Origin of the sequence: Streptomyces sp. NBC_00341 (assembly GCF_041435055.1) — a bacterium.
Lineage (GTDB): Bacteria > Actinomycetota > Actinomycetes > Streptomycetales > Streptomycetaceae > Streptomyces.
On the sequence record NZ_CP108002.1, the window covers coordinates 5,135,606 to 5,246,372 of the forward strand.

At 71.4% G+C, this 110,767-nt stretch carries 110 protein-coding genes (2 of these 110 cut by a window edge); 68 read left to right on the forward strand and 42 right to left on the reverse strand.

The annotated features are described in order from the left end of the window. Both OG892_RS23135 and OG892_RS23140 read left to right on the forward strand, forming a co-directional pair. Window positions 1-275 carry the final stretch of an FAD-binding and (Fe-S)-binding domain-containing protein gene (locus tag OG892_RS23135; RefSeq protein WP_371630174.1) on the forward strand. Its footprint begins 2,626 nt before the window's first position, so only the last 275 of its 2,901 coding nucleotides appear in the window; its start codon lies beyond the left edge, outside the window; the stop codon is at window positions 273-275. An 86-nt stretch (window positions 276-361) separates the two neighbouring features. Continuing rightward, on the forward strand, window positions 362-919 hold the full coding sequence (locus OG892_RS23140; protein WP_371630175.1) for an SUKH-4 family immunity protein: 558 nt from the start codon (window positions 362-364) through the stop codon (window positions 917-919). A gap of 104 nt (window positions 920-1,023) precedes the next feature. Here the strand turns inward: OG892_RS23140 and OG892_RS23145 are convergent, their stop codons facing one another. Next, entirely contained in the window at window positions 1,024-1,926 is a 903-nt protein-coding gene (locus tag OG892_RS23145) for a LysR family transcriptional regulator (RefSeq protein WP_328865898.1), read from the reverse strand. 163 nt (window positions 1,927-2,089) lie between these two features. On the opposite strand from OG892_RS23145, the gene OG892_RS23150 reads away from it, so the two are divergent. Together OG892_RS23150 and OG892_RS23155 are read left to right on the forward strand one after the other, a co-directional pair. Beyond that, the gene (locus tag OG892_RS23150) at window positions 2,090-3,085 is read left to right on the forward strand and encodes a DMT family transporter (RefSeq protein ID WP_371630176.1); all 996 of its coding nucleotides are present in this window, start codon (window positions 2,090-2,092) and stop codon (window positions 3,083-3,085) included. 202 nt (window positions 3,086-3,287) lie between these two features. Further along, window positions 3,288-4,247 carry an alpha/beta fold hydrolase gene (locus tag OG892_RS23155; RefSeq protein WP_371630177.1) on the forward strand — a complete coding sequence of 320 codons (960 nt, stop codon included), beginning with the start codon at window positions 3,288-3,290 and terminating at the stop codon, window positions 4,245-4,247. A 74-nt stretch (window positions 4,248-4,321) separates the two neighbouring features. Here OG892_RS23155 and OG892_RS23160 read toward each other — a convergent pair whose 3' ends face one another. Beyond that, window positions 4,322-4,864, reverse strand: a complete 543-nt coding sequence (locus OG892_RS23160; protein ID WP_371630178.1) for a hypothetical protein — start codon at window positions 4,862-4,864, stop codon at window positions 4,322-4,324. Window positions 4,865-5,045: 181 nt separating this feature from the next. On the opposite strand from OG892_RS23160, the gene OG892_RS23165 reads away from it, so the two are divergent. The 10 genes from OG892_RS23165 (at window position 5,046) to OG892_RS23210 (ending at window position 16,601) form a co-directional block, all read left to right on the forward strand. After that, window positions 5,046-5,873 carry a TIGR03084 family metal-binding protein gene (locus OG892_RS23165; protein ID WP_371630179.1) on the forward strand — a complete coding sequence of 276 codons (828 nt, stop codon included), beginning with the start codon at window positions 5,046-5,048 and terminating at the stop codon, window positions 5,871-5,873. Continuing rightward, window positions 5,870-7,576, forward strand: a complete 1,707-nt coding sequence (locus OG892_RS23170) for an acyclic terpene utilization AtuA family protein (RefSeq protein ID WP_371630180.1) — start codon at window positions 5,870-5,872, stop codon at window positions 7,574-7,576. The genes OG892_RS23165 and OG892_RS23170 overlap by 4 nt, the downstream gene beginning before the upstream one ends. Next, window positions 7,573-9,171, forward strand: a complete 1,599-nt coding sequence (locus OG892_RS23175; RefSeq protein WP_073732854.1) for an acyl-CoA carboxylase subunit beta — start codon at window positions 7,573-7,575, stop codon at window positions 9,169-9,171. The genes OG892_RS23170 and OG892_RS23175 overlap by 4 nt, the downstream gene beginning before the upstream one ends. A gap of 11 nt (window positions 9,172-9,182) precedes the next feature. Continuing rightward, complete coding sequence (locus tag OG892_RS23180; RefSeq protein ID WP_371630181.1) at window positions 9,183-11,147, forward strand: biotin carboxylase N-terminal domain-containing protein; 1,965 nt, start codon at window positions 9,183-9,185, stop codon at window positions 11,145-11,147. Further along, window positions 11,144-12,304, forward strand: coding sequence for an acyl-CoA dehydrogenase family protein (locus tag OG892_RS23185; RefSeq protein ID WP_073732852.1), 1,161 nt, complete (start codon window positions 11,144-11,146; stop codon window positions 12,302-12,304). The genes OG892_RS23180 and OG892_RS23185 overlap by 4 nt, the downstream gene beginning before the upstream one ends. 170 nt (window positions 12,305-12,474) lie before the next feature. Beyond that, window positions 12,475-14,100 (forward strand): 4-coumarate--CoA ligase family protein, encoded by a 1,626-nt coding sequence (locus tag OG892_RS23190; protein WP_371630182.1) that lies wholly within the window; start codon window positions 12,475-12,477, stop codon window positions 14,098-14,100. Then, on the forward strand, window positions 14,097-14,834 hold the full coding sequence (locus tag OG892_RS23195) for an enoyl-CoA hydratase family protein (RefSeq protein WP_371630183.1): 738 nt from the start codon (window positions 14,097-14,099) through the stop codon (window positions 14,832-14,834). Before OG892_RS23190 ends, OG892_RS23195 begins: the two co-directional genes overlap by 4 nt. Then, window positions 14,822-15,415 carry a TetR/AcrR family transcriptional regulator gene (locus OG892_RS23200; protein WP_073732849.1) on the forward strand — a complete coding sequence of 198 codons (594 nt, stop codon included), beginning with the start codon at window positions 14,822-14,824 and terminating at the stop codon, window positions 15,413-15,415. The genes OG892_RS23195 and OG892_RS23200 overlap by 13 nt, the downstream gene beginning before the upstream one ends. A 129-nt stretch (window positions 15,416-15,544) precedes the next feature. After that, window positions 15,545-15,901, forward strand: a complete 357-nt coding sequence (locus OG892_RS23205) for a DoxX family protein (RefSeq protein ID WP_073732848.1) — start codon at window positions 15,545-15,547, stop codon at window positions 15,899-15,901. A gap of 157 nt (window positions 15,902-16,058) precedes the next feature. Next, on the forward strand, window positions 16,059-16,601 hold the full coding sequence (locus tag OG892_RS23210; protein ID WP_073732847.1) for a GNAT family N-acetyltransferase: 543 nt from the start codon (window positions 16,059-16,061) through the stop codon (window positions 16,599-16,601). Between the two features lie 21 nt (window positions 16,602-16,622). Here OG892_RS23210 and OG892_RS23215 read toward each other — a convergent pair whose 3' ends face one another. Beyond that, window positions 16,623-18,026 (reverse strand): sporulation protein, encoded by a 1,404-nt coding sequence (locus OG892_RS23215; protein WP_371630184.1) that lies wholly within the window; start codon window positions 18,024-18,026, stop codon window positions 16,623-16,625. 334 nt (window positions 18,027-18,360) lie between these two features. Here OG892_RS23215 and OG892_RS23220 point away from each other — a divergent pair, with 334 nt between their 5' ends. Beyond that, window positions 18,361-19,686: a UDP-glucose/GDP-mannose dehydrogenase family protein gene (locus tag OG892_RS23220; RefSeq protein WP_371631671.1), complete on the forward strand. Its 1,326-nt coding sequence runs from the start codon at window positions 18,361-18,363 to the stop codon at window positions 19,684-19,686. A 29-nt stretch (window positions 19,687-19,715) separates the two neighbouring features. Here OG892_RS23220 and OG892_RS23225 read toward each other — a convergent pair whose 3' ends face one another. Beyond that, window positions 19,716-20,597 carry a DUF1963 domain-containing protein gene (locus tag OG892_RS23225; RefSeq protein WP_371630185.1) on the reverse strand — a complete coding sequence of 294 codons (882 nt, stop codon included), beginning with the start codon at window positions 20,595-20,597 and terminating at the stop codon, window positions 19,716-19,718. A gap of 165 nt (window positions 20,598-20,762) precedes the next feature. Here OG892_RS23225 and OG892_RS23230 point away from each other — a divergent pair, with 165 nt between their 5' ends. The 3 genes from OG892_RS23230 to OG892_RS23240 all read left to right on the forward strand — a co-directional run bounded on the left by OG892_RS23230 (window position 20,763) and on the right by OG892_RS23240 (window position 23,456). Then, a complete protein-coding gene (locus OG892_RS23230) occupies window positions 20,763-21,851 on the forward strand; it encodes a pentapeptide repeat-containing protein (protein WP_371631672.1) in 1,089 nt (362 codons plus the stop codon). 450 nt (window positions 21,852-22,301) lie between these two features. After that, the gene (locus OG892_RS23235; RefSeq protein WP_371630186.1) at window positions 22,302-22,547 is read left to right on the forward strand and encodes a hypothetical protein; all 246 of its coding nucleotides are present in this window, start codon (window positions 22,302-22,304) and stop codon (window positions 22,545-22,547) included. Window positions 22,548-22,922: 375 nt separating this feature from the next. Further along, window positions 22,923-23,456, forward strand: coding sequence for a DinB family protein (locus tag OG892_RS23240; RefSeq protein WP_371630187.1), 534 nt, complete (start codon window positions 22,923-22,925; stop codon window positions 23,454-23,456). A gap of 104 nt (window positions 23,457-23,560) precedes the next feature. Here the strand turns inward: OG892_RS23240 and OG892_RS23245 are convergent, their stop codons facing one another. Next, entirely contained in the window at window positions 23,561-24,553 is a 993-nt protein-coding gene (locus OG892_RS23245; protein WP_371630188.1) for a MarR family transcriptional regulator, read from the reverse strand. Between the two features lie 472 nt (window positions 24,554-25,025). Between OG892_RS23245 and OG892_RS23250 the strand changes: the two genes are divergently transcribed. Both OG892_RS23250 and OG892_RS23255 read left to right on the forward strand, forming a co-directional pair. Next, window positions 25,026-25,820 carry a Scr1 family TA system antitoxin-like transcriptional regulator gene (locus OG892_RS23250; RefSeq protein ID WP_371631673.1) on the forward strand — a complete coding sequence of 265 codons (795 nt, stop codon included), beginning with the start codon at window positions 25,026-25,028 and terminating at the stop codon, window positions 25,818-25,820. Continuing rightward, window positions 25,817-26,116, forward strand: coding sequence for a DUF397 domain-containing protein (locus OG892_RS23255; RefSeq protein ID WP_371630189.1), 300 nt, complete (start codon window positions 25,817-25,819; stop codon window positions 26,114-26,116). Before OG892_RS23250 ends, OG892_RS23255 begins: the two co-directional genes overlap by 4 nt. 82 nt (window positions 26,117-26,198) lie before the next feature. Here the strand turns inward: OG892_RS23255 and OG892_RS23260 are convergent, their stop codons facing one another. Further along, window positions 26,199-26,708 carry a DinB family protein gene (locus tag OG892_RS23260; protein WP_073732840.1) on the reverse strand — a complete coding sequence of 170 codons (510 nt, stop codon included), beginning with the start codon at window positions 26,706-26,708 and terminating at the stop codon, window positions 26,199-26,201. A gap of 147 nt (window positions 26,709-26,855) precedes the next feature. Further along, entirely contained in the window at window positions 26,856-28,082 is a 1,227-nt protein-coding gene (locus tag OG892_RS23265; protein ID WP_371630190.1) for an MFS transporter, read from the reverse strand. A gap of 55 nt (window positions 28,083-28,137) precedes the next feature. Between OG892_RS23265 and OG892_RS23270 the strand changes: the two genes are divergently transcribed. Beyond that, entirely contained in the window at window positions 28,138-28,500 is a 363-nt protein-coding gene (locus OG892_RS23270) for a helix-turn-helix domain-containing protein (RefSeq protein ID WP_363222374.1), read from the forward strand. 54 nt (window positions 28,501-28,554) lie between these two features. On the opposite strand, the gene OG892_RS23275 is transcribed toward OG892_RS23270, so the two are convergent. Continuing rightward, on the reverse strand, window positions 28,555-29,157 hold the full coding sequence (locus OG892_RS23275) for an ArsR/SmtB family transcription factor (protein WP_371630191.1): 603 nt from the start codon (window positions 29,155-29,157) through the stop codon (window positions 28,555-28,557). Window positions 29,158-29,214: 57 nt separating this feature from the next. Here OG892_RS23275 and OG892_RS23280 point away from each other — a divergent pair, with 57 nt between their 5' ends. The 5 genes from OG892_RS23280 to OG892_RS23300 all read left to right on the forward strand — a co-directional run bounded on the left by OG892_RS23280 (window position 29,215) and on the right by OG892_RS23300 (window position 33,380). Next, the gene (locus OG892_RS23280) at window positions 29,215-30,120 is read left to right on the forward strand and encodes a S41 family peptidase (RefSeq protein WP_371630192.1); all 906 of its coding nucleotides are present in this window, start codon (window positions 29,215-29,217) and stop codon (window positions 30,118-30,120) included. Window positions 30,121-30,465: 345 nt separating this feature from the next. Beyond that, window positions 30,466-31,524: a phosphotransferase family protein gene (locus OG892_RS23285; protein ID WP_371630193.1), complete on the forward strand. Its 1,059-nt coding sequence runs from the start codon at window positions 30,466-30,468 to the stop codon at window positions 31,522-31,524. 108 nt (window positions 31,525-31,632) lie between these two features. Further along, window positions 31,633-32,178: a cupin domain-containing protein gene (locus tag OG892_RS23290; protein WP_371630194.1), complete on the forward strand. Its 546-nt coding sequence runs from the start codon at window positions 31,633-31,635 to the stop codon at window positions 32,176-32,178. Window positions 32,179-32,361: 183 nt separating this feature from the next. Then, entirely contained in the window at window positions 32,362-32,772 is a 411-nt protein-coding gene (locus OG892_RS23295; RefSeq protein WP_327338414.1) for a VOC family protein, read from the forward strand. A 254-nt stretch (window positions 32,773-33,026) separates the two neighbouring features. Next, window positions 33,027-33,380: a beta/gamma crystallin domain-containing protein gene (locus OG892_RS23300; RefSeq protein WP_073732834.1), complete on the forward strand. Its 354-nt coding sequence runs from the start codon at window positions 33,027-33,029 to the stop codon at window positions 33,378-33,380. Between the two features lie 112 nt (window positions 33,381-33,492). On the opposite strand, the gene OG892_RS23305 is transcribed toward OG892_RS23300, so the two are convergent. Together OG892_RS23305 and OG892_RS23310 are read right to left on the reverse strand one after the other, a co-directional pair. After that, window positions 33,493-34,161 carry a hypothetical protein gene (locus OG892_RS23305; RefSeq protein ID WP_371630195.1) on the reverse strand — a complete coding sequence of 223 codons (669 nt, stop codon included), beginning with the start codon at window positions 34,159-34,161 and terminating at the stop codon, window positions 33,493-33,495. 280 nt (window positions 34,162-34,441) lie between these two features. Beyond that, window positions 34,442-35,551: a citrate synthase 2 gene (locus tag OG892_RS23310; RefSeq protein ID WP_073732832.1), complete on the reverse strand. Its 1,110-nt coding sequence runs from the start codon at window positions 35,549-35,551 to the stop codon at window positions 34,442-34,444. 225 nt (window positions 35,552-35,776) lie between these two features. On the opposite strand from OG892_RS23310, the gene pdxH reads away from it, so the two are divergent. Then, on the forward strand, window positions 35,777-36,442 hold the full coding sequence (gene pdxH / locus OG892_RS23315; protein WP_328868394.1) for a pyridoxamine 5'-phosphate oxidase: 666 nt from the start codon (window positions 35,777-35,779) through the stop codon (window positions 36,440-36,442). 361 nt (window positions 36,443-36,803) lie between these two features. Continuing rightward, window positions 36,804-38,237 (forward strand): PAS domain-containing protein, encoded by a 1,434-nt coding sequence (locus OG892_RS23320; protein WP_073732831.1) that lies wholly within the window; start codon window positions 36,804-36,806, stop codon window positions 38,235-38,237. A 79-nt stretch (window positions 38,238-38,316) separates the two neighbouring features. Here the strand turns inward: OG892_RS23320 and OG892_RS23325 are convergent, their stop codons facing one another. After that, window positions 38,317-39,072, reverse strand: a complete 756-nt coding sequence (locus OG892_RS23325) for an SIS domain-containing protein (protein WP_073732830.1) — start codon at window positions 39,070-39,072, stop codon at window positions 38,317-38,319. Window positions 39,073-39,280: 208 nt separating this feature from the next. On the opposite strand from OG892_RS23325, the gene OG892_RS23330 reads away from it, so the two are divergent. Beyond that, window positions 39,281-39,973: a metal-dependent transcriptional regulator gene (locus OG892_RS23330; RefSeq protein ID WP_073732829.1), complete on the forward strand. Its 693-nt coding sequence runs from the start codon at window positions 39,281-39,283 to the stop codon at window positions 39,971-39,973. Between the two features lie 638 nt (window positions 39,974-40,611). Continuing rightward, on the forward strand, window positions 40,612-41,541 hold the full coding sequence (locus OG892_RS23335; RefSeq protein WP_371630196.1) for an alpha/beta fold hydrolase: 930 nt from the start codon (window positions 40,612-40,614) through the stop codon (window positions 41,539-41,541). 34 nt (window positions 41,542-41,575) lie between these two features. Here OG892_RS23335 and OG892_RS23340 read toward each other — a convergent pair whose 3' ends face one another. Genes OG892_RS23340 through OG892_RS23350 form a run of 3 tightly spaced genes read right to left on the reverse strand, consistent with a single transcriptional unit; the run spans window position 41,576 to window position 44,766 of the window. Then, window positions 41,576-43,234: a transporter gene (locus OG892_RS23340; RefSeq protein WP_073732828.1), complete on the reverse strand. Its 1,659-nt coding sequence runs from the start codon at window positions 43,232-43,234 to the stop codon at window positions 41,576-41,578. After that, window positions 43,231-44,070 (reverse strand): ABC transporter ATP-binding protein, encoded by an 840-nt coding sequence (locus tag OG892_RS23345; RefSeq protein WP_328865883.1) that lies wholly within the window; start codon window positions 44,068-44,070, stop codon window positions 43,231-43,233. The genes OG892_RS23340 and OG892_RS23345 overlap by 4 nt, the downstream gene beginning before the upstream one ends. Before the next feature lie 39 nt (window positions 44,071-44,109). Beyond that, window positions 44,110-44,766, reverse strand: coding sequence for a bifunctional DNA primase/polymerase (locus OG892_RS23350; protein WP_073732826.1), 657 nt, complete (start codon window positions 44,764-44,766; stop codon window positions 44,110-44,112). A gap of 323 nt (window positions 44,767-45,089) precedes the next feature. Between OG892_RS23350 and OG892_RS23355 the strand changes: the two genes are divergently transcribed. Both OG892_RS23355 and OG892_RS23360 read left to right on the forward strand, forming a co-directional pair. After that, on the forward strand, window positions 45,090-46,472 hold the full coding sequence (locus OG892_RS23355) for a transcriptional regulator (protein WP_371630197.1): 1,383 nt from the start codon (window positions 45,090-45,092) through the stop codon (window positions 46,470-46,472). A gap of 198 nt (window positions 46,473-46,670) precedes the next feature. Continuing rightward, on the forward strand, window positions 46,671-48,185 hold the full coding sequence (locus OG892_RS23360) for a hypothetical protein (RefSeq protein ID WP_371630198.1): 1,515 nt from the start codon (window positions 46,671-46,673) through the stop codon (window positions 48,183-48,185). A gap of 55 nt (window positions 48,186-48,240) precedes the next feature. On the opposite strand, the gene OG892_RS23365 is transcribed toward OG892_RS23360, so the two are convergent. After that, window positions 48,241-49,521: an ABC transporter substrate-binding protein gene (locus tag OG892_RS23365; protein ID WP_371630199.1), complete on the reverse strand. Its 1,281-nt coding sequence runs from the start codon at window positions 49,519-49,521 to the stop codon at window positions 48,241-48,243. A 174-nt stretch (window positions 49,522-49,695) separates the two neighbouring features. Between OG892_RS23365 and OG892_RS23370 the strand changes: the two genes are divergently transcribed. Beyond that, window positions 49,696-50,142: a hypothetical protein gene (locus OG892_RS23370; RefSeq protein ID WP_024494606.1), complete on the forward strand. Its 447-nt coding sequence runs from the start codon at window positions 49,696-49,698 to the stop codon at window positions 50,140-50,142. A gap of 28 nt (window positions 50,143-50,170) precedes the next feature. Then, entirely contained in the window at window positions 50,171-51,049 is an 879-nt protein-coding gene (purU, locus tag OG892_RS23375) for a formyltetrahydrofolate deformylase (RefSeq protein ID WP_073732822.1), read from the forward strand. Between the two features lie 27 nt (window positions 51,050-51,076). Here purU and OG892_RS23380 read toward each other — a convergent pair whose 3' ends face one another. Both OG892_RS23380 and OG892_RS23385 read right to left on the reverse strand, forming a co-directional pair. After that, complete coding sequence (locus OG892_RS23380; protein WP_073732821.1) at window positions 51,077-52,426, reverse strand: zf-HC2 domain-containing protein; 1,350 nt, start codon at window positions 52,424-52,426, stop codon at window positions 51,077-51,079. After that, on the reverse strand, window positions 52,423-53,019 hold the full coding sequence (locus OG892_RS23385; protein ID WP_073732820.1) for an RNA polymerase sigma factor: 597 nt from the start codon (window positions 53,017-53,019) through the stop codon (window positions 52,423-52,425). The genes OG892_RS23380 and OG892_RS23385 overlap by 4 nt, the downstream gene beginning before the upstream one ends. A gap of 387 nt (window positions 53,020-53,406) precedes the next feature. Between OG892_RS23385 and OG892_RS23390 the strand changes: the two genes are divergently transcribed. Next, window positions 53,407-53,775, forward strand: a complete 369-nt coding sequence (locus OG892_RS23390; protein ID WP_073733163.1) for an STAS domain-containing protein — start codon at window positions 53,407-53,409, stop codon at window positions 53,773-53,775. Between the two features lie 93 nt (window positions 53,776-53,868). After that, a complete protein-coding gene (locus OG892_RS23395; protein WP_073732819.1) occupies window positions 53,869-54,390 on the forward strand; it encodes an EF-hand domain-containing protein in 522 nt (173 codons plus the stop codon). Window positions 54,391-54,901: 511 nt separating this feature from the next. Here the strand turns inward: OG892_RS23395 and OG892_RS23400 are convergent. Then, window positions 54,902-56,437, reverse strand: a complete 1,536-nt coding sequence (locus OG892_RS23400) for a class I adenylate-forming enzyme family protein (protein WP_371630200.1) — start codon at window positions 56,435-56,437, stop codon at window positions 54,902-54,904. A gap of 144 nt (window positions 56,438-56,581) precedes the next feature. Here OG892_RS23400 and OG892_RS23405 point away from each other — a divergent pair, with 144 nt between their 5' ends. The 4 genes from OG892_RS23405 to OG892_RS23420 all read left to right on the forward strand — a co-directional run bounded on the left by OG892_RS23405 (window position 56,582) and on the right by OG892_RS23420 (window position 60,964). After that, the gene (locus OG892_RS23405; RefSeq protein WP_073732817.1) at window positions 56,582-57,775 is read left to right on the forward strand and encodes an amidohydrolase family protein; all 1,194 of its coding nucleotides are present in this window, start codon (window positions 56,582-56,584) and stop codon (window positions 57,773-57,775) included. A gap of 11 nt (window positions 57,776-57,786) precedes the next feature. Beyond that, the gene (locus tag OG892_RS23410; protein WP_328865879.1) at window positions 57,787-58,944 is read left to right on the forward strand and encodes an acyl-CoA dehydrogenase family protein; all 1,158 of its coding nucleotides are present in this window, start codon (window positions 57,787-57,789) and stop codon (window positions 58,942-58,944) included. Between the two features lie 7 nt (window positions 58,945-58,951). Then, on the forward strand, window positions 58,952-59,899 hold the full coding sequence (locus tag OG892_RS23415; protein ID WP_371630201.1) for an acyl-CoA dehydrogenase family protein: 948 nt from the start codon (window positions 58,952-58,954) through the stop codon (window positions 59,897-59,899). A gap of 495 nt (window positions 59,900-60,394) precedes the next feature. Beyond that, on the forward strand, window positions 60,395-60,964 hold the full coding sequence (locus OG892_RS23420) for an ATP-binding protein (RefSeq protein ID WP_371630202.1): 570 nt from the start codon (window positions 60,395-60,397) through the stop codon (window positions 60,962-60,964). Window positions 60,965-61,036: 72 nt separating this feature from the next. On the opposite strand, the gene OG892_RS23425 is transcribed toward OG892_RS23420, so the two are convergent. Then, window positions 61,037-61,963 carry a cyclase family protein gene (locus tag OG892_RS23425; RefSeq protein ID WP_371630203.1) on the reverse strand — a complete coding sequence of 309 codons (927 nt, stop codon included), beginning with the start codon at window positions 61,961-61,963 and terminating at the stop codon, window positions 61,037-61,039. 83 nt (window positions 61,964-62,046) lie between these two features. Here OG892_RS23425 and OG892_RS23430 point away from each other — a divergent pair, with 83 nt between their 5' ends. From OG892_RS23430 to OG892_RS23440, 3 genes are all read left to right on the forward strand, one after another. Beyond that, a complete protein-coding gene (locus tag OG892_RS23430; RefSeq protein ID WP_073732813.1) occupies window positions 62,047-62,964 on the forward strand; it encodes an SDR family oxidoreductase in 918 nt (305 codons plus the stop codon). A gap of 264 nt (window positions 62,965-63,228) precedes the next feature. After that, complete coding sequence (locus OG892_RS23435) at window positions 63,229-64,440, forward strand: acyl-CoA dehydrogenase family protein (protein ID WP_371630204.1); 1,212 nt, start codon at window positions 63,229-63,231, stop codon at window positions 64,438-64,440. Continuing rightward, complete coding sequence (locus OG892_RS23440; protein ID WP_073732811.1) at window positions 64,437-65,486, forward strand: Zn-dependent alcohol dehydrogenase; 1,050 nt, start codon at window positions 64,437-64,439, stop codon at window positions 65,484-65,486. The genes OG892_RS23435 and OG892_RS23440 overlap by 4 nt, the downstream gene beginning before the upstream one ends. A 47-nt stretch (window positions 65,487-65,533) precedes the next feature. Here the strand turns inward: OG892_RS23440 and OG892_RS23445 are convergent, their stop codons facing one another. Then, window positions 65,534-66,526, reverse strand: a complete 993-nt coding sequence (locus OG892_RS23445; RefSeq protein ID WP_073732810.1) for a GlxA family transcriptional regulator — start codon at window positions 66,524-66,526, stop codon at window positions 65,534-65,536. Between the two features lie 132 nt (window positions 66,527-66,658). On the opposite strand from OG892_RS23445, the gene OG892_RS23450 reads away from it, so the two are divergent. Both OG892_RS23450 and OG892_RS23455 read left to right on the forward strand, forming a co-directional pair. Then, complete coding sequence (locus OG892_RS23450; protein WP_371630205.1) at window positions 66,659-67,909, forward strand: MFS transporter; 1,251 nt, start codon at window positions 66,659-66,661, stop codon at window positions 67,907-67,909. Further along, the gene (locus OG892_RS23455; protein WP_371630206.1) at window positions 67,906-68,319 is read left to right on the forward strand and encodes a DUF2809 domain-containing protein; all 414 of its coding nucleotides are present in this window, start codon (window positions 67,906-67,908) and stop codon (window positions 68,317-68,319) included. The genes OG892_RS23450 and OG892_RS23455 overlap by 4 nt, the downstream gene beginning before the upstream one ends. Here the strand turns inward: OG892_RS23455 and OG892_RS23460 are convergent. Next, window positions 68,270-68,605 carry a hypothetical protein gene (locus OG892_RS23460; RefSeq protein ID WP_371630207.1) on the reverse strand — a complete coding sequence of 112 codons (336 nt, stop codon included), beginning with the start codon at window positions 68,603-68,605 and terminating at the stop codon, window positions 68,270-68,272. The genes OG892_RS23455 and OG892_RS23460 overlap by 50 nt on opposite strands. Window positions 68,606-68,760: 155 nt before the next feature. On the opposite strand from OG892_RS23460, the gene OG892_RS23465 reads away from it, so the two are divergent. Next, window positions 68,761-70,083 carry an MFS transporter gene (locus OG892_RS23465; RefSeq protein ID WP_073732807.1) on the forward strand — a complete coding sequence of 441 codons (1,323 nt, stop codon included), beginning with the start codon at window positions 68,761-68,763 and terminating at the stop codon, window positions 70,081-70,083. Between the two features lie 10 nt (window positions 70,084-70,093). On the opposite strand, the gene OG892_RS23470 is transcribed toward OG892_RS23465, so the two are convergent. Further along, entirely contained in the window at window positions 70,094-70,714 is a 621-nt protein-coding gene (locus tag OG892_RS23470; RefSeq protein WP_371630208.1) for a flavin reductase family protein, read from the reverse strand. Window positions 70,715-70,884: 170 nt separating this feature from the next. Here OG892_RS23470 and OG892_RS23475 point away from each other — a divergent pair, with 170 nt between their 5' ends. Next, window positions 70,885-71,448, forward strand: a complete 564-nt coding sequence (locus OG892_RS23475) for a Uma2 family endonuclease (protein WP_371630209.1) — start codon at window positions 70,885-70,887, stop codon at window positions 71,446-71,448. Window positions 71,449-71,503: 55 nt separating this feature from the next. On the opposite strand, the gene OG892_RS23480 is transcribed toward OG892_RS23475, so the two are convergent. The 3 genes from OG892_RS23480 to OG892_RS23490 form a co-directional block, all read right to left on the reverse strand. Then, window positions 71,504-72,352: an enoyl-CoA hydratase-related protein gene (locus OG892_RS23480; protein WP_328865868.1), complete on the reverse strand. Its 849-nt coding sequence runs from the start codon at window positions 72,350-72,352 to the stop codon at window positions 71,504-71,506. 124 nt (window positions 72,353-72,476) lie between these two features. After that, a complete protein-coding gene (locus OG892_RS23485; RefSeq protein WP_073732804.1) occupies window positions 72,477-74,705 on the reverse strand; it encodes an acetate--CoA ligase family protein in 2,229 nt (742 codons plus the stop codon). Window positions 74,706-75,246: 541 nt separating this feature from the next. Then, on the reverse strand, window positions 75,247-76,434 hold the full coding sequence (locus OG892_RS23490; RefSeq protein ID WP_371630210.1) for a flavin-containing monooxygenase: 1,188 nt from the start codon (window positions 76,432-76,434) through the stop codon (window positions 75,247-75,249). A gap of 198 nt (window positions 76,435-76,632) precedes the next feature. On the opposite strand from OG892_RS23490, the gene OG892_RS23495 reads away from it, so the two are divergent. Further along, a complete protein-coding gene (locus tag OG892_RS23495) occupies window positions 76,633-77,085 on the forward strand; it encodes a DoxX family protein (protein WP_327338446.1) in 453 nt (150 codons plus the stop codon). Then, window positions 77,082-77,534 carry a Zn-ribbon domain-containing OB-fold protein gene (locus tag OG892_RS23500; protein ID WP_328865866.1) on the forward strand — a complete coding sequence of 151 codons (453 nt, stop codon included), beginning with the start codon at window positions 77,082-77,084 and terminating at the stop codon, window positions 77,532-77,534. The genes OG892_RS23495 and OG892_RS23500 overlap by 4 nt, the downstream gene beginning before the upstream one ends. A gap of 34 nt (window positions 77,535-77,568) precedes the next feature. On the opposite strand, the gene OG892_RS23505 is transcribed toward OG892_RS23500, so the two are convergent. After that, window positions 77,569-78,498, reverse strand: coding sequence for a CDP-diacylglycerol diphosphatase (locus OG892_RS23505; protein WP_371630211.1), 930 nt, complete (start codon window positions 78,496-78,498; stop codon window positions 77,569-77,571). Between the two features lie 302 nt (window positions 78,499-78,800). On the opposite strand from OG892_RS23505, the gene OG892_RS23510 reads away from it, so the two are divergent. Continuing rightward, complete coding sequence (locus tag OG892_RS23510) at window positions 78,801-79,583, forward strand: thioesterase family protein (protein ID WP_371630212.1); 783 nt, start codon at window positions 78,801-78,803, stop codon at window positions 79,581-79,583. Between the two features lie 105 nt (window positions 79,584-79,688). Here OG892_RS23510 and OG892_RS23515 read toward each other — a convergent pair whose 3' ends face one another. Beyond that, a complete protein-coding gene (locus tag OG892_RS23515) occupies window positions 79,689-80,093 on the reverse strand; it encodes a hypothetical protein (protein ID WP_371630213.1) in 405 nt (134 codons plus the stop codon). A gap of 122 nt (window positions 80,094-80,215) precedes the next feature. Here OG892_RS23515 and OG892_RS23520 point away from each other — a divergent pair, with 122 nt between their 5' ends. The 3 genes from OG892_RS23520 to OG892_RS23530 all read left to right on the forward strand — a co-directional run bounded on the left by OG892_RS23520 (window position 80,216) and on the right by OG892_RS23530 (window position 81,932). Then, window positions 80,216-80,992 carry a Scr1 family TA system antitoxin-like transcriptional regulator gene (locus OG892_RS23520; RefSeq protein ID WP_371630214.1) on the forward strand — a complete coding sequence of 259 codons (777 nt, stop codon included), beginning with the start codon at window positions 80,216-80,218 and terminating at the stop codon, window positions 80,990-80,992. Continuing rightward, complete coding sequence (locus OG892_RS23525) at window positions 80,989-81,237, forward strand: DUF397 domain-containing protein (protein WP_371630215.1); 249 nt, start codon at window positions 80,989-80,991, stop codon at window positions 81,235-81,237. The genes OG892_RS23520 and OG892_RS23525 overlap by 4 nt, the downstream gene beginning before the upstream one ends. A 74-nt stretch (window positions 81,238-81,311) precedes the next feature. After that, window positions 81,312-81,932, forward strand: a complete 621-nt coding sequence (locus OG892_RS23530) for a TetR family transcriptional regulator (RefSeq protein ID WP_371630216.1) — start codon at window positions 81,312-81,314, stop codon at window positions 81,930-81,932. On the opposite strand, the gene OG892_RS23535 is transcribed toward OG892_RS23530, so the two are convergent. Next, a complete protein-coding gene (locus OG892_RS23535) occupies window positions 81,913-83,298 on the reverse strand; it encodes an MATE family efflux transporter (RefSeq protein ID WP_371630217.1) in 1,386 nt (461 codons plus the stop codon). The two genes, OG892_RS23530 and OG892_RS23535, sit on opposite strands and share 20 nt — an antisense overlap. Then, entirely contained in the window at window positions 83,295-84,284 is a 990-nt protein-coding gene (locus OG892_RS23540) for a phosphotransferase family protein (RefSeq protein WP_371630218.1), read from the reverse strand. The genes OG892_RS23535 and OG892_RS23540 overlap by 4 nt, the downstream gene beginning before the upstream one ends. Before the next feature lie 320 nt (window positions 84,285-84,604). On the opposite strand from OG892_RS23540, the gene OG892_RS23545 reads away from it, so the two are divergent. From OG892_RS23545 to OG892_RS23560, 4 genes are all read left to right on the forward strand, one after another. Next, window positions 84,605-85,957, forward strand: coding sequence for a DUF1254 domain-containing protein (locus tag OG892_RS23545; RefSeq protein WP_371630219.1), 1,353 nt, complete (start codon window positions 84,605-84,607; stop codon window positions 85,955-85,957). 108 nt (window positions 85,958-86,065) lie between these two features. Continuing rightward, entirely contained in the window at window positions 86,066-86,842 is a 777-nt protein-coding gene (locus tag OG892_RS23550; RefSeq protein WP_371630220.1) for a GNAT family N-acetyltransferase, read from the forward strand. 16 nt (window positions 86,843-86,858) lie between these two features. After that, the gene (locus OG892_RS23555) at window positions 86,859-87,341 is read left to right on the forward strand and encodes a GNAT family N-acetyltransferase (protein WP_371630221.1); all 483 of its coding nucleotides are present in this window, start codon (window positions 86,859-86,861) and stop codon (window positions 87,339-87,341) included. Between the two features lie 114 nt (window positions 87,342-87,455). Further along, the gene (locus OG892_RS23560; protein WP_371630222.1) at window positions 87,456-89,045 is read left to right on the forward strand and encodes a recombinase family protein; all 1,590 of its coding nucleotides are present in this window, start codon (window positions 87,456-87,458) and stop codon (window positions 89,043-89,045) included. 111 nt (window positions 89,046-89,156) lie between these two features. Here OG892_RS23560 and OG892_RS23565 read toward each other — a convergent pair whose 3' ends face one another. After that, complete coding sequence (locus tag OG892_RS23565; RefSeq protein WP_371630223.1) at window positions 89,157-89,744, reverse strand: hypothetical protein; 588 nt, start codon at window positions 89,742-89,744, stop codon at window positions 89,157-89,159. A 9-nt stretch (window positions 89,745-89,753) separates the two neighbouring features. Beyond that, window positions 89,754-90,665, reverse strand: coding sequence for a zinc metalloprotease HtpX (htpX, locus tag OG892_RS23570; protein ID WP_327338463.1), 912 nt, complete (start codon window positions 90,663-90,665; stop codon window positions 89,754-89,756). 206 nt (window positions 90,666-90,871) lie between these two features. On the opposite strand from htpX, the gene OG892_RS23575 reads away from it, so the two are divergent. Together OG892_RS23575 and OG892_RS23580 are read left to right on the forward strand one after the other, a co-directional pair. Continuing rightward, on the forward strand, window positions 90,872-92,134 hold the full coding sequence (locus OG892_RS23575; protein ID WP_073732792.1) for a cytochrome P450: 1,263 nt from the start codon (window positions 90,872-90,874) through the stop codon (window positions 92,132-92,134). 88 nt (window positions 92,135-92,222) lie between these two features. Beyond that, the gene (locus OG892_RS23580; protein WP_073732791.1) at window positions 92,223-92,411 is read left to right on the forward strand and encodes a ferredoxin; all 189 of its coding nucleotides are present in this window, start codon (window positions 92,223-92,225) and stop codon (window positions 92,409-92,411) included. Window positions 92,412-92,451: 40 nt separating this feature from the next. Here the strand turns inward: OG892_RS23580 and OG892_RS23585 are convergent, their stop codons facing one another. Further along, window positions 92,452-93,165 (reverse strand): pyridoxal 5'-phosphate synthase, encoded by a 714-nt coding sequence (locus OG892_RS23585; protein ID WP_371630224.1) that lies wholly within the window; start codon window positions 93,163-93,165, stop codon window positions 92,452-92,454. Between the two features lie 78 nt (window positions 93,166-93,243). On the opposite strand from OG892_RS23585, the gene OG892_RS23590 reads away from it, so the two are divergent. Then, a complete protein-coding gene (locus OG892_RS23590) occupies window positions 93,244-93,519 on the forward strand; it encodes a type II toxin-antitoxin system Phd/YefM family antitoxin (protein WP_073732789.1) in 276 nt (91 codons plus the stop codon). A 13-nt stretch (window positions 93,520-93,532) separates the two neighbouring features. Here OG892_RS23590 and OG892_RS23595 read toward each other — a convergent pair whose 3' ends face one another. Further along, window positions 93,533-94,702, reverse strand: a complete 1,170-nt coding sequence (locus tag OG892_RS23595) for an acetyl-CoA acetyltransferase (RefSeq protein WP_073732788.1) — start codon at window positions 94,700-94,702, stop codon at window positions 93,533-93,535. 177 nt (window positions 94,703-94,879) lie between these two features. Here OG892_RS23595 and OG892_RS23600 point away from each other — a divergent pair, with 177 nt between their 5' ends. Then, a complete protein-coding gene (locus OG892_RS23600) occupies window positions 94,880-96,196 on the forward strand; it encodes an acyl-CoA dehydrogenase family protein (RefSeq protein ID WP_371630225.1) in 1,317 nt (438 codons plus the stop codon). Continuing rightward, window positions 96,196-96,693 carry a nitroreductase family deazaflavin-dependent oxidoreductase gene (locus OG892_RS23605; RefSeq protein ID WP_073732787.1) on the forward strand — a complete coding sequence of 166 codons (498 nt, stop codon included), beginning with the start codon at window positions 96,196-96,198 and terminating at the stop codon, window positions 96,691-96,693. The genes OG892_RS23600 and OG892_RS23605 overlap by 1 nt, the downstream gene beginning before the upstream one ends. Window positions 96,694-96,825: 132 nt before the next feature. Here the strand turns inward: OG892_RS23605 and OG892_RS23610 are convergent, their stop codons facing one another. Beyond that, window positions 96,826-97,473: a TetR family transcriptional regulator gene (locus tag OG892_RS23610; RefSeq protein ID WP_073732786.1), complete on the reverse strand. Its 648-nt coding sequence runs from the start codon at window positions 97,471-97,473 to the stop codon at window positions 96,826-96,828. Between the two features lie 344 nt (window positions 97,474-97,817). On the opposite strand from OG892_RS23610, the gene OG892_RS23615 reads away from it, so the two are divergent. Both OG892_RS23615 and OG892_RS23620 read left to right on the forward strand, forming a co-directional pair. Then, window positions 97,818-98,663 carry a VOC family protein gene (locus OG892_RS23615; protein ID WP_327338469.1) on the forward strand — a complete coding sequence of 282 codons (846 nt, stop codon included), beginning with the start codon at window positions 97,818-97,820 and terminating at the stop codon, window positions 98,661-98,663. A gap of 179 nt (window positions 98,664-98,842) precedes the next feature. Then, window positions 98,843-101,239, forward strand: coding sequence for a PQQ-binding-like beta-propeller repeat protein (locus OG892_RS23620; RefSeq protein WP_073732784.1), 2,397 nt, complete (start codon window positions 98,843-98,845; stop codon window positions 101,237-101,239). A 70-nt stretch (window positions 101,240-101,309) separates the two neighbouring features. Here OG892_RS23620 and OG892_RS23625 read toward each other — a convergent pair whose 3' ends face one another. Then, window positions 101,310-101,915 (reverse strand): hypothetical protein, encoded by a 606-nt coding sequence (locus tag OG892_RS23625; protein ID WP_328865853.1) that lies wholly within the window; start codon window positions 101,913-101,915, stop codon window positions 101,310-101,312. Window positions 101,916-102,207: 292 nt separating this feature from the next. On the opposite strand from OG892_RS23625, the gene OG892_RS23630 reads away from it, so the two are divergent. Then, window positions 102,208-102,774, forward strand: coding sequence for a hypothetical protein (locus OG892_RS23630; RefSeq protein ID WP_371630226.1), 567 nt, complete (start codon window positions 102,208-102,210; stop codon window positions 102,772-102,774). A 30-nt stretch (window positions 102,775-102,804) separates the two neighbouring features. Here the strand turns inward: OG892_RS23630 and OG892_RS23635 are convergent, their stop codons facing one another. From OG892_RS23635 to OG892_RS23645, 3 genes are read right to left on the reverse strand one after another with little or no spacing between them, the layout of a single operon-like run. After that, a complete protein-coding gene (locus OG892_RS23635; protein WP_073732782.1) occupies window positions 102,805-103,584 on the reverse strand; it encodes an enoyl-CoA hydratase/isomerase family protein in 780 nt (259 codons plus the stop codon). Window positions 103,585-103,590: 6 nt separating this feature from the next. Then, window positions 103,591-104,031 carry an OB-fold domain-containing protein gene (locus OG892_RS23640; RefSeq protein ID WP_327338474.1) on the reverse strand — a complete coding sequence of 147 codons (441 nt, stop codon included), beginning with the start codon at window positions 104,029-104,031 and terminating at the stop codon, window positions 103,591-103,593. A 13-nt stretch (window positions 104,032-104,044) separates the two neighbouring features. Then, complete coding sequence (locus OG892_RS23645) at window positions 104,045-105,214, reverse strand: lipid-transfer protein (protein ID WP_371630227.1); 1,170 nt, start codon at window positions 105,212-105,214, stop codon at window positions 104,045-104,047. A gap of 93 nt (window positions 105,215-105,307) precedes the next feature. Between OG892_RS23645 and OG892_RS23650 the strand changes: the two genes are divergently transcribed. Then, the gene (locus OG892_RS23650) at window positions 105,308-106,861 is read left to right on the forward strand and encodes a FadD3 family acyl-CoA ligase (protein ID WP_371630228.1); all 1,554 of its coding nucleotides are present in this window, start codon (window positions 105,308-105,310) and stop codon (window positions 106,859-106,861) included. A gap of 5 nt (window positions 106,862-106,866) precedes the next feature. On the opposite strand, the gene OG892_RS23655 is transcribed toward OG892_RS23650, so the two are convergent. Next, the gene (locus OG892_RS23655) at window positions 106,867-107,280 is read right to left on the reverse strand and encodes a type II toxin-antitoxin system VapC family toxin (protein WP_371630229.1); all 414 of its coding nucleotides are present in this window, start codon (window positions 107,278-107,280) and stop codon (window positions 106,867-106,869) included. Then, window positions 107,280-107,615, reverse strand: a complete 336-nt coding sequence (locus OG892_RS23660; RefSeq protein WP_073732778.1) for a type II toxin-antitoxin system Phd/YefM family antitoxin — start codon at window positions 107,613-107,615, stop codon at window positions 107,280-107,282. The genes OG892_RS23655 and OG892_RS23660 overlap by 1 nt, the downstream gene beginning before the upstream one ends. A gap of 123 nt (window positions 107,616-107,738) precedes the next feature. On the opposite strand from OG892_RS23660, the gene OG892_RS23665 reads away from it, so the two are divergent. Further along, window positions 107,739-108,014: a hypothetical protein gene (locus tag OG892_RS23665; RefSeq protein WP_328865848.1), complete on the forward strand. Its 276-nt coding sequence runs from the start codon at window positions 107,739-107,741 to the stop codon at window positions 108,012-108,014. Then, window positions 108,014-108,409 carry a PIN domain-containing protein gene (locus OG892_RS23670; protein ID WP_328865847.1) on the forward strand — a complete coding sequence of 132 codons (396 nt, stop codon included), beginning with the start codon at window positions 108,014-108,016 and terminating at the stop codon, window positions 108,407-108,409. The genes OG892_RS23665 and OG892_RS23670 overlap by 1 nt, the downstream gene beginning before the upstream one ends. A gap of 96 nt (window positions 108,410-108,505) precedes the next feature. Here the strand turns inward: OG892_RS23670 and OG892_RS23675 are convergent, their stop codons facing one another. After that, window positions 108,506-108,679, reverse strand: a complete 174-nt coding sequence (locus tag OG892_RS23675) for a hypothetical protein (protein WP_328865846.1) — start codon at window positions 108,677-108,679, stop codon at window positions 108,506-108,508. A 204-nt stretch (window positions 108,680-108,883) separates the two neighbouring features. After that, a protein-coding gene (locus OG892_RS23680; protein WP_371630230.1) for a BTAD domain-containing putative transcriptional regulator crosses the window boundary here: on the reverse strand, window positions 108,884-110,767 show its 3' portion. Its footprint extends 1,083 nt past the window's final position; 1,884 of the gene's 2,967 nt are visible here — the last part of the coding sequence; the start codon falls outside the window, past its right edge — the gene reads right to left on this strand; its stop codon occupies window positions 108,884-108,886.

The following is a 110,767-nucleotide window of genomic DNA, read 5'->3' on the forward strand; positions in this document are numbered from 1 at the left end:
GGCTCCGCGAACGGGCTGGCCTCACCGGCGAACTGACCGGCGGCTGCTGCGGACTGGCCGGCAACTTCGGCTTCGAACGCGGCCACTGGGACGTGTCCGTGGCGTGCGCACAGGACGCGCTGCTCCCGGCGGTGCGGGAGGCGGGCCCCGGCGCGGAGATCCTGGCGGACGGTTTCTCCTGCCGCACGCAGCTGGCCCAGCTGGGCGGCGTCCGGGCGCGGCACCTGGCGGAGGTACTGGCGGAGGGGCTGGCGGAGAGGGGGCCGGTGGCCTGATCGTGGCGAGGCAATCGGACTTGGCAGCGGTCGCCGGCCCACTCACCGGTCGGGATAGCACATGGGTATAGGGTTAGGATATATGGATGGAATACCCGATCACACGTGAGAGTCTATTCCATCTCTACGGTGCAAACGGTGTAATTTTTTTCCCTGAATTTTCCAGAAATCATCTGAATACCGAAACATCCTCCTTCCTCGGTTCCGTCGGACTGCCAAACGACCACGTCTTCGACTCCGGGATCACGCTGCACGCCCTGGAGCGCTCCCCGTATGAGCTGGGACCTCTCTTCGAGATTGACGGGCGGCGCTGTCCGGAAGAATCGGAGGACTGGCAGGTTCTGGGATATCTCCCCGCAGCGCTCGTCGCAGTCGATCCCATTTCAGGGAAGGTCTACGTATTCCAGGAAGGTGCCGACGAGTATCAACTCATGCATCGCGACATCGTGTCGCTGGTGTACTGCCTGGCTGAATTCCGAAAACTTGACGACGCGTACAAGGCGGCCTATCCCGATTCACCGGACGTCGAGGATCTCGTCGAGTCCTTTCGGCAGGCCGTGAACGCGATCGATCCCGCTCCTCTCGATGACCCGGAGGGCGAGTGGAACCGCATGCTTGACGAGGTGCTCGAAGAGATGTGGTGACCACCTGTGCATGCGCATGGGCGGTTCCTGTTGATGGCGCCCGGAGAACCTCCCGTCCTGCATGAGGAAGGCGACGACGTGGTGGGCCACACCCCTGGCTTCATTCACTCCGAGACGTCCCGCCCCACGATCTCCCGGGCCAGCGCCGCGAGATCGCCCAGTGCCGGATGGCCCGGCGCGTCCCGGCGGGCGAGCAGTACCGGCACGGTCGGCGCGTCGGTGAGCGGGCGGTAGGCGACACCGGCGTGCGGGTGCATCGCGGCGGTCGAGGCGGTGGAGACCCCCGCGCCCCGGCCCGCCGCGATGGCGGTCAGCCAGTCGTCGGTGTTGGCGACGGTGAGGGTGGCGGCGGGGCGCGCGGACGGTGGCCACAGGCCGGGGGTGGTGGTGCCGGAGACGGTGTTGAGGACGACGGTTCCGGTCGCCAGGTCCGCGAGCCGGAGCGCGGGGCGGGCGGCCAGTGGACCGTCGGCCGCCACGGCGGCGACCCGTTCCTCCTCGAAGAGGACCTCGGTGAGGAGGCCGGGCGCCTCGACCGGCCCGCGCAGCACCGCGGCATCGACCTCGCCACGGGTCAGCCCGGCCGTGCGGTCGTCGATCCGCAGGAGTTCGAGCGGGGTCTGCGGATAGCGCTCCTGCCAGTCGCGGAGCAGCGGTGTGGTGTACCGGCCGAACGCGGACCAGGCGTGCCCGAGCCGCAGCGGCCACCTGCGCAGCCCCTCCGGGTCGAGCGCCTCGTCGAACGCGGCCACGGCGGCGGCGGCCTTGTCGCGGAAGGCGACGCCCTCGGGGGTGAGGGCCAGGTGGTGGGTGGAGCGGTCGACGAGCCGGATGCCGAGGTGGCGCTCCAGGGCGGCGAGGGTGCGTGAGACGGCGGGCTGGGTGAGCCGGAGCCGGGCGGCGGCCCGGGTCACGCTCGACTCGTCGGCCACGGCGAGGAACGCGCGCAGATGACGGACCTCGACACCACGTCCGGCGCTCCGGCCCGCGCCTTGTCCTGTACTCATGCGCCGGGAGCATAACGGGAGCCCAGTCGGCATTTCACGCGCCACGCGGAGGTGCCTACGGTAAGGGGATGGGCTGCACGAGGTGAGTGCAGTATCTTCAATTGAGTAGTGCAGCATATTGCACTTGTCTCGCATGCCGTGAACTAGGGAAGTCAGGCCACAGGTGAACGACCAGGGCACCGCCGCAGAATCGGCCGCCGCCGTCGCCGTACCGGAGGCGGTCACCGCCCTCGGTGAGCCGGGCGGTCCGGCCCCCGCCGGAGGGCGCAGAGCCGCGCTCGCCCCGGTCGCGCTGGTGGTCGCGGGCGGCCTCTCCGTGCAGTTCGGCGCGGCGGTCGCGGTCCTGCTGATGCCGAAGGCCGGCGCCCTCGGAGTCGTCACGCTGCGCCTCGCCGCCGCCGCGCTCGTCCTGCTCGTCGTGTGCCGCCCCAAGCTGCGCGGCCACTCGCGCGCCGACTGGGGCACGGTGCTCGCCTTCGGCGTCGCGATGGGCGCCATGAACACGCTCTTCTATCAGGCCGCCGACCGCATCCCGCTCGGCGCGGCCGTCACGCTGGAGGTGCTGGGCCCGCTCGCCCTCTCGGTGTTCGCCTCGCGCCGCCTGGTCAACGTGGTCTGGGCGGGCCTCGCCCTGGGCGGGGTCCTGCTGCTCAGCGGCGGCGGCTTCGACCGGCTCGATCCGGTGGGCGCCGCGTACGCGCTCGGCGCGGGTGCGATGTGGGCGGCGTACATCATCTTCAGCGCCCGCACCGGCCGCCGCTTCCCACAGGCCGACGGACTGGCCATGGCCATGGTGGTGGCCGCCCTGCTGTCGCTCCCGCTCGGCATCATGGAGTCCGGCTCGAAGCTCCTGGTGCCCAGCACGCTCGGACTGGGCGCGGCCGTCGCGGTGCTCAGCTCCGTCCTCCCGTACACCCTCGAACTCATGGCGCTGCGCAGACTGCCCGCCCCCACCTTCGCGATCCTGATGAGCCTGGAACCCGCCATCGCGGCCACGGCCGGTTTCCTCATCCTCGACCAGGCGCTCTCCACCACGGACGCCCTGGCCATCGCCCTGGTCATCGGGGCGAGCATGGGCGCGGTACGCAGCCAGGTCAGGGGTCTGCGCAAGACCGACGGTCTGCGCAAGGCCAGCCGTCCGCGCAAGGCCGGCGGCTGACCCACCCTCGTCGGCGCCGCCGGTCGTCTCCGCGACATCCGGACGGTGCCTCCCGTGATCGTCCCCGGGGGATAACCCCCGCCCGCTCACTGGCTTCAGTGCCACCGCCGACAGGCGTGCCAGGCGGATTCTTCGGCCGGCTGCAGTTCCGAATGATGGGACCTACAAGCAGCCCGCACCTCAAGTCCCCGAAGGATCAGCCATGTCGCGCACTTCCCCGAACCGGTCCACGTACCGCGCTCTTTCGGCTCTCGCCCTGCTGACCCTGACCGCCGGGGCCGTCACGGCCTGCGGCGGGAACGACCGGGCCCCCGAGCACTCCGCCTCGCACCCGGCGAAGCCCGCGGCCTCGCACCAGGCCAAGGCGTCCGCCTCGCCCGCAGCCGACCGGGCGGGCGCATCGAAGCTGCGCATGATCACCAACGACGGTCACCGCGTGGCCTTCCACGTCACGCAGGGCAACGGCCGCACGATCGTCCTGGACTCGGGCGGCGGCGAGGACTCCTCCTACTGGAACGACCTCGTCCCCAAGCTCCACGCGGACACGGGCGCCACCGTCATCACGTACGACCGGCCCGGTCTCGGCAAGAGCGAGGTCGTGCCCGGCCCGTGGAAGGTGGAGAGCGCGGTCAGCGACCTCAAGGCGGGGCTCGATCAGCTGGGTGTCAACCGGAACGTGACCCTGGTGTCCCACTCCCAGGCCGGGGAGATCGCGAACTACTTCGCCAAGGAGAATCCGAGGATGCTCTCCGGCGCCGTCCTGGTCGACGCCAATCTGCCCCCGCTCTTCACGGACGAGGAGATCGCCCGTCTCGTGGCGGCGAGCCAGCCGCAGGTCGACGCCGCGAAGAAGGACCCCGACGAGCCGCGGAACCGTCAGCTCCTCGCCACCGCCGAGAACTACGTCCCGGCGCACCGGGCCTACCACAAGGTGGCCTGGCCGGACTCCGTACCGGCCACGGTCATCGTCTCGGAGAAGACCCCGCTCGAAGCGTCCCCCGTGGACGCCCAGCGCTGGCGCGACGCCGCGACCCTGTTCGCCAAGAGCGGGCCCGACCGGACGCTCGTCACCGCCAAGGGCAGTTCCCACGACGTCCCCAAGGACCGTCCCGACCTCGTGCTCAAGGAGATCGAGGGCATGGTCGCCACACCGGCCGGCTGAACAGCGGCTTCGACGGACGGCGGCCAAGGCCTCGCGCACGGCGGCCCGGTCGTCGGCGACGGCCACCCTCACGGTCAGGCCGTACGGTCGAGAGCGGGCGCGGGCCGCGTCGCCGTACCGGCGGCACCGGTCCGGTCGACCATCCGGCTCCGGACGAAGATCGTGGCGAGCCGCGTGATGACCTCGGTGAGCGCCATCAGGACGAAGGCGGCGACCCAGGCCTGATCCGTGGTGATGTGGTGGGCGATGCTGAACCGTGCCACGTTGTCGGCGCCGCCGTGCGAGACCCAGATCTGGAAGCCCATGCGGGCGCCCATGCCGAGCACCCACAGGACCGCGGAGACCACGCCGGCCTTGATCAGCAGGTGTTCGCCCACGGCCCGGACCCGGGTGTAGACGCCGCCCGCGATGCCGAGGGCCGCGCCGACGGCCATCAGCGCGCCGATCAGCACCAGGTCGTTGCCCGCGGTGGGCACGCTGTCGAGGTAGGAGTGCGCCACGAAGGCCACGATCCCCAGCGGGATCAGGAAGGTCTTGAGGTCCAGTCGGCCTTCCCGCAGCTGCCGGAAGACGACCAGGACGAGGGCGATGTCGGTGATCCAGTCGGTGGTTGTCATGCCCTCAAGACTGCTGTCGCGCGGTCTCTCGCACCTGGACCCATGGGTGGAACGACAGGTGGAGATCGGCGGCCGGAACGGGCGATGACCTGATCCGAAAAAACAATGCAAGCACGCTTGATTGTTTTCTGTTCCGCTGGCAGGCTCCGGGACACACCGCCACGCCCCGAGGGAGCGCACCGTGTCCGACACCTCAGCCGTGCTCGACGATCTGCGCAGCGAGAGCGAGGAACTCGACCTGCTGGTAGCCGGGTTGAGCGCCCCGCAGTGGGCGGGCGCGACGCCCGCCGCAGGGTGGACCGTCGCCCACCAGGTGGCCCACCTGAGCTGGACCGACGAGGTGGCGCTGCTCTCCGTCACCGAACCGGAGCGGTTCGGGGAGGAGGTCGCGAGGGCGATGCGGGACCCGGAGGGCTTCGTCGACGAGGCCGCCGACGAGGTCGTGGCCGCGTACGCGCCGCCTGCCCTGCTGACCCACTGGCGCGACGGGCGGCAGCGGCTCCAGGAGGCCCTGCGGGCGGCCCCGGCCGGGACCCGGATTCCCTGGTACGGGCCGCCCATGAGCGTCGCCTCGATGGCGACCGCGCGCCTCATGGAGACCTGGGCGCACGGCCAGGACGTGGCCGACGCGGTCGGCGTCACCCGCACCCCCACCGCCCGGCTGCGGCACGTGGCGCGGATCGGGACGCGTGCCCGCGACTACGCGTTCCTCGTCCGGGGGATGAAGGCGCCCACGGAGGAGTTCCGGGTGGAACTGAAGGGACCTGACGGCGAGTTGATCGCGTACGGGCCCGAGGGCGCCGCCCAGCGGGTCACCGGGCCGCTGCACGACTTCTGCCTGCTCGTCACCCAGCGCGCCCACCGCGACGACCTCGCCGTACGGGCCGAGGGGCCCGACGCCGACACCTGGCTGGGCATCGCGCAGGCCTTCGCCGGGCCCGCCGGTCCGGGGCGCGCCCCGAAGGACGGTTCCGCCGGTCCGGGGCGCGCACCCCGGGCGGACCGATGACCGAGCCGCTGCGGATCGGCAACGCCTCCGGGTTCTACGGCGACCGCTTCGACGCCGTGCGCGAGATGCTCACCGGCGGCCCCCTCGACGTCCTGACCGGCGACTACCTGGCAGAGCTGACCATGCTCATCCTCGGCCGCAGCCGCCTCAAGGACCCCTCGCGCGGCTACGCCACCACCTTCCTGCGCCAGCTGGAGGAGGGCCTCGGGCTCGCCCACCAGCGCGGGGTGAAGATCGTCGCCAACGCGGGCGGCCTCAACCCGGCCGGACTGGCGGACGCCGTACGCGAGTTGGCCGACAAGGTGGGCGTTCCGGTGCGCGTCGCCCACGTCGAGGGCGACAGCCTTCCGGTGCCCGACGGGTACCTCACCGCCAACGCCTACCTCGGCGGCGCGGGCATCGCCGCCTGTCTGCGGGCCGGTGCCGACGTCGTCGTCACCGGGCGGGTCACCGACGCGGCCCTCGTCACCGGGCCCGCCGCCGCCCACTTCGGCTGGGGGCCAGAGGACCACGACGCGCTCGCCGGAGCCGTCGTCGCCGGGCACGTGCTGGAGTGCGGTACGCAGGCGACCGGCGGGAACTACTCCTTCTTCCGCGACCACGACATCCGCCGCCCCGGCTTCCCCGTCGCGGAGATCCACGCGGACGGCACCTCCGTCATCACCAAGCACGACGGCACCGGCGGCGTCGTCGACCTCGGGACCGTCACCGCCCAACTCCTCTACGAGACCGGCGGCCCCCGGTACGCGGGACCCGACGTCACCGCCCGGCTCGACACCGTACGGCTGGCCCCCGACGGCCCCGACCGGGTCAGGATCTCCGGGGTGCGGGGGGAGGCCCCGCCGCCCACCCTCAAGGCCGGGCTCACCCGGCTGGGCGGCTGGCGCAACGAGGTCGTCTTCGTCCTCACCGGTCTCGACATCGAGGCCAAGGAGCGCCTGCTGAGGGACCAGATCGCGGACGCGTTCGACCGCGCCGGACACCGGCCGGCCGAGGTGCGGTGGGAGTCGGCCCGCACGGACCGGGCCGACGCCGCGACCGAGGAGACCGCGAGCGCCCTGCTCCGGCTCGTCGTCCGCGACCAGGACCCGGACGCCGTCGGGCGGGCCCTGTCCGGCGCCGCGATCGAGCTGGCCCTCGGCAGCTACCCCGGCTTCCACGTCACCGCCCCGCCCGGAAAGGGCGCGCCCTACGGGGTGTTCGAGGCCCGGTACGTACCGGCCGGGGACGTCACGCACCTCGCCGTGCTGCCGGACGGGCGGCGCGAGACGCAGGAACCGCCCGCCCGGACGCGCCCTCTCGCGGACGCCGAACAGCCGCCGCTGCCGGCCCCGTTGGACGCGGGACCCACCCGCAGCGCCCCCCTCGGGCTCGTCGCGGGCGCCCGCAGCGGCGACAAGGGCGGGGACGCGAACGTAGGGGTGTGGGTACGGAGCGACGAGGCGTGGCAATGGCTGGCCCACGCACTCACCGTCGAGCGCTTCCGCGAACTCCTTCCGGAGACCGCCCCGCTCACCGTCGTACGCCATGTCCTGCCGAACCTGCGCGCCCTGAACTTCACCGTCCACGGGCTGCTCGGTGAGGGCGTCGCCGCCCAGCACCGCTTCGACCCGCAGGCCAAGGCGCTGGGGGAGTGGCTCCGCTCCCGCCACCTGGAGATACCCGCAGCATTGCTGGACAGCGCACCGGAGGTGCACGCATGACCGTCCTGCCCACCGGGCTCGACACCGCGAGCCCCGAATACGCCGCGAACCGGGCGGCGATGCTCGACAAGCTCACCGACCTCGACGCCGCGCACGCCAAGGCGCTGGAGGGCGGCGGCGAGAAGTACGTCGAGCGGCACCGCTCGCGCGGCAAGCTGCTGGCCCGCGAGCGCATCGAACTGCTGGTGGACCGGGACACCCCGTTCCTGGAGCTGTCGCCGCTGGCCGCCTGGGGCAGCGATTACGCGGTCGGCGCCTCGCTCGTCACCGGGATCGGCGTGGTCGAGGGCGTCGAGTGCCTGATCACCGCCAACGACCCGACCGTCCGCGGCGGCGCCTCCAACCCCTGGACGCTGAAGAAGGCCCTGCGTGCCAACGAGATCGCCTTCGCCAACCGGCTGCCCACCATCAGCCTGGTGGAGTCGGGCGGGGCCGACCTCCCCTCCCAGAAGGAGATCTTCATCCCCGGCGGCGCGCTCTTCCGCGACCTCACCCGCCTCTCCGCCGCCGGTATCCCGACCGTGGCGGTCGTCTTCGGGAACTCCACGGCGGGCGGGGCGTACGTACCCGGCATGTCCGACCACACCGTGATGATCAAGGAGCGGTCCAAGGTCTTCCTCGGCGGCCCGCCGCTGGTGAAGATGGCGACCGGCGAGGAGAGCGACGACGAATCGCTCGGCGGCGCCGAGATGCACGCCCGCACCTCCGGCCTCGCCGACCACTTCGCCGCCGACGAGCAGGACGCGCTGCGCCAGGCCCGCCGGATCGTCGCCCGCCTCAACTGGCGCAAGGCACACCCCGATCCGGGTCCAGCGGAGCCGCCCAAGTACGACCAGGACGAGCTGATCGGCATCGTCCCCGGCGACCTGAAGGTGCCCTTCGACCCGCGCGAGGTCATCGCCCGGCTGGTCGACGGCTCGGACTTCGACGCGTTCAAGCCGCTCTACGGGACCAGCCTGGTCACCGGCTGGGCCCGGCTGCACGGCTACCCCGTCGGCATCCTGGCCAACGCGCAGGGCGTGCTGTTCAGCGAGGAGTCGCAGAAGGCGGCGCAGTTCATCCAGCTCGCCAACCAGCGCGACATCCCGCTCCTCTTCCTGCACAACACCACCGGCTACATGGTCGGCAAGGAGTACGAGCAGGGCGGCATCATCAAGCACGGCGCGATGATGATCAACGCGGTGTCCAACTCCAAGGTCCCGCACCTGTCCGTCCTGATGGGCGCCTCCTACGGCGCCGGGCACTACGGCATGTGCGGCCGGGCCTACGACCCGCGCTTCCTGTTCGCCTGGCCCGGCAGCAAGTCCGCCGTCATGGGCCCGCAGCAGCTGGCCGGGGTGCTCTCCATCGTCGCCCGCGCTTCGGCAGCCGCGAAGGGGCGCCCTTACGACGACGAGGCGGACGCCGGACTGCGCGCCATGGTCGAGCAGCAGATCGAGTCCGAGTCCCTGCCGATGTTCCTGTCCGGGCGGCTGTACGACGACGGGGTCATCGACCCGCGCGACACCAGGACCGTCCTCGGGATGTGCCTCTCCGCCATCCACACCGCACCGGTCGAGGGCGCCCGCGGCGGCTTCGGCATCTTCCGGATGTGAGAGGAACCGACATGATCAGCACCCTCCTTGTCGCCAACCGGGGCGAGATCGCCTGCCGGATCTTCCGCACCTGCCGTGCGCTCGGCATCGCCACCGTCGCCGTGTACTCCGACGCGGACGCCGGCGCGCTGCACGTGCGGGAGGCCGACACCGCCGTACGGCTGCCGGGGGCCGCCCCCGCCGATACGTATCTGCGCGGCGATCTCGTCGTGGCCGCCGCCCTCGCGGCGGGCGCGGACGCCGTCCACCCCGGGTACGGCTTCCTCTCCGAGAACGCCGGGTTCGCCGCCGCCGTGCGGGACGCGGGGCTGACCTGGGTCGGCCCGCCGGTCAGGGCCATCGAGCTGATGGCGTCCAAGACCCGCGCCAAGGAGCTGATGGCCGCCGCCGGGGTGCCGCTCCTGACCCCCGTCGACCCGGCGGCGGCCCGCGCCGAGGACCTGCCGCTGCTGCTCAAGGCGGCCTCCGGCGGCGGCGGCCGGGGCATGCGGATCGTGCGCGAACTGGTCGACCTGGAAGGCGAGCTGACCGCCGCCGCGGCGGAGGCGCTGTCCGCCTTCGGGGACGGGGAGGTCTTCGCGGAGCCGTACGTGGAGCGCGGCCGGCACGTCGAGGTCCAGATCATGGCCGACGAGCACGACGGCGTCTGGGCGCTCGGCACCCGCGACTGCTCGCTCCAGCGCCGCCACCAGAAGGTCATCGAGGAGGCCCCCGCACCCGGTCTGGACGACGGGCTGCGCGACCGGCTGCACGCCGCCGCCGTGGCCGCCGCACGGGCCGTGGACTACCGGGGCGCGGGCACCGTCGAATTCCTGGTCACCGAGGACGGGCGGCCGTACTTCCTGGAGATGAACACCCGCCTCCAGGTCGAACACCCCGTCACCGAGGCGGTGTTCGGCCTGGACCTCGTCGCCCTGCAACTGCGGGTCGCGGAGGGCGAGCCGCTGCCCTCCGCCGAACCCCCGCAGCCCATCGGGCACGCCGTCGAGGCCCGGCTCTATGCGGAGGACCCGGCGCGCGACTGGCAGCCACAGACCGGAGCACTGCTCTCGTTCGAGGTGCCGGACGAGCCCGGTGTGCGCCTGGACACCGGGTACACCAACGGCGACACCATCGGCGTGCACTACGACCCGATGATCGCCAAGGTGATCGCCCACGCCCCCAGCCGCAACAAGGCCGTACGGCTCCTCGCCCGCGCCCTGGAACGCGCCCGCATTCACGGCCCGGTCACCAACCGCGAGCTGCTCGTCCGCTCCCTGCGCCACCCGGACTTCCTGGCGGCCCGCCTGGACACCGGCTTCTACGAACGCCACCTGGCGGCCCTGACACCCGCGCTCGACGAGACGTCCGTACGGCAGGCCGCGACCGCGGCCGCCGTCGTCGAGGCGGCCCGCAACGCCACGCTCAGGACCGCAGGTGGGTTCATGCGCTTCGGCGCGTGGCGCAACCTCCCCTCGCAGCCCCAGCTCCGGCGCTACCGCAGCGAACCGGACGGCCGTGAGTACGAGATCACCTACCGTCCCACCCGCGACGGCCTGGCCGTCGGCACGGAGGGCGTCCGCGTCGTCGAGGGCGGACGCGTCCGCGCCACCCTCGACATCGACGGCGTGACCCGGCACTTCGGCGTCCGCGTCGAGGACGACCGGGTGTACGTGGACACCCCGTCCGGCGGGTTCACCTTCACCGCCCTGCCCCGCTTCACCGACCCCGCAGAACGCACCGAACCCGGCTCCCTGCTGGCCCCGATGCCCGGCACCGTCGTCCGTCTCGCCGACGGACTCGCGGCCGGATCCGCCGTCGAGGCCGGGCAGCCGCTGATCTGGCTGGAGGCGATGAAGATGGAGCACCGCATCCTCGCCCCCGCCTCCGGCACCCTCACCGCGCTCCACGCCGCACCCGGCCTCCAGGTGGAGGTCGGCGCACTGCTCGCCGTCGTCACGGAAGACGCATCCGCCCCCGCTGAGGAGACCGCATGAGCACCGTCCTCGAAACCGAAGAGCACCAGGCCCTGCGCGCAGCCGTCGCCGCCCTCGGGAAGCGGTACGGGCGTGACTACATGACGTCCGTCGTCCGCGAAGGGGCCCACCCCCGCGAGCTGTGGACCGAGGCCGCCAAGCTCGGCTACCTCGGGGTGAACCTCCCCGAGGAGTACGGCGGCGGAGGCAGCGGCATGGCCGAACTGTCCATCGTCCTGGAGGAGTTGGGGGCGGCGGGTTCGCCGCTGCTCATGATGGTCGTGTCGCCCGCCATCTGCGGCACCGTCATCGCCCGCTTCGGCACCGACGCGCAGAAACGCCAGTGGCTGCCGGGCCTCGCGGACGGCAGCCTCACCATGGCCTTCGGCATCACCGAGCCGGACGCCGGTTCCAACTCGCACCGGATCACCACCACCGCCCGCCGCGACGGCGAGGAGTGGGTGCTCACCGGCCGCAAGGTCTTCGTCTCCGGTGTCGACATAGCCGACGCCACGCTCATCGTCGGCCGCACAGAGGACGCCAGGTCCGGCAGGCTCAAGCCCTGCCTCTTCATCGTCCCGCGCGAGGCCCCCGGCTTCCAGCGCTCGCAGATCGACATGGAACTCCAGGCCCCGGAGAAGCAGTTCGAACTCGTCCTGGACGACGTACGGCTGCCCGCCGACGCACTGGTGGGGGACGAGGACGCGGGTCTCCTCCAGCTCTTCGCCGGACTCAACCCGGAACGCATCATGACCGCCGCCTTCGGCATCGGAATGGGCCGCTACGCGCTGGGCCGGGCCGTCGAGTACGCGAAGACCCGCCAGGTGTGGAAGGAGCCCATCGGCGCCCACCAGGCCATCGCGCACCCCCTCGCCCAGGCCCACATCGAACTGGAACTGGCCCGGCTGATGATGCAGAAGGCCGCCCGGCTCTACGACGACGGGGACGACGCCGGGGCGGGCGAGGCCGCGAACATGGCGAAGTACGCGGCGGGCGAGGCCTGCGTCAAGGCGGTCGACCAGGCCGTGCACACCCTCGGCGGCAACGGACTCACCCGCGAGTACGGCCTCGGCTCCCTGATCACCGCGTCCCGGGTGGCCCGGATCGCGCCCGTCAGCCGGGAAATGATCCTGAACTACGTATCCCATCAGTCCCTGGGTCTCCCCAAGTCGTACTGACAGCCGCCATTCTGTCCCTCCACGCCGTACGGGACCCAACCCACCTCCTCCCCAGGGGGCGGGCGGTCCCGGCCCCGGCGCCGCACGACACCTCGCCACGCGTCGTACGGGGCGACCCGGTCACCGAACTCCGTGGCCGCCCCGCCATCCGCATCGAAGGGACTCCCGTCATGGCGCACGTGTTCCGGAGCGACTACCCCGACGTCCAGCCACTCGACACGGCCATCCACGACGCGGTGCTGGGCCAGGCCGCCGCGGAGTTCGGCGACCGGGTCGCCCTGATCGACGGCACGGACGACAGCCGCCGGCTCACTTACCGGCAGCTCGACTCCTTCCACCGGAAGATCGCCGCGGGGCTGGCCGACGCCGGACTCGTCAAGGGCGACGTACTCGCCCTGCACAGCCCCAACACCATCGCCTACCCGGCCGTCTTCTTCGGCGCCACCCGGGCCGGGGCCACCGTCACCACCGCCCACCCGCTCGCCACGGCCGAGGAATTCGCGGGGCAGCTCCGCGACTCCTCCGCACGCTGGATCGTCACCGTCTCCCCGCTCCTGAACACCGCCCGCCGCGCGGCCGAACTCGTCGGCGGCATCGAGGAGATCTTCGTCTGCGACCATGCCGAAGGGCACACCTCCGTCCTCGACATGCTCACCACCACCGCCCCCGAACCGATGGTCACCATCGACCCGGCCGAGGACATCGCCGCGCTGCCGTACTCCTCCGGCACCACCGGCGTCCCCAAGGGCGTCATGCTCACCCACCGCTCCATGGCCACCAACCTGGAACAGCTGCGCCCCTTCGTCCCCATGGGTACCGACGCCCGCATCCTGGCCGTGCTCCCCTTCTTCCACATCTACGGGCTCACCGCCCTGATGAACGCACCGCTGCGGACCGGCGCCACCGTCGTCGTCCTGCCGCGCTTCGACCTCCCCCAGTTCCTGACCGCGATCGAGAAACACCGCATCACCGGCCTCTACGTGGCCCCGCCGATCGTGCTGGCCCTCGCGAAGCACCCGGTCGTCGACCGCTACGACCTGTCCTCCATCGAGTACATCGTCAGCTCCGCCGCCCCGCTGGACGCCGAACTCGCCGCCGCCTGCTCGCGCAGACTCGGCCTGCCGCCCCTGCGCCAGGCGTACGGGATGACGGAGCTGTCGCCCGGCACCCACGTCGTCCCGCTGGCCGCCGAGAACCCGCCGCCCGGGGCCGTCGGCACCCTGCTGCCCAACACCGAGATGCGCATCGTCTCCCTCGACGCCCCCGGCGAGGACGCCGGAACGGGCACCGACGGCGAGATCCTGATCCGCGGCCCGCAGGTGATGAAGGGCTATCTCGGCCGCCCCGACGCCACCGCCGCGATGATCGACGCCGACGGCTGGCTGCACACCGGGGACATCGGGCGGGTGGACGAGGACGGCTGGCTGTTCGTCGTCGACCGGGTCAAGGAACTCATCAAGTACAAGGGCTACCAGGTCGCCCCCGCCGAACTCGAAGCGCTGCTGCTCGGCCACGCCTCCATAGCCGACGCCGCCGTCATCGGCGTGTACGACGCCGACGGCAACGAGATCCCCAAGGCCTTCCTGGTCCGCAGGCCAACCGTCGCCCCCGTCGACCTCACGGCGGACGACGTCATGGCGTACGTCACCGAGCGCGTCGCCCCGTACAAGAAGATCCGGCAGGTCGAGTTCATCGACGCCGTACCGCGCGCCGTGTCCGGCAAGATCCTGCGCCGCGAACTGCGCGACCGCGAGAAGAGCCGTACCGCCCCCGACACCCCGGAGAAGACCCCATGACGCTGGCCGCCCCCACGCACGAGCGCGGCATCACCACCCTCACCCTGGACTCACCGGCCAACCGCAACGCGCTCTCCGCGCGGCTGGTCGGCGAGCTCTCGGCCGCGCTCGCCGCGTGCGCGGCCGACGACACCGTACGAGCCGTCGTCCTCACCCACACCGGCAACACCTTCTGCGCGGGCGCCGACCTGACCGCCCCCGCGGACCCGGCGGCCTTCGTCGCGCTGCTGCGGCAGATCGTCGCGCTGCCCAAACCGGTGGTGGGCCGGGTCACCGGTCACGTCCGGGCGGGCGGGCTGGGGCTGCTCGGCGCCTGCGACATCTCGGCGGCCGGACCTGCCGCCTCCTTCGCGCTCACCGAGTCCCGTCTCGGCCTCGCCCCCGCCGTCATCTCGATGCCCCTGCTGCCCCGCGTCGACCCGCGCGCCGCCACCCGCTACTACCTCACCGGCGAACGCTTCGACGCTGCGGAGGCCGCCCGGATCTCCCTCGTCACGCTGGCCGCCGCCGACGACGTGGACGAGGCGCTGGCCCCTGTGCTCGACGGGCTGCGCCGGGCCTCCCCGCAGGGGCTGCGGGCATCGAAGGAGCTGGTCACGGCTAGTGTGCTGGAGAGTTTCGACCAGCACGCGGAAGACCTCATCGCCCGCTCCGCGGCACTCTTCGCCTCCGAGGAGGCCCGCGAGGGGATGACGGCCTTCCTCGAACGACGGGATCCCGCATGGGTGTGGTGACGCAGGGCAGGAGTCCGGGCCCCAAGCAGGACCGCAGCCGGGCCACCCGCATGCGGCTCCTGGAAGCCGCGGTCTCCTGCCTGGCCGAACACGGCTGGGCGGGCTCCACCGTCTCCGTCGTCGCGGAACGCGCCGGGGTCTCGCGCGGCGCCGCCCAGCACCACTTCCCCACCCGCGAGGACCTGTTCACCGCAGCCGTCGAGTACGTCGCGGAGGAACGCTCCGCCGCCCTGCGCGCCCTGCCCGACCAGGACCGCGCGGCGGTCGTCGCCGCCCTCGTCGACCTCTACACGGGGCCGCTCTTCCGCGCCGCCCTCCAGCTCTGGGTCGCCGCCTCCAACGAGGAGCAGCTCCGCCCCCGCGTCACCGAGCTGGAGGCCCGCGTCGGCCGCGAGACCCACCGCATCGCCGTCGGCCTCCTGCACGCCGACGAGAACCGCCCCGGCGTACGCGAAACGGTCCAGGGCCTCCTGGACATGGCACGCGGTCTGGGCCTGGCCAACGTCCTCACCGACGACACGGCCCGCCGCCGCCGCGTGGTGGCGCAGTGGGCGGCGATGATCGAGGACGCGCTGGGCTGACGCCGACCGGGGTGCGCACCGCCCGTCCGACGCGGATGTCACAACTGGGCCCACCCGTTTCGTCGTTCAGGGAAACGGCCTCCCGCAGGGGAGCCGGGCCATGTGACTACCCCTTGAATCGGAGCACTCGTGTCCGCTGCATACCTCACCCTCACCATCCTCGGCGTGGTCTTCAACGGCGCCGCCGCCGTCACCTATCTGATCGGCCACGACTACCCCAAGACCCAGGCGGACATGAAGGGCATCGACCGCAAGTGGGTGCCGGTGCTGGGGTCGCTGCTCGCGGCGGGCACGGTGGGGCTGGCGGCCGGACTCGTCGTCCCGGTCCTGGGCACCCTCGCCGCCATCGGCCTCATCCTCTATTTCATCGGCGCGATCTTCGCCCACCTGCGGGTGGGCTCCCGCAACATCGTGGGCGGGATCGTGTTCCTCGCCACGGCGGTGGCCGTCCTGGTGCTGGGGATGCTCGATCACGGCGCCTGGTAGGGACGGCCGGGTTGCTCGATCACGGCGCCTGGTAGGGACGGCCGGGTTGCTCGATCACGGCGCCTGGTAGGGACGGCCGGGTTGCTCGATCACGGCGACTGGCAGCGACGGCCCGGATATCCTGCTCGGTCCCGACAGGCCAGGGAGGCCCCGCACCATGACCAGCAACACGTCACCCTTCCCCGCCCGGATCGAGCTGACGGGGGAGGGCCTCGTCCTGCGCGACTGGACGGAGGCCGACCTGGCCGCGATGCCGGATCTGTTCGACCACGCCGACATCGCGCACTGGACCCCGATCGTCTCGCCCTTCGACGAGAAGGCCTCCCGGGCCCGCCTGGACAAGGCCCGGCAGCTGCGGGAGGAGGGCTCGACCATCCTGCTCGCGATCACCGTGGACGGCGGCGCCCCGCTCGGCGAGGTGATGCTGCGACGCGCCCCGGAGGGCACGGAGTTGGGGTACGCCGTCGGCCCCGCCCACCGCGGCCACGGCCTGGCCGCACGGGCGGTACGGCTGATGGCGGGGTACGCCTTCGAGGAGCTGGGCGCGGACCAGGTGATCCTGGAGCTGGAGGCCGACAACGCCGCCAGCGTCGGGGTCGCCACCCGGGCGGGCTTCAGCCTGCTCGACATCCCCCTGATCGAGGGCGAGGAGAAGGGGCGCCCCTACACCCTCCAGACGTGGGGCCTGGACCGGCCCTGACGGGAGCGGGGCGCCGCCGCCCTACCGCGGCCCGCCGATGGCGAGTTCCGTGCGGGTGCGGTGGATGAAGTCGCGCACGGCCGGCTCGCGGCGCCAGGGGGCCAGCGCGGTGCTGAACTCGCGTACGTAGTCCAGGGCCCGGCTGGACCGGACGCGGGCGAGGATGTCGACGGACCGGTTGCCCAGTTCCAGGCCGAGGCCGAGGTCGCGGGCCTGGAGGTGGGCGGTCCCCACGATGGCCAGGCGCATGCCGACCGAGCGGGTGAAGACGCCCGGCGGCATGGCTGCGGCGCGCTGGTTCCAGGCGAGGGCGGCCTTGGGGTTCTTCAGGTCGCGGAACACCTCGGTGGCATCCGCGGACAGGCGGGCGTGGTGGTAGAAGTCGATCCACGCGGGCTCGTCGCCGCCGGCGTCCTTCGACTGTTCCAGCAGCCCTTCGGAGGCGGCCAGCGCCCGGGAGGCGGCCTTGGGGTCGTTCTCGCGGGCGTGGGCGCGGGCCTCGATCAGCTTGGTGAAGGCCAGCACCCGGGGAACAGCCCGGCCCTTCGCCCGCTCGAAGGCGCCCTGGGCCATGTCGACGGCCTCGCCCGCGAAGCCGCGCAGCAGCGACTGCATGGCCATCGTGGTCAGGACGTAGCAGCCCAGCTGGACGTCACCGCCCGCGCGGGCGAGGCGGAGCGCCTGGATGAAGTGCCGCTGGGCGACGTCGTGTTGCCCGACGTCGAACGCCGTCCACCCGGCCAGCCGGGACAGCTCCGCGGTGACGGAGAACAGCTCGCGGCCGACCCCGTCGGCGAAGGACCCCCGCAGCAGTGGGGCCGCCCGCTCCTGGAGGCAGGTGGTGACCGAGTTCGCCTTCCAGTTCCCGCCGCCGTATCTGGAGTCCCACCGCCGGGCGTCGTCGGCGGCCTCGCGCAGCTCGTCGAGGTCCGCGCGCCCGACCTGCCCGCCGCCCCGGTGGCCGGCGGTCTCGTCGGCGGGAGTGACGAGCCAGCGGGTGACCGGGGCGGCGAACGCGGACACGGCGAAGCCGGATGCGCCCGTGGCGAGGAAGTCGCGGCGGTTCACGGAGCTCCAGAACGAAGTGGCGACGCGGACGGCGTCAGCGGGGTCCCGCGGGAAATCCAACCCCACGTTCGCGTCCGGTGTCCGCGCATCGGCCATACCGATTTCGGCAAGGCCGACGGACCGCCCCAGCCGTTCGCCGATCGCCTGGGCGAGGAGCTCGGGGACCGGCCACTTCGGGGTCATCCCGCGTCGGCACCAGTTCGCGACCGAGGTGTGCGAGTAGCCGGTGGCGGTCCCGGCCTGCCGGGCGAGCTGGTTGATCCGGTGGGCCAGGGACTTGTGGCTCGCACCGCAGCCTTCGATGAGCCGGGCCAGATCCGCGTTGGGCGGACGGCTCCGGCGGACGGTCGATGCCACGACGTCCCCCCTGACCAGTCACTGGAGCGTTGCGCACACGAGGCCTCGGACGGACGGGCTCCGCATCGGCGGAGCACGTTCAGTGGAGTACGCGACGGGGGCGGAGCATTGCGGTCCGTACGCGATTCCCGTGTGTCGGGTCACCGAGGGTATTGCCTCCCGCTCGCGACGAACCGCGCACGCGAGTTGTGAGCCCCCCTGTGAGCCCTCCCCGCGACCACCGCCGGCCGTTGTGATGAGGGTCCGGGCCACGGTCGCCGCCGGAACCGGACAACTCCCTTCCGACGGCGGCCGCCGCCGTACCTGGCCGCCCGGGGGCCCACCTGAAAGGCACCTGCTCGTGAAACTCACCGTCATCGGCTGCGGCTACCTCGGAGCGACTCACGCGGCCTGCATGGCCGAACTCGGGCACGACGTGCTCGGCATGGACACCGACAAGGACAAGGTCCACCTCCTCAACTCCGGCAAGGCCCCGTTCTTCGAACGCGACCTGGACGACCTGCTGGCCAAGCACACCGCCTCGGGCCGCCTGAGGTTCACCGCCTCCTACGCCGAAGCCGCCGCCCACGGCGCACTGCACTTCATCGGCGTCGGCACCCCGCAGCGGGCCGGAGAGAACGCCTACGACCTCACCCACCTCTTCAGCGCCGTCCGCGGGCTCGCCCCGCACCTGCTCAGCCCGGCCGTGGTCGCGGTCAAGTCGACCGTCCCGGTCGGCACGGCACCGCGCGTCGCGGAGATCCTGAAGGAGTCGGCCCCGGCGGGCGAGAAGATCGAGGTCGCCTGGAATCCGGAGTTCCTGCGCGAGTCGTCCGCCGTCGAGGACACCCTCCACCCCGACCGGCTCGTCCTCGGCTTCGACGCCGAACACTCCTGGGCCGAAGCCGTCCTGCGGCAGTGCTTCGGAAGGATCATCGAGGCGGGGACGCCGACGATCGTCACCGACTGGGCCACCGCCGAACTCGCGAAGGCCTCCGCGAACTCCTTCCTCGCCACGAAGATCTCCTTCATCAACGCGATGGCCGAGGTCTGCGAGACAGCGGGCGCCGACGTCCACCAGCTGGCGGACATCCTCGGCCACGATGTCCGCATCGGCCGCCGCGGCATGCGACCCGGTCTCGGCTTCGGCGGCGGCTGCCTCCCCAAGGACATCCGCGGCTTCATGGCCCGCGCCGGTGAGCTCGGGGCCGACCAGGCCCTGACGTTCCTGCGCGAGGTCGACGCGATCAACAACCGGCGCCGCGAACGCATGGTCGACCTCGCCCGCGAACAACTCGACGGCCACCTCGTTGGCAAGCGGATCACCGTCTGGGGCGCCGCCTTCAAGCCGAACACCGACGACATCCGCGACTCACCCGCGCTCGCCGTCGCCCACAGGCTCCAGGAACTCGGCGCCACCGTCACCGTCAGCGACCCCAAGGCCCTCGACAGCGCCCGCAAATCCCACCCGCAGCTCGACTACATCGACGACCCGATCGCCGCGGTCCAGGACGCGGACCTGCTGCTGCACCTGACGGAATGGGCACAGTTCGGCCACGTGGACCCCCACCACCTCGCCACCCGCGCCGCGAGCCCGAAGGTCATCGACGGCCGAGGCACCCTGGATGCCGCCGCCTGGCGCGAAGCGGGCTGGACCGTCCGCGCCCTCGGGCGGCCCTGAGAACTCCCAACAGAATGATCTCCGCCCGGTCAGGACAGGTCCGGGGTGGGGACGGCCTGGCCGAAGTCGCCGACGTGCAGCGCCGCGGTGGACATCGCCCAGTGCAGAGTGCCGCCGTCACCGCCCATGTGCCACTGGTCGTTGCCGGTCAGTTGGAGCAGGTGGTGGAAGTCGTTCGGGTCGGCACCGGCAGGCAGGTTCGGCCCGTTGCCCGTAGTGCCCTGATGCCGGCCGAAGGCGAGGTCCACCCGGTCACCGGGGCCGGGCGGACCGGTCACGCCGGGCGGCCGGTCGGACCAGCGGGGGAATATCTCCTCCAGGAAGACGAAGCTGCCGCCGCAGGTCTTCTCATCGAGCTCCGGCCCGAGGTCCACGGTCCCCCAGACGGGATCGAAGGCGTGGGGGAGGAGCAGCCCGTAGGTCGCCGCCCATGGGATCGGCTCGAACACGCCGGCGCGGACGGGCGGGTCCACCTCGACGGCGTGTGCGGACCGAGCCGCGAGCACACAGCCCAACGCCCGCTCGGCGCCGAAGCCGTACTTCTCGTACGGTCCCCAGGCGTCGGGGTGGGTCTGTTCGGTCTGGGTGTCGAGGTAGAAGAAGTTGAGCAGGCCGGTCCCCGGCGGGAAGAGACTGTCGAGCCAGGGGGCGAGCGGATCGGTATCCAGGACGGCGTGCAGGCTCATCGGGAAGCCCTCGCAGGTCGGCCAGCGCATGCCGGGCTCAAGCAACGCCCTGCCGCCGAAACGGCTGTTCCCCGCCGCCTCGCCGGGCCCGGCCGGGGTCAGGGCGAAGCCCGGCCGGGCGAGCTCGACGATCCGTGCGGTGACCTCCGCGTCGACTTGCTCGGCACAGAAGTCCCGCAATGCGCAGAGCATTGCCCGCGGGCCCAACGGGTCAGGCGTATCCATGCGGAAAAGTAGAGCACCGGCCTCTGACGAGGAGGTGGTCTTGATCGTCTACTAAGTGGACCCTAGGCTCCTGTGCCCATGGGGACGGGGATGGGGTTGGGGGAACCGGACCGCGGGCGGCGGGCATTGCGCGACGGGCCGGGCAGGCGTCGTACGGCCTTGGCTCTGCTGGCCGGGGCGGCGGGGCTGGTCGTTCTGGGCACAGTGTTCGTCCTGCTGCCGGGTGTGGTGGTCGACCACGATCTCGCCGGGGCGAGCGTCGCGGCACAGGATCGGCTGAAGGCGGTGAACGATGTCCGTACGACGCTTCTGCAGGTGGTCGGCGGCCTGGTCGTGCTCTTCGGCGCGTATGCCACCTGGCGGCAACTGCGGGTCAGCCAGGACGGTTTGCGCGCCACCCAGGAGGGCTACGTCACCGACCGATTCAGCCGGGCCGTCGACCAGCTCGGCAGCGACAAGCTGGATGTGCGCATCGGCGGGTTGCACGCGCTGTGGCGGATCGCCGAGCAGTCCGCCCGCGACCGGGAGGCCATCATCTCCATCCAGGCCGCGTATCTGCGTACGCACCTGCCCTGGCCGCCCGCCGGGCCGGAATCCCCGGCGGCGGACGTGCCCATCAACGACATCGCGCCGTTGGAGACTCGCGCCGCCGACGCCCAGGTGGCGCTGACCGCGCTCGGCGTGCTGTGCCGGCACCGGGAGCAGTCCTGGGTCAATCTCAGCATCACCGACCTGCGCCGGGCCGACTGCGACGGACTCTGGTTCCCCGAGGTCAACTTCGACCGCGCGTGCCTGGAGGCCGCAGGTCTGTACCACGCCAATCTGACCCAGGCCTCCCTGGTCTCGGTCAACCTGCGGCACGCCGACCTCACGACTGCGATTCTCCGCCGGGCTCGCTGCGTCCTGGCCGACCTGCGGGGCGCGAAGCTGGTCGAAACCGACTTGCGTGACGCCGACTTCACCGAGACCGACCTGCGCGAGGCGAACCTGCGCAAGGCCGTCGCCCACGGCGCGGTCTTCCAACGCGCCGATCTCCGCATGGCCGACTTGCGCGGCACCGACCTGAGCACCGCCAACCTTGTCGAAGCACGCCTGACCGGCGCCGTGGCCAGCGAGCACACCCGCTGGCCCGCCGACTTCGACCGCGCGGCGGCCGGGGTCGTCGACACCGACGACCCCGGCCCCGAGCCCTCGCCCCTGCTCCAGCCCCCGGGGATGACGTGGCAGGCGCCGCCGCTGCGGTCCACCCCCTGACCGAGACGCGCCGGTCGAGGCGGGGTGTGCCGGAACCGCGCGCGTGCAGGTCGCGTCTTTTGCCCCACACAGCGAAAGGGACTTTCCCCCCACACGCAGTGAAAGGGACTGAGATGGCACCTGACTTACGCAGTCCGCGACTGCCTCCGCCTCCGCCCTACCCTCCCCGCCCCTCAAGACGTCCGGACACCACACCACAGCCGTACACGCCGTTGTGGCGTCGGCTGCGTGCGACGACTGGCCGCCATTCCTCGAGCTGATGGAGGGACGACGCCCCGAGAGCCTGCGCCCTGTCGCATGGGTGCTGATGGTGCCGTGCATGTGGTGGCTGACACTGCCGCTGGTGCTCTCCTACGAGGTTGCCCGGTCCGCCCGCCGTACCGCCCGCCGCGTCCTTCCCTCTCGCCCCGAAGGACGCATCGATCGCCGTTCTGGTGGATCGTCTACTTCGTGTGCTTCGCCTCCGGACCGGCGGTCCGCAACGGCTTCAGCCTCTCCGCCGCCCATCCGGCGCTTCCGGCGGTGACCACGTGCGCCGCGGTCTGGGTGTTCGCCCTGGTCAGCCGGGCCGCAGGCGCTCTACCGCCGGGTCTGGAGCTGCTGGCTGCCTTCGGCGGCCCGGCATCGGTGACGGCACTGGCGTGGTGGGAGATCCATCGTCTGCGGCATCAGCACGGCATGCGCCGGCGGGGCTGACCCCAGCCCACCCCAGCCCCGCACCAGGAGAGGTGGCAGTGATGGTTGTGATGTTGCTGGTAGCAGGGTTCCTCGCGCTCTGCTTCGGCATACGCGAGGCTTTCGTTCAGCGCCGCCTCAAACGCGAGGGCGCACGTGTCGGGGGCCGGGTGGTCCGCCACCCGCGTCAACCGGCCCGGGTGGTGGGGGCCGCTTCCCGGTGGTCGAATTCGTTGACGCGCAGGGTGTGCGGCACACGTTCCAGTCCAGAACATCGGGAGTCGGGCGGCTTCCCGTGGGCGGTGAAGTCCCGGTGCGCTACTCACCCGACGACCCGGGCGGCCCGGTGCCTGGACGGCCGAGGGCGAGACCCTCCGTTCGCGCTACGTTCGCTGGATGCAGCAGCCTCCAGAACAGGTTCCCGCACCCCTTGACGGCCCTGCCGTTGACGTATCCGACGCCCATGAACTGCTCCTCGGCTACCTGGAGTGGTACCGCGAAGCGCTCATGCGAAAGCTCGCCGGTCTGTCCGACAACCAGCTCCGTACGCCCGTTGAACCGCTTGGCTGGTCGCCGCTCGGCCTGGTCCAGCACCTCGGCTGGGTCGAACGCCGGTGGTTGCGATGGGGGTTTGGTGCCGAGGACGTCGTCGCCTATCCAGCCGGTGGAGACGCCGAGGAGTGGGCGGTCGCCGCCGACACTTCCGCCGCGCAGGTCATGGCCACCTATCAAGCGGAGGTGATCGCTGCGAACTCCGCCACCGGCACCGCGACCTTGAGTGACAAGGCGCACCTCGGGGGCCGCTTCAAGACGCCCGACCAAGCACCCTCGCTCGGGCGAATCCTCTTCCACCTGCTCCAGGAGTACGCCCGCCACGTCGGTCAACTCGACGTCGGGCGCGAGCTCATCGACGGCGAAACAGGCGAATGAGGTACCAGGGCTGTGATGCATTGCGGGAGAGCCCTCAGCCAGCCTCCGGGGTCGCCGAAACCACGCGAAAGAGACCGCCGCGTCGAGGAGACCACAAAGCCTTCTCAGGGTGACTTGAGGAGGTCGCGGAGTCCGGCCACGAGTTGCGTGACGTCGCGTTCGGCGGGCGGCGCGGCGACAGGGGTGGCGGTGGGTGTCGCGGGCTGTCGGCAGGGTTGGCAGAGGCCGTCGGGGAGGGCTTCGGGGCGGCCGGGGGTGCCGCATTCGGTGCACTCCATCATCACGCGCCGGGCGGGGGTTCCGGCGGGCGGCGGTGTGGGGGCGGTCGGGAGTGCGGGCGGGATCTTGCCGGCGAGGCGGTGGCGGACGAGGCCGACCGGTGAGTCGACGCGGGCGGGGAGTCCGGCGGTGAGCGCGCCGGTCAGGTAGTCGGCGTCCACGCCGCGTGCGAACCACTGCTCGGCCAGGGCTTCCAGGGCCGTGCAGTCGGCGGCGGAGAGCGCGAGGCGTGCGTCGACCCTCCCGAGCCCGGCCAGCGCGAGGTAGGCGGGGGAGGGGGTGGAGCGCTGGGGCTGCGGTTCTCGTACCGGCGCGGGCGCGGGCGCAGGCACCGCTTCCCGCACCGGATCGGGCACGGGATCGGGCATGGGAACAGATACGGATACGGGTGCAGCAACAGGTACGGACTCCCGCACCGGCGCGGGGGCGAGGCGGTTCGCCCACCACTCGTTGTCGTGGGCGGTCCGCGACCAGTACGTCCGGAAGACCCAGCGCACCTCGTCGCCGTCACCGACCGCGCACCGCACCCGCCGCAGGTGCCCGGCGACCGACAGCGCGGTCAGCGCGGAGCTGATGGCCTGCTGCCCGTAGAGCGGGAGCTGCTTGGCGAGGCACTTCACGCTCATCGCGGCGCCCTCGGGCAGCCGCTCGATGAACCCGGCGACGTACCGCTCCCGGAAGGGCAGCAGCGCGAAGTCATCGGCATGGGGCGGGCGTTGATCCGAGACGGCTCGCTTGCCGTAACCGGGATGGGCCATCGGGTACGGGGGCGACACTGCGGACGCGGACAGCGCGGGATTACAGTTCTGAACAGCCACGAGATCGATCCTTCTTCTTGCGATCTTGAGGTCAGACCCCGGCCGGTGTTGGAACACCGCGTCGGGGTCGCTTCGTTCTCGCACCGTAGACAGTCGCGACGCAGCGTCGCAAGCTGTCACCATTAGTCATACTTGCTGTCCGTGACGGGTCAGGGAGGTCGGGAGGTTTTCCCAACCACCCTTCTTTCCCTACCGGTTAAAAGAAGGCGCTCGAACCTCGTGGCTCGTGGCTCGACGCTCGAATCCCAAGCCTCAAGCTCCGGGCCCACCCCGCCCCTTCGTACGCTCGAACGAGTGAACCGCCCTTCTCGAAGCCCGAGGCTCGACCCCCGAGCTGCGAGTTTCGAGCCAGCAGCCTTGTCGCACCCGTACAGATTCTTTGTACGGGTGCGACAAGGCGTGGATCACGGACATGGGTGGGATTGAGGACCGTATGCACCCCAGGAATCGACAGCGCAAGAACGCGTCGGCCATGAAGCTCGTGGGCAAACTGCTCGGACGTTTCCGCATCGCAGCCGGACTGACGCAGGCCCAACTCGCCGATTTGGCGCGGGTGCAGGTGGAGACGATCGCCTCCATCGAGCAGGGCCGCCGCTCGCTCCTCCCGGATCTGGCAGAGCGGCTGGACGAGCTGCTGGAGACGAAGGGCGCACTGGCCACGGCGGTGGAGTACATGCCGGAGGTCGATCTCGTACCCGCCTGGGCCGAGCAGTACATGGACCTGGAACGGACGGCGCTTGCCCTCTCCTGGTACGACAACCAGGTCCTGCCCGGACTCCTCCAGACCGAGGCCTACGCACGGGCGGTCTTCCGTAACAGGGTGCCCGCGTTCAGCGAGGAGAAGATCGCGATTCAGACCGCCTCGCGACTGGAACGCCAGGAGATCCTGCACCGCGTCGAGCCGCCGACCGTCAGTTTCGTCATCTGGGAGCCGGTGGTGAGGCTGCAACTCGTCAGCGACGAGGAGCATGTGGAGCAGCTCCGCCACCTGCGTGCGTGCGCGATGCTGCCGGGCGTGAGCCTCCAGATTCTCCCGCTGAGCCACCGCGCCCATGCCGGGCTGAACGGTCCCTTCACACTCCTGGAAACACCCGACTTTCAACACGTCGCCTACTCCGAGACCCAGCGAGGCAGCCTGCTCGTCGCCGACCCAGATGAGATCAGCATCCTGGCCCAGAAATATGCGATGCTGCGAGCTCAGGCCCTCAGCCCCGAAGAGACCCTGGGCCTGCTGGACCGTCTGCTGGGAGAGCTGGGAGTTCAATGAGCACTGCACGCGCGTGGTTCAAGTCCAGCTACAGCGGTGATGAGGGCGGGCAGTGCCTTGAAGTCGCCTACGAGTGGCGGAAGTCCAGCTACAGCGGCAGCGAGGGCGGCCAGTGCCTCGAAGTCGGCTACGCCTGGCAGAAGTCCAGCCACAGCGGTGACGAAGGCGGCGCCTGCGTCGAAGTCGCCGCGCACACCGCCGCCGTACACGTCCGCGACTCCAAGAACCCGGACGGCCCGGAGCTGTCGCTCCCGCCCACCGCCTGGGCCGCGTTCACCGCACACGTGGCCCGCTGAGTCGCTGCCCCAGCCGCCGGTGCCCGTTGTCGGAGGCGGCCGGCGGCATCGACGCCGGAGGTGAAGCCCAACTCCTGCGGACTCAGGCGCCCACGGTCCCGTCGACACCCTCACGCAGAATGTCCGCGTGGCCGTTGTGGCGGCCGTACTCCAGAAGCACGTGCACCATCACCATCCGCAGGGACACCTCCTCGTCCCATCGCGGTTGATACCCGGCCTGGTCCAGGGACTCGGCCTCCCGCTCGATACGGCGCGAGTTCTCCACCTCGGCATCCCAGGCGGCGAACGCCTCGTGCCTGGTCGACGCGCTCGCGTCGTACGCCGCCTGGAAGTCGACCTTGTCGGACCAGACCATGGGCGCGTCGTTGTCCTCGAACGGTCGACGGAACCAAGCACGCTCCACCTCCGCCATGTGCCGCACCAGACCGAGCAGCGAGAGCGTGGACGGCGGCACCGACTGCTGTCGCAGCTCCTCGTCGGTGAGCCCTTCGCACTTCATGGCGAGGGTTGCGCGGTGGTAGTCGAGGAAAGCCCGCAGCATGTCGCGTTCACTGCCAAAATTGGGCGGCCCTATGCGATTGTCGCTGGTCATTGGTCATGCTCCTCGTCCGTGCCTGCGTTGAGGGCCAGTATCCAATCCCGTCGGCTGTCTGCCCCGGCCGGGCCGATCTGCTCGTCGGTGCTGCGGGTGCTGTGGTGCTCCTGCGAGCCCCGCTGTCCTCTTGAGGGTCTCCCCGCCCTAGACGCCCCCGACGCGGTTCCGCGCCGCTGGCACTGTCCTCCCGATTGCGGCGGCGAGCGCGGCTCCGAGGATGCTGACGCCGACCAGGGTCAGCCAGATCGCGGCTGCCCCGGTGGACAGCAATCCGGATAGCGCGACCGGAGCGACCGCTCCTGCTGCGGTCACGGCGAGCTGGTTGAGGGCCAAGTAACGTCCACGCAGAGCATCCGGGGCGCTCTCCGCGGCAGCGGTCGATGTGACGGGGCCGCCGAGGATCTCCCCGAAGGTGTAGCTGCCGGTGCCGAGCAACACGACGGCGATCGCGAGGGCCAGCACAGCCATTCGGTCTGCCGCGAGGAACAGGAGGTAGCCGGCCGCGAAGCAGGCGTGAGCGGCGATGAGAACGCGGCTGCGGATCCGCCCGTGGAGCCACCTGACCACGATGCCCTGGCCGAATCCGACCATCAGGGTGTTGAGCGTGAAGACCACTCCGGCGGTCCAGCCCGGCAGTCCCAGTACGTTCACGGCGTAGACCGGTATCGCGATGTTGAGGACGAACAACGAGGCGGCGAAGCAGAGTTGATGTGCGACGAGTACCAGGTATTTCCGGTCCCGGAGCACGCGCGGCCAACCTCCAGCCGCAGCTTGGCCGGGCTCGGGGCGGGCGTTCGGCACCGCCTGCAACAGGGCGAATGCGGCGAGGTAGGAGAGGGCGTTGACGACCACGACCGTCGCATAGCCGCCGTGAGTGCCGATCGTGACGGCCACGGCGGAGAGGAGCCCGCCGAGTGCGTAGCCGAGGTTGCGTACCGACCCCAGCAGGCCGAACCAGTGCTCGCGCCGGCCCGGTGCGGCCAGGGCCGTGACGGTCACTCCGTAGCAGCCGAAGAACACCGCCCGGCCGGCGCTGTTCAACCAGGCGAAGAGGACGATCTGCCATGTCTGGCCGGCGACGAGGTACCCCGCGAAGCCGAGTGCCTGGGCCAGGTTCGCCGCCAGCAGTACCGGCTTTGCGCCGTACCGGTCGACCAGTCCGCCGACCAGCGGTCCGGCAGGAAGCGCCAGCAGCCCGGCCGTCGTCAGCGCCGCACCTACCTGCACCGTCGTCAGTGAAGTCGTGGCCAGGAAGTACAGCATCGAAACGGGGACGAAGGCGCCGGTGCCGATCGAGTCGATGACGATCGCCGCGAGGAAGCGGCGGTGTGGAGCTGTCACGGGATGGGTCGCGAGACCGGAAGCGTTCACAGCGTGGACGGTATAGATTGTATACCGGTATACACAACGCTACCGGGAGGCATGCATGAGCAAGGCCTACAACGTCATGGCCGCGACCTGCCCCAGTCGCACCGTCCTGAACCGGATCGGGGCGCGCTGGACGGTGTTCGTCGTGAACGCGCTGGACGCCGGCCCGATGCGATTCACTCAACTCAAGTCACATGTAAGGGGGATCACGCCGAAGGCGCTCATCGAGACGCTTCGCGCGATGGAGTACGACGGTCTGGTCTCCCGCACGGAGATCCCCGCGAACCCCCCGCATGTCGAATACGCCCTCACCGACCTCGGCCGGTCACTGCTCATGCCGCTCCGTGCCGTACGGGAATGGGCCGAGCGCCACGTCCCCGACATCGAACGCGCCCGCGCGCAGGCCGACGCGCTGCGGTGACGTGCCTGAGGCGGTAGCGCCAGGGGTGCCCGAAGCCGCCACTCCGGGGTCGCCCTAGCCGGGCGTGGCGGAGCCGGGTGCGGTGGAGCCGGTCGGCGAAGCCTGCTGGTAGAGCACCACCAACGCACCGTGCACAGGCTGTTCATCCCCGCCTTCCGCCCCGCCTTGCGCCCCGTCCTCCGTCCCGCCGTCCGCCCCGTCCTCGGCGTCGTCGACCAGTCCGGCGAGGGCCTCTCCGAGTTGCTTCGCCTTCGCGGGGCTGAGACGCAAGTGGCGCAGGGTCAGGTGGGGTTCGACGGGGGAGCGGTCCAGCTCCTGGGCGACTGCGGCGAGCATCGCGGCGGTGCCGGCCGCCTGCGGTTCGGCGACGACCATGTGGCGGGCCGTGCGCTGGTAGTACTGCTCGGTGCCGCCGCGGACCTGGCGGGTCTCCGCGATGTGGATCAGCCCGGCCTCGCGGAGCACCTTGAGGTGATGGGCGACGTTGCCCTTCTTCGCGTCGAGCTGCGCCGCGAGCCGGCTGACGGTGGCGGGCCGGTGGCCCAGGGCGAAGAGCAGCCGCTGCCGCAACGGGTGGGCGAGGGCGGCGAACTGCTCGGGCGCGCCGATCTCCAGGACGTCCTCGGGGGGCGGTGAGTGGGAAGGCTGATCTCGCATACCGAAAGTGTCTAAAAGCTTTGACGCTTTCGCAAGTGGGGTGCTGTACTCCCTCCCATGACGACACCGACGAAGCTTCAGCCCGCCCACGTGATCGACGAGACGGTCCGGCTCCTGACCGAGCGCTACGTCTTCCCCGAGGCTGCCGAACAGATAGCGGGCCTGCTCCAACTACGCCTGGCCGAGGGCGCGTACGACGTCGAGGACGCCGAGGAGCTGTCCCGTCTGGTCACCGCGGACCTGCAGTCCGTCAACGGCGACCGGCACCTGAGACTGAAGCACCACGCGGAGCCGGTGCCCCCGAAGGAGGGGGCGGCCACGCTGGAGGCGATGCGCCGGGACTTCGACACCTCGCTGGGCGGTGCGCCCCGGCTGGAGCTGCTCGACGGAGGGGTCGCCGTGGTGGAGCTGGCTCCGATGCTGTTCCCGCTGGAGTGGGCCGCCGAACCGCTGAGCGCCGCCCTCACCCTGGCCTCCCGCGCCGAGGCGCTGATCGTGGACCTGCGCGGCAACCGGGGCGGCGACCCGGACACGGTGGCCTTCGTCTGCGGTTACCTGCTGGACGAGCGCACCCACCTCAACTCCATGTACTGGCGCGGCGGCGAGCGCACCGAGCAGTCGTGGAGCCCGCCGTACGTTCCCGGCGCGCGCTTCGGCGGCAGGAAGCCGGTGTACGTGCTGACCGGCGAAAGCACCTTCTCCGCCGCCGAGGAGCTGGCGTACGACCTCCAGCAGCTCGGCCGCGCCGTGGTCGTCGGCGAGAGCACCCGGGGCGGCGCGCACCCGTGCCAGGGCTGGACCGTGCACCCGCACCTGGAGGCCACCGTCCCCTTCGGCCGCGCCATCAACCCCGTATCCGGCACGAACTGGGAGGGCGTCGGTGTCCAGCCGGACGTCCCCTGCGCCGCCGCCGACTCCCTCGGCCGGGCGCACACGCTGGCCCTTGCCCAACTGGCTTGCTGAGCAGGTCTGTTCGACGGGAGGTCGCCAGTCGCGAGCCAGCGTCCGGGTCCGGAAGCGCTTGTTGCGGGTCAGGACGTTGGTGGCGTGAGCTGTTGGCGGATCAGCTGGTGAGCGAGTGGGCACCACCCGACGCACCTCTCCCCGTCGGGGGCCTCGGACGTAAGGGGCCGGTGGGCTCGAAGAGGCCGGAGCTGAGACCACGAGCAGGCAACACCTCAAAGGCAGGGCTTCCTGTTTGCCACCACAGCCGGCCAGGAGTCGCCGGTCCAGAGCGTGTTTGAGAACTGGGATCGGACCCGGCCATGGCCCCCGCACGTGTATGGAGTTACGGCTAGGCTCGCCCGCATGCTGAAGCGGCTTCCGTTCGACGATGCGCTGCGCTCCACCGTGGGCATTCCGAGGCAGAGCAAACTTCTGGACAGCAGTCCGCGGTCACGGGTGTGGCGGGTCCGGCTGGCCGACCGGAGTCTGGTGATCGTCAAGCAGATCACCGATGGCGGGGACACAGGCGCCGACGCCGACACGCGCTTCGCGCGGGAGGTCGCCGGGCTGCGCCTGGCGGGGCGGGCGACCGGGCCCGCCGTGGCTCCAGCGGTGATCGCCACGGACGTGCCCGCGCGGGTGATGGTCCTCGATCACCTGGATGACCTCGGCAAGACGGACGACTGGATGCCTGGGTACGCCGAGTCGCTCGCCCGGCTGCACGCCCTGACCGGACCCGACGACGCGGGCGCGCTCCCGGCCTGGTCGGGGCCCACGGCCGCCGACGCGGAATCCTTCCTCGCCCTGGCCCGGTCGCTCGACGTGCCCGTCCCGTCCGGGGTGCTCGATGAACTCGCCGCTCTTCTGGACCGGTTGGACCCCACGCCGCATCATGCGCTGCTGCACGGCGACCCGTGCCCCGGCAACGACCTGCGCACCACCGACGGTGTCCGTTTCGTCGACTTCGAACGGGCCTCGCTCGGCAACGGACTGGTCGAACTCGCCTACTTCCGGATCGGCTTCCCCACCTGCTGGTGCGCGATGTCGGTCACCGCGGCTCCGCTCGCGGAGGTGGAGGACATCTACCGGACCACCTGGCGCGGACTCACGGGCAGGGATGTGCCGGGCGACCTGGCCGACGCGTGCGCCGGCTGGCTGATCCAGGGAGACGCGCTCGTCGAGCGGGCCCACCGCGGGACGGTCGACCAGCTCGCTCGGGTACCCACCGAGGACTTCGAGTGGGGCTACATCTCTGCCCGCGAGCGGCTCGTCCACCGCCTCGGCGTGGTCGCCGACATGACCCGCGGCCACGATCATCTGCACGCCGTGGGCCGCCTCAGCTCCGCCTTGGCCGTGCGTCTGTTGGAATGCTGGCCGAAACTGCGGCCGCTGCCCACGCACGACACCCGCCCGTGGTTCTAGGTCGCCGGACCTCGGCCCCAGGGTCCGCGAGGATCGGTCGCGGGCCCGATGCGGCACCCCGGAGCGGGCGGACATTCTTGCGGTGAACCTGCCAAGAGGGAGTGCGTGATGTCGTCCATCGAGAACATGCGGTACCCGGAGCCCCGCTACCACGGTGCCGAGGGTGAGGTGAACGCGTTCTTCCGTCCGGCCGACACCCCGCCGGAGGTCTCGTCGCCGGTCGGATCGACCAGCTACCTCGCCACGCAGGAATCGACGGGCGGCGAATTCGGGCTCTACAAAGGTGTGTTGGGGCCTCATTCGGCAGGTGCGAAGACGCACTTCCACCGGGCGATGTCGGAGTCCTTCTACATTCTCTCCGGCGAACTGGAGCTCTTCAATGGAGAGAAGTGGGTCACCGGCCGCGAGGGCGACTTCCTGTACGTGCCGGTCGGCGGTCTGCACGCCTTCAAGAACGTGACCGACGCCCCCATGTCCATGCTCATGCTCTTCTCCCCGGGCTCCCCGCGTGAGGAGTACTTCGAGCGGGTCGCGGAGATGTCGCGGCGCGGCCCCGGGGAGCTGAAGGAGTTCCGTATCCGGCACGACAGCTACTTCGTGGAGGACTTCGACTTCGGGAACGGGAGCGGGAGCGCGAACGGGCGGCCGGAATAGCCTTACGCGATAAACCCCTTCACGCCCCCGCATCCGTCACGACGACGACGAGTTCCGCGTCCGGTGGGCACAACCGCGGGAGCGGGCGACGTATTCAATCCATCATGCAGAGCACGCTGGACGGCCCCTCCGACAGTCGACCCAGGTCGAGCGGCCGACGCGAACACCCCAGGAGGCTGCCCCATGCCGGTCGACGCCACGGCGCACATACGCATCGCCCGCCCCTCCCGCGACCTCCGGGCGGCGGAACGCTTCTGGGTCTCCGGGCTCGGGCTCGGCGTCCAGTACCGGCACGAGGCCGACGGCACACCGGGCCGGCACTCGCTGCTGATGGTCGGGTGGCCCGACGCGGCCTGGCACCTCGAACTCGTCCACGACCCCGCCGCCCCCACGGACCCGCGCCCCACCCCGGAGGACCTGCTGGTCGTCTACCTCGGCGAACCGGTGCCGGACCCCCTCGTGGAGCGGCTCGAACAGCACGGCGGCAAGCGGGTGCCCGCGCACAATCCGTACTGGGACACCTGGGGCGTGACGATCCAGGACCCGGACGGATATCTCCTGGTGCTCTCCACCAGGAACTGGTCCAACTCCTAGAAAGACGGCAAAGCGCCCTCACGTCTCGATCTGGACATTTAAGGGTTCATTTCAGGACCGGGGAGTCGTGGGTGATTGCTATGTGCAGTCACCCTGAGCGATCTTCGTAAGGCGAGAAAGGGAGAGCAGAAACGGCGGCAATTCGAGTCAGGCGAATGGGTTTTCGACGTGTCTTCGTTCGCCCGGTCCTGACGCAGCTCTCCCGTTCGAGCGCCGAGTATCGAATATCGAATGCCCGACGAAAAGGAGTTCCTGTGATTTCAAGGACGAAGAGGGTCGCCCGTTCCCTGGGCGTGGCGATCGCCGCCACCGCTGCGGTCACGATGGTCATGCCCACGAGCAACGCCTTCGCCATCGACCACGTCGAGTGCCGCGGCGGGGAGAACTTCCTGAAGGTCTGGTCCCACCTGGACGGCCGTACCAGCGTGGACTGCTACGCCAACAAGGGCCGGACCGGCTTCGGCAGTTGGTGGGTCGACCGCATCTCGACGGGCAACAACGACCTCATCTACTACGACGCGAACGGCGACTCGGTCCGCATCAACCGGTGGACCGACATCACGTTCCCGAACAACCCGCCGCGGGTCAAGGACATCGAGATCCTCTGACACCCTCCACAGCTGTCCCTTTGGGCCCGCGCGCCGGCGCCCGAAGGCAGGCAGCCGTCGGCCGGGCATGTCGTCGGGGACGAGATGCCCGGCGCGCGGACGCGGGAACGGGTCAGCTGGTCCAGAGGACCGGGCTGTCGCTGTACGCGTCGCCCTCGTCGAACGAGGCGGCCGCGATGGGCGTGGTCTTCGTGGCGCTGAGCGAGCAGGTCTCGTACGACGCGCCCTTGGTGGTGAATTCGCTGGGTGCTGATTCGCTGTCGCACTTGCCCGGGAGGTCACCGATCAGGACGATGCCCGTGGGGCCGCCGTCGGCCAGCTCGCCGCGCAGCCTCAGCGACGCGTACGAGAGGTCGGTGCCGCCGACGTTCTCCACCTTCATACGGATGTAGTAGGGCGTCATGCCCTTCGCCTTCGCGCCGAATCCGGCCATGTCGGCCTCGGCGCCCTTCTCGATCGCCGTGACGGTCACGGCGATGGTGCCCTTCTTGTCGGTCCCGTACTTGAAGGGCAGCACCGCCTTCTCGCCGACCTTGAGCTTCGTGCCCGGCGCGGTCGTGTCGCCCCCGGCCGGAGCGCCACCGGCGTCGCCGGGGTCCGCGGACGGGCTGCTCGGGTCTGCCGCCGCCGAGTCGGACGCCGCCGGGTCGGCAGACGCCGGGGCGGACGCCGAGGGCGAGTCCTGAGCCGATGCCGAGTCGTCGCCGTCATTGCAGGCCGTGAGCCCGAGCCCCATGGTGGCGAGAGCGGCTGCGAAGAAGATGCGTCCCTTGTGTGTCATTTCGACCTAACTGGCATGAAGAGCTGCCTCGTACGACAGCTGGTGCGTTCAGCAGACGCATCTCAGAATGGGTCGGGAATGACACAGGCATGCCACAGGAATGCGACGGGTGCGGCACGGCTCGGCGCGGCGACGGGCAACGACGGGCAACGACGGGCAATGACGGGCAACGACGGGCAACGACGGGCAACGACGGGCAACGACGGGCAACGCGGCGACGGACGGCCCGGCTGTCGCCGGACCGTCCCCGGTCGCCGCTCAATCGCCCCTCAATCGCCGCTCAGTTGCCCAGGTCCGCCAGCTGATCGAACCCCGGGATCTCCTGCGGGCTGCGCGTCCCCGGGCCGGTGTACGTGGCCGAGGGCCGCACCAGGCGGCCCGTCCGCTTCTGCTCCAGGATGTGCGCCGACCAGCCCGCCGTACGGGCGCACGTGAACATCGACGTGAACATGTGCGCCGGCACCTCCGCGAAGTCCAGCATGATCGCCGCCCAGAACTCCACGTTCGTCGCCAGCACCCGGTCCGGGCGGCGCGCGTGCAGCTCCTCCAGCGCGGCCTTCTCCAGCGCCTGCGCCACCTCGAAGCGCGGCGCGCCCAGCTCCTCGGCCGTGCGCCGGAGCACGCGGGCGCGGGGGTCCTCCGCGCGGTAGACGCGGTGCCCGAAGCCCATCAGGCGTTCGCCCTTGTCCAGGGCCTTCTTCACGTACGCGGTGGCGTCCCCGGTCCGCTCGATCTCCTCGATCATGCCGAGGACGCGGGACGGCGCGCCGCCGTGCAGCGGGCCCGACATGGCCCCCACCGCGCCGGACAGCGCGGCGGCCACGTCGGCGCCGGTGGAGGCGATGACGCGGGCGGTGAACGTCGAGGCGTTCATGCCGTGCTCGGCGGCGGACGTCCAGTAGGCGTCCACGGCCTTCACATGGCGGGGGTCCGGCTCGCCGCGCCAGCGGATCATGAACCGTTCGACGACGGACCCGGCCTTGTCGATCTCGCTCTGCGGGACCATCGGCACCCCCTGCCCGCGCGCCGACTGGGCGACGTACGAGAGCGCCATGACGGCGGCCCGCGCAAGGTTGTTGCGCGCGGTCTCCTCGTCGATGTCCAGGAGGGGTTTCAGGCCCCACACGGGGGCGAGCATCGCCAGCGCGGACTGCACGTCCACCCGGATGTCACCGGAGTGGACCGGGATCGGGAACGGCTCGGCGGGCGGCAGACCGGGGTTGAACGCCCCGTCGACCAGCAGCCCCCAGACGTTGCCGAACGACACGTGGCCGACGAGATCCTCGATGTCGACCCCTCGGTAGCGGAGCGAACCGCCTTCCTTGTCGGGTTCGGCGATCTCCGTTTCGAACGCGACGACTCCTTCGAGTCCGGGTACGAAGTCGGACATCAGGCGGCTCCCTCGGATCGGCGGCTGCGGGCGGGCCGCGAACGGTCCGCCCCACGATATTGGCGGGTTCCGACGTGACCGGGAAGCGTGACATCCGGCACAGCTCCCCGTTCCCTCCCGGAACGGTTGACGACCCTCCTCGCCGGGCAGACTCGGCCGCTGCGGCAGGATGAGCGTGTGTCCACCGCAGATTCCTCCTTCGATTCCACCACCGATCCGGCCGCGATGCGCGAGCAGTACCGTTCCGAGAGCTTCTCCGAGGACGATCTGGCCGCAGACCCCATGCAGCAGTTCGCCCGCTGGTTCCGGCAGATCGCCGCAGGCGGGATGCTGCACGAACCGAACGCCATGGTGGTGTCCACGGCGACGCCCGACGGCGTGCCGTCCTCCCGGACGGTGCTGCTGAAGATGTACGACGAGCGCGGCTTCGTCTTCTTCACCAACTACGAGTCCCGCAAGGGCCGCGAGCTGGCCGCCAACCCGCGCGTGTCGCTGCTCTTCCCCTGGCACCCGCTGGCCCGCCAGGTCATCGTCACCGGCAGCGCGGCCCGCGTCGGCCGCGAGGAGACGGCCGCCTACTTCCGTACCCGCCCGCACGGCTCCCAGCTCGGCGCCTGGGCGAGCGACCAGTCCTCGGTGATCGGCTCCCGCGAGGAGCTGGTGCGGCGCTACGAGGAGCTGTCGGCCCGCTACCCGGAGGGCGAACAGATCCCGGCGCCCCCGCACTGGGGCGGCTTCCGGGTCGTCCCGGCCGCGATCGAGTTCTGGCAGGGCCACGAGAACCGGCTGCACGACCGGCTGCGCTACGTACGCGAGGACGTGGATGTGGACGGCGAGGACGGGGGCGCGGGCGGCGGGGCCGCGTGGCGCGTCGAGCGGCTGTGTCCCTGAGGGGCCCGGCCCCGGACACGCAGAAACCCGCAGGCTCTGGACCCTCCTTGCGGAGGGGCCGGCCGGACTAACCGGCGAGCCTGCGGGTCGGTGACTGCTTGGGATTGGCCGGCGACCGGCCTTGCACTGCAAAGAGTGCGACGACGGGCGTCAGCCCGCAGTCACCTCACGAGTCCGAAAAGAAATCACTTCCGGAGCACCTCCCTTCATGTGTACCCACAGCCTAGGAACCGCCCCCGGGGCCGCACAACCGAATTATCCGCGTCATTGATTTCGGTGAAGTCGCTGTGTGCTGGGTCACGTTCGAGTTCAATGGTCTGACGTGCAGTAATGCCGGACACGTCCTGCAGGGGGTACGGGGATGAGTGCTTCCAGGAGCAGCGGAACCACCGACGCTCTCGGGCCCGAGGAAGGCCCGGAGGGACGGCCGGAGCCCCCCGAACCCCCGGAGGCGCAGGTGGACGGCCCCGCGGCGATTCCCGGGTCCGAGCTGCTGGCGGCCCTGCTCGACGGAATGGACGCCGCGCTCTGCGCCTTCGACGCGGGCGGCACCGTCACCCACTGGAACCGCGAGGCCGAGCGGATTCTCGGCTGGTCCGCGGCGGAGGCCGTCGGGAAGCCCGGGTTCGCCGGATGGGCCGTGCGCCGGGCGGACGCGGGCGAGGTCCAGGGGCGGCTGATGGCCGTCATGGGCGGGCCGGGGCGGCAGGTGCACGAGTTCGCGCTGCTGCGCAAGGACGGCGGCCGGGTTCTGGTGCGGACCCAGTCGGCCGGGGTGCGCGGCGCGGACGGGAAGCCGGCCGGGGTGTACTGCGCGTTCAGCGAGGTCCACGCGCAGATCGACCTGGAGCGGGCCATCGCGCTGAGCGAGGCGCTGCTCGAGGACGCGTCGTGGGGGGTGGTCCTCGTCGATGTGGACCTGCGGCCGACCGTCGTCAACGCCCACGCCGCCCGCGCGCTGGGCGGCGGCCGCACGGCCCTGCTGGGGCGTCCGCTGGGCGAACTGATCGTGCAGGGCGTGGAGGACCTGGAGGGCGCGCTCCAGCACGTGCTGGCCGCCGGGGACCCGCCCGCCCCCGTCGAGCTGTGGGTGACGCTGCGGACGGCGGAGGGCAGCCGGCGGCGCTGCTGGCGCAGCGGTTTCATGCGGCTGGCCTCGCCGCTCGCGGAGGAGCCGGTGCCGCTGGGCGTCGGCTGGCTGTTCCAGGACATCACGGAGGCGAAGCTGGCCGCCCAGGACGCGGACCGGGCGCGCTTCCGGTCGAACCAGCTGCACCGGGCCTCGCGCTCCGCGGCCGAGTGCGAGGACCCGATGGAGGCGGCGACCACCTCGCTCGACTACGCGCTCGCGGGCTTCGCGGACCACGCGCTGATCGACCTGGTGGCGGGGGAGCGGCTGGTCCGCGCCGCCGCGACGCCGTCGGACGCGCCGGGGCCGTGCCTGCCGGTGGTGGGCGGCGGCATCCCGCTGCGGTACGCACCCGGCCACCCCGCCCTCCAGGCGGTGGACCGCACGGGCTCGGTACGGGCCACGGCGGGGGCCGGGGAGGCGGGGGAGTGGGCGACGGGGCGGCAGTGGCCGGCCGACTCGGTGCACGCCCTGTGCGCGGTGCTGCGGAGCCGGGGCCGGACGCTGGGTGTGGTGACGTTCCTGCGCTCGGCCCACCGTGCCGCCTTCGAACGCCCGGACGCGGTGTACGCGGAAAGCGTGGCGGACCGCGTCGCGGCGTCGGTGGACCTGTACGCGGCGCTGAGGGCCGCCGACCCCGGCAATCCCGGCCCGTCCGGCGTTTGAGGACGGAACCGCCGCCGGGGTGGGCGCTCACCTCGCGGGCCCCGCTCACCGGCGGCCCCGCTCACCCGCCGCCAGGCGGTCAGTGGCGGTAGAAGATCCGGTCCGCGTACTGCGTCATCACGCGCCCGTTCCACTCATGGCCGCCGTCGACGTTCCCGGACCGCAGCAACGGCGGCTCCACGCCACGCTCCAGCAGCCGCTCCGCCGCCGCCGCCATCATCGCCTGCATCACCGCACTGGTGACCACCGTGGAGGCGGGTGCGAACGGTGCCTCGATGCCGTCCACGTTCAGCTCCGCGTCACCGATCGCGATCTTGCTGTCCAGCACGATGTCGCAGTGGTCGCGCAGGAAGCCGCCCGAGCTGTGCCGGGACCGGGTGCCGTCCGCGTACGCGACCGAGGTGACGCCGATGACCTTCAGGCCCAGCGCACGCGCGTTCATCGCCATCTCCACCGGCAGCGCGTTGCGCCCGGACAGCGAGATGATCACCAGTACGTCGCCCGGCTTCGCGGGGCTGGAGTCGAGGACCGCGCCCGCGAGGCCGTCGACCCGCTCCAGCGCGGAGCCCAGGGTCGCCGGCATGACGTCGACCCCGAGGGCGCCGGGGACGGCCATGAGGTTCATCAGGGCGAGCCCGCCCGCGCGGTAGACGACGTCCTGGGCGGCGAGCGAGGAGTGCCCGGCGCCGAAGGCGAAGAGCCGCCCCCCGGCCTCGACGGTGTCCGCGATGGCCGCACCGGCTGCCGCGATGTTGCCGGACTCCTCGTCGCGCACCCGCTCCAGCAGGCCGATCGCTGCGTCGAAGAACTGACCGGCCAGCTTGCTTTCGCTCATCTGAGGAGGGCCTTTCCGGCGGGGTGTGGGTGACCAGGGGCGTCCGTACCGCCGATCACGTTGCGGTCTGGACCAGTGACATGTCAATACCGCACGGGGCCCGCGCGGCCAGGTCCGATGGGCCGCATCGGACCGACGAGGCACGGTTGTCAGCGGTATGCGTCAGAATTGGGTGAGGGCCAGCGCACGATTGCATCGAGGGGCACGAATGTCCGGACTGATCGACACAACGGAGATGTATCTCCGCACCATCCTCGAACTTGAAGAGGAAGGCGTGGTCCCCATGCGCGCCCGGATTGCGGAACGGCTGGACCAGAGCGGTCCGACGGTCAGCCAGACGGTGGCCCGCATGGAGCGCGACGGCCTGGTTCAGGTCGCGGGCGACCGCCATCTGGAGCTGACGGACGAAGGGCGCCGGCTGGCGACCCGGGTGATGCGCAAGCACCGGCTCGCGGAGTGCCTGCTGGTCGACGTGATCGGCCTGGAGTGGGAGCAGGTCCACGCCGAGGCCTGTCGCTGGGAACACGTGATGAGCGAGGCCGTGGAGCGGCGGGTGCTGGAGCTGCTGCGCCACCCGACGGAGTCCCCGTACGGGAATCCGATCCCCGGTCTGGAGGAGCTGGGCGAGAAGGCCGAGGCCGATCCGTTCCTCGACGAGGGCATGGTGAGCCTCTCGGATCTCGACCCGGGCGCCGAGGGCAAGACCGTGGTGGTCCGCCGGATCGGTGAGCCGATCCAGACGGACGCCCAGCTGATGTACACGCTGCGGCGGGCGGGCGTGCAGCCCGGTTCCGTGGTCAGCGTGACGGAGTCGCCCGGCGGGGTGCTGGTCGGCAGCAGCGGGGAGGCGGCGGAGCTGGACTCCGAGGTGGCGTCGCACGTCTTCGTCGCCAAGCGCTGACTTCTCGGCTTCTCGACTCCTCGACTTCTCGACTCCTCGCGCCGACGAACGGAGTCAGACGCGCGGAGTCGGACGCGCGGAGTGTCGGGGGCCCGGCGTACGGGCCCCCGGGCCGCGCGTCCGTTTTCCGTTTTTCCGTACGGAATCGCAGCGCCCGGACGGATCGCGTGCCAGGCTGTGCCGGTGGGATTACCTGAGAGTGTCGGCCGCCCGGCCGCGCGGTCGGGGAGGGGAGCAGGGTATGCGCCCGTCTTCTGTGCGTGTCCGGCCCGCGCGCGTCCGGCCTGCGCATCGATGGGACGCGCACCGGACGGGACGCGCGCCCACGCCCGCTTCCGGCCCCGGCCCGGAGCCCCGTGAACAGCGGATGGCCCCGGCGCCTCACGGCGCCGGGGCCTGTCCTCCCCTGCTTCCGACCTGGAGCCCCGAGCTCTTCAGGTCGGTCCCTGCGGGCCCTCATCCCCGAGTGGCCCGCCTCCCGGTGAAGATCTCCCCTCCGCAGCCGACGTCAATCCTTGGAAGCGGTCACTCGAACGAGCGGTGTTGCGTGCCGGAACCCGGTTTTCGAATAAGAGTTCGATAGTCTGCTGGTACGCGACCACACGGTGATCGAGGGACCAGAAGGGGGTGCCAGAACTATGGTGCGGCGCATCGATGTGACCGGAACCGACGGCGTACGCCTCGCGGCCTGGGAGTTCGCCGATCCGCCCAAGGAGCGCGCGGAGAGCGAACGCGCCCCCGGCGTCTTACTGCTCCACGGGCTGATGGGCCGGGCCTCGCACTGGGCCTCCACCACCCGCTGGCTCGCCGAGCGGCACCGCGCGGTCGGCCTCGACCAGCGCGGCCACGGCCGCAGCGAGAAGCCCGCGGAGGGCCCGTACACGCGCGACGCGTACGTCGCCGACGCCGAGGCCGCGATCGAACAGCTCGACCTCGGCCCCGTGACCCTCGTCGGACACGCCATGGGGGCGCTTACCGCCTGGCAGCTCGCCGCCAAGCGCCCCGATCTCGTCCGGGCGCTGGTCATCTGCGACATGCGGGCCTCCGCGCTCGGCGCGGCCTCGCAGCGGGAGTGGGAGGACTGGTTCAGGTCCTGGCCGGTGCCGTTCGCGACGCTGTCCGACGTGCGGAAGTGGTTCGGCGAGGACGACCCCTGGGTGGAGCGGCCCAACCCCTCGCGCGGTGAGTTCTACGCCGAGGTGATGGCCGAGCGCGCCGACGGCTGGCGGCCCGTCTTCTCCCGCCGCCAGATGCTCCAGTCCCGTGCCACCTGGGTGTTCGAGGCGCACTGGGAGGAGCTGGCCCAGGTCGGCTGCCCGACCCTGGTGCTCCGCGGACTGGACGGCGAGCTGGGCCGGGCGGAGGCCCAGGAGATGGTCCGGGTACTGCCGCGCGGCCAGTACGCGGAGGTGGCCGACGCCGGACACCTCGTCCACTACGACCAGCCGGAGGGCTGGCGGGCCGCGGTCGAACCCTTCCTGGAGCAGCTGGCCGAGGAGGACAGGAACGACCGGGACGACAGAGACGACCGGGACGACAGGGGTGACCGCGAGCCGGTGGCTCCGTAACCCTTCCGCCCGCCTGCCGGCCGGCCCCGCCCCGTCACCCCTTGCTGACCGCCGCCAGGATCTCCGGCAGCCGGTCCGCGGTCCGGGGCGCCGCCACCCGCAGCCCGGCCCAGGCGATCAGCGCCCCGTACACCGCACCCGCCGGAAGCAGCACCCACAGCCACTCCTGCGCGCCCGCGACCCGCAGCCAGATCGTCGCGGCGATCACCGGGGCGCACAGCAGCGCCGCCGAGACCATGCCGCCGAAGATCGACATCCAGGCGAGCCCGGCCTGCCCCGGCGCCACGTTCTTGAACGCGCCGTCCTGCGGGATCGAGTACGGCAGATTCGCGGAGGCCACCGCACCCGTCGCCAGCATCGCGCCCAGCAGCGCGAACGACAGCCCCATGACCCCCGGCAGCTGCTGCCAGTCCCCGAGCAGCGCACAGGTCAGCACCGTCACCAGGATCGTGTACGGAAGGGTGATCAGCAGCAGGGCCAGTGCCCGCGCCCGCAGCTCCAGGTACGCGTCCCGGGTCGAGGAGATCGTCATGGCCACCATCCAGAACGCGGAGGTGTCCTGCCCGAACTGGTTGTACATCTGGATGCCGAGCATCCCGGCGGCGAAGCAGGCGAAGTAGACGGAGCCGGTGCCCTGCAACGCGTTGAGCAGCGGCACGATCAGTCCGATCGCCAGCGCCGTCACCCACGCCGCCTTGGTCTTCGGGTCCCGGACGACGTAGCGCAGGCTCCGCTGCATCACCGTGCCGGTGCGCCCCTCCGGGAACAGCGCCCAGATGCCGGCGCCGCGCGAACCGGACTTCGCCCGGTTCGGCTCGGCCGCGGCGAGCGTCGAGCCGTCCGGCGCCGTCATCAGCTTGACCAGGCTGCGCTGCCACAGCCACACCAGCAGGGCCAGCGCCGCCACGGAGAGCAGCAGCTGAACGGCGGCCCGGCCGTACGAGCCCTGGGACGCGGAGTGCACGGAGCCGATGGCCGACGCGGGCGGCAGCCAGCGCACCACCTCCGCCGCCGGGTCCAGCGCGGAGAGGCCGCCGGCCTGGCCGAGCCGCTGCGCGCCGAAGTTGACGGCCTGGATGCCCACGGCGATCACCAGCCCGCTGAGCACCGCCAGATCGCGGCCCTTGCGCGACGTCAGCAGCCGGCTGTTGGCCGTGGCGACGGTCCGCGCCAGCGCCACGCAGACCAGCAGGGTGAGCGGGGCGGCCAGCACCGCGAACACGGCCGCGCCCGCACCGTGGGCCAGTGCGATCACCGAACCGGCCGTCAGGCAGAGCGTGAACAGCGGGCCGATACCGACCAGCGAGGACGTCAGCAGCGCGGTGATCAGGGGCCTCGGCCGCAGCGGCAGCATCACCAGACGGCTCGGGTCGAGGGTCTCGTCCCCGTCCGAGAAGAACAGCGGCATCACGGCCCAGCCGAGCGCCAGCACCCCGGCCAGCAGCACCACGAGCGATTCCACGTGGGCGTTGCCGCGCAGCGCGATCAGCGCGATGAGCTGGCCCGCGGCGATCAGCAGGGTGATGACGACGGACGCGATGTAGGCGGCCCGCCGCCCCGACGACTGCCGCAGCCCGTTGCGCAGCAGCGACAGCTTCAGCCGGACGAAGACGGGAACCAGAGCGGTACCGCCCGTGGCGCCCGCACCGCCCGTCCGGGGCCCGGCTCCCGCCGGGGCGTCGAACACGCTCATCGGGCACCGCCCAGCCAGTCCAGGGCGTCGCCGTCGTCGCGGCCGCCCGCGCCGACGAGCTCCAGGAACGCGTCCTGGAGCGTGGGCGCATCGCCGCGCACCTGCGCCAGGGTGCCCTGCGACTTGATGCTGCCCGCCGCCATCACGGCCACCCAGTCGCACAGCGACTCGACGAGCTCCATCACATGGCTGGAGAAGATGACGGTCGCCCCGGAGCGGGTGTAGCGCTCCAGCACCTTGCGGATGGTCTGTGCGGAGACCGGGTCGACGCCCTCGAACGGCTCGTCCAGGAAGAGCACTTCGGGGTTGTGCAGCAGTGCCGCCGCGAGCCCGATCTTCTTCCGCATGCCGGTCGAGTAGTCGACGACCAGCTTGTGCTGGGCGCCCGCCAGATCCAGTACGTCCAGCAGCTGGGTGGCGCGGCTGTCCGTCTCCGGTCCCGGCAGCCCGCGCAACCGGCCGGTGTAGCCCAGCAGTTCACGCCCCGAGAGGCGCTCGAAGAGCCGCAGGCCCTCGGGCAGCACGCCGATCCGGGACTTCACCTCGACCGGATCGCGCCAGACGTCCCGGCCGCCGACCTCGATCCGGCCCATGTCGGGGCGGAGCAGCCCGGTGACCATGGACAGGGTGGTGGTCTTGCCCGCGCCGTTGGGCCCCACCAGACCGATGAACTTGCCTGCGGGCAGCTCCAGATCGATTCCGGCCACCGCCGTCTGATCCCCGAACCGTTTCCAGAGCCCTTCCACGCGCACCGCGGGCGGTGTCACCCGCGGCGATCGCGCTTCGGCCGTCTGCTCTGTCCTGTCTGTCCTGTCGATGTCGCGCCGGTCCGGCATCGTGCACGCCCTTCGAAGTCCCCGTGTGTGGGGGCCACCCTACGAAAGGCGGGTCCGTGCGTCAGCCGCTTCCCGGCCGCAGGCGTAGGCGAGCGGGCTGATCAGCTCCTCCACCTCGGGCAGCCAGCGGTTCGCGGTGGTGGGGCGGCGGGCCCACTGCACCGAGCCGCTCCCGCCGACCCGGCTCGGCGGTGCCGTCACGTACTGGCCCTCGCCGCAGCCGCGCAGCCCGATCGCGGGGGCGCTCCAGCCCAGCCGCCGCACCAGCGCGTCGGCCTTGGCGGCGGCGCCCGGCAGCACGAAGAACTGCATCCGGCGGTCGGGGGAGCGGGTCACCGGGCCCAGCGGCAGGCTCAGCCGCTCCATCCGGGCGAGGGCCAGGAATCCGGCCGACTCCGGTACGTCGATGGCGTCGAAGGCGCGGCCGGTCGGCAGCAGGATGGACGCCCGGGGCTGCCGCTCCCACATCCGGCGGGCCGCGGCACCGCTGCCGGTGGCCAGGCCCGCCCAGTCGGCCCGGGTGGGGTGCGCGCCGGGAACCGCGCACCGGTCCTCACCGCACGAACACCGCTCCACCCCGTCGGCCGGCTCCAGCCAGGTGCCGGGGCACACGTCCCAGTGCCGCTCCTCCGCGTACCGCACGGCGGCGTCGAGCAGCGGCTCGGCACGCTGCTGGGGGACCTGCGCGGCTTCCATGACTCCGATGGGCTCTTCCACGCACAGCACAACTCCCGCCACCACCCGGGGTTACGGGCGTGACGTGCGCGGATGGGGGTCGCTTCGCCCCCGCATACGGGGCGCATCGATGCATGGGCGGGGGCGCGCGGTAGGCGTCACGGCGAAGGACGGGTAACCAGATACGGGAATTCCGGCACAGTTCGACTCGCATCTTAGAGCGCTTGCTGTGACGAAAGATGCAAGACGTCGTGAAAGTGACCAACACGATGAATCGGCGCATTTCTTAGGCATATGTCGGGCAGTGATCCCGAAACGATCACCGCGGCCTCAGGGGGACACACATGGCAGCCAGGCCTCTCGTCGCACGCCAGCCGAACGAACGGCTGCAGGCGCTCATTCAGGAAGCCGGATGCTCCAACGCGGGCCTGGCCCGCCGCGTCAACATGGTCGGGGCCGAACGCGGTCTCGACCTCCGCTACGACAAGACCTCGGTCGCCCGCTGGCTGCGTGGACAGCAGCCGCGCGGCAGGGCGCCGGGGATCATCGCCGAAGCACTCGGCCGCAAGCTCGGCCGTACCGTCACGATCGACGAGATCGGGATGGCCAACGGCAAGAACCTCGCCTCCGGTGTGGGCCTGCAGTTCGCCCCGACGGTGATCGGGGCGATCGAGCAGGTCTGCGAGCTGTGGCGCAGCGATGTCGGCCGCCGCGACTTCCTCACCGGTTCCGCGGTGGCCTCCTCCGCACTGGTCGAGCCCAGTCGGGACTGGCTGATCAGCGGTGCGGACCCGCACGTCGCACGGGCGGCCGGGGCCCGGGTCGGCATGCCGGACGTGGAGGCGGTGCGGGCGATGACGGCCGCGCTGGTCGACCTCGACCACCGGTTCGGCAGCGGCCATGTGCGGCCGGTCCTGGTGCACTACCTCAACAGCGTGGTCTCCGGGCTGCTTTCGGGCGCGTACCGCGAATCGACCGGGCGGCAGCTGTTCGCGGCGGTCGCACGGCTCACCGAACTCGCCGGGTACATGGCGATCGACACGGGCCAGCCGGGCCTCGCCCAGCGCTACTACATCCAGGCGCTGCGCCTCGCGCAGGCGGCCGGTGACCGCGCCTACGGCGGCTACGTGCTGGCCGCGTCGATGAGCCATCTCGCGGCCCAGCTCGGCAATCCGCGCGAGATCGCCCAACTGGCCAGGGCCGCGCAGGAGGGTGCGCGCGGACGGGTCACGCCGAGGGCGGAGGCGATGTTCTACGCCGCGGAGGCGCGCGGCCACGCCCTCCTCGGGGACGCCGGCACCTGCCGCTCCGTGGCGAGCCTGGCGCAGTCGGCCCTGGACCGCGCCGACCCGGACAGCGGTGACGATCCCGACTGGATCGCCCACTTCGACCACGCCTACCTGGCCGACGAACTGGCGCACTGTCACCGCGATCTCGGCCAGGCGGAGTCCGCCGCGCGCCGGGCGAAGGAGTCCCTGGACGGCCACCCGGAGTCCCGGGCCCGCCGCCGCGGCATCGGCCTGGCGCTGCTGGCCTCGGCCCAGGTGCAGCTGCGCGAGGTGGAGCAGGCCTGCCACACCGGGACACGGGCGATGGAGCTGCTCGGCTCGGTGCGCTCCAGCCGGGGCGCGGAGTATCTGGAGGACCTCCAGCAGCGGCTGGTGCCGTACGGGGACGAGCCCGCGGTACGGGAGTTCGGGGCCCGTCTGGAGCTCCAGGTGGCGTGAGCGGAGGGTGCGGCCGGGGCCTGCTGCGGCGTCCGGATCGCGGGATCTGCCCGGCCGACCCCTTAACTGCGTCTTAAGGCCGCTGAGTGTTACAGCCGCTGTGAAGGGGTGGTGAGTGAGCTCACGCGCTTGGCGAACGGCGGCTGCCACCCGGTAGCGTGAGCCGACGATTCCATAGGTTCACACGTAGGAGTCCCGGTGACACAGAGCGGACAGGGCGACGAGCAGCAGCTCCCTGCTGTACGACCCGCGCACGAGGGTGTCGTGCTGCCCTCGGGTGGCGGCGAGCCCTGGACGCCGGGGGCGCCGGCGGACCAGTCGGCCCCGGCGGAAGGCCAGCCGTGGGGCCGGCCCTGGGGGCCGCAGGCACCGCACCAGGACGCCGCGTCGCAGCAGGGCCAGTACGGGCAGCAGGGCGGACAGCCCGCGTACGGGCAGCAGCACGGGCAGTACGACCAGGGGCAGCAGCAGGCTCCGGCGTACGGCCAGGGCCAGGGCCAGTACGGGCAGGGACAGCAGGACCACGGCCAGCAGGGCCACCAGGGGCCGTCCTACGGCCAGCCGCAGCCGCCGCAGCATCCGCTGCCGCCCGCGCAGCCGCAGGGCCCGTACGCCCAGCCGCTGCCGCCCGAGGCCGTGCCCGGCATGGGCATGGGCGGGGACTCGGACGCCACGCAGTACATCGCGCCGGTGCCCTCGGGCCCCGGGCCGGGCGGGCTGCCGCCGGAGAACCCCGCGGAGTCGACCCAGTACCTGGGCCAGGGCCGGCCGCAGGGGTATCAGCAGCCCCCGCAGGGCGGCCAGGACGCCGACGCGACCCAGTACATACCCCCGGTGCCCGGTGGAGCCCCGTACGGAATCAGGCCCGGCACACCCGGCGAGCGCCCGCCGCCCGCCGAGTTCGACAACCTCTTCCGCAGCGACGAGCCCGCGGGCGCCACGCAGCAGATGCCCCGGTTCGACCCCGGCCAGCAGCCCCCGCAGTACCAGGGCGGCCCCCCGCAGCCCCAGCAGTCGTACCAGCAGCCGCCCCCGTACAACGGCCCGGAGGACGGGCCGGCGGGGGACGGGCGCGAGGAGCGGCGCAAGCGGCCCGCGCACGTCCCGCTGATCGCCGCGGTCGTCGTCGGCTGTGCGGTGATCGGGCTCGGCGCCGGTGCGCTGCTGAGCGGTGGCGACGACGACAAGGACAACAAGGAGCCGGTGGCCTCGGCGAGTTCACCCGCCGCCCAGCCGTCCAGCAAGGCCGCGCCCGACCCGGCGAAGCCGCAGGCGGAGGAGCTCGACAAGCTGCTCGCCGACAGCAACAACAGCAGGGCCGCCGTCATCAGCGCGGTCGAGAAGACCAAGACCTGCACCAACCTCGACAAGGCCGTGTCGGATCTCAAGGGCGCCGCGAAGCAGCGCCGCGACCTGGTCACCCGGCTCAAGGGTCTCTCGGTCGACAAGCTGCCGAACAACGGCGAGCTGACCGCCTCCCTCACCAAGGCCTGGCAGGCCTCCGCGTCCGCCGACGACCACTACGCAGCCTGGGCCGCGCAGGCCAAGAGCAAGAAGGTCTGCAAGCACGGCAAGGCCCGTACGACCTCGCAGACGCAGGCCGCCAACGTGCAGAGCGGCGAGGCGAGCAAGGCCAAGCGCGAGGCGTCCAAGCTGTGGAACACCATCGCGAAGAAGTACGGCCTGACCGAGCGCGAGGCAACCGCGCTCTGAGCCCGGCGGCTGAGCCGGACGGGCAGGCGGGCGGAAGCCACCGGGCCCGCCCGTCTCAGCCGGTCGCGCTCGCGTCCGACAGGGTCTTCGTCACGTCCACGAACCCCTTCTTGTCGGCGACCAGCTTGCCGTCGCGCACGACCTGGAACGTCACCTTGCTGTTGACGATGCGCGGATACGAGTCCGAGCCGATCATGTCCTCGTAGCGCCAGCGCAGTTGGGGGGTGAGGCCGCCGGTGTCGACCCGGATGCCCTTGTTCAGGGCCTTGGTGACCTTGCCCGCGGTGATCCCCGGCTCGTCCAGTGACTCGACGATCGACTTCAGGGCCGTGTAGGCGATCCAGGTGGTCTGCACGCCCGTGTCGTTCGGGTCGATCCGGTTGTCGCCGAAGGCGTGCTCGCGGATCACCTGGCGCATCCGGTTCCAGCGGGCGTCACCCGCGTCCGGGTACCAGCCGGTGACGTACGCGCCCTCGAACGGGCTGTCCCGGCCGCCCGTGCGGTCGATGAGCGGCTGGCCCACGCTGCCGAGCACCGAGGAGATGCTGACCGCCGCGGTCGCCGGTGCCAGCCGCCGGAAGGAGTCGAAGAACGTCTCCGTGCGGTCGCCCAGTACGGCCGTGACGCACCCGCCGGACGTGCCCGCCCCGGCGAGCGCCTGCCCGGCCGCGCTGTCGTAGGACGTGGCCGTCTCGGACGCCCGGATGTCGGCCGGTGCGGGACGGCGGGCCTCGGTGAGGCCGGTCCTGAGGAGCCACGACTGCCCGTCGCCGCCCAGCGTGTCCGGCCGCACCAGCGAGACCCGCTCGCAACCGCGGGCCAGCTGCTTGGCGTTGCCCGCCAGCAGCGCGAACTGGCCGCCGGTCACCGGGTAGGACATATAGCTGCGGAACTCCTCCTCCGAGGCGCCGTACCCGCCGATGTACGGAATCCCGGCCACCTCCAGCGGTGCCATGAACGCCCGCCCGTACCGGCTGTACGAGCCGACGACCGCGACGGCCTTCTCCTCGACGGCCCGGCGGGCGCAGCGGCCCGCGCCGATCGAGGTGTCCTGCTCGTCGCAGGTGACGACGCGCAGCCTGTGGCCGTCGATCCCGCCGCTGCCGTTGATCCAGCGCGCGTATGTCTGCGCCATGGCGGTCATGCCGGCCATGTCGGCGCTGTCCGGGCCCGAGGCGCCGCTCGGCGCCCAGGTGACGACGGTGACGGGCTCCCTGGAGTCCCCCGAGGCCCCAGGGAGCACACCGCAGCCGGTCATCAGCAAGGCCCCTGCCGCCACTGTGCCGATGAGCGGCCTGATAGGGCGGGGAAGGATGGGGCGCTGCCGTCCGGTCATGGGCCCTGACCCTTCCCGGCCCCGGGTAACGCCGCAGTGTGGTCCGTTCAACGCTCGGTGACATCCGGGTGAATTGCAGGGGGCCGCGCAGGAGGCCGGAAAGGGAACGTACGATCGACAGCTGTGCAGCAAGGTTCCGAGAACACTTCCCGTCGCGGCCGTCGCTCCTCCACCATGGGCGGCATGCCGCTCAACGACATTCCGTGGTGGCGCTGGCGCAGCAACGTGCGCTCGGCGCTGCACATGCTCTCCGACCCCGTCTTCCACCACGAGTGCTGGCTGGCCGGCCGGGAGGGATACGGCGACGTCACCGACGCCGTGTACCGCCTGGTCGAGGACACCTGGCTCGACAACTGGTCCGCCGAGAAATACGTCGGCACGGTCTTCCGGGACTCCGGCGAGGCCGCCCTCGTGGACGTCGCCGTCCTGCGGGTGCTGCGCATCATGCACCAGGTCGGCGCCGACGCCCCGGTCTCCGCCTACCTGGAGCACCACGGCTGGCCCGAGGCCGTCCGGGCCGCCCGCGAGGCCCATGTGCTGCTCGCCTCGAACGACGGCGAGGACCCGGACGTACCGCCGCGCTCGCTGGACGTGCTCCGCATCATGACCAGAACGGCCTGAGATCCGGGCGGTGTGGCACCCTACGGGGATGACCGCGCCGCAGCCCGCTGACACCGCCCCCGAGCAGTACGTCCTCACGCTCTCGTGCCCCGACAAAAAGGGCATCGTGCACGCCGTGTCGAGCTATCTCTTCATGACCGGCTGCAACATCGAGGACAGCCAGCAGTTCGGGGACCACGACACGGGTCTGTTCTTCATGCGGGTCCACTTCTCCGCGGACAGCCCGGTGACCGCGGAGAAGCTGCGGGCGAGCTTCGCCGCGATCGGTGACTCCTTCCGGATGGAGTGGCAGATCCACCGCTCCTCCGACCGGATGCGGATCGTGCTCATGGTCAGCAAGTTCGGCCACTGCCTGAACGACCTGCTGTTCCGCTCCCGGACCGGGGCACTGCCGGTCGAGATCGCGGCGGTCGTCTCCAACCACACGGACTTCGCCGAGCTCGTCGCCTCGTACGACGTCCCCTTCCGGCACATCCCCGTGACCAGGGACAACAAGGCGGAGGCCGAGGCGCGGCTGCTGGAGCTGGTCCGCGAGGAGGACGTGGAGCTGGTCGTACTGGCCCGCTACATGCAGGTCCTCTCCGACGACCTCTGCAAGCAGCTGAGCGGCCGGATCATCAACATCCACCACTCCTTCCTGCCGAGCTTCAAGGGCGCCAAGCCGTACCACCAGGCGCACGCCCGCGGCGTGAAGCTGATCGGCGCCACCGCGCACTACGTGACGGCCGACCTCGACGAGGGGCCGATCATCGAGCAGGAGGTCGAGCGGGTGAGCCACGGCGTCACGCCGGACCAGCTCGTCGCCATCGGACGCGATGTGGAGTGCCGGGCCCTGGCGCGCGCGGTGAAGTGGCACGCGGAGCGGCGCATCCTGCTCAACGGCCGCCGCACGGTGGTCTTCCCGTAGCGCCGTTGCCCGTGCTTCGGGCCGGGATCACAGCCTGCTGAGCGAGGCCGCCGCGTAGAGCACGTCCTCGATCGCCTCGCGGTCACCGCGCTGACCGGCCGCCGTCTCCACGGGCGGCACGTGGCCCGCGAGCAGCTCGCAGAACTCGGTGCCGTCCAGCGCGACCTGCGCCACCGTGTGGTCGGGGGAGCCGACCGCCGCCGGTGAGTCCAGCGCGATGTACCAGTTGCCGCCGCCCAGGCCCTCGACCTCCAGATGGAGCGAGCGGCCCGGGGAACCGGCCGTCACCAGATCGCGGGCCGGACCGGCGAGACCGGCCCGTCGCCGCCCGGCCAGAGCGGCGGGCAGCATCCGGGCCGCCAGGTCGATCATCCGGTTGAGATGGGGCGCGGAGGGCGTCTCGTACGGGTAGTCCACCGCCCGCGCGATATCGCCGCCGTGCACCCAGCACTCGAACGCGCGGTCCACCAGGGCGTCCTGCAACGGCAGCGCGAAGTCGCCGTAGGAGACCGAGAGATCCGAGACGCCGCGGCCCGCGAAGGACACCGTGCGGATGAGGGTGTGGCTCTGCTCGCGCCACGGCTCACGGACGGCACGGGTCGGCGGAAGTCGCGCCGCCGACCAGTACGCCTCGGTGCGCGCGGTCGGCGCGAGGACCGGTCCCGGACCCCGGCGCGGAACGCCTGGGGCACTGCCGGCCAGCGGATCGTCGAGGCCGAGAGCGGTGCTCACCAGCCCGTCGACGGTCAGGAGGTGGCCGATCACCCCGGCGACCGTCGTCTTGCGGTGGGCCATGCGCTCGCCCTCGAACCACTTCAGCCGCACCGGGGCGTGCCACTCGGAGGAGCCGATGTCACGCAGCAGCGCGTCGAGGCGGGCGGTCTCCGCGTCGTACGGTGCCGCCCAGTCGGGCACCGGGATCTGGGCCGGCCGGCGGCTCAGGCAGTTGTCCAGCACCCGGGTCCGGAGCAGCGGATCGAGGTCCAGGCTGCCGTCGGTGTGCAGCAGCCCGACCGCGTCGCGCAGCCGCAGCGCCTCGTCCGCGCAGGGCGCGCACTCCGTGAGGTGCTCCTCGACGGCCTCGGTCTCCGCGGTGGAGCAGGCGGACAGCGCCCACGCGCCGAGGAGCGCCTTCAGCACGCGGTGCGGGAGCACCAGGGCCGGCGGCGGGTTCGGCCGGGTGCCGGACCGGTCCGGTTCCGGCTGTGGGGGTACGGATTCCGGCTGGGGTACGGGTGGTGGTGGCGTCACGTGATCCATGTCGAAGTCGTCCGCCGCGGCCCGCGGGCCCGGTATCCGACGGGCGCCGCGCACCTCGTCGTCCCGTCCGCCGTGCTCGCGGCCGTCATGGGCGGGCCCTTCTCCGTCGTCGGTCACAGCCGCCGCCCGTATCCGGGCGGTGAGGTGTCCTCAAGGGGGCGCGTGTGGGCGGTGGAGAGCAGCTGGAGGCCGAGTCGGAGCCGGCGCCGGGCCTCGTCCTCCGTGACGCCGAGGTCGGCCGCGGTCTGCCGGTAGTCCCGGCGCTGTATGTACGCGAGCTCCAGCGCCGCCCGCAGCGGGGCGGGCATGGACGCGACGATGTAGTCGGCACGGGCCGCCGCGGTGGCCCGGCGCACCCGCTCCTCCAGCTCGGCCGGATCCGCGTGGGCCTCGCCGTCCTCCGCGTCCTCGCGGGCCGCCGCGTCGGCGGTGCTGCGGAGCCGGCGCACGGACTGGCGGTGGGTGAGCCGGGCGACCCAGGACCGCATCGAGCCCTGCTTGGGGTCGTAGGCGTCGGGGTTCTCCCACACGTACCCGAAGACCTCCCTGGTCACCAGGTCCGCGGCGCTCTCGTCGTCGAGCATCCGGTGCGCCTGGCTGTGCACGAGCGCGGCGAACCGGTCGTAGAGCTCCCCGAGGGCCGCGGCCTCTCCGCGTGCCAGCCGCTGTTGCATCTTGCGGTCCCAGCGGGGTGGTGCGTTATTGGCCATGAGACCCCCAGCCCTGTGCCCGTGACTCTGTACCCCTCGTCACACCGAATGTAGTCGGCCGCCTTGATCATGCATGCCCTTTGCGGCAACTCCGCCCGCGCGAACGCCCTGGATGATAGGGAATGCGGCCCCCGTAGCGACGGAATCAGACCTGAAGTGATCATTTCTGCCTGAAACCCTGCTGGGCCTTCATGGGGGAGGCGGTGTTTCATGGAGTGTGCCCCGGGGCAGCCGCGAGGAGGAACGCAAACTTCCGGATCGCGAATTCCCCGGAATCCCCGGAACGAGAGGCCCAGTCGCGTGACAAAGCCATCCCCTCCTGGACACGGCCTTCCGGCTGCCACGAACCACGCGGCCTGGCTCGCCCCGGAACGTTCCCGCAAGCCACTGAGCGTGGCCGAAAGCGAACAGAGCGGCTGGACCGTGCTGCACATACGCGGTGAGCTGGATCTGGTCACCTCGCCCGCCGTCCGCCAGTCCGTCCACGACGCGGTGGCCGTCGGCCGCCACGACGTCGTGCTCGACCTCTCCGAGGTCTTCTTCTGCGACTCCAGCGGCGTCGGCGTGCTGATCGCCTCCCGCCGCCTGATGCGCTCCTGCGGGGGCCGGCTGCGGCTGATCCTGCCCGCCCGGGGCGCGGAGGACGGTTCCCACGTCAACCGGGTGCTCGCGGCGCTCGGCGTACGTCGGCTGTTCGAGGTCTACCCCGACTGGGACTCCGCCGTGGACGACGCGGCCCAGCCGCTCTCGGCCTGAAACGGTCCGTCCGGCGCCCCCGCGGCATGGCCTGTCACACCCCTGACGGCGGTAAGTGACACGTGAACCCCGTGGGCGTCGTACGCTCCCCGCATGGACAGCGCAGAGTATGAGCGCAAGATCGCATTCCGTTTCGCCGCTTTCGACCAGGACGGAAACGGATACATCGATCGCGCGGATTTCGACGCCGCCGCGGCCCGGCTGCTCACCGAGTTCGGCACGAAGGCCCGCTGCGACAAGGGCCAGGCGCTCTACAGCGGGGCCGAGGCGTTCTGGCAGGGCATGGCGGGCATCGCGGACGTGGACGGGGACCAGCGCGTCAGCCGTGCGGAGTTCGTCGGCGGCGCGGTGAAACGGCTCCGCGACAACCCCGAGCGGTTCGCGGAGATCGCCCGCCCCTTCCTGCGCGCGGCGCTCGCCGTGGCCGCCCAGGGCGAGGACGGCGGAGCCGCGGTGCCGGCCGTGGAGCGGGCCCTACGGGTGCTCGGCGCGAGCCCGGACGCGGCGGCGTTCGGCGCGCAGAGCCTGGACGCGGACCACGACGGGCGGGTCGCGGAGGCGGACGCGGTGGCGGCGTTCTCCGCGTACTTCACGGTGATCGAGCCCGACGCGTAGCCCTCGGCCGGGCGGGCGCGCGGGATTTGGGTGCCCTCTTCCGGGGTGCGGGTTTTGTCCTCAATCGCCGGACGGGCTTGGGTGGTGCGGGTGCTCCGCCGGGTGCGGGGCCGCCTGTCCGGTGGGTGGGGGTTCGGGGTCCCTCCGGGGCGTCTCCTCAAACGACGAACGTGCGGGGGGTCCGTGAGGGACCCGGGTCTGTGTTCGTCGTTCTGCGGGGACTCCCCTGCACGCCCCCGAACCCTGCCGTCGCGCGTCTGCGGCAGTCGTATCGCCGGTGTTGTAGGCGCGAGTGATGCTGGGGTGGGGACGTGCAGGGGAGTCCCCGCAGGAAATGGCGTACGACCCGGGTCCCTTGCGTACCTGGGTGAACACGCCATTTTTGAGGAGACGCCCCGGAGGGGCACCGCCCCCCACCCACCGGGGCAGGCGTACCCCGCGGGGTACCCGCACAAAATCAAGCCCGTCCGGCGATTGAGGACGGAACCCCGCGCCCCGGACCGGGGGGGAGTTACGCGAACCGTTCCCGGAGCTGGTACTTCAGGACCTTGCGGAGCGTCTCGTTGCGGGGGAGGGCGTCCAGGACCTCCAGTTGTTCCGGGAGCTTGTGGACCGACAGGCCCTCGCCGCGGAGGTAGGCCGTCACCTCGGAGAGGGTGAGGGGCGCGGTGCCCGGCGGCTGTTCGAGCACCGCGCAGACGCGTTCGCCGCGCGATTCGTCCGGCAGGCCGATCACCGCCGCGTCGCCCACGCCGGGGTGGCGGGCGAGGAGGTCCTCTATCTCCTTGGCCGAGATGTTCTCGCCCTTGCGGATGATGATGTCCTTCAGCCGGCCGGTCAGGACGAGGTGGCCGCTCGGGCGGAGGTGGCCGACGTCGCCCGTGATCAGGAAGCCGTCCGCGTCGAACGGGTCCGTGGCGGCCAGGTAGCCCTGGCAGACGGCCTCGCCCCGTAGCCGTACCTCGCCGTCCGTGTCGTACGGCAGCGGTTTCCCGTCCTCGTCGGTGATCCGGATCTCCATGCCCTCGGGCGGGCGGCCCTCCGTTCCGGCCAGGTGTTCCACCGTGTCGTCGGGGGCGCCCATGGTGATCATGGGGACCTCGGTCATGCCGTAGCCGTGGGTGAGCTGGATGCCCATCTCGCGGACCACCGCGTGGTAGATCTCCGGGGGTTTCGGGGCGCCGCCGCCCGCGAGGAGTCGGAGGGTGGGGATGAGGGGGGCGGACGGGGCCTTGCGCTGTTCGGTCAGGAACATGGAGTAGAAGGCCGTGGAGCCGCCCGCGACCGTCACCCCGTGCCGCCGGTAGCCCGCCAGCGCGTCCGGCATGGCGAAGTGCTCGAACAGCACGGCGGGGAAGCCGTAGAGGAGGAGCATCACGGAGTAGTCCGGGCCCGCGACGTGGGCGAACGGGAAGGCCATCGAGCCGACGTCGTCCGCCGACAGGTGCAGCGCGTGGGCCAGGCAGGAACCGGCCGCGATCAGGCTGCGGTCGGTGTGCAGGACGCCCTTGGGGTCAGAGGTGGTGCCCGAGGTCCAGTAGATCCAGCGCACCGACGTGCCCTCGGCGGGGGGCGGCGGAAGGACCGCGGGGTCGCCGTCCGGGAGCGTCTCGTACGCCTCGAAGATCCGGGGCGGGTGCGCGAGGTCCGCCGAGAGGCGGGCGGCCATCGCCGCGTGGTCGAAGCCGCGCCAGGTGCCGGGCACCGCGAAGAACTCGGCCTTCGACTCGCGCAGCGCGTAGCCCGTCTCGCGGTCCCGGTAGAAGGGGATGAGCGGGGTCTGCACCGCCCCGATCCGGGCCAGCGCGAAGGACAGCAGCGCCGTCTCCAGCCGGGTCGGCAGCTGCCAGGCGACGACGGTTCCGGGACGTACTCCCATGTCGTACAGGCCCGCCGCCACCCGCTCCGCGCGGGTGCGCAGCTCGCCGAAGGTGAGCGTGCGGTCGTCCTGGATCAGGAAGGGGCCCTCCGGCGTCAGGGCGGCCCGGCGTTGGATGAGCTCCCAGAAGGTGCCCGATGTTCCCAGGGCATGTGCGGTCTCGGTCACGGCGAACCCCTCACAGCTGACGGGTAGTCAGATCGTGCGGAGAGCGTAGAGCGCTGCGCCTTGTCGGTCCAGGGGTGCGGGGCTAGCCTGAGGGCGACGTCAATCTGACGGGTCATCAGAAATGCGTGCGCCGAAGGGGACACCATGACGGAACTGCCTCGGATCGTCAGCGTCGACGACCATGTGATCGAGCCGCCGCACCTGTTCTCGACCTGGCTGCCGGCCAAGTACCGCGAGCGCGGTCCGCAGCCGCTGACAGCGGGCATCGGTGAGCTGGAGTACACCGGCGGCAAGTACGTCATCACGATGGACCCGGACGGTCCGCCCACCGACTGGTGGATCTACGAGGACCTCAAGTTCCCGTACAAGCGGAACATCGCCGCCGTGGGGTTCGACCGCGACGACATGACGCTGGAGGGGATCACCCGGGCCGAGATGCGGCGTGGGTGCTGGGACCCGGTCGAGCGGCTGAAGGACATGGACCTCAACCACGTCGAGGCGAGCCTCTGCTTCCCCACCTTCCCGCGGTTCTGCGGGCAGACCTTCGCGGAGGCGCACGACAAGGAGGTCGCGCTGGCGTGTGTGCGCGCCTACAACGACTGGATGGTCGAGGAGTGGTGCGGGGACAGCGGCGGCCGGCTGATCCCGCTGTGCATCATCCCGCTCTGGGACATCGATCTCGCCGTCGCGGAGATCAGGCGGAACGCGGCGCGCGGGGTGCGGGCGGTCACCTTCTCGGAGATCCCGACCTATCTGGGGCTGCCGTCGATCCACACAGGGTACTGGGACCCGTTCTTCGCCGTCTGCCAGGAGACCGGCACGGTCGTGAACATGCACATCGGGTCCAGTTCGCAGATGCCCGCCGCCTCGCCCGACGCACCGCCCGCCGTCCAGGCCTCGCTGTCCTTCAACAACGCGATGGCCTCGATGATGGACTTCCTGTTCAGCGGGGTGCTGGTGAAGTTCCCGCAGCTCAAGCTCGCCTACAGCGAGGGGCAGATGGGCTGGATCCCGTACGCCCTGGAGCGCGCCGACGACGTCTGGGAGGAGCACCGGGCCTGGGGCGGGGTGCGCGATCTGATCCCCGAGCCGCCGTCCACGTACTACTACCGGCAGATGTTCTGCTGCTTCTTCCGCGACAAGCACGGTGTCGCCTCGCTCGATGTGGTGGGACGGGACAACGCGACGTTCGAGACGGACTATCCGCACGTCGACTCGACCTTCCCGCACACCAAGGAGGTCGCGCTCGACCACGTCAAGGGACTGGACGACGAGACCATCTACAAACTGATGCGCGGGAACGCGATCCGGATGCTCGGCCTCGACCTCGACAAGTAGGCGCGTGCGTCATGGACCTCTCGTACACGGAGGAAGAGGAAGCCTTCCGGGCCCGGTTGAGGGAGTGGCTGGGCTCGGTGCTCCCCGGGCTGCCCGCGAAACCGGACCCCGGCGACTGGCCGGGGCGCAGGGCGTACGACGCCGGCTGGCAGCGGCTGCTGTACGACGCCGGGTACGCGGGTCTGCACTGGCCCGCCGACGCGGGCGGCCGGGGCGCCACACCGACTCAGCACCTGATCTTCCTGGAGGAGACGGAGCGGGCCGGGGCACCCTACGTCGGGGCCAACTTCGTCGGGCTGCTGCACGCCGGGCCCACCATCGCCGCCGAGGGCACCGCGGAGCAGCGGGCCCGCTGGCTGCCCCCGGTGCTGCGCGGCGACGAGATCTGGTGCCAGGGGTTCAGCGAGCCGGAGGCGGGCTCCGACCTGGCCTCGCTGCGGACCCGTGCGGTCCGTGACGGCGACGACTACGTGGTGAGCGGCAGCAAGATCTGGACCTCGCACGCGGAGGTCGCCGACTGGTGCGAGCTGTTGGTGCGGACGGATACGCAGGCGCCGAAGCACCGGGGCATCAGCTGGCTCGCCATGCGGATGGACGCCCCCGGCGTCACCGTCCGGCCGCTGCGCACGCTGGCCGGCTCCACGGAGTTCGCGGAGATGTTCCTCGACGAGGTCCGGGTGCCCGTCTCGCACCGCGTCGGGGCGGAGAACGACGGCTGGCGGGTCACCATGGTCACCCTCTCCTTCGAGCGGGGCACGGCGTTCGTGGGGGAGGTCGTCGCCTGCCGCCGGACGCTGGACGCGCTGGCCGCGGAGGCGCGCAGGAGCGGGCGGTGGGACGACGCGGTGCTGCGGCGGCGGCTGGGCAGGCTGAACGCCGAGTTCCGGGCGCTGTGGCGGCTCACCCAGTGGAACGTCAGCGAGGCGCAGGCCAGTGGCGGAGTCCCCGGGGTGGGCGGCTCGGTCTTCAAGCTGCGGTACTCGCACGCCCGCCAGGAGCTGTACGAGGCGGCGGCCGAGGTGCTCGGCGCGGGCGACGCCCTCGATCTGGACCGGGAGTGGGTGCTGGACCGGCTCTCCTCGCTCTCGTACACGATCGCGGCCGGTACCTCGCAGATCCAGCACAACATCGTCGCCGAGCGGATTCTCGGCCTGCCGAAGGGGCGGTGAGCGGACAGTGGACTTCCAGCTCTCGGACGACCAGCGGGCCCTGCGGACGGGGATGCGGGAACTGCTCGCCGGGCGGTTCGACAGGGACCGGATGCGGGCCGCGCTGGACGGTGGCGGGGGAGTCGGTGGTGCGTTGTGGCTGGAGCTGGGCGCGGCCGGGCTCTTCGCGCTGCGGCTGCCGGAGACGGCGGGCGGCGTCGGGCTCGGGCTGCCTGAATCCGTACTGGTGTTCGATGAAGTGGGGCGGTGTCTGCTGCCCGGACCGCTGATCGCCACCCAGCTGGCCGCGGCAGCGGTGAAGGGCGCGGCGGAGGGCGAGGCGGTGGTGGCCCTGGCGGAGGCCGGGCGGCCGGTGGGGCACCTGGCGGCGGCCGACGCGCTGCTGGTCCTCGACGGGGACTCGGCCCGGGTGCTGAGCGGCGGGGCGCTGCGGCGGCTCGTGGGCGCGGCCGAGCCCGTACGGTCGCTCGACCCGGGCACCCCCCTGTGGCGGGTGCCCGGACTGGCCGGGTACGAGAGCGAGCCGCTGCCCGACGGGGCGCGGCTGCGCCGCGAGGGCGCCCTGCTGACCGCCGCCGAGCAGCTCGGCAGCGCCGCCCGCAGCCTGGAGGCGGCGGTTCAACACGCCGGTGAACGTGAACAGTTCGGGGCGCCCATCGGGTCCTTCCAGGCGGTCAAGCATCTGTGTGCCGGAATGCTGGTGCGCGCGGAGACGGCCCGTAGCGCCGTCTACGCGGCCGCCGTGACGGAGGACCCGGTGGAGATCGCCGGGGCCAAGCTGCTGGCCGACGAGGCGGCCGTCGGCAACGCCCGCGACTGCCTCCAGGTGCACGGCGGTATGGGCTTCACCTGGGAGGCGGATGTCCACCTGCATCTCAAGCGGGCCTGGCTGCGGGCCGGGCAGTGGCTGACGGCGGCGGACGCGGAGGAGGCGCTGGCCGCCGATCTGGGCTGATCCGGGGCGGCCGGACGCCCGCTGCGTGCGGGTGACGCGACGGACCCCTGAGGTTCACGCTGAGCAGTGACGCAGCGCAGTCGGTATGTGCCGATACCGGCTTGTGTCCTTTGCGTGATTCGTCACGGGGTGGAGTCGGCGCCGGGCTCGGGTACGCTCCGTTGGATGCGAGTGGTTCTGGAACCTGGCGATCCGGATGTGGCCTGTGCGGCTGCTCCGGTCCGCGAGAGGTGCCCTGCTCGTGATCCACGCAGAGGGGCCGGGCCTGCCGGGGAAACGTTTCCCGGGGTTTTCGTGGCCGCCGGGCGCCTCTGTTCGACTCTCCGCAACGTGCGTCGCACAGTATGCACCACGCGTACTCCTTCGCGCTGGAATATGCCCGAAGCGCTTGTTGCGGTGACTGTACGTCAACCATGCTGTCTCGTAAGGGAATCACGTTCCGTGACCCTGAGGAGGCGCGAGGCGATGTGTCCGCCGGTTCGGATGGTGTGAGCGGTGCAGGTGCTTCAGGTTCAGCTGGAGGTCGGGGCCGACCCCGCGGAGGTCGGGCGGGCCCGCAGATGGGCGCGTTCGAGGCTGGTCGTGTCCGGGATAGGAGACGACGAACCACTGGCAGAGACGCTCATCCTGCTGATCTCGGAACTGGTGACCAACGCGGTCGTGCACACCGGCTGTCCGGCCGTGCTGCGCATGCTGTTCGGCTCGACGGGGGCGCCGGGTAACGCCGGGACCGTACGGGTCGAGGTGGCCGACACCAGCTGCCGTCCGCCGCAGCAGCGGCACGCGGAGGGCGAGGACACCGGCGGCCGGGGCCTGGAGCTGGTCGACGGACTGGCCGACCGCTGGGGCTGGCAGCCGGAGGGCGCCGGCAAGCGCATCTGGTGCGAGGTGGACCGGGGTGTTCCGGTGATCCAGGTACAGATGCAGCCCTGCGCCCACGGAGCGGGTGCGCACGGTGCCGGGGCGTGCGGATCGGGCGGCTGCGACGCCGTCGGGCGCGATGCCGTCGGGCGCGAGCCGGGTGGAGCGTACGAGCCGTCGCACGCGGTCACCCATCGCGCATAGGTTCGCCGTCGACCGGTCCTGCCGGCGCGGGGTTTCGCCCCGCGCCCGGCCCGGCGCCGTGGTGGCCGCTGCTCAGAGGATGGCGACCGGGGCCACCGGAGTGCCGGTGGCGCCGACGAAGGGTTCCGGCATCGCGGAGAGCAGGAAGCCGTAGCGCTTCGACTCCGCACAGGCTGTGGACAACTGCTCCAGATTCCAGTTCTGGCCCTGGAGCATGCCCATCTCGACCAGATCGAGCGCGTGCACGCCCAGCCACAGATCGTCGATCTCCGGCGGGAAGATCTCGAAGGTCAGCGTGTCATTGGCGACCGCGGCCACATCCCGGGCCCGGAACCACTCGGGCGTCCGGATCGAGAGCCCCGGTGACGGATAGCCGTACGCGTGTTTGTCCCCGGCCAGATAGACCTGCACCTGCCCGGTCCGTACGAGCACGATGTCCCCGGACCGTACCCGCACCCCGGCCAGTTCCTCCGCCGCGTCCAGGTCCTCCGGGGTGACGGCGTGGTCGCCGGGCAGCCTGTCCACCCCGTGGGCGCGGGCCACATCGAGCAGCACCCCGCGCGAGACGATGTGCGGGGCCTTCTCGATGCCGCTGAACCTGGCTCCCTCGTGCGGGGTGATGCTGTCGGCCGGGCGGCCGTTGTAGATCTTCCCGGAGTGCGAGACGTGCGTGAGGGCGTCCCAGTGGGTGGCGGTCTGGAGGCTCAGGACCGCGGTGTCGTCGCTGGTGGCGACGGTGCCGGGGCCGAACAGCTCCTGGTTGATCTGGACCATGGTGTGCAGCGGGTTGATCCGTCCCTGGATCAGCCCGCTCTGCACGCCGTCCTGCTTGAGCGGCAGCGCGAGCGGCACCCGTCGCCCGGTGCGCACGGTGGCCACCGCCTCCCGGACGACCTCGTCGGTGATCAGGTTGAGCGTCCCGATCTCGTCGTCCGCGCCCCAGCGGCCCCAGTTGTTCACGCGCTTGGCGATGTCGTGGAACTCGTCCGGCAGTGACATGGAGCCTCCTGGGGCTTGTGCCGGTGGACCTGATGACCCATAGAATCTAACGGTCCGTCAGAAACCGCGGGAAGGGGCCGGGCATGGGGAACTTCTTGGCAGGCAAGGTGGTGGCCGTCACGGGTGCCGGACGAGGCATCGGGCGGGCCGTCGCGATCGCCGCGGCGGCCGAGGGGGCGAGAGTCGTCGTCAACGACTACGGCGTCTCCATCGAGGGCGGCGAACCCGCCAGCGAGATAGCCGAGTCCGTCGTCAAGGAGATCGTGGCGGCGGGCGGCGAGGCGGTCGCGGTGGCCGACGACATCTCCACCATGGCCGGCGGCCAGCGGGTCGTGGACACCGCGCTGGAGCGGTTCGGGCGCATCGACGGGGTGGTGTGCGTGGCCGGCATCCTGCGCGAACGGATGCTGTTCAACATGTCGGAGGAGGAGTGGGACCCCGTGGTCGCCACCCACCTCAAGGGCACCTTCACCGTCTTCAGGGCCGCGTCCGCGGTAATGCGCAAGCAGGAGGGCGCGGGCACCCTGATCGGCTTCACCAGCGGCAACCACCAGGGCAGCGTGGCCCAGGCGAACTACAGCGCGGCGAAGGGCGGGATCATCTCGCTGGTCCGCAGCGCGGCGCTGGGCCTGCACAAGTACGGCGTCACGGCCAACGCGGTCGCCCCCGTGGCGCGGACCCGGATGTCCGCCAACGTGCCCATGGAGCTCAAGGAGATCGGTGAGCCGGAGGACGTGGCCGCGCTCGTCGTCTACCTCCTCAGCGACCGGGCCCGCGCGGAGAGCATCACCGGGCAGGTGTACACGATCGCGGGCCCGAAGATCGCGGTCTGGGCCCAGCCGAGGGAGCTGCGCGCGGGGTACGCGGAGGGCGCGGCCTGGACCCCGGAACGCATCGCGGACTTCCTCCCCGGGACGGTGGGCACGGACCCGATGCCGATGCTGGCGCAGCTGGAGGCGATGGCGGAGGCGGCGCGGAGTGCGAAGCGGCCGAATTCGTAGACCGGTGCGCTTCCCGGCCTTTCGGTGTTCGGGGGCCGCGCCCATTTCAAGCCCCTTCGCCGGTTGGGGGGTGAGTCCGATGGGACGGCGCCCATCTCAAGCCTCCCCGGCGGTTGGGGGCAAGTCCGGCGGGGGCGGCGCCCCACTTCAAGCCCCTCCGGCGATTGAGGAGCGGGGGTGCGGGGGCGGAGCCCCCGGGTGCCGGGCGCGCTTGATTTCGGGCTCGTCCGCACCATCCGGCCCCCCGTATCGAAAGGAGGCACCGTGGACTTCACCTTCGGCCCCGACGACGCAACGTTCCGCGAGGAGGCCCGCAGTTGGCTGGAGGCCCACCTCGTCGACCCGTACGCGGCGGGCATCGGCACCGGTGGCCCGGGGAGCGAGCACGAGGGCATCGCCGTCCGCCGCGACTGGGAGCGCGAACTCGGCCGGGGCGGCTGGATCGGCCTCGGCTGGGAGGGCGACGGGGGCGAGAAGGGCGACGGGGCGTACGGCAACCGCACCGCCACCCTCACCCAGCAGGTCGTCTGGGCCGAGGAGTACGCCCGCCTCCGGGCACCCGCCCGCGTCGGTCACATCGGGGAGAACCTGCTCGCCCCGACCCTCATCGCCCACGGCAGCCCGGAGCAGCGCCGCCGCTTCCTGCCGCCCATCGCGCGCGGCGAGACCCTGTGGTGCCAGGGGTACAGCGAGCCGGGCGCGGGTTCGGACCTGGCGGGGGTGCGGACGGCCGCCGTACGCGATCCGGAGCGCGGCGGATACCGCGTGACCGGGCAGAAGGTCTGGACGTCGCTCGCCCGGGAAGCCGACTGGTGCTTCGTACTGGCCCGTACCGAGCCCGGTTCGCGGCGGCACCACGGGCTGTCGTTCCTGCTGGTGCCGATGGACCAGCCGGGCCGGATCGAGGTGCGGCCGATCCGGCAGATGTCGGGGACCAGCGAGTTCAACGAGGTCTTCCTCGACGGGGCGCACGCGGAGGAGGTGGTCGGCGGCGAGGGCAACGGCTGGGCCGTCGCCATGGGCCTGCTGGCCCTGGAGCGCGGCGTCTCCACGCTCGTCCAGCAGATCGGGTTCGCCGCGGAGCTGGACCGGGTGGTCCGGGCGGCCGTCGACAGCGGCGCCACCGATGACCCGGTCCTGCGCGAACGGCTCGTCCGGCAGTGGGCCGAGCTGCGGACGATGCGCTGGAACGCCCTGCGCACCCTCGGCACCACCGCGGACCCCGGCGCCCCCAGCGTCGCGAAACTCCTCTGGGGCGGCTGGCACAAGCGCCTGGGCGAACTCGCCGTGCAGATCAGGGGCGCGGCCGGAGCCGTCGGCCCGCACGACTGGTCGCCCGGCGCACCGTACGAGATCGACGAGGCACAGCGCCTGTTCCTGTTCACCCGGTCCGACACCATCTACGGCGGCTCGGACGAGATCCAGCGGAACATCATCGCCGAGCGCGTGCTCGGCCTACCGAGGGAGCCGAGATGAGAGGCGTCGTCTTCGACGGCAAGCGGACCGAGGTCGTCGACGATCTGGAGATACGTGATCCGGGTCCCGGCGAGGTGCTGGTCGCGGTGGCCGCGGCAGGACTCTGCCACAGCGACCTGTCGGTGATCGACGGGACGATCCCGTTCCCGCTGCCGGTGGTGCTCGGACACGAGGGCGCGGGCGTGGTCGAGGCGGTCGGGGCCGGGGTGAGCCATGTGGCGCCCGGTGACCACGTGTCCCTGTCCACGCTCGCCAGCTGCGGCGCCTGCGCCCAGTGCGACCGGGGCCGTCCCACGATGTGCCGCAAGGCGATCGGGATGCCGGGCAAGCCGTTCTCGCGGGGCGGGCAGCCGCTGTACCAGTTCGCGTCCAACTCGGCGTTCGCCGAACGGACCCTGGTCAAGGCCGTGCAGGCGGTGAAGATCCCGGCGGACCTGCCCCTCACCTCGGCGGCCCTGATCGGCTGCGGGGTGCTGACGGGAGTCGGAGCCGTACTGAACCGGGCCAAGGTCGACCGGGGCGAGAGCGTCGTCGTGATCGGCACCGGCGGCATCGGGCTCAACGTGATCCAGGGCGCCAGGATCGCCGGAGCGCTGACCATCGTCGCCATCGACTCCAACCCGGCGAAGGAGGCGGTGGCCAGGCAGTTCGGCGCCACCCACTTCCTGACGTCGGCCGAGGGCGTCAAGGAGATCCTGCCGCACGGCGCCGACCACGCCTTCGAGTGCGTGGGCCGCACCGAGCTGATCCGTACCGCGATCGACCTGCTCGACCGGCACGGCCAGGCGATCCTGCTCGGCGTACCGGCGGCGACGGCCGAGGCGTCGTTCCTCGTCTCGTCGATGTACCTGGACAAGTCGATCCTGGGCTGCCGCTACGGCTCCTCGCGCCCGCAGCGCGATATCGCCCTGTACGCGGAGCTGTACCGGGAGGGCCGGCTGCTGCTGGACGAACTCGTCACCGAGACCTACCCGGTGGAGGACTTCGCCAAGGCGGCAGACGACGCGCACCACGGGCGGGTGGCACGGGGGGTGCTGGTGTTCTGAGGATGTTCCGAGGTGTTCTGAGGGTGTTCTGAGGACCGGGAGGCCGCTCAGCAGCGGTCTCCCGCCGTCGCCCGGAACGTCCGGCGATACCCCGTCGGGGACACCCCCAGCGCCGCCTGGAGGTGCTGCCGCAGCGAGGTGGGCGTGCCGAAACCGGCGTCCCGGGCGACCTGGTCGATCGACAGGTCGGTGGACTCCAGCAGCTGACGGGCCCGCTCCACCCGCTGCTGGGTCAGCCACTGCACCGGGCTGATCCCGACCTCCTCACGGAACCGCCGGGTGAACGTCCGTACGCTCATCGACTCCTGCTGCGCCAAGTCGCGCAGCAGGATCGGCCGTTCCAGCCGCCCCAGCGCCCAGGCCCGTGCGGTGGTCGTGCCGGCGAGCTGGGCGTCGGGGACCGGGCGCTGGATGTACTGCGCCTGGCCGCCGTCGCGGTGCGGCGGTACGACGGTGCGCCGGGCGACGTCGTTGGCGACGGCGGTGCCGTGGTCGCGGCGCACGATGTGCAGGCAGAGGTCGATCCCGGCGGCGACCCCGGCGGACGTCAGGACGTCGCCGTCGTCGATGAACAGGACGTCGGGGTCGACCCGGACCGCCGGGAACAGCGCCTGGAAGTGGTCGGCGGAGGACCAGTGGGTGGTGGCGGGACGCCCGTCGAGGTATCCGGCGGCGGCGAGGACGTAGCCGCCGGTGCAGATCGAGACCATCCGGGTGCCGGGCCTGATGTACGCGAAGGCGGCCGCGAGTTCGTCGGTGAGCCGGCCCTCGGAGTAGACGGGGCCGAGTTCGTAGCTGGCGGGGATCACCACCGTGTCGGCGGTGGCGAGGGCCTTCGGGCCGTGCTCGACCGTGATCGTGAAGTCCGCGTCGGTGGCCACCGGGCCGGGCGGGCGGACCGAGCAGGTGATGACGTCGTAGAGTTTCGCGCCCCGGTCGAGCGGCTCGATTCCCTGCGAACGGCTGAATATCCTTTGCGCGATGCCCAGTTCGAACGGAAGCACGCCATCGAGGGCGAGAACGACGACTCGGTGTGGCACGGAGGTCTCCCTTCACCACTAGCTGGTATAGACCATAAGCTGATACATGTCATCGGTGTGAAGGAAAAGTCAGCAGACCACGCACGCATTCCCGCCGTGGACAGCGAGAGCGTTGTGCGTCGTTCATCCCCTGTGTCCCCATTGGCCCCGCTGCCCCCGGTGCCCCCTCTTCCGTCCCTGATCATCGGGCCCGACCGGCTGTGGAACCGTAACTTCCGGCTCTTCTTCGTCGCCCGGACCGCGGCGCTCTTCGGGGACGGCATGATCCCGGTCGCGCTCACGGCGGGCCTGCTGGGGGCGGGGCGCCCGCACTCCTCCGTGGGGTACGCGCTGGCGGCCTGGATGGGGCCGCTGGCGCTGTTCGTGCTCTTCGGCGGTGTACTGGCGGACCGGTTCACCCCGCGCCGGATGATGATCATCGCTGACGCGCTGCGGCTGATCGGCGCCTCCGCGCTCGCGGTCTCCTTCGCGGTCGGCAACCCGCCGCTGTGGGCGGTGTACTCGCTGAGCGCGGTGGCCGGGGTGGGGGCGGCGCTCTTCCAGCCGGGGGTTGCCTCGACCGTGCCCCGGGTCTCCTCCGACGTGCAGCGCGCCAACGCCGTGCTGCGGGTCTCGGAAGCGCTGATGACGATGGCGGGCCCGGCGTTCGCGGGCGTCCTCGTCGGCCTCGCGAGCGCCGGAGCGGTCTACGCGGCGAACGCGTCGACGTTCCTGGTCTCCGGCGTCTGCCTCTTCCTGCTGCGGCTGGCCCCGGCCCCGTCCGACGACGCGCGGCGCGGCACATTCGTCGCCGAACTGGTCGACGGCTGGCGCGAGTTCAGGGCGCGCAGCTGGCTGTGGGGAGTGATCGCGATCTGGACGGTGTACGGATTCGCCGTGCTCGGCCCGATGCTCCCGCTGACCGCCGTCGAGGTGACGGAGGCGCACGGCTCGGGGACGTACGGCGCGATGATGGCGGTGAACGGCGCGGGCAGCGTGGTCGGCGGCCTGCTCGCCCTGCGGCTGCGGCCGCGCCGCCCGCTGGCGGCGGGGGCCGTGGCGCTGACCGGGGTGTGCGTGAACCTGCTGGCGCTGGGGCTCGGGCTGCCCGTGTTCGCGCTGGGGGCGGGGCAGTTCATCGCGGGCGCGGCGTTCGCGTTCTGGCTGGTGATGTGGTCGACGACCGTCCAGACGCAGGTGCCGCCGGAGGCGCTGAACCGGCTGCACGCGTACGACGTGGCCGGATCGCTGCTGATGCTGGCGGCGGGCCGGGCGCTGGCGGGGCCGGTCGCGGACCGGGTGGGCGCATCGGAGGTGCTGCTGGCCGGGGCGGTGATCAACGTGCTGGCGGTGGGCGTGCTGCTGGCGGCCCGGCCGATCAGGCGGCTGGAGCGGATCAGGTGAGGGGGCGCGTTCCGGCGCGGGCGGTGCCGGCGGGGGCGGCGGTGGTCACTGTCGCGGCCGGCCTCGGCGTCCGTACCGTCGCGGACGGGGATCTCGCCAAGTACGCCGGGGACGCGCTCTACACGGTCCTGGTCTGCGCCCTCGTCGCGCTGTGCGCCCCCCGCGCCCGGCCGGTCGTGGTGGCGGGCACGGGGCTGGCGGTCAGCTGGGCCGTCGAGCTGCTCCAGCTGACCGGGGTGCCCGCGGAGCTGTCCCGGCGGAGCGCGGTGGCACGTCTGGTGCTGGGCTCGACGTTCAACGCGCCGGATCTGCTCTGGTACGCGGTGGGCGCGGCGGCCGTCTGGGCGGTCCTGGCGGCGGCTACTTCCCGCCGGACCGGGCCCGGTCCTCGGACTTCTGCATCTCGATGACCTGGAGGATGTGGGCGCTGGTCTGCCGGCGCACGCTCCCTCCGACGAGCAGCGCCGCCCCGAGCACGGACAGCGGCGCGGACACGGCCAGCAGGGTGAGCTGCTGGGGCCAGGCGGTGATCAACTCGCAGTTGGACACCGTGCGGTAGCAGTACGCGTCCCGCTGGTCCACCAGCAGGAACGCCAGCCACACCCACAACGCGGAGGCGGCGAGCAACAGCGCGACGCCCCACCCCTGCATCAGCGCGGAACGGTGGTGGAATCTCTGGCGTGCGACCCAGTACATGAGGTCCCCCGAGGGCGTGGACGGAGCGGCTCGGGTTCGTACGCGCGTACGGGCCGCCGGAGCTGGAGAGCGTACGCGTACCGGTTGAGAGGCGTGGCCCGATTCCTGCGAACGGTGTCCCTCGGGCCACTCGTGGGGGAGGGGGCGGTGGCCGGATGCTGAGTGACGTGCCCCAGACAACGAAATCTCCCGCCCCGGACGCCCGCCGGCGGACCGCCTCCGAGGCGCGGCCCCAGCCGCGTATCCACCGCGCGTGGATCGTCGCCGCCGTCACCTTCGTGACGATCATCGGCGGCGCGGCCTTCAACTCCCTCCCCGGGCTGCTCATCGACCCGCTCCACACGGAGTTCGACTGGTCGCGCGGGGAGATCGGCCTCGCGGTCTCCCTCGACATGGCGTTGTACGGGCTCACCGCGCCGTTCGCGGCGGCGCTGATGGACCGGTTCGGCATCCGCCGGGTCGTGGTCGTCGCGCTCAGCGCGGTCGCCGCCGGGGCGCTGGCCAGTGTCTGGATGACGGCCGCGTGGCAGCTGATGATCTATTGGGGTGTGCTCGTCGGCCTCGGCAGCGGCTCGATGGCGATGGCCTTCTCCGCGACGGTCACCAACCGCTGGTTCGTCGCCCGCCGGGGCCTGGTCACGGGCATCCTCACCGCGGCGGGCGCCTCCGGCCAGCTGGTGTTCCTGCCGCTCTGCGCCTGGATCATCGACCGGCACGGCTGGCGCCCGGCCTCGGTGACCGTCGCGCTCGCGGCCCTGGCCGTCGTCCCGTTCGTCTGGCTCCTGCTGCGCGACCACCCGGCCGACGTGGGCGTGGCCCCGTACGGCGGGGAGTACGCGGACAAGCCCGCGCCCGCCAGGGGTGTGGCGAGCCGGACCCTGCGCGTCCTGTTCGACGCCGCCCGCACCGGACCGTTCTGGCTGCTGGCCGGGACCTTCGCGATCTGCGGCGCCACGACCAACGGCCTGATCCGCACGCACTTCGTGCCCTCGGCGCACGACCACGGCATGCCCATCACCGCCGCCGCCTCACTGCTCGCGGTGATCGGGATCTTCGACATCATCGGCACGGTCTTCTCCGGCTGGCTCACCGACCGCTTCGACGCCCGCCGGCTGCTGGCCGTCTACTACGCGCTGCGCGGGATCTCGCTGCTGTTCCTGCCGATGCTGATGGCGCCGACCGTACATCCGCCGATGGTCTTCTTCATCGTGTTCTACGGACTGGACTGGGTCGCCACGGTCCCGCCGACGCTGGCCCTGTGCCGGGAGCAGTACGGCGAGGACAGCGCGATCGTCTTCGGCTGGGTCCTGGCCTCCCACCAGGTGGGCGCCGCCCTGGTGGCGTTCCTCGGCGGGGTCGCGCGCGACCACTTCGGCTCGTACGACATGGTCTGGTACGCGTCCGGGGCGATGTGCGCGACGGCGGCGCTGATGGCACTGGTGATCCGTCGTGGTTCGGCGTCCGCCGCCGTCCTGTGAGCGAGTCCGCTCAGCGGCTGAAGCGTCCGAACGCCCCCTGATGGAAGAGCAGCGGCCCGTTCCCGTCCCCGTCCGCCGACCCCAGCGCCTCCACCCGGCCGACCACGATCAGGTGGTCGCCGCCCGTGTGGACGGCCTGGATGCGGCAGTCGACCCAGGCGGGCACGGCGTCCAGCAGCGGCGACCCGGTCGCGGGAGCGGGGGTATGGCTCACCCCGGCGAACTTGTCGGCCCCGCTGACCGCGAACGACCGGCACAGCGCGCCCTGTTCCGCGCCCAGGATGTTCACGCAGAAGGCCCCGGCGCGGGCGATGCGCGGCCAGGTCGTCGACGTGCGGGCGACCATGAACGTGACCAGCGGCGGGTCCAGCGAGAGCGAGGCGAACGACTGGCAGGCGAAGCCCGCCGGACCGGCTGTGCCGCCGACCCCGTCCGGATCGTGCGCGGTGACGATGGTGACCCCGCTCGCGAAGTGCCCCAGCACCCGGCGGAACTCGCCCGGATCCACGGGCAGCCGCTCGTCGTCGGAGACGGCCCGCAGGGCCGGGCGCGGCAGTGGATCGACCGGCACCGGAGCGACGGCCGTCGCGGCGCCGACGGACCTGAGGTAGCGGACGGCGGTTGCGGCCATGCCTGCGTGTCCCATCACTCCTCGATTAGAGCTGACGAGGCGTCAGATGGGAAGGGGTGGGAGGGCCTTCGACCCTCGTCGGGCGCCCCGCCGCCCACCATCACGGCAACACGTGGTTCGGCCACGGCTACGCTGAGTCGTCAACGACCGATCGGGCGGGAGGCGGTGCGATGTCCGGTGCGCCCGACAATGGCCAGGGCATCGACTCCGAACGTGCTCTGAAGTTCGCCGTGCGGCGGACCTGCGGGGACCGGGTCCAGATCATCGAGGGGATCATCCAGCCCGGGGCGCCGAACTGGGACCACGAACATACGGCCCGGGTGGTCCGTCGGCAGATCGAGGATCGTGTCGATGAGCTGGGGTGTGTCGAAGGCTCCGGAAACCTGGACCTGCCCGGTTCCTCGAACTGGTACGTCCCCGACATCGCCGTGGTCCCCGAGGCGCTCGCCAGGGGCGCCGGGGCGCTGCTCCCCGATCAGACGCTCCTCGTCGTGGAGGTCACGTCCGAGTCGAACGCGGAGACCGACCGCGCCGTGAAGCGCCGCCGGTACGCGGAGTACCGGGCGCCGCTGTACCTCCTCGTCGACCGGATCGAGGGCAGCGTGACGCTGTTCTCCGAGCCGGGGCACCTGGGCTACACCCGGGTGGACGGCCCGCACCCCTTCGGGGCGGTTCTGCGGCTGCCGGACCCGTTCGGCCTGGACCTGGACACGAGCGGGCTGGCATCGGCGTGAGACACGGGCGGGCCGGCATCGGGGTGAGGCGCGAGCGGAGGCAGCGGAAGTACGCCTAGATCCCGCGGTACTTCGGTGCCCGCCGTTCCACGAAGCTCGCCACGCCCTCGTTGGCGTCCTGCGTCGTCATGTTGATCTCCTGGGCCATCGCCTCCGCGGCGAACGCCGTGGCGCGGTCGGCGTCCAGCGAGGCGTTGACCAGCTGCTTGGTGAGGGCGATCGAGCGGGTGGGCCCCTCGGCCAGCCGCTGGGCCCAGGCCCGCGCGGTCGCCGCCAGCTCCTCGTCCGGCACGGTCCGGTTGACGAGTCCCAGGCGCTCCGCGTCCCGGGCCGGGAGGGAGTCCCCGAAGAACATCAGCTCCTTGGCGCGCTGCGGCCCGACCAGCCGGGGCAGCAGGTACGCGCCACCGCCGTCCGGTACGAGGCCGCGGCGCACGAACACCTCGATGAACTTCGCGGACTCGGCGGCCAGCACCAGGTCGCAGGCGAACGCGAGATGGGCCCCGATACCGGCCGCCGTTCCGTTGACCGCCGCGATGACGGGCTTCTCGCAGTCCAGGACGGCGGCGATCAGCCGCTGGGCGCCGAGCCGGATCGTCCGGGCGACATCGCCCGGCACCCGGTCGCCGGTCGCCGGTGCGCCCCGCAGATCGGCTCCGGCGCAGAAGCCCCGGCCGGTGGCGGTCAGGACGACGGCCCGGATCCCGGGGTCCGCGGAGGCGTGTGCGAGCAGCGCGATGACGCGTTCGCGCTGGTCCCAGGTGACGGCGTTCATCGCCTCCGGGCGGTTCAGGGTGATCGTCGAGACGCCGTTGTCAGTGGCGTGGAGTATCAATGAATCAGGCGATCCGGACGGGTCGTGTTGGTCGGTGTGGTCGGTGGTGTCTTCGGGGGAGGACGGCATGAGGCAGCTCCTGAGCAGGTGTCGGGTCAGCCGGCGGATCGGGTGGCGGGGCAGCAGGCTGGTTCGGTGGCGGGCGCGGCTACGGCGTTGGCCGACGCGGCGACGGTGTTGGCCGGCGCGTCGGTCAGCGGCAGACCGCGAGTGCGTCCAGCGCCACCGCGCCCTGCCCGCGGCCCAGCACCATCAGCGGGTTGATGTCCAGCTCGGACAGGTCGTCGCCCAGTTCCAGCGCCATCCGCTGCACCCGCAGCACCACTTCGACGAGCGCGTCCACATCCACCGGCGCCCCGCCGCGCACCCCTTCCAGCAGGGCCCGGCCGCGCAGTTCACCGAGCATCGCCCGCGCCTGGTCCTCACCGAAGGGCGGCACCCGCACCGCCGCGTCGTGCAGCACCTCGACCAGTACGCCGCCGAGCCCGACGGTCACGGTCGGGCCGAACAGCGCGTCCTGCGTGACGCCGACCATCATCTCCACGCCCCGCTCGATCATCTGGCAGACCAGGATTCCGTCCAGCTCGATGTCCTCGTAGCGCGCGATATCGGTCAGCTCGCGGTAGGCGTCCCGCACCTGGCTGGCGGAGGTGAGCCCGACCTTGACCAGGCCCAGTTCGGTCTTGTGGGCCAGCTGTGCGCCGGACGCCTTCATGACGACGGGGTAGCCGACCAGCCCGGCCGCCCGGACGGCTGCCGCGGCGCTGGTCACCAACTGTTCGCGGGGCACCCGGATCCCGTACGCCCGCAGCAGCTGCTTCGCCGCGTGCTCGCTCAGCTGGTGGCCCGGACGCATCAGTGCCTGCGCCTTGCGGAAGGAGGGCGACGGCGTGCGCGGCGCCTCGTCGAAGGGGGAGCGGTAGGAGGCGGCGAAGCGGTGGTGGTCCAGATAGGCCTTCACCGCGGTGATGCAGTTGCCGAAGGTACGGAAGGTGGCGACGCGCGAGGAGCCGAGCAGCGTCGTGCGGTAGGCGTCCTCCGTACCGACCGGCGAACCCCACACCACGCACACCAGCTTGTCCGTGGCCTCGGCCGCGTCCACCAGGTCCTGCGCGAGCTTGTCGCTCATCGGCGGGAAGGGGCCGGTGATCGGACAGATCAGCACCCCGACCGAGGGGTCCGCGAGTATCGCGTCGATGATCTTCCGGCCGCGCCAGTCACCGACCGGGTGTCCGCCGTTGTCGACCGGGTTCGCCACGTTCAGGTAGTCGGGTATCCAGGTGTGCAGCTCGGCCTGCTTCTCCTCGGACAGGACCGGGATGTCCAGGCCCGCCGCGGTCGCCAGGTCCGAGAAGTGCGCGCCCGTGCCGCCCGAGATCGAATACACGACGACCCCGTCGGCCAAGGGCTTACGGGCCCGCGCCAGGAGGGCGGCGGTGTCCTGGAGTTCGTCGAGGCCGTCCACCCGGATCACGCCGAACTGCCGCATCGCCGCGTCGACGACCTGGTCGGCGCCGGTCAGCTTGCCGGTGTGTGACGCGGCCATCCTGGCCCCCGTCTCCGTCCGCCCGACCTTGACCGCCACCACCGGGACCCCGGCGCGTGCGGCCCGGTCGGCGGCGAGCAGAAAGGAACGCCCGTCCTTGAGCCCCTCCACGTAGCAGGCGATGGCCCCGACCTCGGGGCGCTGGGAGAAGTACGAGATGAAGTCGGAGGTCTCCAGATCCGCCTCGTTGCCCGTGGGCGCCCAGTGCGAGAGCCGCACGCCCAGTTCCTGAAGGGTGTAGACGGGGCGCCCCTGGTGGCCGGACTGGGTGATCAGTGCGATCGCCGGCCCCTCCAGGTCGTCCCGGAACTCCTCGAAGGCGTTGAGGTTGGTGTTCGGCCCGAGCAGCCGCAGCCCCGACCGCTCCACCGCGGCGGCCAGCCGGGCCTGCGCGGCGGCGCCCTCCGCCCCGGTCTCCGCGAAACCGGACGCGAAGGCGACGGCGAACTTCACCTTGGCGTGCGCGAGTTCCTCGATCACCGGGAGCGGATCACCGACCAGCAGCACCGCCAGGTCCACCTGTTCCGGCAGTTCGGACACGGAAGGAGAGCACGCCCGCCCGAAGACGGACTCCCGCGTGGGGTGCACGGGATACAGCCGCGCCCCGACGCGCTCGGCCCAGGCGATCAGCTGCCGGGTGATCCCGGTATTGGGTCGGCCGTCGGTGTCGGACGCGCCGATGACAGCCACGGACTCGGGCCGGAAGAACCGGTCCAGGTCCGGGACGGCCGCGTGCAGCGGACGGCCGCTGACGTCGAGACCGCCTTCCGCAGCGGCGGTCGTCATGCTGTGGACGGCGGCGTGCGGCTCCTCGCCACAGGCCACCACCCTGGCGCGGAAGTCGGTGGTGAGGGTGCCGTGAGTCGATCCAAGCATCGTTCCGCCCACTCCTGCTCGAAGGTCCCCGGCGCTCGCGCAGCCCGGCCGGCGCCATAAGCTGACGCCCTGTCAGGTTACTGAACTGACGGCCCGTCAGGAATGGGTGTGCAGGCAAAGGCTGAGAGTGGCGGTTCCGCAAGCCCCGACGCCGCACAGGAAACGGGGGACGAGCCCCTGTTACCGGCCCCGCCCCCTGTCCTCAGCGCTACCCACCACCAGAGGCACCCACCCCACTCCTCCCCGCCCCACTCCTCCCCGCCCCCTCCCCGCATGACGACCGACGACAGAGCCGGGGCCGTGCAGGGGAGTCCCCGCAGGGCGCCGAACGGATACCTGGTGTCTCCCCGCGTACCCGCGGAACGTTCGGCGCCCGAGGAGACGCCCCGGAGGGGCCCCGGGTCACCCACCACGGGTGCCCCCACGGGTCGGGGCGCCCCTTGGAGCCCGCCCGGCGATTGAGGGCAAGGCGGCACCCGGGCAGCCCCGCGCCCCAGGGTCGGGCCGGCCCCACACCCCCGGGCCGTGCGCCCGCGACGGCTCAGCCCGTGCGGGCGAGCTTCTTGGCGATCTTCTCCGCGTCCCGGGCCAACTCGCGGAGCATGCCGCTGATCGGGTTGGTGAAGCCGGTGAAGTACAGCCCGGGGGCCTGCTTCGGCGTACGGCCGCCGTGCACCACCGGCCGGCCCCGGTCGTCCAGCACCCCGAGGTGGCCGACCAGCCCCTCCAGGGAGCGGAGGTAGCCGGTGGCGGCGATGACGGCGTCCGGGGTGATCCGGGACCCGTCGGCCAGCACCACCGCGTCCTCGTCGAACGACTCGACGGCCGCCACCGGAAGCACGCGACCGCCCTTCACCGCCTTGATCAGTCCCACGTCCTGGACCGGGATGGCCCCGTCCTTGACCCGCGAGTACAGGCCGGTGCCCGGGCGGGGCAGGCCGTGTTCGGCGAGATCGGGCATCGAGACGCGGGTCAGTAGGCCCCCGGCCCGGTCGACGAGCGCGACCGGCAGCCGGCGCACCAGGATGCCGGTGCCCTGGGCGGGCCAGCCCGCCGTGGAGCGGCGCAGGATGTGCGGAGCGGTACGCACCGCGAGCCGCACCCGGGCCGCCCCGCCCTCCACCAGGTCGACGGCGATCTCGGCCCCGGTGTTGCCGACGCCCACGACGAGGACGTCCTTGCCCGCGTAGGGGGCCGGGTTGCGGTAGTCGGCGGCGTGCCCGAGTTCGCCGGTGAAGGTGGAGCGCCCGGACCAGTCGGGGATGCGCGGGGTGTGGTTGAAGCCGGTGGCCACGACGACGGCCCGCCCGGTCAGCTCGCGCCCGCCGGTCGCGGTCAGCCGCCACCCGGTGCCGTCCGGCGCCCGGTCGATGCGGGAGACCTCGACGCCGGTCACCACCTCCAGCTCGTGGTGCTCGGCGTACTTCTCCAGGTAGCGCACCACGTTGTCGCGGGACACCCAGCGGCCGAACCGGCGGGGCATGGGCAGCCCCGGGAGGGCCGACCAGCGCCGGGTGGTGTGCAGGTGCAGCCGGTCGTAGTGGCGCCGCCAGGACGCGCCGACGTCCCCGGACTTCTCCAGTACGACGGCCCGTTGGCCCTGTGCGCGCAGGGCCGCCGCGACGGCGAGACCGCCCGGACCGCCGCCGATGACGTAGACGGGCCGGTCCTCTGTGAGGGTGGCGGAGGCCGGAATGGGGCTACCGGGGGCAGATGTGCTGTCGGGCATGGTTTGGAGCGTAATCGCGCGTCCTGTTGATGGGTCTCGGTCAAGACCGGAATCGATTGCGAATTGATCACGGGTGCGCGGCCGGGCACCGACCGAGGACGCGCACCCACGGATCGACCGCCGACGCACACCCCTTGCGCGGGCCGCCGCCATCAGGTGAACTGACGTACCGTCAGATTACGTGAACGGGAGGGCCCCATGCGGACGATCTGGCTCGACGGAGCCCAGTGGCTCGCCGTGCTCCGGATAGGCCTCGGCCTGTGGTGGCTGGAGAGCTGGCGGCACAAGGACAAGAAGGGCTGGTTCGAGCGCGGCACCGGCATCGCCTGGGCCTCGGACGTCGCGGGGAAGCACCGCTGGCCGGTGGTCCGCAGCGGCTTCGAGAAGATCGTGGCGCCGCGCCCGAAGGCGATGGCGTACGTCGTCGTCTACGCGGAACTCGCGCTGGGCCTGGGCCTGGTGACCGGCCTGCTGACCCCCGTCGCGCTGATCGCGGGGCTGCTGCTCAACCTGCTCTACCTGGTGCTGATGATCCACGACTGGGCCGAGCAGGGGCAGAACGCGATGATGGCGCTCAGCTCACTCGTCGCGCTGTTCGCGATGTCCTGGCAGACCTGGTCCCTCGACCACGCGATCGGACTCTTCCTGTGACCACCACCGGACCGGCCACCCCGGCCGCCGCTCCTGCCGAGGCCCCGCCGGCCCCCCGCTACGACCTGCCCGAGCCGGACGCGTCCACCCGCCCCTACTGGGACGCCGCCGCCGAGGGCCACCTGCTGCTGCGCCGCTGCCGGGACTGCGGCCGGGCGCACCACTACCCGCGCGAGTTCTGCCCGCACTGCTGGAGCGAGGACGTCGACTGGGAGCGGGCCAGTGGCCGGGCCACGCTCTACACCTGGTCCGTCGTCCACCGCAACGACCTGCCACCGTTCGGCGCCCGAGTGCCGTACATCGCGGCTGTCGTCGACCTGGCGGAGGGGCCGAGAATGATGACGGAGGTCGTGGAGTGCGAGGAGTCCGCGCTCGCCATCGGGATGGAGCTGCGGGTGACGTTCCGGCAGGAGGAGGGACGCGAGGCGGTGGCGGTGTTCCGCCCGTAGGTCTCCGGGACGGCGTACGCGCCCCACGGAGGGCTCAGCTGTACACGAGAAGGTGGTCACACGTATTCGTGCCGTCGTGGAGCGAGGAGTCGCTGTTGAGGACGTAGAAGGCCCCGGCGAATCCCGTAGCCGTCATCTTCGGCACCACGATCAGTGTCTGGTTCGCCATGCTCAGCCCGTTCGGCTTCACCACGTGCTCTTGCAACTGCGCGAAGAGGTTCGTCCCGAGATCGGTCAGCCTGAGGGCTCGGTACGTACGGTCCCCCGTCCCGTCCGATCCCGTGACCGCTACCCGGTACTTCACGGCGTCCCATTGCGCGGGGCTGGTGGCCATGCGGCCCATCGTCTCCAGTTCCTGCAGCCGCCGTTGTGTGCTCGCCCGGACACCGGCCATGTGAATGTGCAACTGGTCGAGGAACCGGGCGTTCTGCGAATTGATCCCCAAACCGATATTGGGGTATTGCACGGGCACGCTCCCTCCGCTCCGGGCGTTGTCCCACGCGTCGTTCCAGTAATTCGGTGCGCCGGAGGTCTCGATGAACGGGCATTCGATACCGGTGATCCGGCAACTGGGAGTCAGGAGAAAGTTGTGCCGGCTCGACGGCCTGCCGTTCAGTACGACGTAGTCCGAGGTCACCTTCAGGCAGGCGGGAGGGTTCTGCCCGGGGGGCAGCGGCTTTCCGTGCGTGCAGTACTGGACGTCCCGCCACAGCGGATCGTTGTCGGCAGGGCTGCCGCAGAGGGGCTGGAGCTGGGCAGGGGGGCAGGCCGGCGTTCCCCCAGGAGGCGGCGTGGGGCACATGTCGGGGGCGGGGTCTGTGTCCGCGTACGTCGGGACGGCCGCAGAGGCGGTGCGTCCGGCCGCCGCTTCCACGCCGGTCAGGAGCGCCGCCGCACCGATGACGCCGGAGAACGCCACGAACCGGCGCCGAGTCAGCTCGTTCGAAGTCTTTTCGTCATTCATGCGTGCTCTCCGATGGTGATGTCCACGGCGTGGAATTCCCGGCCGCGCGTCAGGAAGAACGGCCCGCCCGATTCCGGCCTCGCCGATTCGCTCACAGGGTAGGGAGCGGCGCGCGGGATTCCTGCCGACTGTCCCGGGCCGGTGCCACGTCTTCCGCCATTCAGCGGCCACCCCGCAGTTGGCTCCGATTCGTCCGGGGCGACGGGCCCATCGGCACTTCCCCGGGGACCCGGGCGCCGGGCTGCGATCGTGCGGTGTCAGGCTGAGGTTCCTTGATCCGTACGGCCGCGAGGGAAGCACCGATGAGCACCGGCAGTTACTACGAGCGCACCGACGACCACCGCTTCAAGCCCACCGCCCACGCGAGCGGTGCGTGGAGCACGGACGAAGTGCACTTCAGCCCGCTCGGCGGCCTCATCGTCCACGCGATCGACCGCCACCTGGCCGACCGGCAGGGAGAGCGCTTGCTGCTGTCCCGGATCAGCTTCGACATCCTCGGCCGGCTCGCCCTGGACGAGTGCGAAATCAGGGTCGAGACCATCCGGCCCGGCCGCACCATCGAACTGGTCGAGGCCGTCGCCCTCATCGCGGACCGCCCCGTCGTACGCGCCAGGGCCTGGTGCCTCGCCGCCATCGACACCGCAGAGGTCGCCGGGGGCGGGGCCGACAGGCTCGCCGACCCGGAAACGCTCGCGCCCTGGCGCATGGCGGACCTCTGGCCCGGCGGCTACATCGCGTCCATCGACGTCCGCCCGCTCGCACCGCCCCGGCCGGGCCGCACGACGGCGTGGATCTCCACGCCCCTCGACCTCGTCGCGGGCGAGTCCGCCTGCCCGGTCGCGTCCTTCGTCGCGCTCGTCGACACCGCCAACGGCATCGCCGTACGCCAGCCCCCCAAGGCCTGGACGTTCCCCAACGTCGACCTGACCATCCACCTCCAGCGTCAGCCCGAGGGCCGCTGGACCGGACTCGACACCACGGTCGTCTTCGGCCCCACGGGCCAGGGCATCACCAGCACCGTCCTGCACGACATCCACGGCCCGGTCGGCCAGGCCCAGCAGATCCTCACCGTCCGGCCCGTATGAGCCGTCGGCCCGTACGAGCCGTCCGGCCTGGCTGAGCCGTCAGGCGCCCGCGTAGGCCGTCCGGCCGGGGCTCAGCGCGTCTGCTCCTTGCGCTGCCTGCGGCGCTCACTCCTCGGGCACCAGCTGAGCCGTGACCAAGCCGTGCAGCAGCTCCGCGTCCACGAAGTCCCCGTCGTCCGGCGCCCCGCACCGCCAGCTCAGCGGATACGTGTTGCCGTGCGGGGCCGGAATCCCCACGTACTGGTCGCGGGTGGCCGGGCCGAAGCACTTCGCGCCGGGCGGCCAGTCGAAGTCCTGGCTCGCGCCGGGGGCCAGCAGGAAGTACGTCCACCGCGCCCCCGCGATCTCCCGTACGACGGGCCCCGGATCGCCGTCGGTGAGGGTGGCCAGATGGTGCAGCACCGCCTCGCCCCGCACCCCGCGCAGCCGGATCGCGTCGAAGTGGATTCCGGACAGGTGGAGTTGGAGCCCCGAGGCGGGTACCCATTCGGGGAGTTTCTTGCTCGTCATGCCTACGAGCATCGCGGCGACTGCGTAGCGTGACCAGTCAGGCGCGTGCCACATCCGACGATGTGGTGGGAACGGTGGTGACTGTGGTGACGAGCAACGAGACGTCGCAGGTGCGGAGGCTTGTGGGGGACCTGATTCGCATCCATCGGGTGCGCGCGGGCCTGACCCAGAAGGAGGCGGCGGAGAAGCTGTTGATGTCGGAATCCCTGCTGGGGGCGTACGAGCGGGCGGAGCGCATCCCGTCGCTGGAATTCCTGCACGACGGGGACAAGGTCCTGGACGCGGGCGGCGCGCTGAAGGCGTGCTGCGAGCTGATGGACGGGGAGAAGTACCCGCCGAAGTTCGTGGACTGGGCGAAGCTGGAGCGGCTCGCACGCGTCATCAGCGCGTACGAGACGATGCTGATCCCCGGGCTGCTTCAGACGGAGGCGTACGCGTACGCGCTGTACCGGGCGCGCGTACCGGCGTACACCGAGGCCGAGATCGTTCGGTACGTCGAAGCGCGACTGGAGAGGCAGGCGGTGCTGAGCCGCACGCCGCCCCCGCGCGTCGGGTACGTCATCGAGGAGTCGGTGCTTGAGCGGCCGCTCGGGGGGCCGGAGGTGCTGAAGGAGCAACTGCGGCATCTCCTGGACTGCATCGAGCGGTTCAACCATCTGACGGTGCAGGTGATGCCTACGAACCAGCACACGCACGCGGGGCTGATGGGTTCCATGCAGCTGATGTCCACAGCGGAAGGCCGCAATCTGGTGTACGTGGAGGCGCCCGGCGACGATAGGTTGATCTCGAAACCGGAGCAGGTGAGCGATCAACTCGACCTCTTCGGCATCCTGCGGGCCCAGGCGCTCAATCCCTGGAAGTCCGTGGAGATCATCGAGACGAAGGTGAGGCAACTGTGAGCCACGGACCCGGACTGACCTGGTTCAAGTCCAGCTACAGCGGCAACGAGGGTGCGGCCTGCCTCGAAGTCGCCTATGACTGGCACAAGTCCAGTTACAGCAACAACGAGGGCGAGGCCTGCGTCGAGGTCGCCACCTGCCCGCACACCGTCCACGTCCGCGACTCCAAGGTCACCGACGGCCCGACCTTCGCGGTCGCCCCCGCCGCCTGGACCGCTTTCCTGGGGCACGCGGCGAACGGCTGATCACGTCGACCCGTGGAGCGCCGAGGCGCTTGGGCGCACGGCCTTCCGGTCATCGCCGCTGCGATGATGGCGGTATGTCTGATGCGGAAGTCAAGGTGCCGGCGTCTTCGCGTGGGTACGCGAAAGGGCGGGCGCGCCGTGAGCAGATCGTGACGACGGCTGCCGAGGTCTACGCGGACGTGGGCTATCACGGCGCCTCGCTGCGGGAGATCGCCAAGCGTGCCGGCCTCAGCCACGTGGGCCTCCACTACTACTTCCCCAGTCGCGAAGCGCTGCTGGCGGCGGTGCTGGAGCGCCGCGACGAGGAGGACACCGCACGGCTCGGACCGAAGGAGTACTCACCCACGGCGGCGTTGCGGCATCTGGTGGATCTGACCGATCACAATGCCCGGCATCCGGGGATCGTGGAGCTCTACGTGCGTCTCGCGGCGGAGGCGATCGCCGAGGATCATCCCGCGCATCAGTACTTCACGGATCACTACGGGACGACGCGTGAGTATGTGCACCGGGCGTTGCGGGAGCTGGCGGAGCAGGGGGCGTTGCGGGAGGGGGTCGATCCCGGGGTGGCGGCGGCCGGGTTCGTGGCGCTGATGGACGGGTTGCAGGTGCAGTGGCTGACGAGTCCGGACGAGGTGGACATGGCCGGGGTGCTCCGTTCCCACCTGGAGCAGCTCCTCAAGGAGCCTTTGACGTAGCTTCCTGGAGGCCCTTTGACGTAGCTCCGTGGAGGCGTCGCAGCAGCAGGAGGGCGACAGCCGCTGTGGCCACCTCGCCGGCGGCCAGAGCGGTCCAGACACCTGTGGTGCCGAGTCGGCCGAGGGTGGCGATCAGGGGAACCTTGATCAGGAGCAGGCTGCCGATGGAGATGAGGTACGCGGGTGCCGGGCGGCCCAGTGACTGGGCGTAGGACGCCACCAGTGGGCCGATTCCGGCGACGGTGAGCCCTATCGCGATGACCGGCAGCGCCCGCCCGGCGGTGTCGATGGTGTCGGCGTCATTGAGGAAGAGGCCGGCCAGGGGTCTGGCCAGAGCGGCGAGGGCGGCGGCGGTGATCAGGCCGTACAGCACGGACGCGAGAAGCGAGTAGTTGCGGGCCTTGAGCGCACGGTCGGGCAGGCCGCGGCCGGTGTTGTAGCCGACGATGGGCTGCAGTCCCTGGCTGATGCCGGTGTGCGGCATCATCACGAAGGTCTGGAGGCGGGCGCAGACGGCGTAGGCCGCGAGCGCGGTGGCCGACCCGGCGGCCGTGAGGGTGGCGTTGACGAGGACGGCCAGGAGTGTGACCCCGGTACCGGCCAGGAACGAGGGCAGGCCGACGCCCAGCAGTGCTCGTAGCGTCGGACCGTGGGGCAGCAGGTCCCGCAGGCCGACGCGGTAGGGGCGGCGGCGCTGTACGAAGAAGAACCACAGGCTCATCGCCGCGGATACGGCCTGGCCGCCGACGGTGCCGAGCGCGGCGCCCCGTACACCCATGCCGAAGCCGAAGATGAGCAGCGGGTCCAGGGTGATCTGTACGGCGACGGGCACGAGCCACAGCAGGGTCGAGAACCCCATGCGGCCCTCGGCCCGCACCAGGCTGGAGAAGCCGGTGGACACCAGGGCCCCGCACAGCAGCACCACGGCGTAGGGGCGGGCGGTCGCGCCCAGTTCGCCGGTGGCGCCGAGCAGGGTGAGCAGCGGGTCCAGGAAGGCCAGACCGAGTGCGGTGGTGGCTGCGGCGCAGGCCCAGAACAGGGCGAAGGAGTTGCCCGCCGCGCGGGCGGCGGCCCGGTGGTCTCCCGTGCCCAGGGCGCGGGAGATCAGGGAGGCGCCGCCCGCGCCGACGGTGGTGGACACCGCGCCGAGGAGCAGCAGGAGCGGGGCGACCAGGTTGACCGCGGCCATGGCGGTGTCGCCCACGCCGCGGCCGACGAACCAGGCGTTGGTGAGGGCGTAGACGCCGTACACGCCGACCGCGGCGGTGGTCTGGGTGCAGGCGTGCCACAGCAGTCGGCCCACCGGCTCTGTGCCGAGCCGGGTCGTGTGGTCGGTGACGGCCGCCGGTGCCTGCGCGGACGTCACCGGCGGCTGTGACCGAGCAGCGCCATGGCCTCGTCGAGGCGGGGGCGCGCCCAGTCGTACTGATTGCTGTCGGTGTGCCCGCGGTACACGGTCTCGATGACCATGATCAGTACCAGGTAGAGGCAGTACAGACGGCGGCGTGTCCGCTCGGTCCCGGTCAGCTCGCCGTGACCGTAGCCGCGCATGAAGGGTGCCGGGTCGCCGAAGGCGGCGGACATCTGGGTGCCGGTGAAGCCGGCCTCCATCAGGGGGTCGCCGTAGAAGGCGCGTTCGTGGTCGATGACGCAGACGATCCTGCCGTCGCGGACCATGACGTTGCTGGCCCACAGGTCCCACTCCACCAGGCACGCTTCGGTGACCTCGTCGAGGCTGTCGGCGTGTGCGGCCACGGCCGCGCGCACGGTGTCGTACTCCCAGCCGATGTCGACGCCGCGACGCTCGCCGTCGAGGAGCACGTTCTCGGTCATCGTGGTGAACGCCTGCCGCCAGGTGGCATGGCCGGGCCCGGCCAGCGGGCCGAAGTGCTCGCCGCGGACGGAGTTGATCTCCCGGTTGGCCGCGCCGAGTTGCTCCATGAGGGCATCCCGCTCGGCCGCGGGAAGAGTCTCGGCGATGATGCCGAGGTTGTCGGCGTCGACGTACGGCATGAAGAAGTAGTCGGCGTCGCACAGTTCGCGGCTGCGGTCGGCGAAGTGGACGGCGGGGACGGGCACGGCGGTCCGGCTCCTCAGCAGGTCCAGCGTGGCCAGTTCGATCGACATGGCGCCGTGCTCGTAGGCCATCACCTCCACCGCGGGCGGCGGGGCGATCTTCAGGACGACCTCGGCGCCGTCGCGCAGCCGGATGCGGTAGGCGACGTTGAACCAGCCGTGCCCCAGCTCGCTCGCCCACCCGTCCCCGGCCGGGACCTGCCCGGCTCCGTAGGCGCGCTCGATCATGGCGCGCAGCACCTCGGGAGACTGCCTGTTCTTGGTGATGCTCTCCACTCTCGTTCCCTTCGTCAACGGCGTGTCGGGGGTGTCCCTGCGAGGGAGGAGCGGGACCGTCGACGCGCGTCGGCTGCGCGGCCCTCGGTGAGCGACCACAAATACTTACCACGTGGTAGGAATTCGGCACCAGGGGGTGGACGGGTTTCTCCGCCGCCTCTGGCCTGTCGAAGCCGACCCGCCGCCTCCGCGGTCACGCCGCCGGCGGGTCTCCGGGCGTGCGGCCCGACGTTGCGGCGCCCTGGGCGCGCCCTTAGGTTCACCCCATGGTCGATATGGGATTTTCCGGGGCATTTGGTGGAGGCCTTGATGGGCTGGCTGTGGAGGGGGACCTGCCGCGCCGTGAGGATCTGGGCCGCGTCTTCGACGAGCTCGACTTCCAGATGGCGTGCCAGGCGTATCTGTGGGCGCTGCCTCTCGTGTCGTACGCGCAGTGGCAGAAGGTGCACCGTGAGGTGTTCGAAGCCGGGACCTGCGATCTCGTGCACTACGTCAGCTACCGCGACCGGCTCGGCCTGATCACCGCCAACGCCACCACTCCGTACATCCTCGCCTTCGTCGACCTCTCGGTCACCGGGCCGCTGGTGATCGAGCTGCCCGCCGGGCCCACCGCGGGCGGGGTGTCGGACTTCTGGCAGAGGGAGATCGGCGTGATGGGGGAGATGGGGCCCGACCGCGGTGAGGGCGGGAAGTACCTGGTCGTGCCGCCCGGACAGGATGTCCCGCCGGACGTGGACGGGGTGCGGGTTCTGGAGTCCACGGGGGTCAACATCATGTTCGGGTTCCGCACCCTGGACCCCGATCCGGAGCGGGCGCGGACGCTCGTGGAGGCGGTGCGGCTGTATCCGTACGGGAGCGGGCCCGGGGAGAGTCCGACGCGGCTGGTGTCGCCGCAGGGGCGGCCGTGGTCGGGTGATCAGCCACGTGGGCTCGCGTACTGGGAGCGGCTGCACGGGATCTATCAGTCGGAGGTCGTCGACGAGCGTGACCGGTTCTATCTGGCCATGCTCAAGCAACTGGGGATCGAGAAGGGAAGGCCGTTCACGCCCGACGAGCGGCTGACCGGGATTCTTGAACGGGCCACCGCTAATGGGGAGTTGATGGCGCAGGCGAACTCATTCGCCAAGCGGTTCGACGGCTCGCGCTACTGGCCCGATCGGCAGTGGGACCTGGTGCTGATGCTGGACAGGTCCGATCAGCGGGCCGAGCACCACGACCAGCTGCTGGAGCGCGCGGCCTGGTTCTACGAAGCCGTCAGCTTCTCCGCCGCCATGAAGTCGCAGACGCCCGGACTCGGGCAGGCGTATCTGGCGGCCTACACCGATGCGGACGGGCAGTGGCTGGACGGGGCGCGGAACTACCACCTGCGCGTGCCGGCCGATCCGCCCGCCAAGCTGTTCTGGTCCGCGACCGTCTACGACATCGCCACCCGCTGCCTGATCGACAACCCGCAGCAGCGCGGCGACCGCGGCTCGCGCGACGAGCTCCGCTACAACGACGACGGGTCGGTCGACCTGTACTTCGGGTCGGAGCCGCCCGCCGGTCCGGAGAGCGAGGCGAACTGGGTGCAGACACTGCCCGGCAGGCACTGGTTCTCGTACTTCCGCTTCTACGGGCCGCTGGAGCCGTACTTCGACCGCAGTTGGCGGCTCGGCGACATCACCGCGGTCTGAGCCGGGCACCCGGCCCACGCGACCTGACCGGCCTGACCGGTGCGCGGGGCCCGGTCGGGTGGAGGCAAATGCGTCGCGCCGGAAGGTGTTGATCCTTAGGCTGCCCGGATGCCAGTAACGGATCTCCAGCGCATCGCGGCCTTCCGCCTGTCCTTCGCCCGGCGGCAGGCCGCGGTCGTGAACGAGGTTCCCGGCGGCGTGGTCGTTCTGGACGCGGAGTACGCCGCTTCGTACGAGCACAACCAGCTCGTGATCGAAGGATCACCGGATCCCGTCGGGCTCCCGGCCCTGGCCGAGAAGGCCCTTGGCCACCTGGAGCACCGCCAGATCACGGTGCTCGACGACCGCGCCGGTACCGACTGCGCACCCGCCCTCACCGCAGCCGGGTACACCCACGTGACCGAACTCGTCATGACGTACACCCGCTCCGCCGCCGCCGCCTCCGTCCCGGACCCGTCCGCGCAGACCGTGGGCTTCGACGACCTGCGACCCGCTCTGGTCGGGCAGCTGCGCAGGTGGATGCCAGAGGCGCAGGACGTCGTGGTCGGCCAGCTGGCCGACCGCCGGACAGCCCGGCTCCGCGGCGCCGAACAGGTCCGCTTCCTCGCCGTCCGCGACGAGGAGGGAACGGTCGGCTCCTGGGCCGACCTCTACCGCGACGCCTCCGAGGGGATCGCCCAGATCGAGGATGTCGTCACCGCCGACACCCACGTCCGGCGCGGCTACGCGGACACGCTGCTCGCCACCGCCCTGCGGCACGCGTCGGACTGCGGCCTGGTCTTCCTCCTGGCCGACCCCGACGACTGGCCGCACGCCTGGTACACCCGCCGTGGATTCAAGCCGATCGGGCGCTTCCACGTGTTCACCCGCGCTCAGGACCAGTAGGGGAGGGGCTGACCGCATGGCCCGCAGGACCGCCATGGGCGTAGAGGGGTCCGGGAAGTTCTCCGTGCGACGCGCGAGCGGGTCGGATGCCGATGCACTGGTGCGAATCGATTCGCTCGCGGCAGAGGGCGACGAGGAGCGGTGCAGGCACATCCGGCGCTGGTGTCGGCAGGGCCTCGCCGCTGTGGCCGAGGATGCGGCCGGAGCTCTGGGTTACTGCGTGGTGGAGTACACGTTCTTCGAGCAGGGCTTTGTCACGATGCTGATGGTCGCGCCGGGCGCCCGGGGCCAGGGAGTCGGCGGGCGGCTGCTGGAGGATGCGGCGGCCTCCTGCGTCACCCCGAAGCTGTTCACCTCGACGAACGTCTCCAACCAGCCGATGCAGCGGCTGCTTCAGCGAGCGGGATGGACGCCGGCCGGTCTGCTCCACGGACTGGACGAGGGGGATCCGGAGCTGTTCTACCTCTGTCCGCAGGGTCCGGTCGCTGCACATCCGTGAGGGCGGGAGCCCCGAATTGGTTGTCGCGCTTCTCGCCACCGCCCGATCGCGTGGCGAACGGCCGGAAAGAGTCACGTTTGTATCGACCGGGTACGCGCCGTTACAGTCCCAACCATGACTGCACCAGAGCTGTCCGTAAGCGAGATGCAACAATCGGTCACGGGTGGTCGGAATCCCGTGCGGGTCCTGGTCGTCCTGCGGATCAGCTGCCTGACCGATGAGTCCACCAGTCTCGAGCGGCAGCTCGCGGACGCGCGCAAGTACGTCGCCAAGAAGGTTGCCCAGGGGCTGCCTTGGGTCGAGGTCGGCGTAGCCCGAGACGTGCATGTGTCAGCGACGAAGCAGAATCCCTTCGAGAGGGCCGAGCTGGGTCACTGGCTCAAGGAAAGGGCTCCCGAGTTCGACTTGATCCTTTTCTGGAAGCTTGACCGCTTCATCCGCAAGGTCATGGATATGCAGGACATGTTGCGGTGGGCGGAAGACCACGGATGCAAGTCGTTTGCATCTGTTACTGAGCCGATCTTCGATACGACTGGTGCTCTTCGGCATGTGGTCATCTCTCTGTTCTCGGCTCTGGCGGAGATGGAGTCCAGAAACACCGCTACGCGAGTCAAGAGCTTCCGGGAGAGCGCTCGGGAGCAGCAGAGGTGGCCCGGCGGTATGCCTGCCTACGGATACGAGGTCTTCAAGGGTGAGGGTGGAGCCGCCTACCTCCGTCAGAATCCGCACCAAGTCAACGTTCTCCGCGAGATCGTTAACCGTTTGCTCGCAGGAAACGACACGGCAGCGACCATCGCTGACGATCTAAACGCCCGGGGCGAGCCAACTCCGAGGGGCGCGCGCCCGTCAAAGCGAATCCAGGAGTCCGGGCGCGCTTACAAGTGGACGGCAGCTGGCATTCGCAAGATGCTCAAGAGTGAAGCTCTCATGGGCTGGAAAATGGAGAGCCGGCAGAAGCCCGGCAAGAAGTACTACGAGACCGTTCCTGTCATCACGAGTGACGGTCGGAGGGTCCGCACGGCGGAGTCCGTCTTCACTGATGCTGAGTGGAAGAAGCTCCAGGACTACTTGAACGAGCGAACCTTCGCGGTCTCCTCCCCCACCAACGTCACCCCGTTCCTGGACGTAGTCCGCTGTGGGTACTGCAAAGGCAAGATGCGGTTGCATGTCTCTCGCAAGGAAAGGAAGGACGGCTCCAGGGCTGAGTACCCGAAGTATCGGTGCGTCAGCCCGCGTATGGCAGACGGGAGGACGCGGTATGGCTGCGCAGAGCAGATCCCCTGGGAGCCAGGCAGGCTCTTGGCCGCGTTCGAGCATCACCTGATGGGACAGTTCGGCGATCGTGACGTGGAGGAACGGATTTACGTCGTCGGCGAGGATATAGAGGGCCGAATGGCGGAGATCCAGGAACTGGCCAGTCGCATCATGGCGGACATGGAGCCGGGCCGCCGGTACAGCACTGCCCTGATGCAGCCTCAGGCAGAGAAGATGCTCGACAAACTCAACATCGAGTATGAAGCCCTGAGGCAGATGCCAACGGGGGATAGGTGGGAGTACCGCAGCCTCGGTAGGACGTGGCGGCAGCACTGGGATGAGAGTGCCAATGTGGCTGATCTGGGGGCGCTCATGAGGCGCAACGGAGTCCAGTTCCTCTGCTACAAAGACTCGTTCGAGTTGGTTTTCCCGGAACGGCTCACCTTGTGACGGCCTCTGACGTGCGTTCCAGCGCGACAGGCGTGCGGGGAGCGGGTGTCTCTGCCCCAGTTCTTACCTTGAGGGCAGGGGGCTCGTCCTCGCTGTCGCGGTCGCCCAGGCTCACTGCTCCAGTCCAGGTGCGCCCCAGATTGGGAACCATCGAGACAGCTCCTCCTCGATGCGGAGATCGTTCTTCAGCAGGCCGGCGACCTGTAGTTCCAGCGCACTGTCCCGCTTTTGCTGGCCAGGTTGCATGCAAAACGGGTAAAACGCACCCCGTTTGAAAAGGTAGACCAGCGCCAGGGGGCGGTCCCGGTCGTCGCGGAAGGCGATCAGGGAGCAGAGCAGCTGCGGGCCGAAGCCGCCGTCCTGGAGCAGGGTGTTGACCGCGTGCAGGTCGTTGACCAGGGCGGCGGTGTCCTCGGCGGGCTGGCGGGCGAGCAGCCAGGTGTAGCCGTAGGAGTCCCGGCTGAACTCCACCGGGATGCCGCCGTGCGCGGTGTCCGCGTCCAGCAGCTCCCGTACGTCCTGCTGGATACGGGCGAACGTGCCGCCCTCCACCCCCGCGAAGCACACCGAGCCGAGGCCGGTCGGGACGAAGCCCGTCGCCGCCTGGAGGGTCAGGGCGGCCGACGGGACGGCGAAGAGCTGGTCGAGGTCGGGGCGGACCGGTTTGCTGCGGCCCAGGATGGTGTCGAGCAGACCCACGGAGGCTCCTTACGGGCGGGAGAGGTCGGCGGAGATGCGGGAGAGCTGGTCGAGGCGCTGTTCGAGGGTCGGGTGCGAGGAGAGCAGCCGGCTCAGGCTCTCCTTGGAGGAGAAGGCCGGGACGAAGTAGAAGGCGTTGTACGGCTCCGCCTTCCGCAGGTCCTCCGTCGGGATCCGGGCCATCTGGCCGCTCACCTTGGTGAGGGCGGAGGCCAGGGCCGAGGGGCGGCCGGTGAGCAGGGCCGCCGTGCGGTCGGCGGACAGCTCGCGGTAGCGCGACAGCAGGCGGGTCAGGAGGAAGCTCAGGGCGTAGACCACCGCGCTGATCAGCGGGATGAGCATGATCGCGATGCCGATGGGGTCGTTGCTGCGGCTGTTGCGGGAGAAGCCGCCCCAGAGCGCCACCCGGGTGATGATGCCCGCGAGTACGCCGAGGAACGAGGCGATCGTCATGACGGCGACGTCACGGTGTGCGACGTGCGACATCTCGTGGGCGAGCACGCCCTCCAGTTCCTCGGGCTCCAGTCTGCGCAGCAGTCCCGTGGTGGCGCAGACGAGGGCGGTCTTCTCGCTGCGGCCGGTGGCGAAGGCGTTCGGTACGTCGCTCTGGGAGATCGCCACCCGGGGCTTGGGCATGTCGGCGAGGGCGCAGATGCGGTCGATGGCGCCGTGCAGTTCCGGCGCCTCCTCGGGGGTGACCTCGCGGGCGCCCATGCTGAACGCGGCGATGCGGTCGCTGAACCAGAACTGGGCGATGAACATGCCGCCGGTGATGATCAGGATGATCGGCCAGGCACCGCGCAGCACGGCGAGCAGCACGCCGACCAGGACCACGTACAGCAGGCCGATCAGGAACATGGTCGTGACCATGCGTGTGGTGAGACCGCGGTCCGAGGCGTACCGGCTACGGGTTCGGGTCATGGGTGACCTCCAGTCCTCATCTGCTTCCCATAGTGCTCCTCGGCGGTTGAAATCGGATAAGGGCATCCGGCGTGGAACGTTACGAGCCGTGGCGGGCGCGTCCGGTACGGGGTATTTGGCCGAACAACGCCTAGCCCGGTTAGGTGCCTAGGGCATCTAGTGGTGGGTGATCGGCAGGACTCCCCCATAGCTTTGCGAGGTCCTCCATGGCAGAGACCGGCACCGAGACCCAGACCGAAGCCCAGACCGAGACCCAGACCGAGACCATCGCCTTTCCGCAGAATCGCAGCTGCCCCTACCACCCGCCGACGGGATATCCGAGTGAGACCCGGGGGCAGCAGTCGGTGACCCCCGTCCGTATCTACACCGGCCGCACGGTGTGGCTGGTGACCGGTCACGCCGAGGCGCGGTCGCTCCTGGTGGACCCCAGGCTGTCGTCCGACCGGGAACACCCCGAGTTCCCGCTGTTCGCCAAGCGGCAGGCCGAGATCACCCAGCGGCGCGTGGAACTGATCGGCGTCGACGACCCTGAGCACAACGCCCAGCGCCGGATGCTGATCCCGAGCTTCACGGTCAGGCGGACGGCGGCCCTGCGGCCGCAGATCCGCGCGACCGTGGACGGCCTCCTCGACGCGATGGTCGAGCAGGGGCCGCCGGCCGATCTGGTCAACGCCTTCGCGCTGCCGGTGCCCTCGATGGTCATCTGCGCGCTGCTGGGGGTGCCCTACGGGGACCACGAGTTCTTCGAGGCGCAGTCGCGCAAGCTGCTCCGCGGCCCGGAGGCCTCCGACGTCGAAGCCGCGCGGGACGCCCTCGACGAGTACTTCCGGGTACTGATCGAGCGCAAGCGGCGCGATCCCGGCGAGGGGCTGCTGGACGAGCTGATCGTCAAGCAGCTGGAGACCGGTGCGGTGGACACCGAGGAGCTGGTGCGGCTGGCCGAGATCCTGCTCGTGGCGGGGCACGAGACGACCGCGAACATGATCTCGCTCGGCACCTTCACCCTTCTCCAGCACCCGGAACAGCTGGCCCTGCTGCGTGCGGCCGGCGCCTCCACGGGTGACGAGCCCGGCAGCGGGATGCCCGCCGCGGTGGAGGAGCTGCTGCGGTTCCTGTCCATCGCGGACGGGCTGTCGCGGGTGGCCGTCGAGGACATCGAGGTGGGCGGGGTGACCGTCCGGGCCGGGGACGGGGTCCTCCTGTCCACGTCGGTGATCAACCGGGACGGGTCCGTGTACCCGTCGCCCGACGAGCTGGACCTCGGCCGCAACGCGCGCAACCACGTGGCGTTCGGGTTCGGCATCCACCAGTGCCTGGGCCAGAACCTCGCGCGGGCCGAGCTGGAGATCGCGCTGCCCGCCCTCTTCGAGCGGCTCCCCGGCCTGCGGCTGGCGGTGCCCGCGGAGGACGTCCCGTTCAAGCCGGGAGACACGATCCAGGGGCTGCTGGAACTGCCCGTGACCTGGTGACCGGTGGCGTGGTGACCGGTGGCGTGGTGACTGGTGTCGTGGTGACTGGTGACTGGTGAGGGAAACCGATCGGAAAGGTCCTGCTGAGATGCAGATCGATATCGACAGGGACGTGTGCATCGGCGCGGGTCAGTGCGCGCTCGCGGCGCCGAAGGTGTTCACCCAGGACGACGACGGGTTCAGCGAGCTGCTGCCGGAGTCCGGTGACGCCCTCGGCGGGCCGATGGTCGGCGAGGCGGCCCGCGCCTGCCCGGTGCAGGCGATCACGGTGAGCTGAGGGGGAGGGGGAGGGGCGGCGGCGGGGCGCCCGGCGGCCGTCAGGGCCAGAGCAGCTCCCGCCGCCAGGTCCCGGAAACCCCGGGAGCCCCCGCCGCCCCGGCCTCCCGGTGGTAGCGCAGCCGGATGTGCCGCCGCCGCGCGTCGCCCTGGAAGAACTCGACCTCGTACGGCTCGACGACGTACCGCGTCCAGCTCGCCACCTCGGCCTCCGGCTCCGCCCCGGCCCGCTGCCAGGCGGCGTCCGAGGCCCGGTCGAGCTCACCCGTCGAGCCGAGCACCTCGCTCTGCCGCCCCACCAGCGCGGAGGCCAGCGCCCCGGTGGAACGGGCGTGCAGGTCGGCCCTGCTCTCGGCGGCGGAGCACGCGGTGACCGGCCCCCGTACCCGTACCTGCCGCCCCTGCGCGGGCCAGTAGAAGCCGAGCGCGGCATGCGGGAGGGCGGCGAGCTGGCGGCCCTTCGCGCTGGTGGCGTGGGTGGCGAAGTGCCAGCCGCGCTCGTCCGCGTCGTGCAGCATCAGGGTCCGCACATCGGGCAGCCCGTCCGCGTCGGCGGTGGCCAGGGTCATGGTGTGCGGCTCCGCCTGCCCGGCGGCCACCGCCTCCGCGAACCAGGCCTGGAAGAGGGGGAGCGGGGCCTGCGGCGCGGCGGCGGGGTCGAAGGCGGGGAGCTCGATGTCCCACACGCGCTGGGCGTGGAGCAGATCGCGGAAAGCGCGCTGGGCGGTGGAGGCGGTTGCGGATGCGTCGGTCATGCGGCCATTGGACCTCATTGATCAGTCGGCACCGGGAATGATGTAGCACCGGGGGCCAGCGGGGGCCACGCTGAACGCATGAGGACCATTACCCTGCGCACGTTCCGGAACCGGTCCGTGGCCGTCATGGATGCCGTGGAGGCGGGCGAGATCTTTCGCATCAGCCGTAACGGGACAGAGGTCGCGGAGCTCCGGCCGCTCACGCGTAGGCGGAGGCTGGGTGCCGAGGAGCTGGTGGCCCGGCACCGGCGGCTTCCCCGCGTGGACGCTGCGTTGACGCGTCGCGAGGCAGACGAGCTCTTCGGCGACGAGGACCGGGCGGGGGACGATCCGTGGGAAGGCGCGCACGGCTGAGCGCCCTCGCCCCTCACCCCCGCCCCAGCACCACCGTCCCCGACGAACAGAACCAGCCGCCCGTTCCGGATGCCACCGCCAGTTCCGGCAGCCGGCCGCCGGCCTTGCGGACCTGGCGTTCCCCCGCCTCGCCGCGAAGCTGGCGTACCGCCTCCACCAGCAGGAACAGTCCGCGCATGCCGGGGTGGCAGGCGGACAGGCCGCCGCCGTCCGTGTTCACCGGGAGCTCGCCCGTGAGGCCCGTGCGGCCCTTCTCCACGAACGCGCCGCCCTCGCCCTTCGCGCAGAAGCCCAGGTCCTCCAGGGTCACCAGGGTCATGTAGGTGAAGGCGTCGTAGATCTCGGCCAGGTCGATGTCCGCGGGCCGCACCCCCGCCCGCTCGAAGGCGAGGCGGCCGGAGACGGCGGCGGGGGAGACCGTGAAGTCGTCCCACTCGGACATGGCGGAGTGCGACACGTGCTCGCCGGTGCCGAGAATCCAGACGGGGTCCTTCGCCGTGTCCGGTACGTACTCCTCGGCGGCCAGCAGCACCGCGCAGCCGCCGTCGCTGCGGATGCAGCAGTGCAGCTTGGTGAAGGGGTCGGCGATCATCGGGCCCGACAGCACCTCGTCGACCGTGACCGGGGTGCGGAACATCGCGTCCGGGTTGGCCGCCGCGTTGGCGCGGGCCTGCACCGCCACCTCGGCCAGCTGCTCCAGGGTGGTGCCGTACTCGTGCATGTGGCGGCGGGCGGCCATCGCGTACTTGGCGATCAGCGAGTGTCCGTACGGCACCTCGAACTGGAGCGGGCCGCGCGCCCCGAAGGAGAGGTTGGACGTGCGGCGGCCCGCCTTGATGTCCGCCCGTGCCGTCGAGCCGTAGACCAGCAGTACGGCGTTGGCGCGGCCCGCCGCGATGGCGTCCGCCGCGTGGGCCGCCATCACCTCCCAGGTCGATCCGCCGACCGAGGTGGAGTCCACCCAGGTGGGTTTCAGCCCCAGGTACTCCGCGACCTCGACCGGGGCGAGCGTGCCGAGTCCGGCGGAGGCGAACCCGTCGACGACAGAGCGGTCCAGGCCCGAGTCGGCGAGCGCCCGGCGGGCGGCCTGGGCGTGCAGGGCGTAGGGCGTCGCCGTGTCGACGCGTCCGCAGTCGGCAAGCGATATGCCGACGACAGCGACCTTGCGGTGGGAAGAAGGCATGAATCTGACGGTACATCAGATCCGGATCGGGTGAACCGGCTCGCAGCGGCCGGATCTTGGCGGCCGGATCTTGTGGGCCGTCGCGGTGCGCGGCTCTGGGAATCTCGTAGCATCCGCCCTAGCATGACGGCCCGTCAGATCGGAGGCCGTCGGCCTCCGAGGGGAAGGAGTCCGACGATGGATGCCGCCTTCACCGCGGAACAGGACGAGATCCGCCGCACCGTGCGCGAACTGCTGGCCAGACACAGCGGCCCCGAGGACATCAGGAGCGCGGTGGCCACCCGGGACGGCTACGACGCCGAGCTGTGGCGCCGCCTCGCCCAGGACCTCGGGCTGCCCGGACTCGCCCTCCCGCAGGAGTACGGAGGCGCCGGCTGCGGCCCCGTCGAGCTCGCCGTCGTCTGTGAGGAGGCGGGCCGCGCGCTGCTGCCGTCCCCGCTGCTCGCCACCGCCGTGCTCGCCGCACCCCTGATCGCCGCCCTCGGCACCCAGGAGCAGCGCACCGCCCTGCTGCCGGAGATCGCGGCGGGCGGGCTCACCGCGGCACTGGCCGTCCCCGGCGGCTCGCTCTCCACCGCGCTGGGCCTCACCGGCGATCTGACCGGCGGAAACTGGGCGGGCGGCGGCCGGGCGGGCGGCGTCCAGGCCAGACCGGCCGGCGGCGACGGCGCGGGGTGGCGGCTGTACGGGGAGGCGGACCAGGTGCTGGACGGGCACAGCGCCGGACTGCTCCTGGTCGCCGCGCACACCGGCGGCTTCCCGCGCAGCCGCACCCTGTTGTTCCTGGTCAGGACGGACGGGCCGCAGGCACCCGCCGGACTCGTCCGCACCCGGCAGACCGCGCTGGACGAGACCCGGCCACTGGCCCGGGTCCAGCTGCGCGACACCGAGGCCGAACTCCTCGGCGCCGACGACACCGTGGACGCGACGGCGGCCCTCGCCGTGACCGGCCGCGCCGCCGCGGCCGCGCTCGCCGCAGAAGCGGTGGGGGCGGCGGCGAGCGCGCTGGAACGTACGGTCGGCTACGTCGGGGAGCGCGAGCAGTTCGGCCGGGCGATCGGCTCCTTCCAGGCGGTGAAGCACCGCCTCGCCGACCTGTACGTGCGGGTGCAGTCGGCCCGCTCCGCGGCGTACTACGCGGCCTGGGACCCGGAGGCCGGCGGGCTCGCCCTCGCCCAGGCGCTGGAGGCGCTGCGCGTCACCACCGCGGAGGCCGTGCAGCTGCACGGGGGCATCGGATTCACCTGGGAGCACGAGGCGCAGCTGTACTTCAAGCGGGCCGCCGCCGACGAACTGCTCCTGGGCCCCGTCCACCGGCTCCGCGACCACGCGGCCCAGCGGGCGGGACTCTTCGGGAGCGGGCCGGGGGAGCGGTACCGGGCAGCGGAACAGGGTGCGGCAGGGGAGGGACCGTCCGGGCAGGGGCCGGCCGGTGGCGGACCGGTCGGCGGCGGACCGGCCAGCGGCGGACCGGCCGAACGGGTGGCCGTCTGATGGCGCCCGGTGTGCGCCTCGTCCAGAAGGTCTCCTCGACCCGGGCCTTCGCGCGGATCGCCCCCCACGTCGTGCCCGCCATGGACCGCGCGGTGCACCGGCTCACCCGGGGCAAGGTGCTGCTCAGCGCGCAGATGCTGCCGGGGGTGGTGCTGACGGTGCCGGGGGCGCGCAGCGGGCAGCTCCGGACGACGCCGCTGGCCTGCATGCCGGTGGAGCGGGACGGCGGTACGGGCAGCTGGGTGCTGGTCGGCTCCAACTTCGGCCGTCCGGGGCATCCCGCCTGGACGGCGAACCTGCTGGCGCACCCGGAGGCTCCGGTGATCAGCTGGAAGGGCGTCGGCATTCCGGTGCGGGCCCGGCTGCTGGCGGGGGCGGAGCGCGCCGAGGTGTGGGAGGCGGCGCTGAGGTTCTGGCCGCCCTACGCGGCGTACCAGGCGCGGATCGACCGGGAGATCCGGCTGTTCAGGCTGGAGCGGCGCGACGGTCCGGGGTGAGGGTGCGCGGGTTCACGGAGGTGTCCGGATACACCGACGGCGGACCACATGCGTGGTCCGCCGTCGGTGAGACAGGACCTGGGGCGCCCGGGATCACCGCGCGTCACCCAGTACGGGATTCCGGCGCGGGCGCTACTTGGCCGGCTTCTTGCCGGTGATGCCCAGATGTACCAACAGTGCGAGGTTCGGCCGGAGTTCGGACTGCTTCACGCCCCAGGTGGTGAAGCCCTTCTGGTGCGAGGCGACCGCGGCCAGCATCGCGACCAGTGAACCGGCCATCGCCGCGGGGCTGACGTCCTTGTCCACCTTGCCCTTGGCCTGGAGCTCCTTCACCGAATCCGTAAGGGAGTTGGTGACGGAGTTGAGGATCTTCATGCGGATCTTGTAGAACCGCTTGTCGCCCTCGGCCGCGCCGAGGTCGACCACGCGCAGGATCGCGTCGTGGCGCCGCCAGAAGTCGAGGAACCCCTCGACGAGTTCTTCGGCGGTCTGCCAGCCCGATTTGCCGACCCAGGAGCGCCCGGCGACCAGTTCGGTCAGTCCGGCACCCTCCTTGGCCATTTCCTCCGCGATCTCGAGGACGGCGCCCTCGACGTCGGGGAAGTACTGATAGAAGGTCGCGGGTGAAGTCCCCGCCTTCCGGGCGACGTCGATGACTTTGACGTCCCGGTACGGCGAGGAACTGAGCATCTCGCTGAGGCAGTCGAGCAGCTTCTGCCGCGTCGCCTGTCCGCGTCGGCCGGCCACGCGGCCGTCGACGGTGCGTACTTGTCCTGTCATGCCGTCAGCTTACCGACGGGTGATCGGAGCGCGATTCGGCCGACTGCAAATGGGGAGGGGCGCAGGCGTGGTGGGGGGAGTGCGTCGGTTTCCGCCGGTGTGCCCCGCCGTGCGCCCCGCGGTCCCGTCCCCGTTGCCCACAGCCGCATTAGTATTATCAACAGCCTGTGGATAACTTCCGTGGATAACTTTCCGTGACGACGGCGATTCGAGAGTTCTGTCTCGAATGTGCGTTCGATGAATGTTCGATGCGTGTGAGGTGCGGAAGAGCCGGGGCGCGCGTGCGGCGACCCGCGGTTACGTTGGCTGTGACGAGCGTCACCGCGACGGAAGGATCCGGGCCCATGGCCGCATTCGCGCAGTCCGCGCCGTGCTGGGTGGATGTGCAGCTCCCCGACCTCGAAGCCGGCAAGCGCTTCTACGGCGAGCTCTTCGGCTGGACCTTCCGCGCGGGTGACGGTTTCCGTACGGGTGACGGCTTCCGTGCCGGTGGCGGCCCGTACGCCGACGCCCTCAGCGGCGGGGCCCTGGTCGCCGCGCTCGCCGCCAAGCAGGACGGCCGGATGCCGACCGCCTGGGGCGTCTACTTCGCGACCGACGACATCACCGCCTCCGTCGCCCGCGTCCGGGAGGCGGGCGGGCAGGTGATCACCGAACCGGTGCGGGCCGGCCGGCTGGGGGCGCTCGCCCAGGCCGCCGATCCCGGCGGCGCGGTCTTCGGGCTCTGGCAGGCGGGTGAACGCAAGGGCTTCCAGAAGCAGAACGAGCCGGGCTCCTTCTGCTGGACCGAGGTCTACACCCGGCAGAAGGACCGCGTCGACCCCTTCTACGAGCAGGTCTTCGGCTTCCGCTCCGTCGATCCGGACGAGGCCGGCCCCGGCACCCCCGGCGCCCCGGACACAGACGAGTCCCGCGTCGACTTCCGCATGTGGTCGCCGGCCGGCACGGAACCCGGGCCGGACACCGCGGTCGGCGGGCGCAGCGTCATCACCGACGCGTTCCCCGCGATGATGCCCAGCTACTTCCTCAACTACTTCGCCGTGGCGGACTGCGACGCCTCGGCCGACACCGTCGTCCGGCTCGGCGGCCGGGTCTCCGCACCGCCCTTCGACATCCCGTACGGGCGGATGGCGGTGCTCCAGGACGACCAGGGCGCCGTCTTCGCCGTACTTCAGCCACCGGTGTCCTGATACCGCCTGGAGTGATCCACGACACCCGGTTCTGCCCCCGGGTTCGCAACCGGCGCCTCGGCCAGGAACAATCGGGGTGCGCACCGTCGGGTGGCGCCCAGTGGTGAGACGCTGCACAGGGCGGGTTTTCGCGGGCCTCGGGCGACCGAGGCCCGTACGGGGAGGGTGGCAGGTAAGTGATGGAGCAGCTGACGCAGCACGACCCGAGGCGGATCGGCCCGTTCGAGGTGCTGGGGCGGCTCGGGGCCGGCGGCATGGGGCTGGTCTATCTCGCCCGCTCGGCGTCGGGCCGGCGGGTGGCGATCAAGACGGTGCGTACGGAACTGGCCGAGGACCAGCTGTTCCGGGTCCGGTTCACGCGTGAGGTGGAGGCGGCCCGCGCGGTCAGCGGCTTCTACACCGCCGCCGTCGTCGACGCCGACCCGCGCGCCGCCGTGCCCTGGCTCGCCACCGCCTACGTGCCCGCGCCCTCGCTCGAAGAAATAGTGAATGAGTGCGGACCGATGCCGACCCAGGCGGTGCGCTGGCTGGCCGCGGGCATCGCGGAGGCCCTCCAGTCCATCCACGGCGCGAAGCTCGTCCACCGCGACATGAAGCCGTCGAACGTGCTCGTCGTCGAGGACGGCCCCCGGGTCATCGACTTCGGCATCGCGTCCGGCGTCTCCAACACCCGGCTGACCATGACGAACGTCGCCGTCGGCACGCCCGCGTACATGTCGCCGGAGCAGGCGCGGGACTCGCGCAGCGTCACGGGCGCCAGTGACGTCTTCTCGCTCGGCTCGACGCTCGTCTTCGCCGCGACCGGCCATGCGCCGTTCCACGGGGCCAACCCGGTCGAGACGGTCTTCATGCTGCTGCGCGAGGGCCCCGATCTCAACGGTCTGCCCGACGATCTGCGGTCGCTGATCGAGTCCTGCATGCAGATGGACGCCTCGCGCCGGCCCACCCCCGCCGAGCTCCAGTCCCAGCTCGCCCCGCACCTCTTCGCCTCCGGCGGCGACGACAGCGGTACGGCATCGGCCTGGCTGCCGGCCTCCGCCACCGAGATGATCGAGTTGCGCCGGGGCGGCGGACGCGTGATCGCCGCACCCCCTCCCGTCCCCGCGCAGCCCCAGCCGCTGCCCGGCACGCATCCGGGGGCAGGCCGGGACACCGCCCGGCGGCCCGGGGCCACGGATCCGCGCCCTCCGGCCGTACCGCCCGTGACCCCGCCCGCGGAGGCGCCCGACGCGGGCGGTCCGGTCCTGCTCTCCGGCGCCCAGGTGCCGATCGGGCCCGGTCCGCGCGCCCAGGACGTGCGCGCCACCGCCGCCGCCGCGGAGGCGGCACCGGCGACCGGCTGGGTGCGCCCGCCCGGCGGGCCGAACGGCTCGACCACGGCCCCGACCGCCCCGGTGCCCGCTCCGGCGCACGCGCCGGACAACGCGTCCTCCGGCCCGGACCGCTGGCGGCCCTGGCGGTTCCGGATGTCGAACGACGTGTGGGGGACGCCGGTCGTCGTCGGTGAGCTCCTCTACGTCACCTCCTTCGAGGTGCACGCGCTGGACACCGGCAACGGGCGGCGCCAGTTCAAGACCCGTGACGTGGCCTGGGCGATGGCCGTGGAGGGCGGCCGGATCCACGCCTCCGACGGTCCCTCGCTCTACGCCCTGGACGCGGTCACCGGAGCCGAGCGGTGGCGGCTCCAGAGCGACGCGTGGGTGTACTCGCTCAAGGCCGACCGGGGCACGGTCGTCACCGGCACCCGGGGCGGCGGCGTCCAGGCGTGGGAGGCGTCCACCGGGGAGAAGCTCTGGGAGACCACCGGGGCGCAGACGGACTTCGAGACGGCGGAGGCCGGACCCGCGATCCATGACGGCACGGTCTACCTCTGGCAGGACGCCCGGCTGCGGGCGCTCGACGCCCGGACGGGCATCGAGCGCTGGTCGTACCCGGTGGGCGACGCGGCCTCCTGCGGCGGGGTGCCGGTCCGGGTGACCCCGGCGCCGGACGGCTACGCCTACGTCAGCGCGGGGACCCGGGTCCTCGCGCTGGACATCGGCTCGGGCCGGGTGCGCTGGCACTTCGAGTCCCCCGCGGTCTTCCTCTCGCCGCCCGCGTTCGCGCCGGGCCCCGCGGTCACCGGCGGCGGGGTGTACCTCGCGGACTACCTCGGCACGGTGTACGCGCTGGACGCCTCGACCGGCAAGGACCGCTGGCGCATCGCCACGGAGTCCCGGCAGTCGACCGAACCGGTGCTGGTGGCGACGGGCAACGTGCACGTCGGCAGCGGCAGCGCGCTGTACACGCTGGACGCGGTCACCGGCACCCCGAAGTGGCGGTTCGCCGCGGGCGGCGACGTGGTGGGCGCACCGGTCGTCGCGGACGGCCGGGTCCACTTCGGTTCGGCCGACCACGTGCTCTACACCCTGGACGCGGCGGGCGGCCAGCTCCGCTGGAAGCTCGCGACGGGCGGCGAGATCACGGGCTCTCCGGTGGCGCAGGGCGGGGTGGTGTACGCGTGCAGCAAGGACCGCTGCGTGTACGCGCTGGACGCGCTGAAGGGTACGGGGACGGGCAACAGGCCGCGTTCGTAGGGCGGGCCGCCTCCGGTGTGCGGTGCACGGCGCGGAGGGGGCCGGGTGCGCCCGGCGGGCCGCTTCGTCCTCAATCGCCGGACGGGCTTGGTTTGCCCGGAGGCGGCTCCGGGCCGACGTACGGGTCCGCTTCCGGTTCCGGCCAGGGGCTCGTCTGCACCGACGGGCCCGGCTCCCGGGTGGGCGGCCAGGTGTCGGGATCCGCGGAGCCCGGCGGCTCGTACGGCTCCGGCTGCCCGTACCGCCCCGGCCGCCCCGTACTCCGGCGCCGCCCAGACATCAGGGCCGCGCCCAGCAGGAGCAGCACCCCGCCGCCCGCCGCGATCGCGACCCCCTGCTGGATTCCGGAACCGTCGCCGGTGACCGTGAGTTCGCCGGCCGCCTGGCCCTGCCGGACCATCCAGAACACGGTGAACCCGAGGACCACCACGCCCGCGAGGGCGACCAGCAGCCGGGACCGCAGGACCACGCCGAGGACCGTCACGACCGCGGCGAAGGCGAAGGGCAGCAGGAGCGAACCGAACAGGCCCGGGTGCGCCGCGGTGATGCCGGTGAAGAGGTCGTCGATCCGGTAGTGCCGCCCGAGGCGGCCGTCGTACCAGTCACGGAAGGGGCTCAGCACGGCGGCCGCCGCTCCGGCGAGAGCGACGATCGAGCCGAGGACGTTACGGATCATCTCCGGCCTCCAGCGGGACGCGCGGGGCGCCACCGGCCGGTGGCGCGGAACAGCACCGCTCTCGCTTCCCGACGCTACGCCGGGCGGATGACCCCCGCCACCAGACGGCGACGGACCGGCTGTGGGCAGGCCCGTCGCCGGACCATGACGAGACCGTGACAGGGCCATGACCGGGCTGCCGATCGAAACCGGCCATGCTGTGCGCTACGGTGTCGCGCGGCTGTCCGGCCCCGGGGCCGGACAGCGGCACGGCACCGAACAACTGAATCACCACACAAGGGGGGCGGCATCGATGATGCGGCAGCACATGAAACTGACAGTGGTCCTCGTCGCGGTGGTCCTCGCGCTGACCGGCTTCTCCAGCTCCAGCCACGGACACGGCAGCAAGAGCGGCAGCAAGAGCCGGAAGTCCAGCAGCGGCGGCAGCAGCAGCAGCGGCGGCGGGTGCTCCAACTCCAAGAAGAGCAACGGCACTTACCACGACACCGACTCCGACTACGACGATGACAACTACTCGTCCGGCAGCTCGTCCAACGACTCCACCTACGACACGGCGACCCCCACCGCCACCGCGACGGACGCGCCCCGCGCATACGTCTTCCGCTGCGCGGCACCCCGCAAGGGCAAGCGCAAGGCCGTCACCACCTCCACCGTGCGGCTCACCGCGAACGCCGTCGGCAGCCACACGTACGAGGTCGACGTGAGCTTCCTCGACGCACGGGGCGCCACCATCGACACCGGTGAGGCGACCGTGGACGCCGACGGCGGCGACACGAAGACCGTCTCCGTCCGGATGGACAGCCCGAGCAAGGTCTCTCGGGTGAAGAAGTGCTCGGTCACCGCAGAGCTCACGTACTGACGGTGAGGGACACCGCCACCGGCTCAGCTCTCACCTGATCCGGGGCTCACCGCCGCCCCTGCCCCGCCCCTCGAACAGCTCGGCCTGCCGCTCAGGCGCCAGGTTCCCGAGCGCGATCAGGTGCGGGGCATGGGCCAGCGCCTGCGTCCTCGCCGCCTCCTTCGCCGACCAGACGGCCCGTACCGTCCCCTGCACCGCCGCCGTCGGGTACGAGGCGATGACCGCCGCCGCCCGCAGCGCCGCCGGCACCGCGCCACCGGCCCCGGTCACCTCGCTGACCAGCCCGGTCTCGTACGCACGCCGGGCCGACACCCGCTCGGCCGTCCCCATCAGGGACATCCTGGCCACCTCACCGAACGGCATCCGCTGCGCCATCGAGATCGCCTCGTACGCGCTGACCATGCCGTACGTGGTGTGCGGATCGAAGAACGTCGCCTCCTCGGACGCGATGACGAACTCCGCCTCGCCCAGCAGGTAGAACGCCCCGCCGCAGGCCATCCCCTCCACGGCCGCGATCACCGGCTTCCACAGGTCGTTGGCCTTCGGCCCGATCGCGATCAGCGGATCGTCGATCGTGTACGGGGACGGGGGCTGCGGGACGTCCACGCCCCGGTCGATCCCGGTGCAGAACGCCCGGCCGCCCGCGCCGGTCAGCACGACCGCCCGCACCTCGTCGTCGTACCGGAACGCCCGCCAGGCGGCGACGAGTTCCGCGGCCGTCGCGAGGTCGATCGCGTTGAGCCGCTCCGGCCGGTCCAGGGTGAGCAGCGCGACCCCGGTCCCCTTGTCCGTCTCCGTGCGCAGCGCCATCGCCCCTCACCGCTCCAGCAGCCAGCGGACCATGGTCACTTCGGGGGAGACGGGGCAGAAGACCGCCTTCACCCCGGCCCCGATCCGCAGCCGTTCCGGATCGACGGAGTTCAGCGGTGCGTCGGGCCCGCTGACCACGTTGCCGACCAGCCGGATCTCGGGGGCGTCGGCCAGTTCGACCACCACCGCGTTGTACGGGGCCTGCTCGGCGTAGGCGGGCAGCAGTGGCGGGTGCGGCAGCACGTACGACCAGATGCGGCCGCGCCCGCTCATCGCCCGCCACTCGCTCTCGAACGACTGGCAGTGCGGGCAGCACGGCCGGGGCGGGAAGCGGAGCCGTCCGCAGTCGGGTGCGGCGCACGCCTGGACGCGCAGTTCACCACGGGCCGCGTACTCCCAGAAGGGCGCGCCGTCCTCGTCGACGACGGGCAGCAGCAGTCCATCCATCTCGAATCGCTCCTCAGTTCCTCAGCAGTACGGCGGACGTGGGCACGCCCTCCCCGGCGGTGACCAGACAGGTCGAGGCGTCGGGGACCTGGGCGGTGGAGACGCCGCGCAGTTGCTTCACGCCCTCGTTGATGAGGTTGAAGCCGTGCACGTACCCCTCGCTGAGCCCGCCGCCGCCCGTGTTGATCGGGAGCCGGCCGCCGCTCTCCAGCGCCCCGCCCTCGGTGAAGGAGGCGCCCTCGCCGCGCCCGCAGAACCCGTACCCCTCCAGGGAGAGCGGGATGAGCGGGGTGAACGCGTCGTATATCTGGGCGACATCGACGTCGTCCGGTCCGAAGTCGGCCTGCTTCCACAGCTGTCGGGCGGCGGCCCAGGCCGGTCCGGTGAGCGGGTCGTCGTTCCAGTAGTTGACCATCCCGTGGTGCTGGGCGGGCAGTCCCTGGGCGACGGAGTGGAGGTAGACGGGCTTCTGCCGGCAGTCGCGGGCCCGTTCCGCGGAGACGATGACGCAGGCCAGCGCGCCGTCCGTCTCCAGGCAGTTGTCGAAGAGGCAGAGCGGTTCACTGATCCAGCGCGAGGTCATATACATGTCGCGGGTCAGCGGGCGCTCGTACATCACGGCGTCGGGGTTCTGGTTGGCCCGGTTGCGGCAGGCCAGCGCGACGTTGAAGAGGTGGTCGCGGGTCGCCCCGTACTCGTGCATGTACCGGCGGGCCAGCATGCCGATCTCGTCGGCGGGCCGCAGCAGCCCGTACGGCCGGGTCCACTGGGCGGGGGTGGGCAGCTGCACGGCGGTGTTCTTCCAGGGCCGTGGCCCGGAGCCGCGTTTCCGGGACCGCCAGGCGACCCCGACACTCGCCTGGCCGGTGGCGACGGCGGCAGCGAGGTGCGCGAGCGTCGCACAGGAGCCGCCGCCCCCGTACCCCACCTTGCTGAAGAAGGTCACGTCACCGGCCCCGATGGACTTGGCGACCTCGACCTCGTCGGTCTCCTCCATCGTGTACGAGGCGAACGCGTCCACCTCCGACGCGGCGATGCCCGCGTCGTCGAGCGCCGCGACGATGGCCCGGCAGGCCAGGGTCTTCTCCGATTCGGGCAGATGCTTCGCGAACCGCGTCTGCCCTATCCCGGCTATCGCTGTCTTGTCCCTGAGCGTCGCCACCGCCACCTCCGAAGCCGTCATGACTGCTGACAGCGGAGGAGGCTACAGCTAATCTGACGGATAGTCAGCTACTGCGGTCGGCAGGGCCGTTCGGACCGAGACGGAGGGCACGAGATGCGCGGCGACGAGGAATGGTCCACCGTCCCGAACCTGGTGCGGGAGGCGGCGCGGCGCTACGGCGACCGCGAGGCGGTGGCCGAGGGCCGCACCAGGATCACGTACACGGAACTCGGTGAACGCGTGGAGCGGGCCGCCGCCGCGTGCATGGCCTCGGGGGTGGAACCGGGGGACCGGGTGGCGGTCTGGGCGCCCAACACCCTGGACTGGATCGTCTCCGCGCTGGGCGCGGTGACCGCGGGCGCCGTCCTGGTGCCGCTCAACACCCGCTTCAAGGGGACGGAGGCGGCGTACATCCTGGAGCGCAGCCGGGCGAAACTGCTCTTCGTCACGGGCACCTTCCTCGGCACGTCGTACGTGGCGTCCCTGCGCCGGGCCGACATCGAACTCCCGTACCTGGAAACGGTGGTCGTCCTCGCCGACACCGCCCCCGCCGACTACGTCACCTGGAAGGACTTCCTGGCCTCCGGCGAGGGGATCTCTCCGGAGCGGGTACGGGAACGGGCCGACGCCATCGCCCCGTCCGCCCCCTCCGACATCATCTACACCTCGGGCACCACGGGACGGCCCAAGGGCGCGGTCATCAGCCACGCCCAGACCCTGCGCTGCTACGAGATATGGAGCGAGCTGGCCGGTCTGCGCGAGGGCGACCGCTATCTGATCGTGAACCCGTTCTTCCACACCTTCGGCTACAAGGCGGGCGTGATCGCCTGCCTGATGCGGGGCGCGACGATGATCCCGCAGCCGGTCTTCAACGTGGACACGGTCCTCGCCAACATCGCCGCCGAGCGCATCTCGGTCCTGCCCGGCCCGCCCACCCTCCACCAGTCGCTCCTGGACCACCCGGCCCGCTCCACCCACGACCTGTCGGCGCTCCGCCTGGTGGTGACGGGCGCGGCGGTGGTCCCGCTCCAGCTGGTGGAGCGGCTGCGCACCGAGCTGGGCATAGCCACGGTCCTGACCGCCTACGGCCTCTCCGAGGCGAGCGGCATCGTGTCGATGTGCCGCCGCGGCGACCCGGCCCGGACCATCGCCGCCACCTCCGGCCGCGCGATCCCCGGCACCGAGATCCGCGTCCTGGCGGCCCCCGGCGAACCGGGCGAGGTCCTGGTCCGGGGCTTCAACGTGATGCGCGGCTACTTCGAGGACCCGGAGACCACGGCCGCCACGATCACCCCGGACGGCTGGCTCCACACCGGCGACATCGGCGTCCTGGACCCGGACGGCAGCCTGCGGATCACGGACCGGATCAAGGACATGTTCATCGTCGGCGGCTTCAACGCCTACCCCGCGGAGATCGAACAGCTCCTGGGCCTGCACCCGGACGTCGCCGACATCGCGGTCATCGGCATCCCCGACCCCCGCCTCGGCGAGGTCGGCAAGGCGTACGCGGTCCGCCGTCCGGGCGCCACGGTGACCGCCGACGACCTGATCGCCTGGTCGCGGCGCGAGATGGCGAACTACAAGGTGCCGAGGGCGGTGGAGTTCGTCAGCGAGCTCCCGCGCAACGCGAGCGGCAAGGTGGTGAAGGGGGAGCTGCGGGGGCGCTGACGCTCTCAGCCCGCCCCGGGGCACGCGACGGGCAGGCCCAGTTCCCGTGCCGACTCGACCAGCCTCTTGTCGTAGACGACGAACGAGAGGAGAGCCCTGCCCAGCCCCTGTGCGGCGGCCAGGTGCAGGGCGTCCAGGGAGCGGAGCCGGTTGCCGGGAGACAGCTGTCCCGCGCGGTCGAAGAGAAGCGGCGGCATCCGGACGAGCGCGCTCTCGTCGAGCCATTCCTCGGCTTCGGCGGCGACATCGAGCCCGGCATGCGCGGCGTGCAGGGCACGCCGGACCTCTGTCCGCGTGAGATCGCAGGTCAGGACGGTGGCAGACCCCTGGGTGGAGAGCCACGCTTTGAGAGCGGCGGATTCGGACTCTTCCTTGAACAGCTTGAGCGCCGCGGAGGTGTCCAGATAGATGAAACGCATCAGCGCCCTTCCCCGCCGTCCTGGGCGTCGCGCAGCTCTTCCAGGGCCTGGGTGAGCGGCACGTCGGCGGCGGTCGAGGGAGCGGTCCGGACGCGTGCCGTCTGGGCGGCGGTGCGGGCGCGGCTGAGCTCCGTGAGATCGATCAGTCCGTCCGCGACGGCCTGGTTGACCGCTTCCTCGGCAGGATCCGGAGGGACTATCCGCGCCACTGTCCGGCCGTGCCGGGTGACGGTGAACGTCTCCCCGTGCTCCAGCCGCACGAGGACGGCCGCGGCGTTCCGCTGAAGATCGCGGACGGTGATCCGGGTGTCGTGGCTGTGCGGCTCGCTGTCCATGTCGTACAGGGTAGGGGAGTGTGCGGCGGGTGGCGAGATTGTGCGTCAATGAGGCTTGGGTCCTGTCACTCCATGGGGTGAGGCTGGTGGCGGGGCGCGCTTGCTCTCGGTATGGTGATAGGTATGGCAACCAAGAAATACACGGTCACCCTGCCGGAGGAGCTGGCGGAGGAGATCCGGAGCGAGGTGGGGTCGGGGGCGTTCAGTGCCTATGTCACGCGTGCGATAGAGCGTCAGCGTGAGCATGACCGGCTGGGGGAGCTGGTGGATCGGCTACTGAAGGAGGGCGGACCACTGAGCGAGGTGGAGGAGGCCGCCGCCGACAAGGAGATGCGCGACATCGAGCGCTGGTTCGACGAGCGTGAACCCGGCGCTGACCGGCCGGCGGATGCTGCTTAATGCCCGAGATGACGTATGTCTTGGACAGCGAGGCCTTGTCCAAGATCGCCCTGAACGACCGGGCGATGTCCGTGACGCTCGCCAGGGCCCACCAGTCGAGCGTCCGTGTGGTGACGAGTTCGATGACGCTCATCGAGGCATATCACAGCAGGATCCGGCAGCCCATCTGGGACTGGGCAATGTCGCGGGTCGTGGTGGAGCCGGTCACCAAGGACATCGCCGACGAGGCGATCCGCCTCCTCAGGTCCACCGGCCTGCACGGTCACAAGTACGCTATCGACGCGGCGCTCGCGGTCATCGCGGGGCGGCAGCGGGGCCGGGTGGTGGTCTTCACCTCGGACGAGGACGACATGGGGAAGTTGTGTAGGGCGAGGGTGCTGGTGCGCGGGGTGTAGGGCCCTGCCCGACCGGTGTGCGGACATGCCGCGGCCGCGACGGCTCCCCCTCCGCGCCGCCGCGGCCGTGCCCCCGTGCCCCCGTGCGGGTTTGGTCTACTTGGGCTTCGGCGCCGAGGCGTGGGCGTCGAGCGTGGTGATCTTCTCGCCCGAGGCGTGTGCGTCAGCCGGCTTGAGGGGCTCGCTCGAAGCGTGAGCGTCCTGGGTGGTGATTTCCTCGTCCGAGGCGTGCGCGTCGGTCGGCTTGATGATGCCGCTGTTGTCGGCCATGAAGGTCAACTCCTGAAAGCGTGGACGTAATGGATGGGGTGCCCGTCCGGCGGTTCCCCCGTGGATCGCCGGACGGGCATTCCAGGGCCGTTCACCCTAACGGTGAGGCCACACCACGATCCGCCTGCCCCCCGACGCGACGGATCGATGAGTAAGAGAGTGGCCCGGGGCGATAAACGAATGATGAACGCGGCTGCCCGAACCTCAGACCATGGAAGCCGGGTGGAGAAGGGCACGCACATCGTCTGCTTCGGACGACCCCAACTCCTCGAAGACCGTGAGTGCTTCCAGCCAGCAGGCCTGCGCACGGTCGGTCTGGCCGAGAGGTGTGAGGCTGAGGCCGAGCACGGTCAGGATGTTCGCCCGTCGCCACTCCCCGCCGATCCCGTGCAGGACGGCAAGGGCCTGTTCCGCCTGTGAGGCGGCCTGTGCGTGCTGACGGTCCGCCAGGTCGACTTCCGACAGCCGGAACAGCGTCATGCCCTGCCAGAACCGCTGGCGGCTCTCGCGGAAGACTGTCAGGGCCTCGGTGAGTACCTGACGTGCCTCTGCGGTCCGGCCCGCTCCGGTGAGGGCCAGACCGAGTGCGTACTTCCCGTTGGCCAGCCGGAGCGCCTGTTCCCGTCCGCCCGACTCGTAGAGGGAGATGCCCTGTCGGGCCAGCTCCACCGCACTGGTCTTACGGTCCGTGGCCAGGTGGACCCTGGACATGTTGCACAGTGCCGACGCTTCGCCCGACGTGTTCCGGTCGGCGCGGAAGGCGCTCAGGGCCTGGGCGAAGTGGGCCTCGGCCTCAGGGTGCCGGTTCTCGTACAGGGCGATGATCCCGAGCTGGTTGGGCGCTTGACTGGAGGAGACCGGGTCTCCGGCGGCGAGTCCCAGTTCCAGGGCACGCCGCGCATCGCTCTCCGCGTCGGCGAACCGCCCCGAAATGCTGTGGACGTGCGTCAGCATGGTGCGGGCGCGGCCTTCCGCCTGAACGTCGCCCGCCGCCTGCGCGGCCTCGGAGACCGCCGTCGCCGCCTGGGTGAACTGATGCGAATTCGCCCCTGACTCGCCCAGGTCCACGGCAGCCATGAGGAGATCGGCGGCCTTGCGGAGCATGCCATGTGTCGCGGATTGCCGGGCGCACGCGAGCACCCCGCTGGACTCGCTGAAGAGCCAGTCCAGCGCTTCCGCCGGCGTCGAGAACGGCAGGCCCGGCCGGCCCGTGGGCTCGAAGTGGTCGAGCACCCGCTCCCCCGGCCGCTCCAGCGCGTACACCCCCGCGGCCGTCGCCAGGTAGAAGTCCAGCAGCCGCGACAACGCAGACTCCCGCTCCTGCGGGGCCTCCTCGTCCCGCTCCGCGCAGGAACGCGCGTAGAGGCGGACCAGGTCGTGGTAGCGGTAGCGGCCCGGCGCGGCGGACTCCAGCAGGGAGGTGTCGACCAGGGCCTCCAGGAGGTCCTCCGCCGCGTGGGTCTCCAGGTTCAGCAGGGCGGCCGCGGCGGCGAGGGAGATGTCGGGGCCGTCCGCCAGGCCCAGGAGGCGGAAGGCGCGGGCCTGGGCGGGCTCCAGCTGGCCGTAGCCGAGTTCGAAGGTGGCCTTCACCGCGAGGTCGCCCGCCTGGAGTTCGTCCAGCCGGCGGCGTTCGTCCGCGAGCTTGGCGGCCAGGACCGAGACCGTCCAGGTGCGGCGGGCGGCCAGCCGGGAGGCGGCGATGCGGATGGCGAGCGGGAGGAATCCGCAGGCGGCGACCACGTCGAGGGCGGCCTCGCGCTCGGAGTTGATGCGCTCCTCGCCCACGATGCGGGTGAAGAGCTGGAGCGCCTCCTCCGGCGACATCACGTCCAGGTCGACCAGGTGCGCGCCCGCCAGGTCGACCATCCGGACCCGGCTGGTGACCAGTGCCGCGCAGCCCGCCGTGCCCGGGAGCAGCGGGCGGATCTGGGCCGCGTCGTGGGCGTTGTCCAGGAGGATCAGGATGCGGCGGCCGTCGAGCGTGGAGCGGTAGAGCGCGGCGCGTTCGTCGAGGGAGTCGGGGATCGCGGAGTCCGCCGTGCCCAGGGCGCGCAGGAACGCGCCGAGCACCGTCTCCGGTTCTGCGGT

Coding starts and splice junctions, on each gene's coding strand:
- OG892_RS23140 (WP_371630175.1), top strand. CDS start 362: ATGGAATACCCGATCACACGTGAGAGTCTATTCCATCTCTACGGTGCA.
- OG892_RS23145 (WP_328865898.1), bottom strand. CDS start 1,926: ATGAGTACAGGACAAGGCGCGGGCCGGAGCGCCGGACGTGGTGTCGAG.
- OG892_RS23155 (WP_371630177.1), top strand. CDS start 3,288: ATGTCGCGCACTTCCCCGAACCGGTCCACGTACCGCGCTCTTTCGGCT.
- OG892_RS23160 (WP_371630178.1), bottom strand. CDS start 4,864: ATGACAACCACCGACTGGATCACCGACATCGCCCTCGTCCTGGTCGTC.
- OG892_RS23170 (WP_371630180.1), top strand. CDS start 5,870: ATGACCGAGCCGCTGCGGATCGGCAACGCCTCCGGGTTCTACGGCGAC.
- OG892_RS23175 (WP_073732854.1), top strand. CDS start 7,573: ATGACCGTCCTGCCCACCGGGCTCGACACCGCGAGCCCCGAATACGCC.
- OG892_RS23180 (WP_371630181.1), top strand. CDS start 9,183: ATGATCAGCACCCTCCTTGTCGCCAACCGGGGCGAGATCGCCTGCCGG.
- OG892_RS23185 (WP_073732852.1), top strand. CDS start 11,144: ATGAGCACCGTCCTCGAAACCGAAGAGCACCAGGCCCTGCGCGCAGCC.
- OG892_RS23190 (WP_371630182.1), top strand. CDS start 12,475: ATGGCGCACGTGTTCCGGAGCGACTACCCCGACGTCCAGCCACTCGAC.
- OG892_RS23195 (WP_371630183.1), top strand. CDS start 14,097: ATGACGCTGGCCGCCCCCACGCACGAGCGCGGCATCACCACCCTCACC.
- OG892_RS23200 (WP_073732849.1), top strand. CDS start 14,822: ATGGGTGTGGTGACGCAGGGCAGGAGTCCGGGCCCCAAGCAGGACCGC.
- OG892_RS23210 (WP_073732847.1), top strand. CDS start 16,059: ATGACCAGCAACACGTCACCCTTCCCCGCCCGGATCGAGCTGACGGGG.
- OG892_RS23225 (WP_371630185.1), bottom strand. CDS start 20,597: ATGGATACGCCTGACCCGTTGGGCCCGCGGGCAATGCTCTGCGCATTG.
- OG892_RS23240 (WP_371630187.1), top strand. CDS start 22,923: ATGCAGCAGCCTCCAGAACAGGTTCCCGCACCCCTTGACGGCCCTGCC.
- OG892_RS23250 (WP_371631673.1), top strand. CDS start 25,026: ATGAAGCTCGTGGGCAAACTGCTCGGACGTTTCCGCATCGCAGCCGGA.
- OG892_RS23255 (WP_371630189.1), top strand. CDS start 25,817: ATGAGCACTGCACGCGCGTGGTTCAAGTCCAGCTACAGCGGTGATGAG.
- OG892_RS23260 (WP_073732840.1), bottom strand. CDS start 26,708: ATGACCAGCGACAATCGCATAGGGCCGCCCAATTTTGGCAGTGAACGC.
- OG892_RS23270 (WP_363222374.1), top strand. CDS start 28,138: ATGAGCAAGGCCTACAACGTCATGGCCGCGACCTGCCCCAGTCGCACC.
- OG892_RS23275 (WP_371630191.1), bottom strand. CDS start 29,157: ATGCGAGATCAGCCTTCCCACTCACCGCCCCCCGAGGACGTCCTGGAG.
- OG892_RS23280 (WP_371630192.1), top strand. CDS start 29,215: ATGACGACACCGACGAAGCTTCAGCCCGCCCACGTGATCGACGAGACG.
- OG892_RS23285 (WP_371630193.1), top strand. CDS start 30,466: ATGCTGAAGCGGCTTCCGTTCGACGATGCGCTGCGCTCCACCGTGGGC.
- OG892_RS23290 (WP_371630194.1), top strand. CDS start 31,633: ATGTCGTCCATCGAGAACATGCGGTACCCGGAGCCCCGCTACCACGGT.
- OG892_RS23295 (WP_327338414.1), top strand. CDS start 32,362: ATGCCGGTCGACGCCACGGCGCACATACGCATCGCCCGCCCCTCCCGC.
- OG892_RS23305 (WP_371630195.1), bottom strand. CDS start 34,161: ATGACACACAAGGGACGCATCTTCTTCGCAGCCGCTCTCGCCACCATG.
- OG892_RS23310 (WP_073732832.1), bottom strand. CDS start 35,551: ATGTCCGACTTCGTACCCGGACTCGAAGGAGTCGTCGCGTTCGAAACG.
- pdxH (WP_328868394.1), top strand. CDS start 35,777: ATGCGCGAGCAGTACCGTTCCGAGAGCTTCTCCGAGGACGATCTGGCC.
- OG892_RS23320 (WP_073732831.1), top strand. CDS start 36,804: ATGAGTGCTTCCAGGAGCAGCGGAACCACCGACGCTCTCGGGCCCGAG.
- OG892_RS23325 (WP_073732830.1), bottom strand. CDS start 39,072: ATGAGCGAAAGCAAGCTGGCCGGTCAGTTCTTCGACGCAGCGATCGGC.
- OG892_RS23330 (WP_073732829.1), top strand. CDS start 39,281: ATGTCCGGACTGATCGACACAACGGAGATGTATCTCCGCACCATCCTC.
- OG892_RS23335 (WP_371630196.1), top strand. CDS start 40,612: ATGGTGCGGCGCATCGATGTGACCGGAACCGACGGCGTACGCCTCGCG.
- OG892_RS23340 (WP_073732828.1), bottom strand. CDS start 43,234: ATGAGCGTGTTCGACGCCCCGGCGGGAGCCGGGCCCCGGACGGGCGGT.
- OG892_RS23345 (WP_328865883.1), bottom strand. CDS start 44,070: ATGCCGGACCGGCGCGACATCGACAGGACAGACAGGACAGAGCAGACG.
- OG892_RS23350 (WP_073732826.1), bottom strand. CDS start 44,766: ATGGAAGCCGCGCAGGTCCCCCAGCAGCGTGCCGAGCCGCTGCTCGAC.
- OG892_RS23355 (WP_371630197.1), top strand. CDS start 45,090: ATGGCAGCCAGGCCTCTCGTCGCACGCCAGCCGAACGAACGGCTGCAG.
- OG892_RS23365 (WP_371630199.1), bottom strand. CDS start 49,521: ATGACCGGACGGCAGCGCCCCATCCTTCCCCGCCCTATCAGGCCGCTC.
- OG892_RS23370 (WP_024494606.1), top strand. CDS start 49,696: ATGGGCGGCATGCCGCTCAACGACATTCCGTGGTGGCGCTGGCGCAGC.
- purU (WP_073732822.1), top strand. CDS start 50,171: ATGACCGCGCCGCAGCCCGCTGACACCGCCCCCGAGCAGTACGTCCTC.
- OG892_RS23385 (WP_073732820.1), bottom strand. CDS start 53,019: ATGGCCAATAACGCACCACCCCGCTGGGACCGCAAGATGCAACAGCGG.
- OG892_RS23395 (WP_073732819.1), top strand. CDS start 53,869: ATGGACAGCGCAGAGTATGAGCGCAAGATCGCATTCCGTTTCGCCGCT.
- OG892_RS23405 (WP_073732817.1), top strand. CDS start 56,582: ATGACGGAACTGCCTCGGATCGTCAGCGTCGACGACCATGTGATCGAG.
- OG892_RS23410 (WP_328865879.1), top strand. CDS start 57,787: ATGGACCTCTCGTACACGGAGGAAGAGGAAGCCTTCCGGGCCCGGTTG.
- OG892_RS23425 (WP_371630203.1), bottom strand. CDS start 61,963: ATGTCACTGCCGGACGAGTTCCACGACATCGCCAAGCGCGTGAACAAC.
- OG892_RS23430 (WP_073732813.1), top strand. CDS start 62,047: ATGGGGAACTTCTTGGCAGGCAAGGTGGTGGCCGTCACGGGTGCCGGA.
- OG892_RS23440 (WP_073732811.1), top strand. CDS start 64,437: ATGAGAGGCGTCGTCTTCGACGGCAAGCGGACCGAGGTCGTCGACGAT.
- OG892_RS23460 (WP_371630207.1), bottom strand. CDS start 68,605: ATGTACTGGGTCGCACGCCAGAGATTCCACCACCGTTCCGCGCTGATG.
- OG892_RS23465 (WP_073732807.1), top strand. CDS start 68,761: ATGCTGAGTGACGTGCCCCAGACAACGAAATCTCCCGCCCCGGACGCC.
- OG892_RS23470 (WP_371630208.1), bottom strand. CDS start 70,714: ATGGCCGCAACCGCCGTCCGCTACCTCAGGTCCGTCGGCGCCGCGACG.
- OG892_RS23475 (WP_371630209.1), top strand. CDS start 70,885: ATGTCCGGTGCGCCCGACAATGGCCAGGGCATCGACTCCGAACGTGCT.
- OG892_RS23480 (WP_328865868.1), bottom strand. CDS start 72,352: ATGCCGTCCTCCCCCGAAGACACCACCGACCACACCGACCAACACGAC.
- OG892_RS23485 (WP_073732804.1), bottom strand. CDS start 74,705: ATGCTTGGATCGACTCACGGCACCCTCACCACCGACTTCCGCGCCAGG.
- OG892_RS23490 (WP_371630210.1), bottom strand. CDS start 76,434: ATGCCCGACAGCACATCTGCCCCCGGTAGCCCCATTCCGGCCTCCGCC.
- OG892_RS23495 (WP_327338446.1), top strand. CDS start 76,633: ATGCGGACGATCTGGCTCGACGGAGCCCAGTGGCTCGCCGTGCTCCGG.
- OG892_RS23505 (WP_371630211.1), bottom strand. CDS start 78,498: ATGAATGACGAAAAGACTTCGAACGAGCTGACTCGGCGCCGGTTCGTG.
- OG892_RS23510 (WP_371630212.1), top strand. CDS start 78,801: ATGAGCACCGGCAGTTACTACGAGCGCACCGACGACCACCGCTTCAAG.
- OG892_RS23515 (WP_371630213.1), bottom strand. CDS start 80,093: ATGACGAGCAAGAAACTCCCCGAATGGGTACCCGCCTCGGGGCTCCAA.
- OG892_RS23530 (WP_371630216.1), top strand. CDS start 81,312: ATGTCTGATGCGGAAGTCAAGGTGCCGGCGTCTTCGCGTGGGTACGCG.
- OG892_RS23550 (WP_371630220.1), top strand. CDS start 86,066: ATGCCAGTAACGGATCTCCAGCGCATCGCGGCCTTCCGCCTGTCCTTC.
- OG892_RS23555 (WP_371630221.1), top strand. CDS start 86,859: ATGGCCCGCAGGACCGCCATGGGCGTAGAGGGGTCCGGGAAGTTCTCC.
- OG892_RS23560 (WP_371630222.1), top strand. CDS start 87,456: ATGACTGCACCAGAGCTGTCCGTAAGCGAGATGCAACAATCGGTCACG.
- htpX (WP_327338463.1), bottom strand. CDS start 90,665: ATGACCCGAACCCGTAGCCGGTACGCCTCGGACCGCGGTCTCACCACA.
- OG892_RS23575 (WP_073732792.1), top strand. CDS start 90,872: ATGGCAGAGACCGGCACCGAGACCCAGACCGAAGCCCAGACCGAGACC.
- OG892_RS23580 (WP_073732791.1), top strand. CDS start 92,223: ATGCAGATCGATATCGACAGGGACGTGTGCATCGGCGCGGGTCAGTGC.
- OG892_RS23585 (WP_371630224.1), bottom strand. CDS start 93,165: ATGACCGACGCATCCGCAACCGCCTCCACCGCCCAGCGCGCTTTCCGC.
- OG892_RS23590 (WP_073732789.1), top strand. CDS start 93,244: ATGAGGACCATTACCCTGCGCACGTTCCGGAACCGGTCCGTGGCCGTC.
- OG892_RS23595 (WP_073732788.1), bottom strand. CDS start 94,702: ATGCCTTCTTCCCACCGCAAGGTCGCTGTCGTCGGCATATCGCTTGCC.
- OG892_RS23600 (WP_371630225.1), top strand. CDS start 94,880: ATGGATGCCGCCTTCACCGCGGAACAGGACGAGATCCGCCGCACCGTG.
- OG892_RS23605 (WP_073732787.1), top strand. CDS start 96,196: ATGGCGCCCGGTGTGCGCCTCGTCCAGAAGGTCTCCTCGACCCGGGCC.
- OG892_RS23610 (WP_073732786.1), bottom strand. CDS start 97,473: ATGACAGGACAAGTACGCACCGTCGACGGCCGCGTGGCCGGCCGACGC.
- OG892_RS23615 (WP_327338469.1), top strand. CDS start 97,818: ATGGCCGCATTCGCGCAGTCCGCGCCGTGCTGGGTGGATGTGCAGCTC.
- OG892_RS23620 (WP_073732784.1), top strand. CDS start 98,843: ATGGAGCAGCTGACGCAGCACGACCCGAGGCGGATCGGCCCGTTCGAG.
- OG892_RS23625 (WP_328865853.1), bottom strand. CDS start 101,915: ATGATCCGTAACGTCCTCGGCTCGATCGTCGCTCTCGCCGGAGCGGCG.
- OG892_RS23630 (WP_371630226.1), top strand. CDS start 102,208: ATGATGCGGCAGCACATGAAACTGACAGTGGTCCTCGTCGCGGTGGTC.
- OG892_RS23635 (WP_073732782.1), bottom strand. CDS start 103,584: ATGGCGCTGCGCACGGAGACGGACAAGGGGACCGGGGTCGCGCTGCTC.
- OG892_RS23640 (WP_327338474.1), bottom strand. CDS start 104,031: ATGGATGGACTGCTGCTGCCCGTCGTCGACGAGGACGGCGCGCCCTTC.
- OG892_RS23645 (WP_371630227.1), bottom strand. CDS start 105,214: ATGACGGCTTCGGAGGTGGCGGTGGCGACGCTCAGGGACAAGACAGCG.
- OG892_RS23650 (WP_371630228.1), top strand. CDS start 105,308: ATGCGCGGCGACGAGGAATGGTCCACCGTCCCGAACCTGGTGCGGGAG.
- OG892_RS23655 (WP_371630229.1), bottom strand. CDS start 107,280: ATGCGTTTCATCTATCTGGACACCTCCGCGGCGCTCAAGCTGTTCAAG.
- OG892_RS23660 (WP_073732778.1), bottom strand. CDS start 107,615: ATGGACAGCGAGCCGCACAGCCACGACACCCGGATCACCGTCCGCGAT.
- OG892_RS23665 (WP_328865848.1), top strand. CDS start 107,739: ATGGCAACCAAGAAATACACGGTCACCCTGCCGGAGGAGCTGGCGGAG.
- OG892_RS23670 (WP_328865847.1), top strand. CDS start 108,014: ATGCCCGAGATGACGTATGTCTTGGACAGCGAGGCCTTGTCCAAGATC.
- OG892_RS23675 (WP_328865846.1), bottom strand. CDS start 108,679: ATGGCCGACAACAGCGGCATCATCAAGCCGACCGACGCGCACGCCTCG.